The sequence below is a fragment of the Psychromonas sp. L1A2 genome (assembly GCF_009828855.1).
In the GTDB taxonomy this organism is placed as follows: Bacteria; Pseudomonadota; Gammaproteobacteria; order Enterobacterales; family Psychromonadaceae; genus Psychromonas.
Genome location: NZ_WUAG01000002.1, coordinates 749,729 through 865,071, shown reverse-complemented (window position 1 = coordinate 865,071; position 115,343 = coordinate 749,729). Strand labels below are relative to the sequence as shown.

The 115,343-nt window shown below is 36.3% G+C and carries 92 protein-coding genes and 7 tRNA genes (2 of these 99 running past the window's edge); 64 read left to right on the top strand and 35 right to left on the bottom strand.

Annotation, left to right across the window (positions count from 1 at the left end; genetic code table 11):
• Both GQR59_RS14195 and GQR59_RS14190 read right to left on the bottom strand, forming a co-directional pair.
• A protein-coding gene (locus tag GQR59_RS14195) for an alkaline phosphatase D family protein (protein WP_160063769.1) crosses the window boundary here: on the bottom strand, positions 1 to 410 show its start. The gene continues 1,357 nt to the left of window position 1, outside the view; 410 of the gene's 1,767 nt are visible here — the first part of the coding sequence; the start codon lies at positions 408 to 410; the stop codon falls past the left edge of the window.
• A 213-nt stretch (positions 411 to 623) separates the two neighbouring features.
• Entirely contained in the window at positions 624 to 1,124 is a 501-nt protein-coding gene (locus tag GQR59_RS14190; RefSeq protein ID WP_160063767.1) for a MarR family winged helix-turn-helix transcriptional regulator, read from the bottom strand.
• 298 nt (positions 1,125 to 1,422) lie between these two features.
• Here GQR59_RS14190 and GQR59_RS14185 point away from each other — a divergent pair, with 298 nt between their 5' ends.
• Positions 1,423 to 2,574: an iron-containing alcohol dehydrogenase gene (locus GQR59_RS14185; RefSeq protein WP_160063765.1), complete on the top strand. Its 1,152-nt coding sequence runs from the start codon at positions 1,423 to 1,425 to the stop codon at positions 2,572 to 2,574.
• A 213-nt stretch (positions 2,575 to 2,787) separates the two neighbouring features.
• On the opposite strand, the gene GQR59_RS14180 is transcribed toward GQR59_RS14185, so the two are convergent.
• On the bottom strand, positions 2,788 to 3,666 hold the full coding sequence (locus tag GQR59_RS14180) for a LysR family transcriptional regulator (protein ID WP_160063763.1): 879 nt from the start codon (positions 3,664 to 3,666) through the stop codon (positions 2,788 to 2,790).
• Between the two features lie 110 nt (positions 3,667 to 3,776).
• Here GQR59_RS14180 and GQR59_RS14175 point away from each other — a divergent pair, with 110 nt between their 5' ends.
• A complete protein-coding gene (locus GQR59_RS14175) occupies positions 3,777 to 4,079 on the top strand; it encodes a putative quinol monooxygenase (protein WP_160063761.1) in 303 nt (100 codons plus the stop codon).
• A 2-nt stretch (positions 4,080 to 4,081) separates the two neighbouring features.
• On the top strand, positions 4,082 to 5,083 hold the full coding sequence (locus GQR59_RS14170; protein WP_160063759.1) for a Gfo/Idh/MocA family protein: 1,002 nt from the start codon (positions 4,082 to 4,084) through the stop codon (positions 5,081 to 5,083).
• 380 nt (positions 5,084 to 5,463) lie between these two features.
• On the opposite strand, the gene GQR59_RS14165 is transcribed toward GQR59_RS14170, so the two are convergent.
• Positions 5,464 to 5,748: a hypothetical protein gene (locus tag GQR59_RS14165; protein ID WP_025565836.1), complete on the bottom strand. Its 285-nt coding sequence runs from the start codon at positions 5,746 to 5,748 to the stop codon at positions 5,464 to 5,466.
• Positions 5,749 to 6,528: 780 nt separating this feature from the next.
• On the opposite strand from GQR59_RS14165, the gene GQR59_RS14160 reads away from it, so the two are divergent.
• Both GQR59_RS14160 and GQR59_RS14155 read left to right on the top strand, forming a co-directional pair.
• The gene (locus GQR59_RS14160) at positions 6,529 to 6,777 is read left to right on the top strand and encodes a type II toxin-antitoxin system Phd/YefM family antitoxin (protein ID WP_160063757.1); all 249 of its coding nucleotides are present in this window, start codon (positions 6,529 to 6,531) and stop codon (positions 6,775 to 6,777) included.
• Complete coding sequence (locus tag GQR59_RS14155) at positions 6,767 to 7,057, top strand: type II toxin-antitoxin system RelE family toxin (RefSeq protein ID WP_160063755.1); 291 nt, start codon at positions 6,767 to 6,769, stop codon at positions 7,055 to 7,057. Before GQR59_RS14160 ends, GQR59_RS14155 begins: the two co-directional genes overlap by 11 nt.
• Before the next feature lie 1,149 nt (positions 7,058 to 8,206).
• Here GQR59_RS14155 and GQR59_RS14150 read toward each other — a convergent pair.
• Positions 8,207 to 9,037, bottom strand: a complete 831-nt coding sequence (locus tag GQR59_RS14150; protein ID WP_160063753.1) for a hypothetical protein — start codon at positions 9,035 to 9,037, stop codon at positions 8,207 to 8,209.
• A 147-nt stretch (positions 9,038 to 9,184) separates the two neighbouring features.
• Between GQR59_RS14150 and GQR59_RS14145 the strand changes: the two genes are divergently transcribed.
• The gene (locus GQR59_RS14145) at positions 9,185 to 9,955 is read left to right on the top strand and encodes a toll/interleukin-1 receptor domain-containing protein (protein WP_160063751.1); all 771 of its coding nucleotides are present in this window, start codon (positions 9,185 to 9,187) and stop codon (positions 9,953 to 9,955) included.
• 369 nt (positions 9,956 to 10,324) lie between these two features.
• On the opposite strand, the gene GQR59_RS14140 is transcribed toward GQR59_RS14145, so the two are convergent.
• Positions 10,325 to 11,749, bottom strand: a complete 1,425-nt coding sequence (locus GQR59_RS14140; RefSeq protein ID WP_160063749.1) for a hypothetical protein — start codon at positions 11,747 to 11,749, stop codon at positions 10,325 to 10,327.
• A gap of 215 nt (positions 11,750 to 11,964) precedes the next feature.
• Between GQR59_RS14140 and GQR59_RS19045 the strand changes: the two genes are divergently transcribed.
• From GQR59_RS19045 to GQR59_RS14130, 4 genes are read left to right on the top strand one after another with little or no spacing between them, the layout of a single operon-like run.
• Positions 11,965 to 12,195, top strand: coding sequence for a phage integrase N-terminal SAM-like domain-containing protein (locus GQR59_RS19045; protein WP_236546776.1), 231 nt, complete (start codon positions 11,965 to 11,967; stop codon positions 12,193 to 12,195).
• Positions 12,143 to 12,628, top strand: coding sequence for a tyrosine-type recombinase/integrase (locus GQR59_RS19040; protein WP_268893004.1), 486 nt, complete (start codon positions 12,143 to 12,145; stop codon positions 12,626 to 12,628). The genes GQR59_RS19045 and GQR59_RS19040 overlap by 53 nt, the downstream gene beginning before the upstream one ends.
• Complete coding sequence (locus GQR59_RS19035; RefSeq protein WP_268893003.1) at positions 12,618 to 12,854, top strand: tyrosine-type recombinase/integrase; 237 nt, start codon at positions 12,618 to 12,620, stop codon at positions 12,852 to 12,854. Before GQR59_RS19040 ends, GQR59_RS19035 begins: the two co-directional genes overlap by 11 nt.
• Complete coding sequence (locus tag GQR59_RS14130; protein ID WP_025564307.1) at positions 12,851 to 13,903, top strand: IS91 family transposase; 1,053 nt, start codon at positions 12,851 to 12,853, stop codon at positions 13,901 to 13,903. Before GQR59_RS19035 ends, GQR59_RS14130 begins: the two co-directional genes overlap by 4 nt.
• A gap of 134 nt (positions 13,904 to 14,037) precedes the next feature.
• On the opposite strand, the gene GQR59_RS14125 is transcribed toward GQR59_RS14130, so the two are convergent.
• The gene (locus tag GQR59_RS14125) at positions 14,038 to 14,949 is read right to left on the bottom strand and encodes a hypothetical protein (RefSeq protein ID WP_160063747.1); all 912 of its coding nucleotides are present in this window, start codon (positions 14,947 to 14,949) and stop codon (positions 14,038 to 14,040) included.
• A 387-nt stretch (positions 14,950 to 15,336) separates the two neighbouring features.
• Positions 15,337 to 16,002 (bottom strand): single-stranded DNA-binding protein, encoded by a 666-nt coding sequence (gene ssb / locus GQR59_RS14120; RefSeq protein WP_160063745.1) that lies wholly within the window; start codon positions 16,000 to 16,002, stop codon positions 15,337 to 15,339.
• Between the two features lie 735 nt (positions 16,003 to 16,737).
• Here ssb and GQR59_RS14115 point away from each other — a divergent pair.
• The 15 genes from GQR59_RS14115 to luxS all read left to right on the top strand — a co-directional run bounded on the left by GQR59_RS14115 (position 16,738) and on the right by luxS (position 30,781).
• Positions 16,738 to 17,580, top strand: a complete 843-nt coding sequence (locus GQR59_RS14115) for a 23S rRNA (adenine(2030)-N(6))-methyltransferase RlmJ (protein WP_160063743.1) — start codon at positions 16,738 to 16,740, stop codon at positions 17,578 to 17,580.
• 550 nt (positions 17,581 to 18,130) lie between these two features.
• On the top strand, positions 18,131 to 20,758 hold the full coding sequence (gene alaS / locus GQR59_RS14110) for an alanine--tRNA ligase (RefSeq protein ID WP_160063741.1): 2,628 nt from the start codon (positions 18,131 to 18,133) through the stop codon (positions 20,756 to 20,758).
• Positions 20,759 to 20,800: 42 nt separating this feature from the next.
• Positions 20,801 to 22,033: an aspartate kinase gene (locus tag GQR59_RS14105; protein ID WP_160063739.1), complete on the top strand. Its 1,233-nt coding sequence runs from the start codon at positions 20,801 to 20,803 to the stop codon at positions 22,031 to 22,033.
• Positions 22,034 to 22,132: 99 nt separating this feature from the next.
• A complete protein-coding gene (gene csrA, locus GQR59_RS14100; RefSeq protein ID WP_025566169.1) occupies positions 22,133 to 22,312 on the top strand; it encodes a carbon storage regulator CsrA in 180 nt (59 codons plus the stop codon).
• Positions 22,313 to 22,485: 173 nt separating this feature from the next.
• A tRNA-Ser gene (locus GQR59_RS14095) sits at positions 22,486 to 22,578 on the top strand.
• A gap of 18 nt (positions 22,579 to 22,596) precedes the next feature.
• Positions 22,597 to 22,673 (top strand) — tRNA-Arg (locus GQR59_RS14090).
• A gap of 63 nt (positions 22,674 to 22,736) precedes the next feature.
• Positions 22,737 to 22,813, top strand: a tRNA-Arg gene (locus GQR59_RS14085).
• A gap of 79 nt (positions 22,814 to 22,892) precedes the next feature.
• Positions 22,893 to 22,969, top strand: a tRNA-Arg gene (locus GQR59_RS14080).
• A 509-nt stretch (positions 22,970 to 23,478) separates the two neighbouring features.
• The gene (locus GQR59_RS14075) at positions 23,479 to 23,736 is read left to right on the top strand and encodes an OadG family transporter subunit (RefSeq protein ID WP_160063737.1); all 258 of its coding nucleotides are present in this window, start codon (positions 23,479 to 23,481) and stop codon (positions 23,734 to 23,736) included.
• Between the two features lie 32 nt (positions 23,737 to 23,768).
• Positions 23,769 to 25,559 carry a sodium-extruding oxaloacetate decarboxylase subunit alpha gene (oadA, locus tag GQR59_RS14070; protein ID WP_160063735.1) on the top strand — a complete coding sequence of 597 codons (1,791 nt, stop codon included), beginning with the start codon at positions 23,769 to 23,771 and terminating at the stop codon, positions 25,557 to 25,559.
• Positions 25,560 to 25,581: 22 nt separating this feature from the next.
• Positions 25,582 to 26,700: a sodium ion-translocating decarboxylase subunit beta gene (locus tag GQR59_RS14065; protein ID WP_442966204.1), complete on the top strand. Its 1,119-nt coding sequence runs from the start codon at positions 25,582 to 25,584 to the stop codon at positions 26,698 to 26,700.
• A gap of 190 nt (positions 26,701 to 26,890) precedes the next feature.
• Positions 26,891 to 27,304, top strand: a complete 414-nt coding sequence (locus GQR59_RS14060; RefSeq protein WP_160063731.1) for a YqaA family protein — start codon at positions 26,891 to 26,893, stop codon at positions 27,302 to 27,304.
• A gap of 485 nt (positions 27,305 to 27,789) precedes the next feature.
• Entirely contained in the window at positions 27,790 to 29,367 is a 1,578-nt protein-coding gene (gshA, locus tag GQR59_RS14055; RefSeq protein WP_160063729.1) for a glutamate--cysteine ligase, read from the top strand.
• Between the two features lie 178 nt (positions 29,368 to 29,545).
• A complete protein-coding gene (locus tag GQR59_RS14050) occupies positions 29,546 to 30,160 on the top strand; it encodes a transglycosylase SLT domain-containing protein (RefSeq protein WP_160063727.1) in 615 nt (204 codons plus the stop codon).
• 111 nt (positions 30,161 to 30,271) lie between these two features.
• Positions 30,272 to 30,781: an S-ribosylhomocysteine lyase gene (gene luxS, locus GQR59_RS14045; RefSeq protein WP_025564461.1), complete on the top strand. Its 510-nt coding sequence runs from the start codon at positions 30,272 to 30,274 to the stop codon at positions 30,779 to 30,781.
• 160 nt (positions 30,782 to 30,941) lie between these two features.
• Here luxS and focA read toward each other — a convergent pair whose 3' ends face one another.
• Both focA and GQR59_RS14035 read right to left on the bottom strand, forming a co-directional pair.
• Entirely contained in the window at positions 30,942 to 31,826 is an 885-nt protein-coding gene (gene focA, locus GQR59_RS14040) for a formate transporter FocA (protein WP_160063725.1), read from the bottom strand.
• A gap of 578 nt (positions 31,827 to 32,404) precedes the next feature.
• Entirely contained in the window at positions 32,405 to 33,679 is a 1,275-nt protein-coding gene (locus GQR59_RS14035) for an HlyC/CorC family transporter (RefSeq protein WP_160063723.1), read from the bottom strand.
• Between the two features lie 407 nt (positions 33,680 to 34,086).
• On the opposite strand from GQR59_RS14035, the gene GQR59_RS14030 reads away from it, so the two are divergent.
• On the top strand, positions 34,087 to 34,800 hold the full coding sequence (locus GQR59_RS14030) for an endonuclease (RefSeq protein ID WP_236546775.1): 714 nt from the start codon (positions 34,087 to 34,089) through the stop codon (positions 34,798 to 34,800).
• A 112-nt stretch (positions 34,801 to 34,912) separates the two neighbouring features.
• Here the strand turns inward: GQR59_RS14030 and GQR59_RS14025 are convergent, their stop codons facing one another.
• Positions 34,913 to 35,701, bottom strand: coding sequence for a cytochrome C assembly family protein (locus GQR59_RS14025; protein ID WP_160063721.1), 789 nt, complete (start codon positions 35,699 to 35,701; stop codon positions 34,913 to 34,915).
• Positions 35,702 to 35,849: 148 nt separating this feature from the next.
• On the opposite strand from GQR59_RS14025, the gene ffh reads away from it, so the two are divergent.
• The 7 genes from ffh to hldE all read left to right on the top strand — a co-directional run bounded on the left by ffh (position 35,850) and on the right by hldE (position 41,541).
• Positions 35,850 to 37,274, top strand: a complete 1,425-nt coding sequence (gene ffh, locus GQR59_RS14020; RefSeq protein ID WP_160063719.1) for a signal recognition particle protein — start codon at positions 35,850 to 35,852, stop codon at positions 37,272 to 37,274.
• A gap of 211 nt (positions 37,275 to 37,485) precedes the next feature.
• On the top strand, positions 37,486 to 37,734 hold the full coding sequence (rpsP, locus tag GQR59_RS14015; RefSeq protein ID WP_025563544.1) for a 30S ribosomal protein S16: 249 nt from the start codon (positions 37,486 to 37,488) through the stop codon (positions 37,732 to 37,734).
• Between the two features lie 25 nt (positions 37,735 to 37,759).
• A complete protein-coding gene (gene rimM, locus GQR59_RS14010; protein WP_160063717.1) occupies positions 37,760 to 38,287 on the top strand; it encodes a ribosome maturation factor RimM in 528 nt (175 codons plus the stop codon).
• A gap of 19 nt (positions 38,288 to 38,306) precedes the next feature.
• Positions 38,307 to 39,053: a tRNA (guanosine(37)-N1)-methyltransferase TrmD gene (gene trmD, locus GQR59_RS14005; protein WP_160063715.1), complete on the top strand. Its 747-nt coding sequence runs from the start codon at positions 38,307 to 38,309 to the stop codon at positions 39,051 to 39,053.
• 41 nt (positions 39,054 to 39,094) lie between these two features.
• Positions 39,095 to 39,445 (top strand): 50S ribosomal protein L19, encoded by a 351-nt coding sequence (gene rplS / locus GQR59_RS14000; RefSeq protein WP_025563547.1) that lies wholly within the window; start codon positions 39,095 to 39,097, stop codon positions 39,443 to 39,445.
• Positions 39,446 to 39,606: 161 nt separating this feature from the next.
• The gene (locus GQR59_RS13995; protein WP_160063713.1) at positions 39,607 to 39,975 is read left to right on the top strand and encodes a DUF454 family protein; all 369 of its coding nucleotides are present in this window, start codon (positions 39,607 to 39,609) and stop codon (positions 39,973 to 39,975) included.
• 135 nt (positions 39,976 to 40,110) lie between these two features.
• On the top strand, positions 40,111 to 41,541 hold the full coding sequence (gene hldE / locus GQR59_RS13990; RefSeq protein WP_160063711.1) for a bifunctional D-glycero-beta-D-manno-heptose-7-phosphate kinase/D-glycero-beta-D-manno-heptose 1-phosphate adenylyltransferase HldE: 1,431 nt from the start codon (positions 40,111 to 40,113) through the stop codon (positions 41,539 to 41,541).
• A 104-nt stretch (positions 41,542 to 41,645) separates the two neighbouring features.
• Here the strand turns inward: hldE and GQR59_RS13985 are convergent, their stop codons facing one another.
• Positions 41,646 to 42,965, bottom strand: coding sequence for a TolC family outer membrane protein (locus GQR59_RS13985; RefSeq protein ID WP_160063709.1), 1,320 nt, complete (start codon positions 42,963 to 42,965; stop codon positions 41,646 to 41,648).
• A 139-nt stretch (positions 42,966 to 43,104) separates the two neighbouring features.
• Here GQR59_RS13985 and nudF point away from each other — a divergent pair, with 139 nt between their 5' ends.
• The 8 genes from nudF (at position 43,105) to GQR59_RS13945 (ending at position 52,141) form a co-directional block, all read left to right on the top strand.
• Positions 43,105 to 43,701, top strand: a complete 597-nt coding sequence (nudF, locus tag GQR59_RS13980; protein WP_160063707.1) for an ADP-ribose diphosphatase — start codon at positions 43,105 to 43,107, stop codon at positions 43,699 to 43,701.
• 185 nt (positions 43,702 to 43,886) lie between these two features.
• Entirely contained in the window at positions 43,887 to 44,723 is an 837-nt protein-coding gene (gene cpdA / locus GQR59_RS13975; RefSeq protein WP_160063705.1) for a 3',5'-cyclic-AMP phosphodiesterase, read from the top strand.
• A 23-nt stretch (positions 44,724 to 44,746) separates the two neighbouring features.
• On the top strand, positions 44,747 to 45,334 hold the full coding sequence (locus GQR59_RS13970) for a YqiA/YcfP family alpha/beta fold hydrolase (protein ID WP_236546774.1): 588 nt from the start codon (positions 44,747 to 44,749) through the stop codon (positions 45,332 to 45,334).
• Positions 45,335 to 45,433: 99 nt separating this feature from the next.
• Positions 45,434 to 47,323, top strand: a complete 1,890-nt coding sequence (gene parE / locus GQR59_RS13965) for a DNA topoisomerase IV subunit B (RefSeq protein WP_160063703.1) — start codon at positions 45,434 to 45,436, stop codon at positions 47,321 to 47,323.
• Between the two features lie 110 nt (positions 47,324 to 47,433).
• On the top strand, positions 47,434 to 48,072 hold the full coding sequence (locus GQR59_RS13960) for a hypothetical protein (protein ID WP_160063701.1): 639 nt from the start codon (positions 47,434 to 47,436) through the stop codon (positions 48,070 to 48,072).
• Between the two features lie 4 nt (positions 48,073 to 48,076).
• Positions 48,077 to 50,077, top strand: a complete 2,001-nt coding sequence (locus tag GQR59_RS13955; protein ID WP_160063699.1) for an integrase catalytic domain-containing protein — start codon at positions 48,077 to 48,079, stop codon at positions 50,075 to 50,077.
• Between the two features lie 7 nt (positions 50,078 to 50,084).
• A complete protein-coding gene (locus GQR59_RS13950; protein ID WP_160063697.1) occupies positions 50,085 to 51,110 on the top strand; it encodes a TniB family NTP-binding protein in 1,026 nt (341 codons plus the stop codon).
• A complete protein-coding gene (locus GQR59_RS13945; protein WP_160063695.1) occupies positions 51,110 to 52,141 on the top strand; it encodes a TniQ family protein in 1,032 nt (343 codons plus the stop codon). Before GQR59_RS13950 ends, GQR59_RS13945 begins: the two co-directional genes overlap by 1 nt.
• Before the next feature lie 28 nt (positions 52,142 to 52,169).
• Here the strand turns inward: GQR59_RS13945 and GQR59_RS13940 are convergent, their stop codons facing one another.
• Positions 52,170 to 53,939 carry a TniQ family protein gene (locus GQR59_RS13940; RefSeq protein ID WP_160063693.1) on the bottom strand — a complete coding sequence of 590 codons (1,770 nt, stop codon included), beginning with the start codon at positions 53,937 to 53,939 and terminating at the stop codon, positions 52,170 to 52,172.
• Between the two features lie 243 nt (positions 53,940 to 54,182).
• Here GQR59_RS13940 and GQR59_RS13935 point away from each other — a divergent pair, with 243 nt between their 5' ends.
• From GQR59_RS13935 to GQR59_RS13915, 5 genes are all read left to right on the top strand, one after another.
• On the top strand, positions 54,183 to 55,817 hold the full coding sequence (locus GQR59_RS13935; protein WP_160063691.1) for an AAA family ATPase: 1,635 nt from the start codon (positions 54,183 to 54,185) through the stop codon (positions 55,815 to 55,817).
• Positions 55,817 to 56,692, top strand: a complete 876-nt coding sequence (locus GQR59_RS13930; protein ID WP_160063689.1) for a hypothetical protein — start codon at positions 55,817 to 55,819, stop codon at positions 56,690 to 56,692. Before GQR59_RS13935 ends, GQR59_RS13930 begins: the two co-directional genes overlap by 1 nt.
• A 57-nt stretch (positions 56,693 to 56,749) precedes the next feature.
• Positions 56,750 to 58,957: an ATP-dependent nuclease gene (locus GQR59_RS13925; protein ID WP_160063687.1), complete on the top strand. Its 2,208-nt coding sequence runs from the start codon at positions 56,750 to 56,752 to the stop codon at positions 58,955 to 58,957.
• Between the two features lie 3 nt (positions 58,958 to 58,960).
• The gene (locus tag GQR59_RS13920; RefSeq protein ID WP_160063685.1) at positions 58,961 to 60,742 is read left to right on the top strand and encodes a UvrD-helicase domain-containing protein; all 1,782 of its coding nucleotides are present in this window, start codon (positions 58,961 to 58,963) and stop codon (positions 60,740 to 60,742) included.
• A gap of 156 nt (positions 60,743 to 60,898) precedes the next feature.
• The gene (locus tag GQR59_RS13915; RefSeq protein WP_160063683.1) at positions 60,899 to 63,631 is read left to right on the top strand and encodes a hypothetical protein; all 2,733 of its coding nucleotides are present in this window, start codon (positions 60,899 to 60,901) and stop codon (positions 63,629 to 63,631) included.
• 194 nt (positions 63,632 to 63,825) lie between these two features.
• On the opposite strand, the gene GQR59_RS13910 is transcribed toward GQR59_RS13915, so the two are convergent.
• From GQR59_RS13910 to rsgA, 7 genes are all read right to left on the bottom strand, one after another.
• A complete protein-coding gene (locus GQR59_RS13910; protein ID WP_236546772.1) occupies positions 63,826 to 64,866 on the bottom strand; it encodes a hypothetical protein in 1,041 nt (346 codons plus the stop codon).
• 442 nt (positions 64,867 to 65,308) lie between these two features.
• On the bottom strand, positions 65,309 to 66,364 hold the full coding sequence (locus GQR59_RS13905; protein ID WP_236546771.1) for an energy transducer TonB: 1,056 nt from the start codon (positions 66,362 to 66,364) through the stop codon (positions 65,309 to 65,311).
• A gap of 218 nt (positions 66,365 to 66,582) precedes the next feature.
• Entirely contained in the window at positions 66,583 to 67,581 is a 999-nt protein-coding gene (locus GQR59_RS13900; protein ID WP_160063677.1) for a MotA/TolQ/ExbB proton channel family protein, read from the bottom strand.
• Positions 67,582 to 67,671: 90 nt separating this feature from the next.
• Entirely contained in the window at positions 67,672 to 68,745 is a 1,074-nt protein-coding gene (locus GQR59_RS13895; protein WP_160063675.1) for a potassium channel family protein, read from the bottom strand.
• A 12-nt stretch (positions 68,746 to 68,757) separates the two neighbouring features.
• Complete coding sequence (gene ilvA, locus GQR59_RS13890; RefSeq protein WP_160063673.1) at positions 68,758 to 70,293, bottom strand: threonine ammonia-lyase, biosynthetic; 1,536 nt, start codon at positions 70,291 to 70,293, stop codon at positions 68,758 to 68,760.
• 39 nt (positions 70,294 to 70,332) lie between these two features.
• Complete coding sequence (gene asd, locus GQR59_RS13885) at positions 70,333 to 71,196, bottom strand: archaetidylserine decarboxylase (protein ID WP_160063671.1); 864 nt, start codon at positions 71,194 to 71,196, stop codon at positions 70,333 to 70,335.
• A 110-nt stretch (positions 71,197 to 71,306) separates the two neighbouring features.
• Complete coding sequence (gene rsgA, locus GQR59_RS13880; RefSeq protein ID WP_160063669.1) at positions 71,307 to 72,347, bottom strand: small ribosomal subunit biogenesis GTPase RsgA; 1,041 nt, start codon at positions 72,345 to 72,347, stop codon at positions 71,307 to 71,309.
• Positions 72,348 to 72,437: 90 nt separating this feature from the next.
• Here rsgA and orn point away from each other — a divergent pair, with 90 nt between their 5' ends.
• The 4 genes from orn (at position 72,438) to GQR59_RS13860 (ending at position 73,485) form a co-directional block, all read left to right on the top strand.
• Entirely contained in the window at positions 72,438 to 72,983 is a 546-nt protein-coding gene (orn, locus tag GQR59_RS13875; protein WP_236546820.1) for an oligoribonuclease, read from the top strand.
• Between the two features lie 186 nt (positions 72,984 to 73,169).
• A tRNA-Gly gene (locus tag GQR59_RS13870) sits at positions 73,170 to 73,245 on the top strand.
• Between the two features lie 61 nt (positions 73,246 to 73,306).
• Positions 73,307 to 73,382 (top strand) — tRNA-Gly (locus tag GQR59_RS13865).
• Between the two features lie 27 nt (positions 73,383 to 73,409).
• A tRNA-Gly gene (locus GQR59_RS13860) sits at positions 73,410 to 73,485 on the top strand.
• Between the two features lie 437 nt (positions 73,486 to 73,922).
• Here the strand turns inward: GQR59_RS13860 and GQR59_RS13855 are convergent.
• Entirely contained in the window at positions 73,923 to 74,777 is an 855-nt protein-coding gene (locus GQR59_RS13855; protein WP_160065200.1) for an endonuclease/exonuclease/phosphatase family protein, read from the bottom strand.
• A 220-nt stretch (positions 74,778 to 74,997) separates the two neighbouring features.
• On the opposite strand from GQR59_RS13855, the gene ndk reads away from it, so the two are divergent.
• The 4 genes from ndk (at position 74,998) to GQR59_RS18525 (ending at position 77,452) form a co-directional block, all read left to right on the top strand.
• Positions 74,998 to 75,432: a nucleoside-diphosphate kinase gene (gene ndk, locus GQR59_RS13850; protein ID WP_160063665.1), complete on the top strand. Its 435-nt coding sequence runs from the start codon at positions 74,998 to 75,000 to the stop codon at positions 75,430 to 75,432.
• Positions 75,433 to 75,490: 58 nt separating this feature from the next.
• Positions 75,491 to 76,363, top strand: coding sequence for a prepilin peptidase (locus tag GQR59_RS13845; RefSeq protein WP_160063663.1), 873 nt, complete (start codon positions 75,491 to 75,493; stop codon positions 76,361 to 76,363).
• A 377-nt stretch (positions 76,364 to 76,740) separates the two neighbouring features.
• The gene (gene tadA, locus GQR59_RS13840) at positions 76,741 to 77,289 is read left to right on the top strand and encodes a tRNA adenosine(34) deaminase TadA (protein ID WP_236546769.1); all 549 of its coding nucleotides are present in this window, start codon (positions 76,741 to 76,743) and stop codon (positions 77,287 to 77,289) included.
• Positions 77,282 to 77,452, top strand: a complete 171-nt coding sequence (locus tag GQR59_RS18525) for a hypothetical protein (protein ID WP_170968573.1) — start codon at positions 77,282 to 77,284, stop codon at positions 77,450 to 77,452. The genes tadA and GQR59_RS18525 overlap by 8 nt, the downstream gene beginning before the upstream one ends.
• Before the next feature lie 66 nt (positions 77,453 to 77,518).
• Here the strand turns inward: GQR59_RS18525 and GQR59_RS13835 are convergent, their stop codons facing one another.
• The 4 genes from GQR59_RS13835 to mltF all read right to left on the bottom strand — a co-directional run bounded on the left by GQR59_RS13835 (position 77,519) and on the right by mltF (position 84,364).
• Positions 77,519 to 79,387 carry a putative bifunctional diguanylate cyclase/phosphodiesterase gene (locus GQR59_RS13835; protein ID WP_160063661.1) on the bottom strand — a complete coding sequence of 623 codons (1,869 nt, stop codon included), beginning with the start codon at positions 79,385 to 79,387 and terminating at the stop codon, positions 77,519 to 77,521.
• 680 nt (positions 79,388 to 80,067) lie between these two features.
• Positions 80,068 to 80,967 carry a DMT family transporter gene (locus GQR59_RS13830; protein WP_160063659.1) on the bottom strand — a complete coding sequence of 300 codons (900 nt, stop codon included), beginning with the start codon at positions 80,965 to 80,967 and terminating at the stop codon, positions 80,068 to 80,070.
• 664 nt (positions 80,968 to 81,631) lie between these two features.
• A complete protein-coding gene (locus tag GQR59_RS13825) occupies positions 81,632 to 82,045 on the bottom strand; it encodes a CBS domain-containing protein (protein WP_160063657.1) in 414 nt (137 codons plus the stop codon).
• A 507-nt stretch (positions 82,046 to 82,552) separates the two neighbouring features.
• Positions 82,553 to 84,364, bottom strand: a complete 1,812-nt coding sequence (gene mltF, locus GQR59_RS13820) for a membrane-bound lytic murein transglycosylase MltF (protein WP_160063655.1) — start codon at positions 84,362 to 84,364, stop codon at positions 82,553 to 82,555.
• A gap of 194 nt (positions 84,365 to 84,558) precedes the next feature.
• Between mltF and purL the strand changes: the two genes are divergently transcribed.
• From purL to cls, 3 genes are all read left to right on the top strand, one after another.
• Positions 84,559 to 88,455 carry a phosphoribosylformylglycinamidine synthase gene (purL, locus tag GQR59_RS13815; protein WP_160063653.1) on the top strand — a complete coding sequence of 1,299 codons (3,897 nt, stop codon included), beginning with the start codon at positions 84,559 to 84,561 and terminating at the stop codon, positions 88,453 to 88,455.
• Positions 88,456 to 88,565: 110 nt separating this feature from the next.
• On the top strand, positions 88,566 to 91,265 hold the full coding sequence (locus GQR59_RS13810; protein WP_236546768.1) for a sensor domain-containing protein: 2,700 nt from the start codon (positions 88,566 to 88,568) through the stop codon (positions 91,263 to 91,265).
• 360 nt (positions 91,266 to 91,625) lie between these two features.
• Positions 91,626 to 93,104, top strand: a complete 1,479-nt coding sequence (gene cls, locus GQR59_RS13805) for a cardiolipin synthase (protein ID WP_160063649.1) — start codon at positions 91,626 to 91,628, stop codon at positions 93,102 to 93,104.
• Between the two features lie 255 nt (positions 93,105 to 93,359).
• On the opposite strand, the gene gpmI is transcribed toward cls, so the two are convergent.
• Positions 93,360 to 94,877 (bottom strand): 2,3-bisphosphoglycerate-independent phosphoglycerate mutase, encoded by a 1,518-nt coding sequence (gpmI, locus tag GQR59_RS13800; RefSeq protein WP_160063647.1) that lies wholly within the window; start codon positions 94,875 to 94,877, stop codon positions 93,360 to 93,362.
• An 867-nt stretch (positions 94,878 to 95,744) separates the two neighbouring features.
• On the opposite strand from gpmI, the gene GQR59_RS13795 reads away from it, so the two are divergent.
• The gene (locus GQR59_RS13795; RefSeq protein WP_160063645.1) at positions 95,745 to 95,933 is read left to right on the top strand and encodes a DUF1289 domain-containing protein; all 189 of its coding nucleotides are present in this window, start codon (positions 95,745 to 95,747) and stop codon (positions 95,931 to 95,933) included.
• Between the two features lie 523 nt (positions 95,934 to 96,456).
• Here the strand turns inward: GQR59_RS13795 and GQR59_RS13790 are convergent.
• Entirely contained in the window at positions 96,457 to 96,912 is a 456-nt protein-coding gene (locus GQR59_RS13790) for a MerR family transcriptional regulator (protein WP_160063643.1), read from the bottom strand.
• 290 nt (positions 96,913 to 97,202) lie between these two features.
• On the opposite strand from GQR59_RS13790, the gene GQR59_RS13785 reads away from it, so the two are divergent.
• Positions 97,203 to 97,472 (top strand): hypothetical protein, encoded by a 270-nt coding sequence (locus tag GQR59_RS13785; protein ID WP_160063641.1) that lies wholly within the window; start codon positions 97,203 to 97,205, stop codon positions 97,470 to 97,472.
• A 314-nt stretch (positions 97,473 to 97,786) separates the two neighbouring features.
• On the opposite strand, the gene adhE is transcribed toward GQR59_RS13785, so the two are convergent.
• The gene (gene adhE, locus GQR59_RS13780) at positions 97,787 to 100,462 is read right to left on the bottom strand and encodes a bifunctional acetaldehyde-CoA/alcohol dehydrogenase (protein ID WP_160063639.1); all 2,676 of its coding nucleotides are present in this window, start codon (positions 100,460 to 100,462) and stop codon (positions 97,787 to 97,789) included.
• A gap of 386 nt (positions 100,463 to 100,848) precedes the next feature.
• On the opposite strand from adhE, the gene GQR59_RS13775 reads away from it, so the two are divergent.
• On the top strand, positions 100,849 to 102,009 hold the full coding sequence (locus tag GQR59_RS13775) for an AI-2E family transporter (RefSeq protein ID WP_160063637.1): 1,161 nt from the start codon (positions 100,849 to 100,851) through the stop codon (positions 102,007 to 102,009).
• Between the two features lies 1 nt (position 102,010).
• Positions 102,011 to 102,949 carry a class I SAM-dependent methyltransferase gene (locus GQR59_RS13770; RefSeq protein ID WP_160063635.1) on the top strand — a complete coding sequence of 313 codons (939 nt, stop codon included), beginning with the start codon at positions 102,011 to 102,013 and terminating at the stop codon, positions 102,947 to 102,949.
• Positions 102,950 to 103,304: 355 nt separating this feature from the next.
• Here GQR59_RS13770 and GQR59_RS13765 read toward each other — a convergent pair whose 3' ends face one another.
• From GQR59_RS13765 to GQR59_RS13755, 3 genes are all read right to left on the bottom strand, one after another.
• Positions 103,305 to 103,895 (bottom strand): hypothetical protein, encoded by a 591-nt coding sequence (locus GQR59_RS13765; RefSeq protein ID WP_160063633.1) that lies wholly within the window; start codon positions 103,893 to 103,895, stop codon positions 103,305 to 103,307.
• A 231-nt stretch (positions 103,896 to 104,126) separates the two neighbouring features.
• Positions 104,127 to 106,292 carry a phosphate acetyltransferase gene (gene pta / locus GQR59_RS13760; RefSeq protein ID WP_160063631.1) on the bottom strand — a complete coding sequence of 722 codons (2,166 nt, stop codon included), beginning with the start codon at positions 106,290 to 106,292 and terminating at the stop codon, positions 104,127 to 104,129.
• Positions 106,293 to 106,352: 60 nt separating this feature from the next.
• Positions 106,353 to 107,552 (bottom strand): acetate kinase, encoded by a 1,200-nt coding sequence (locus tag GQR59_RS13755; RefSeq protein ID WP_160063629.1) that lies wholly within the window; start codon positions 107,550 to 107,552, stop codon positions 106,353 to 106,355.
• A gap of 338 nt (positions 107,553 to 107,890) precedes the next feature.
• Here GQR59_RS13755 and yfbV point away from each other — a divergent pair, with 338 nt between their 5' ends.
• The gene (gene yfbV / locus GQR59_RS13750) at positions 107,891 to 108,340 is read left to right on the top strand and encodes a terminus macrodomain insulation protein YfbV (protein WP_160063627.1); all 450 of its coding nucleotides are present in this window, start codon (positions 107,891 to 107,893) and stop codon (positions 108,338 to 108,340) included.
• On the opposite strand, the gene rlmA is transcribed toward yfbV, so the two are convergent.
• From rlmA to fldB, 4 genes are all read right to left on the bottom strand, one after another.
• A complete protein-coding gene (rlmA, locus tag GQR59_RS13745) occupies positions 108,337 to 109,152 on the bottom strand; it encodes a 23S rRNA (guanine(745)-N(1))-methyltransferase (protein ID WP_160063625.1) in 816 nt (271 codons plus the stop codon). The two genes, yfbV and rlmA, sit on opposite strands and share 4 nt — an antisense overlap.
• Positions 109,153 to 109,312: 160 nt before the next feature.
• Positions 109,313 to 110,053 carry a pyruvate formate lyase 1-activating protein gene (pflA, locus tag GQR59_RS13740; RefSeq protein WP_160063623.1) on the bottom strand — a complete coding sequence of 247 codons (741 nt, stop codon included), beginning with the start codon at positions 110,051 to 110,053 and terminating at the stop codon, positions 109,313 to 109,315.
• Positions 110,054 to 110,249: 196 nt separating this feature from the next.
• A complete protein-coding gene (gene pflB, locus GQR59_RS13735; RefSeq protein ID WP_160063622.1) occupies positions 110,250 to 112,535 on the bottom strand; it encodes a formate C-acetyltransferase in 2,286 nt (761 codons plus the stop codon).
• A gap of 566 nt (positions 112,536 to 113,101) precedes the next feature.
• Positions 113,102 to 113,620 (bottom strand): flavodoxin FldB, encoded by a 519-nt coding sequence (fldB, locus tag GQR59_RS13730; protein ID WP_160063620.1) that lies wholly within the window; start codon positions 113,618 to 113,620, stop codon positions 113,102 to 113,104.
• Between the two features lie 57 nt (positions 113,621 to 113,677).
• Between fldB and xerD the strand changes: the two genes are divergently transcribed.
• Positions 113,678 to 114,574 (top strand): site-specific tyrosine recombinase XerD, encoded by an 897-nt coding sequence (xerD, locus tag GQR59_RS13725; protein ID WP_160063618.1) that lies wholly within the window; start codon positions 113,678 to 113,680, stop codon positions 114,572 to 114,574.
• Positions 114,575 to 114,800: 226 nt separating this feature from the next.
• Positions 114,801 to 115,343 carry the 5' portion of a bifunctional protein-disulfide isomerase/oxidoreductase DsbC gene (gene dsbC / locus GQR59_RS13720; RefSeq protein WP_160063616.1) on the top strand. Its footprint extends 210 nt past the window's final position, so the window shows 543 of its 753 coding nt (coding positions 1-543); the start codon lies at positions 114,801 to 114,803; the stop codon falls past the right edge of the window.

Here is a 115,343-nt window from a genome sequence, read left to right as displayed (position 1 = left end):
GGTAAGGTTTTAGTGGTACCTATTGAAGAGGTTGTGCCATTACTGATGAAACGATAATAATAAGTAGTGCCGGCAGAAAGGCCAATAGCATCTACTTTAACGGTATAATCTCTTGCGTTGCTGGTGGTCGTATTACCTGTATTTACTAATTGAGTAAAAGCTTCGTCTGTCGCTATTTCCCAAGATACCGTAATTTCACCTTCGGTTGTTGGTGTTACGCGAGTCCATAAAATAATGGCATCCGTTAAAGGATCACCACTAGCGATACCATGATTGAAGCCAATATTATTGTTTGTTTGAGCGTCGTCATCATCGCTAGCACAGCCCATTAAACCATATGATACAACCGCGGCACCTGCCCCTTTCGCTGTTAATATTAGGAAGTCACGACGAGAAATAGATCCTTTCATTCACTTTATCCTTCTGCGTTAAAAATGTTTGCATTAAAATAGTATAGAGTGAGTTTGTGACAACTAAATGATAAAATAGTTAGCTATTTATCGTTTAAATATTATTTTATATCCCATGTAAAACGTAGACAGGTGAGTAACTTAGGTTATTTATTCTAACAATTACTATTTACGCTTGGTTATAAGGGCAACGGTTTATTATAACGGTATGAATTATTCTGCAATTAAATTTTCAAATAATCTATCACAGCCTTTTTTTAATTCGAGCAATTCTTCCAAAGGCAATTTAGCCTTGCATAACATTTTTTCAGGGACGGCTTCAGCTTGTTTTTTTAAATTAATACCTTGCTCTGTTAAAAAGATTTCACGTACGCGTTCATCATTTTCACCGCGTTGTCGTGTCAAGACTTGCTTACTTTCAAGACGTTTTAATAAAGGCGTTAAGGTACCGGAATCTAAATGTAGTATCTGCCCTAGATCTTTTACATTGATACCGTTATTGCCCCAAAGAACAATCATCACTAAATACTGAGGATAAGTTAAATCAAGTGCTTTTAGCATCGGTCGATATGCACGAACAATGGCATTGGCTGTACTGTATAAAGAAAAGCAAAGTTGTTTTTCAATGGCCAAGTTAGAACCGGGTTCTATTATTGAGCAGCTATTAACTTCTTCACACTTATTCACCTTTAAATCTACCTTATCGTCACTCATATTCAATCCGTTAAATAATTACATTGTGCACAATATACTTGCATTATGGTTTCAATGCGAGATATACTTGCTACACAATTAAGTTGTGCGCAATTTAATTAGAATGATAATTATTTCGATGTGGCATATATGGGGTCATGTTAGATCCATATTGATCGTAGAGTAAAACTGAAACGTATAGAGCCTATGTTGTATAAACAAAGCCGATTCAATGTAATGTATTCAAGTAAATCAGTTTCAGTAATACAAAATTTTTAATAAACGATGAATAGAATAAATCGTTTTAAAGGAGTCATAGATGAACAATTTTAGCTACCAAAACACAACTGCAATCCACTTCGGACAAGGTCAAATTGCAGCGATCGCTAACAGCATTCCAAAAGACAAAAAAATATTAGTCACTTACGGTGGTGGTTCTATTAAGGGCAACGGTGTTTACGATCAAGTTGTTGCAGCACTAGCCGACCATAACTGGGATGAGTTTTCAGGTATTGAGCCAAACCCACATTACGATACATTAATGAAAGCTGTTGAACGTATTCGTGCAGAAGGTTTTGATTACTTATTAGCTGTTGGTGGTGGTTCGGTTGTTGATGGTACTAAATTCATCGCTGCTGCAGTGAACTTTGAAGGCGCAGAAGCGTGGGATATTCTAGCAAAACAAGGCAAAGTTGAAACAGCATTGCCATTAGGTTGTATCTTAACCTTACCAGCAACAGGTTCTGAAACGAATACTGGCGCAGTAGTAACAAGAGGCACAGAAAAACTAGCATTTCAAAATGCATTGGTTCGTCCTCAATTTGCTATTCTTGACCCACAAACAACATTAAGCCTGTCTGAACGTCAAACTTCAAATGGTGTGGTTGATGCGTTTGTTCATGTGATGGAGCAATACCTAACGTACCCAGTTAACGCAAAAATTCAAGATCGTTTTGCAGAAGGCATTTTATTAACATTAGTTGAAGAAGGTCCAAAACTGATTGTTGATTTACAAGATATGGAAGCACGTACCAACGTTATGTGGGCTGCGACTCAAGCACTAAGCGGTTTAATTGGTGTAGGTGTACCTCAAGATTGGGCAACACACATGATTGGTCACGAACTAACTGGTAACTTTGGTGTAGACCACGGCCGTAGTTTAACCATCGTGTTACCTGCAATCATGCAAGTATGTCGTGAAGAGAAAAAAGCAAAATTATTACAATACGCTGAGCGTATTTGGAATATCACTGAAGGTTCTGATGATGCGCGTATCGATGCAGCCATTGAGAAAACAAAAGCATTCTTTTCTGCAATGAAAACACCAGTATCGTTAAGCGAAATCGACTTAACACAAACTGATGTTGACACCGCAATGGTAAGTTTAGAAGCACACGGTATGACTAAGCTTGGTGAAAATGGCACGATCGATTTAGCACGTTCTCGCCAAATCTTAGAAACAGCACTTTAAGTTAATCGGCTGTTTAAATAGACGGTTTAATTGTTTTGCTGACTAACATCAAAGTCATTAATGGTTTTGGTGTCGGTCACTACTAAACTGAGCTAAACTAATAAGCTAAACTAAAAAATAAAGTTATTTAACGATATTTGAAACTTGAATCTGCCAAATAATATAAACGCATGTCTAAGCAATTAGGCATGCGTTTTTTGTTTTTAGGCTCTTTTATTGTTGCATCGATGCCAAAATAAATTCAATCATCGTGCGTATTTTTAGTGAGGGAGTTTTACTTTTATACAACACATTAACAGGCATTGCTGGTGGGATATGTTCTTTTAATATCTCTATCAATTCACCATTAGCAAACTCTTCTTGTAATAGCAGTAGAGGTTGTAACAAAATTCCCGTCCCTTTGAGTGCTGCTACTTTTAAAGCTTGTCCGCTGTTAGACGTTAGGCGTGTATGTTGCCTATCAAATGCATGAGTATTTATTCTTAAGGCAATATTGGCTTGAATATGGTCATAGCTGAAGCCTAAACATTGATGGTTAATTAAATCACTTAAGGTTTCTGGTGTTTTGTGTTGAGCAAGGTACTGAGGCGAAGCACAAAAGACCATTTGATAGTCTGCTATTTTGCGTGCAATAAGCGACGAGTTAGCTAATTCACCAATGCGAATAACCACATCAACCTGTTCATGTAATGGATCAATTAAACCGTTATCCAATATTAACTCGATATTAATATCAGGGTACTGCAGCAAAAAATCAGCCAAAATAGGCGCTAATACAATATTGCCAAAGGTCACAGGAGAGTTAATACGTACCGTGCCTTTCGGGTTATTTTCTAAACGTTGCAAACTATTTTCAGCGTCTGCAATATCGTCCAAAATACGCGTGCATTCTAAATAATAAATTTGTCCTGCTTCAGTTAAAGATTGCCTACGGGTGGTTCGATTAAGTAATTTGGTACCTAAATACGCTTCTAAATATTTAATGTGTTTGCCAATCATAGTCGCCGTCACTGAAAAATTGACCGCTGCCGTTGCAAAACTGCCATGTTGAGCGACGTATACAAATACCTGCATACTCTTTAATTTATCCATATTGACAACTTATAGTTAGTAAACAATAAACTCGATGGTCGTTTATCAACTATAAATAGTCAATTAGAATTATTGGTTGTCTTATTTCATCCACATATTAAGGGCCATCTATGTTTAAACAAGGTTTGTTCATTACAGCAGAACTTCGCATTAAAGCTGAAAGCGATCTCGATACCGCCATTTCGGCAATTCAAACTTTTTGTGAAGGAATGAACAGCGAGCCAGGGTGTTCAATGGCCGTCGTATTACAAGACAAAGACGATCCACGTCGTTATATTTTTTGGGAACGTTATAATAACCAAGAAGCTTTTGAACAGCACTTTAATGCCGAACACACTCAAACATTTATCCAGTCGGGATTGACTGATTTGGTTCAAGCATTTGAAAGCAAATTATTAACAGGAGATAAATAAGAATGAAAAAGACACTTAATTGGGGAATATTAGGCACCAGTTTTATCTCTGGAGAAATGGCAGATGCCATCGTTAAAGAAGGTAATACTCACCTTTATTCCGTTGCAGGTCGTTCCGTCGCAACATTAACTGAGTTTGCTAATAAATATGATATCAAAAATACATTCACTGACTTTGATATGCTGATTAACGATCCTTATGTCGATATTATTTATATTGCCTTACCTAATCACATCCATCACGACTATGTAATAAAAGCCGCTAACGCTGGCAAAGCCGTATTATGTGAAAAATCATTATCAATCGACATGCAAAAAACACAGGCCGCTTTAGCAGCAGTGAAAGAAAACAATACTTTCTTTGTTGAAGGGCTGATGTACCTCACTCATCCCTTTATTAACACCATTGCAGAAACCATTAAATCTGGCGCAATCGGAGAAATAAAATCGATTACTGGTCAATACTGTGCCGCGATAGAACAGTTTGTTAACCCTGACAGTAAGGGGGCATTGTATAATTTAGGTTGTTACCCAGCATCATTAATGCACCTATTAATCAAACAACAGTTTGGCAGTGAAGTGAGCGATAACTATCAAATAAACGCATCGGGCCTACGTGGTGATGATGGAAATATTTGCGAGTCAGCTGCAACTATTCAATATTCAAACGGCATTACTTGCCAATTACACACTGCAGAAAACTATGGCTTACATTCTTCATTTACAGTCCTAGGCAGCGAAGGAAGTTTAGTATTAACGTCTAATCCTTGGTTACCTGATGCAAGTGGTAATAGTTTTGCTATAACAAAATATGAACAAAAAACTGAAACGATCACAGTAGAAGCAGACGGAAATGGATTTTTATATCAAGTGAAATCAATTCGTGAAGCCTTAGAACAAGGCCATAAAGTTTTACAACGACCTGCTGCAACACCAGAAGATTCAGAACAGATAATGAAGTTATTAACCGATTGGGAAGCAGCAACTTTAGCGTCTTTAGTTTGATAAAGACAAATGTAATCAATAAATATAAATGGTTTAACTTATAAAGTGTATTAACAGAAAATGATATCAGTTGGAGGTTATAAAAATTCTCCGACTGATATCAGAGCATCATGAAGTTGTATTGCATTGCTGTTAATTAGTAAGGGCAAAGGACACGCAGAGCTTAGTCCGTCCATAACACTATGCTGTCGCATAAATCGATCTATGTCTTAGCTTACTAAAGTGACTGATTTAATCAGAAACACTTAACGGAGAAATAGATGTAGTCATATCGAGTATCGACTTTATTTATTAGCTAATAGCTTTGCTTAGGCAAAAAGCAAGATCTGACCTATTGGTGCTTTCTTGAATTTAAGATTAAAAACGTAGCCTTATTATTTTTAATTAATGATCGAAACACCATCGATTTCAATAACCGTATTAGCATCCGTTCGTTCAATTATTTTTACTAACGTCGATTGAATCGTTTCGTCTTCCCGAGCGTCATTTTCACTCAAAAACGTTTGGTCTTGTGGTTTAGCGTTCTCATCCGCAGTGAACGAAACGATGACTTTAGTTGCAGAATCCGACGTTTGACCAAAATACGCTAATGAGATCTGAGGGTAGCCGTTAAATCCTTTTTTAACTTGCTTCGCGATACGTTTTTTTGCTTTATCTATATTCATCATTGAATCCTTGTGACAGCCAAACCAGAGAAAATATAACGAGGTTATAGAATAACCTATACGGCGGAAAATGATTTAAAAATAAAGCCCTATAATAAAAAAATTATAACCTTCTTAATGCACTGTTCATAGATTACGTCGTTATTTAATAAGGAAGAAGTGAGCTAGCAAGGGCAAAGGACAAGCAGAGCTTAGTCCGCTCATGTAACTATGCTGTCGCATAAATCGCTCCATGCGTTGAATGAACCTACAGCAAACGTCCTGTTTGCTGTTGCTGAAAGTCCTTCATCGTTTGGGAAAGCTCAACGGCGGGAGGGGGTTGTAGCCACATTGATTATCGTTTTTATTATGAGTTTTTGATGTGGTGTTTTAAAAAGACAAAAAGCAAGACTTGACCCCATTCACTTTACCTTTTAGCTATTTCTTGTACCAGTCTCAATTGATACACGCTCAACTTTATATCTACGTGCTGTTGTATTTATCAAGATGACAGGACTTCATTATCAGGTATGTGTCCCTCGGATATTCTAGGTCTAAGTGCGTAAACAACTTCTCTGTCTACAGTTGCAACTTTTTGGACGTATTCTTTGTTGTCTTTTTTGGAAAATAGATAGCGAGTAATTAGAGTTACAATAAAACCACTAAGAATCCCTCCTCCTATCCCGATAACCCAAGAATTATTGAATATATCCACTTACTCACCCGTATTGAACTGCTTGTTAAACCATTTTTATACAACTACAATGGACTCATTAAATGACCTAATAAGAGACCACTTAAATGACCACTAGAATCTTAGCTGACGTTGCTGCCAGTATCACTGAGCTCAAAGCAAATCCAATGAAAGTTGCAACAAGTGCCTATGGCGAGCCTGTTGCAGTACTCAACAGAAATGAACCAGCATTTTATTGTGTACCTGCTGAAGCCTACGAAATGATGATGGACAAAATTGAAGATCTTGAGCTTTTAGCTTTAGCAATAGAACGACAAAATGAAAGTAGCATTTCGGTAAATATTGATGACTTATAATCTCGAGTTCAAGAAAAGCGCACTAAAAGAATGGAATAAGCTAGGCGCTACACTCAAAAGTCAATTTAAGAAAAAACTAATTGAACGCCTAACTAATCCTCACATACCAGGGGCTAAGTTATCAGGCGCAGAAAATATGTATAAAATTAAACTTCGCCAATCCGGTTATCGTTTAGTTTATCAAGTCACAGATAACATTATCACTGTAACTGTGCTTGCAGTCGGTAAACGTGAACGAAGCGATGCTTATAAAAAGGCGACGAAACGTCTCAACGACTGATTGTGGTTTAACGCCTCATTAAGAGGGAATTTATAGTTGGTTAAAATGTTGAACGCAGTGAAAAAATAATTGTAAATTTTCCTGCTTTAAGAACAAAGTATTGAGCAAAGTATTGAAAAACCACTCTTTGAAGTTGTTCATTGAAGTTGTCTTTTAAAATCAAAAACCGATTAACCACGAAAGAGAAAGAAGGTTAGGTCAAAAGCCTTACTATTAACTAACATTGTAACTTTTCTTCGTGTCCTTCGTGTCCTTCGTGCAGCGTAGTGGCTTCGTGGTCGCTTGTGGTCTTTTAAAATCAAAAGCCGATTAACCACGAAGACACGAAGGGGAAAGAAGGTTAGGTCAAAAGCCTTACTATTAACTAACATTGTAGTTTTTCTTCGTGTTCTTCGTGCAGCGTAGCGGCTTCGTGGTTGCTTGTGGTCTTTTAAAATCAAAAGCTGATTAACCACGAAGGCACGAAGAGGAAAGAAGGTTAGGTTAAAAGCCTTACTATTAACTAACATTGTAGTTTTTCTTCGTGTCCTTCGTGCAGCGTAGCGGCTTCGTGGTTGCTTGTGGTCTTTTAAAATCAAAAGCCGATTAACCACGAAGATACGAAGGGGGAAGAAGGTTAGGTCAAAAGCCTTACTATTAACTCACATTATATTATAGCTTTTCTTCGTGTCCTTCGTGCAGCGTAGCGGCTTCGTGGTTACTTGTGGCCTTTTAAAATAAAAAACCGATTTAACCACGAAGACACGAAGGGTGAAGAAGGTTAGGTCAAAACAGTATTATTAAAGAATATTGTGGATTTTATTCGTGTGACGATATCATGGTTTTAATGAAGTCCACGTTTATCGACAATGGCGAAAACCAAGGATAAAAGTGAGATCATTGATTAAACTTGGCGTAAGTGAACGTTTAGCTATTTCTTGTGCCAGTGGGGTTATAAAAGCACCAGTAAAGTACCTTGTTGTAGTTCGAAAACCAAAGGGAGCAATAGTGCGATCAGTAATGAGTTTTTAGCCAGACAAGGCTTGATATCATTAAAGGATTTGTGGATTAATATTCACTATTCATCATAAGATGAACCGCTCTGTGCGAAACCACATGTAGGCGGGCGAGGTTGAAAGTTAGATACCTACGGCTACCCGATTATACGCTCTAGTCAACGTGCATAGCAGTTTTTGCAAACTCTTTTAAATGCCTTTTTGCTTTTTCAAAGCTTGCTTTGGCAACAAGATCATTACTATTAGTTTTTAAATATTCTTCCAAGTATTTTACTTCAATATGTACTAAGTCAATTTTAATTCTTTGCAACCAATTTGGAGTACCTAAATTATGTCTTTCCCAATTTCGATTTATAAAAGGGTTTTCATAATATGGAATGTCTTCGAATGACTCTTTGCTTATCCCTTTTTTAATTAAAAGAGATTCAAATTCACTTTGTAGGTTTTCATCGCTTTCTTGTAGATGCTCAAGTAAACCTTTAATTCCATCAATTGCCTTGTAGGCACTTTTGATAACCTGAAAGAAACTATTATCCCCTTTAACTTCCATAGCTAAACCAGTATCAACGAATACATGATTAACATTGTTTAATCTTTCAATATCTCCCCAATATTTTTTCATTTCATGGGAAAGTTTTACTAGTTCAGCCTCGTCAATTTTAAAATTATCTTTTTCAAATAGCTGCTCATGTTCATTCTTTATTTGGACGAGTCTTTCTACTGGATACTCTTCCACATCATCTGTTTCGATATGATGTGGATAACAAAGAATTAGTAAATTTTCATAACTTCGGCGGAATTCATCATAGCTTTCTTCATTAAAGCGTTCGCCTCCCGTCATTGCCGCTTCAATGTGACATACTTGACCAATAAATTTATTTTTATTGTTCATTATTGGTTGGGTACAACCGGGAAAGGCACATTGATTTCCTGACCTTGCGAAAAGAGCTCTTAGAGTATTTGTCTTAGGTGCTAAACGAGCCATGCAAATCCTTTTTAACGTTTAAAGCTCTTGTATGGCGAATGTAAGTGAATAATAGTTACAAAGTTTTCGCTAAATTTCCAGTACTTAGGGTTGAATTATTGAATTATAACCTCACTTATTATGTGTTAACTAAATTAAGGAGTTCCTTTGAGCACAGCTGTCCCTAAAGTATTTATATCTTACTCTCATGATGACCAAGCCCATAAGAAGTGGGTCTTAGAACTCGCACAACGTTTACGTAACGCTGGTGTAGATGCAACCTTAGACCAATTTCGCCTTAGTCTAGGTGATGATTTAGGTAGCTTTATGGAAAAAAGTGTTGCTGAATCAGATCGAATCATTATGATTTGTACTGATGCATATGTCGCTAAAGCAAACGATGGCCTAGGTGGTGTTGGCTATGAAAAAATGATTATAACCGCTGAATATATGAATCAGATCGACACAAAAAAAGTTATCCCACTGATTCGTCAAAATGGCACGCATAATGTACCAATATTTCTAAAAAGTCGTTTACACATCAACTTCTCTCGTGAAGATGAATTCGAGTTACAGTTTGATAACCTTCTTCGTGAAATTCATGAAGCCCCACTATTCAAAGAGCCTCCTGTAGGCAATAATCCCTTCGAGTCTGTAACAGAAAAACCAGTTGAAAGCGTAACAGATAAAAAGACTGAGTTAGTTAAAAACTTAATTGAGAGTTATAACGAAGGAAATGTATTTTATACTTTTAACGACTTACACCATAAATTAGCTTGTTCAAAAATATTCGCTGAGGTTTACATTAATGATCTTAGAAAAGATGGATTTATAAAAGATGAAACATCCTATACACCGTATGGTGGGGGTGTTTTTGGTTTTGCATTAACCGACAAAGCAAAATTATATGCAATACAACAGGGCTGGGTAACAGAATAATAACTTTAGATAATGTGGAACAACATGAGTCGCCTAACAGCTTTATTAACTCAAAAATGGAATTTTAACGGTGGAAATACGACAAGAGTTAATGATATAAAATCTTATTATTACTTTACGTTGGTTTGTCGGTAAAACAAAGAGCTATAGTTAACTTGTGAATTTTTAATCATTTAAAAGCGTAGAAAGTGTTGGACAGTCATTCATTGAAGTTGCTATCAGTAATGAGTTTTTAGTCAGACAAGGTTTGATGTTATTAAAGGATTTGTGAATTAATATTCACTATTCATCATAAGATGAACCGCCCTGTGCGGAGCCGCATGCAGGGTGGTGTGGGGGCTGGGGGGGTAGATACCTCCGGCTACCCGATTATATTTTGTCACTAATCGTTTTTGCTAGATTAATGTTTTTTTCTGGCACTTTAGGAAAACACACTCGACCGATTGTATTAAGCATTACTTTCCGGCATTTTGTGGCAAACCTCAAATCTTTATTGTCCGATAGATACTTAGCGACAATAAAAAGATCAGGGGTAAATACTAATGCAGTTGAATTTGTTTTAGCACCTGAATAACATTTTGTAGTGAATGGATCATTTCTTTTCTCTAACTCTTGTAACCTGAAAGCATTTCCAAATAAAACAGGTTTAGCAGGACTCTCTACTTCTTCTCTTTCAAGATCCTCATGTATATTCAGAGCTAGTTGCCTTAACTTATCAATGTTTAATGCTTTATTATCTTTTCCTTCAGCTTCTCCGATTAGCCTTCCTTCTTTAGATTCAAATACTGCGTCAAACTCAGACTCACTGTTCTCAAACTGAGAGACAGAAAAACCTAATATTTTCAAAGCGTCTAAGATAGCAAACTCTAACGGTTTGCCTTTTTCAAATAACAGATTCCTTAGCTGACCACTCTCATTCAATTTTTTTATAATAGATTCTTTTTTTAATTGAATATCTGCCAGATCTGACTCAACTTTCAATAGTTCAGAATCTAATTTTTCTTCTTTTTTAAGCTTATAATTTATTGATTTAGACCACTCAGGCTCAGCAGTCAGTTCATCTGAATTTTTTATAGCTTTATCTACGCTGACAACTGACTTAGTAAACTTTAAAGCAAATTTCTTAGACTCAGCACTCCCCCAATCTCCTTCATCATCAAAAAACTCATCAGGATAAAAATCAATATCAGGGAGTAGGATGAGAGCTCCATTTGAGTTTTTAGACCTTATTATAGAACCGACTGTTTTATCGCCATTTTTAGTTAACAAACTTGCAGGTACTTTATCTCCAATTGTTACTTTGTAACTTGATTGATTTGAATACTCTTTCCAGTATGAAGATATTAATTCTGCATGTTTTGGAGCAAGTTTAATTTCTCGACCTTTGGTTTTAACTACATTTATTTCGGCAGGTATAATTTGATAGTTATCATATGGTGTAACGTGCCTAGTTGTTTGTCTATTTTTACCAGTTCCTGAATACGTTTTTTGCCCAGTAGCTATGAATATTTGAGCTAGTTCTGAAAGAAAGATAAATACTGTTTTCCCGCATTCTACTGACTCAAGAATTTCTCTCCTCCAATGTTGTACTTTATCTTTTAACCTAAAGGAATCATGATCACTCAAAGAAGGCTTACCTTCGAACATATCGGCATTTGATACAAAGTCATCAATATCAGGCTTAAACAAAACAATGTCATAATCAAGAAGTGACGAATCGCTATTAAAACTACAATAATTAACACTATCATTGTTTAACTCAAAACCAATTGTAACAATGTTTTTTTGTGCCATGATTGATAACTCCTGAAGAAAAACATAACGCCGCAATAAGCGGACTAAAATTGTTGGTTATAATGTGTAGCGAAGCGAAACTTAACCAACTGTTTTAGTTCCGTTTAATTGCCTTGTTGAACGAAGCCGCTGTGCGGCAGAAAAACAAAAGACCAATAACGTTCATACTTATTATCCACATCACGTCCTCGTGATGAATAATAGGAGTATAAGCGATGAACACTTCAGAACAACAACACTTTGACCTTTTATATCAACAACATTTGACTAACCTAACACTGCAAGGCATGCGACCCGCTACCATTGACGCGTACTCGAGAGCTGTCCGTAGAATAAGTGCTTTCTTTGACTGCTCACCTGATACATTAACCAAAGCCGATTTAAAAAACTACTTTGCACAACTCATTCAAACCCCATTCATGGAGCACCATAAAATTAGACCGTAATGGCCTACAGTTTTTTTATAAACATACCCTCAATAGACAATGGGAATGGCTCAATATTGTCAAACCACCACAAGTAAAACACATTCCTGACATTCTCACGCCACAACAAGTTGGCTTGATGATTAGCCACACTCGTGCGTTGCGTTATCAAGTGTTTTTTCTTGTTTTGTACAGCATGGGATTACGCTTAAGTGAAGCCCTTGATTTGACCGTGAACGACATTGATAGCCATACCATGCAAGTGCATATTCGCGAAGGTAAAGGAGGCAAAGACCGCTTGCTACCTTTACCTAAACGAACACTCTCTGCGTTACGTTGCTACTGGTCAACGCATCGTCATCCTCAGTTGTTATTTCCAAGTATTGGTAAAAATACACAGGTGCCAATGGATAAAGGCAGTGTGCAGAAAGCCTTGAAGGAAAGTGATTGTTGAGCTGAGGATTAATAAAAATATTAGCCCTCATTCACTGCGCCACTGCTTTGCAACTCATCTCTTAGAGCAAGGTATTGACCTACGCTCCCTGCAAATACTATTGGGACATCACAGCCTGAATACGACAGCGAAATACACACAACTTACCCCACTCAAACAAAAGGATAACGTCACCGCCCTGAATAAGTTAACTAATAAATTAGCCATTCAATGGGAGGTCTCATGAGCCAATTTATTGCACTACTTGGTCGCTATCAAGCGCAACTGGAGCAACAATATGGTGGATTATTGAATCAAGATATTCGCCGCGCCATCATTGACATGTTGCATTGTAAGCAGGATGAGTCTCGTTATAGCCAATGGCATTGTGGACATTGCCTGCATGACCAACAACACCTTGCATCCTGTGGGAACAGAAGTTGCCCACAATGTTTGCATCAAACCACATCAAATTGGTTAGCCAAACAAACCGATAAGTTATTACCCGTACACTATTTTATGGTGACCTTTACCTTACCCTATCAGTTCAGAGTACTTGCTCAAAAACATCCCAAAGCCCTCTATCAATTGATGTTTAAAATCACATCGAATTTACTAAAAGACTTTGCATCACGAGAGGATAAAGGCAACTTAGGCTTTACCAGTGTGCTGCATACTCACAATCGCAAAAGAGAACTACATCCCCATCTACACATTGTTATTCCTTCTGGTCGCTACGATGCAAGTAAGAAGCAATGGCATAAAGGGGATAAACGCTACCTGTTTAATGCTTTTTCGTTAGCTAAGGTCTGGCGAGGCAGAATGATGGAGGCAATCAATCATCACCCTCAGTTAGCACTACCGACCAACATCCCCAATAAATGGGTGGTTGATTGTCGTAAGGTAGGATTCGGCTTGTCATCATTTCAATATTTATCACGGTATTTGTATCGGGGCGTGTTACCCGACAAAGATATTATTCACATAACCGATGAAGAGGTTACGTTTAGATATAAAGAAGGTCACACCCATTTGATGAAGACACGCACTTTACCCGTACTTAAGTTCTTATGGTTGATACTGCAACATGTGTTACCTAAAGGATTACAGCGAGTACGTGATTATGGGTTTTTAAGGGGAAATGCGAAGCGATTACGCTTACAGATTCTGTTATTGCTTGGCGTGAATGTAGTGGTAGTGCCAACACCACCAAATGTGATGAAACGTATAAATTGCATTTGTCCCTGTTGTCAGCACATCATGCAATTTATGGGCATGGGACGACTGAGTCATTAATGTCTCTTTACGCTTGAGCTTCATAAGTTCATCGGCAGGCAGAAAAATAGAGTGGTCAAAGTAATAAAAGGAGGTTGATTGGCATTCAACATAAAAATATAAGGCACTGATATAATTGGGCTATCGATTGTATCTTAGCGAGACTCACCCTCAGAAAACTGAATCATCAACATTCCTTTAGTATAAAAACCGCTATTTACTATAATAAGTAAACCAACCTCAAACGGGCTTGTCCAACACCCGAATAAGGTGTCGGCTGCGCGACACCTATTCTTGTTTGTTATGTGCATTTTAAACCCAGCTAAAATAGAGGAAAACTTTACCCCTAATATACCTTGATTGTTGATCATTTTTTCAAATGTCACTCCTACTAACTTAGGCTCAAATAGCTCAGTTGGATTTGAAAAATTGTGAGTTATGTAAATGGGCCCCCCACTTATTCCTTGAGGTTTAGCAGGAGGAATTTCTTTCTGGTTATTTGTAAATGCTTTCTTTAAGGATATATCAATGCCTATATACTCCTCGCCAAACCCCAAAGCACTTAGTGTTTCACGCTTAGAGCTTTTACCGAAGTAACCATATCGGACATTTGATAAAACATCTGTTTGCCAACGAATTTTATTTTGGGTTTCAGGAAGCCCATAAGCACATAAATAATGTTCAGGTTCAATCTTTCCCATGAACATATCAGCTTCAGAAATAAACTTAGTGAATATCCTATCCCAACTGATATTTTTTGGCTTTATAGCGACAACATCTAATTCATTATCCTTAGCATTAAATACTATATATTTATCGAAGCTTGTAATCTGAGTGAGGTTCCCGTCAACAATTGCAAATATTTGGTCATCAGAATCTTCAGAATACTTTTGGTTTTTCTTTAGCACATGCCCTGCTGTAATAAAGTAAACCTCCTCATCAATTTTTACCGCAAACATAGTACCTGCATGGTAAGGTTTAGAGTCATCTTTTAACTTGAAAAGAGATGTTACAGAACCTGCAAATATATTGGGGGAAAGCTCAATTCCCTCTAAAACAGTATTCATATTAAATAGTTCCGTATTATGGTTGATTCGAACAATGCAGTGCACATAACAGCTTTATTAACTCACAAAATGTCATTTTAACGGTGGAAATACGACAAGAGTTAATGATTAAAATATTATTATTACTTTACGTTGGTTTATCGATAAAACAAAGAGCTATAGTTCACTTGTGAATCTTTAATCATCTAAAAGCGTAGGATGCTGCAATATTTACGGTGGAAATACTGCAGGTGAGAGATATATAAATTTATTGATTATTTGAAAGCATTAACTCAAATAAAGTCAGATAAATTTAACACTTTAAATTACAGACATAAAAAAACCTAGCGGTGCTAGGTTTTTACTATTCTACAATTTAATAAATCATCTTAAAAAGATAACTCGATCCTAGAACGGAATATCGTCATCAAAGTCCATTGATGGCTCATTAAATGACGCTGGAGCTTGTTGCGGTTTTGCCTGTGGCGCTGGAGCAGGCGTTGGTGCCGGACGTTGCTGTGGAGCAGGTGCTGGCGCAGGTCGTTGCTGTGCAGGTGTTGGCTGTGGCTGATAAGCTGGTGCCATTTGCGGTGCAGGCTGGTGTGCTGGTGGCTGTTGCGGAGCATTACCCCAAGACTGTGCTGGTGCAGCCGCTGGTTGTGGCGCTGCGCTTTGGTATCCACCTGGCTGTTGCGGTGCTTGGTAAGGCGCTTGGCCTTGTCCTGCATTTTGATTACGCGCATCTAGCATTTGAATGTCGTTTGCAATGATCTCAGTTTTGTAACGATCTTGACCGTCTTGACCTTGCCATTTGTTGGTTTGTAATTTACCTTCAACGTAAACTTTTGCACCTTTTTTAAGGTACTGGCCAACCATTTCGCCAAACTTACCGAATACAACAATGTTGTGCCATTCAGATTTGTTTTCGTATTCGCCTGTTTGTTTGTTTTTCCAGCTTTCCGTGGTTGCGATAGAGAAGTTCGCAACAGCGCCACCGTTTTGGGTATAACGCATTTCAGGATCTTTGCCTAGGTTACCTACTAGGACTACTTTGTTTACACTACGGTTAAACATATTCTTGCTCCGCTATTTCGACTTATTTAAAGTATTTGTGAGTGCTAGTTAGTTAACTACCACTTAAAATTTATTGCGCTTTTTCTTACTTAACTGTTAGTTAAATCGTTACTTAGCTAATCACTAAAATGATGACTTAAGTTGTGAATGAAACTATGACTTAAAAATTGAGTATTAGTTTTGCTATAAACAGTATTTTTGTTAGTCGTCACAATTACATTTAATGCGCTTTCTAATGCAATTAGTTAATCAATTAACTGTTGCTTACTTTTATCTTGTTAATAAACGTAGAAATACGCTTATTAGTTAGGTTATGTCTATTAATAGATAATAAAAGAGACATTAACATTAACTTTGTTAAGCATAAAAATAAGCAAATATTGTTGACTAGTTTATAGGATCTTGCCCCTACAATACCACCCATAAATATCTTAAAAATAGATATGTAGCGTATAACTTGGTTTCGGTGCCCCACACAGCAACAAGTGAGCGCATTAAATTAGTTTTTAAAATAGTTTTCTGAAAATTATGGCGGTAAAAGCGCAGGTAAGAATAAGCGTCTAAGAAGATCAAGACTGTTAGTGTTGCTGCATATTAAGCTAAATAAATAGTGTTTACTTTATGACACGATAATCATTCGTCGTATTATCTTTTTCGCGCAATAAAACTGTAAAGTCTTTATACTGCGCAGGTTATTATTTTATTTGTTTTTCTAGAACCTTTTTGGAGTTTTTTGTGCTGAGTTATCGTCATTCATACCATGCTGGGAATTTTGCAGATGTGTTAAAGCATACTGTATTAGCCTCTATCCTTGATTACTTATTGCAAAAAGATAAAGCTTTTTGTTATTTGGATACCCATTCTGGCTGTGGTGCTTTTCAATTAGATTCAGCTCAATCATTAAAAACAGGTGAGTTTAAAAACGGGATTGGTGCGTTATGGGATCTTAAAAACTTACCGGTGCCAGTATCTCGTTATTTAGATCAGGTTAAAGCATTTAATGGGGAAGGTGCGTTACTGTCTTACCCTGGTTCTCCGATGATTTGTAATCAAATGCGTCGTGATGACGATCGTATGTTTTTATTTGAACTACACCCGAATGAATTTACTAACATGCGTGGCAATTTCTCTGGTGATCGCCGCATTAAAATGGCGAATAGCGATGGCTTACAAGGTTTAATTGCTACTATGCCACCTAAAGAGCGTCGTGGTTTGGTGTTGATTGATCCGTCTTATGAAATTAAAACAGAATATGATGAAGTGGTTGACAAGTTAGTTGATGCTCATCGTCGTTTTGCGACAGGAACTTATGCTTTATGGTATCCCGTTGTTAAACGCACGCTGATTAATAAAATGGAAAGAGCGTTAAAATCGTCAGGCATTAAAAATATCCAGTTATTTGAATTAGGTATTGAAGCTGATAAAGAAGAACGTGGCATGACGTCAAGTGGCATGATCGTGATTAATCCGCCATGGACGTTACAAAAAGAGATGCAACATAGTTTGCCATTCTTAGCTGAAACATTAGGGATTGACGGTGAAGGTTTTTACCGCATCGAAACGTTAGTCGCTGAATAAATCTGTAAGTAGCTAAATAAGTAAATAAGTAAATAAGTAAATAAGCCCGTTTTAAATATTGGCTAGTTAGCATCTGTATCACTAGCCAATCAAGTTTTTTCCTCAACGTGCCTCAACAATAAAGCCTCTATTATTAGTATCTTCTTTAAACCGTTTTTTCTTTAAGCATTCTTTTGATTAATTCGTTTCTTTATTAAGGGATTTTCGAAGTGGTTTCTGCATTTTATTTCGAGTTTTATATCTGCTTAAACGTTAAAAAATAATATTTATTGTCTTTAAACTAGGATTTTTCAATCAATATAAACTCAATAAACTATTTGTATTGAATGACGACTAATTCGTTAGGTGGGATGTTTGGTTGTAAATTACTGATTCGCTTATTCATAAAGGTTATATTGAGTAATAAATTATTGCTATGACTCTATTTATCGCTACTTTCACCAGCACCATCTGCATGATATATTAGCCTCCATTTATTTTTCATCTATTTAGCCCTTAAAGACTCATTTTTTAAGAATACCTAAATTGACACTTTTACATGGAATAAGTCATGACTAAATCGACCGCTGATATTCGCCAAGGATTTATGGATTTCTTTGGTAAGAAAGGGCATCAGACAGTGAGCAGTAGTTCACTCGTCCCTGAGAATGACCCTACCTTGTTATTTACTAATGCAGGTATGAATCAATTTAAAGATACCTTTTTAGGCACTGAAAAAAGAGCTTATACGCGCGCAACTTCAAGTCAACGTTGTGTTCGTGCTGGTGGTAAACATAACGATCTAGATAACGTTGGTTACACTGCTCGTCACCATACTTTTTTTGAAATGTTAGGTAACTTTAGTTTCGGTGATTACTTCAAAGAAGAAGCGATTGGATTTGCGTGGGAATATTTAACTGACGTTCTGAAAATACCAAAAGAGAGACTGCTTGTTACTGTTTATGAAAGTGATGACGAAGCATTTTCATTATGGGCTGATAAAATCGGCGTACCAGAAGATAAAATCATTCGTATTGGTGATAAATCACCTGAGAAAAAATACGAGTCTGATAACTTTTGGTCAATGGGTGATACGGGTCCTTGTGGTCCTTGTTCTGAAATATTCTACGATCACGGTGAGCACATTTGGGGCGGTCCTCCAGGCACACCTGAAGAAGATGGCGACCGTTTCATTGAAATCTGGAACATCGTTTTCATGCAATTTAACCGTAGTGCTGATGGTTCAATGGAAAACCTACCTAACCCATCTATCGATACGGGGATGGGCTTAGAGCGTATTTCTGCGATTATTCAAAATGGTCATTCAAACTACGATATCGACCTATTCCAAGGGTTGATTCAGAAAGTAGCTGACGTAACAGGCGCACAAGATTTACAAGATAAATCGTTACGTGTTGTTGCCGATCATATCCGCTCATGTGGTTTCTTGATCTGCGATGGTGTTATGCCGTCAAATGAAGGACGTGGTTATGTGCTACGTCGTATTATTCGTCGTGCTGTACGTCACGGTCATAAACTAGGTGCAAAAGATGTGTTCTTTTACCGTATTTATGAAGAGCTAATTAAACAAATGGGCGATGCTTACCCAGAACTAGGTCAGCAACGTGAATTCGTTGAAAAGATCTTACGTTTAGAAGAAGAGCAATTTGGTAAAACGCTAGAGCGTGGTTTACTGATTTTAGATAACGAGCTAGATGCGCTACAAGGTAGTGTTATTCCTGGTGACGTTGTATTTAAACTTTACGATACTTACGGTTTCCCTGCTGATTTAACAGCAGATATCGCGCGTGAACGTGAATTAACTATCGATGAAGATGGTTTTGATAGTGCAATGGCTGAGCAACGTAAGCGTGCTCAAGCAGCGAATAACTTCGGTAAAGACTATAACGACGTATTAAAAATCGAAGGCAAAACTGAGTTTATTGGTTATCAAGCACTAGTAGGATCTTCTACCGTGACGACGTTAATCAAAGAAGGTCAGTTTGTTGATAGTTTAGTCGAAGGTGATAACGCACAAATCGTGCTAGCTAAAACACCATTCTATGCAGAGTCGGGCGGCCAAGTAGGCGATTCGGGCGTGCTTAAGTTCAGTAATGGTATTTTTGTTGTAACAGATACTAAAAAATCTGGCGATGCTTTCTTACATATCGGTTACGTTAGTATGGGCGCTATTAAAGCGAACGAGTCTGTTGAAGCTGAAGTAGATGCTGAACGTCGTAAGTCAATTGCATTACATCATTCTGCAACCCATTTATTACACGAAGCATTACGCCAAGTGTTAGGTGAGCATGTGACTCAAAAAGGGTCGTTATGTGATGCTGAGAAACTACGTTTTGATTTCTCTCACTTTGAAGCGGTATCAGCTGAAGCACTTAATAAAGTGACTTATATGGTCAACCAAGCCATTCGTAACAACTATGAAGTTGTCACGAAATTGATGGATATCGAAGAAGCTAAAAACCAAGGTGCAATGGCATTATTTGGTGAGAAGTATGGCGATATGGTACGTGTTGTTCAAATGGGTGATTTCTCAACTGAACTATGTGGTGGTACTCATGTACAACGTACTGGTGATATGGGGTTATTTATTATCACTTCTGAAGCGGGCACTGCTGCAGGCGTTCGTCGTATTGAAGCGGCTGCGGGTGACGCTGCTGGTAATGTATTGCAAAACTTACGTGAGCAATTCAACAAAGCGTGTGACCTTGTGAAAGGCGATACCTTCACGCTAGGTGAAAAGATTCTTCAAACACTAGACCGCAATAAAGTGCTTGAGAAAGAGTTAGCACAACTTAAAGCGAAAGCGGCAAGTGATGCAGGTTCGAACCTAACTGAACAAGCCATTGAGATTAACGGCATTAAAGTCGTTGTTGCTCACATGGAAGGTGTTGACCCTAAAACGTTACGTAATAGTGTCGATGAAATGAAAAACAAATTGCAGTCAGGCATTGTGGTATTAGCAACGACGGTTGGTGATGACAAAGTAAGTTTGATTGCGGGTGTGACAAAAGACTTAACTAAAAAAGTCAAAGCAGGTGATTTAGTCAACGTTGTTGCTATCCCTGTCGGCGGCAAAGGTGGCGGTCGTCCAGATATGGCAATGGCTGGCGGAAACAATCCTGCAGCATTAAAAGAAGCTCTTGCATTGGTAACTCCTTGGTTAACTGAACGTTTATAAAAATTAGGGGTCTATACCTTGGTTGTGTAGAAAGGAAAAGAAATGGCATTACTAGTTCAAAAATATGGTGGTACTTCCGTTGGCAATGTGGAACGTATCAAAGCCGTCGCCGAGAAAGTTAAAGCGACGAAAGAAGCGGGTCATGATGTAGTTGTTGTTTTATCGGCTATGTCTGGTGAAACAAATCGATTAATCGCCTTGGCTAAAGAGTTTAACGCTACACCGACTGCTCGTGAGATGGATGTATTGTTGACCACTGGTGAACAAACGACTATCGCTTTGCTGTCTATGGCGCTACACAATCTAGGTGTTGATGCTGTTTCAATGACCGGTGACCAAATTCGCTTAAAAACGGATTCAAACCATGCTAAAGCACGTATTCTAAATGTTGAAACTGAGAATCTTCAGAAGCATATAAAAGAAGGTCGTGTTGTTGTTGTCGCTGGTTTCCAAGGTCGTAGTGAAGATAATAACATTACAACACTAGGGCGAGGAGGTAGTGATACTTCAGCGGTTGCTATCGCTGCTGCATTAAAAGCAGATGAATGCCAAATCTATACGGATGTTGATGGTGTTTATACTACTGACCCACGTGTAGAGCCGAATGCTCGTCGTCTTGATAGTATTACGTTTGAAGAAATGCTTGAAATGGCTAGCTTAGGCGCGAAAGTGTTACAAATTCGCTCAGTAGAATTTGCAGGAAAATACAACGTGCCACTACGTGTACTTTCTAGTTTTAAAGATGGTGGTGGTACGTTAATTAGTTATGAGGAAAATAAAATGGAATCTCCTGTTATCTCTGGCATCGCGTTTAATCGTGATGAAGCGCGTTTAACTTTATCTGGTGTTCCTGATCAACCAACGGTTGCAGCTCAAATCCTTTCTCCTATTGGTGCTGCAAACATTGATGTTGATATGATTGTGCAAAACACATTAGGTGACGGTAAAACAGACTTTACCTTTACAGTGCATCGTGATGACTACGATCAAGCGACAAAATTATTAAATGTTGTTTGTGAGAAGCTAAAAGCTAATTCTGTACAAGGTAATAATGAGATTGCAAAAGTATCTGTTGTTGGTGTTGGTATGTGGAATCACCCAGGTGTTGCACAAAAAATGTTTGAAACCTTGGGCGCAGAAGGGATCAACATGCACCAAATAGCTACTTCTGAAATTAAAATTTCAGTGTTAGTTGATAGTAAGTATTTAGAATTAGCTGTACGTGCTTTACATAAAGCATTTGAACTTGAAACAGAACCAACGCAAGAAAAATAGATTTGGTGATAGACACAGTAAATAAAAGATGAATTTACTGTGTAATGAGCCATACTGACTATCTCGATATAATTAGAATAATTTAGGAGCAATAAATATATGTTAATTTTAACACGCCGTGTAGGCGAAACTCTTATGATTGGCGACAACGTAACAGTGACTGTATTAGGCGTTAAAGGTAATCAAGTACGTGTAGGCGTTAATGCTCCAAAAGATGTCTCTGTGCATCGTGAAGAGATTTATATGCGCATTCAAGCTGAAAAGAATGCTGCTAGTTAATTCTAGTTATTCTTAAAGAAAGAGCCTAACGGCTCTTTTTTTATGTCTGAAATTTACCCAATGTAGATGAAAAATGAACAGGTTGTTCGAATAGCGAGCAAACGGAAAGTTTTCTACTAAAAAGTGTTTGACTTGTTTTCAGAAGACAGTAATATGTGCGCCAACAAGACGACGGTGGGGTGGCCGAGTGGCCGAAGGCGCTCCCCTGCTAAGGGAGTAACGGGTTTATAGCCTGTTCGAGGGTTCGAATCCCTCCTCCACCGCCATTCTTGTAGATTCTTAAAGCGGGTGTAGCTCAGCTGGATAGAGTACCTGGCTACGAACCAGGCGGTCAGGGGTTCGAATCCCTTCACCCGCACCATCTTTCTATTTGCACGAAAAGACGGTGAGCTTAAGAATTGAATAAAAACAAAAGAATATCGCGGCGGGTGTAGCTCAGCTGGATAGAGTACCTGGCTACGAACCAGGCGGTCAGGGGTTCGAATCCCTTCACCCGCACCATTCTTTATAAAGCTTACTTTGGTAAGTTTTTTTGTTTTTAGAGCTTATTAATATTATTCCCAATAATTTTAAGCACCATGCGGGTGTAGCTCAGCTGGATAGAGTACCTGGCTACGAACCAGGCGGTCAGGGGTTCGAATCCCTTCACCCGCACCATTTCTTTATTTTCTATTTTATCTTCTCTTCTATCTTTTATTGTTAGTAATTCCTCCATTTTTAAATTTTAATTCATTAATTTAGAATAAATATTCATTTTTTGTTTTATTTTTCGTTTAATTAAATCTTTCTTCTGCATAAATAATCAAAGCTAACGCCCTTGCTATACCTGCATAGAGTGGTCTTTACCATTGTTTTATCCACTGCCTTAATGTTAAATACAAACTCTGCAAACTAGGTCAACTTCCATTTCTTTCATTTTATAGCCCAAACCAGTACAATAGGCATCTGCGAAACATTATTCTACTAATAACGATATATATTAAAGGGTTATTGATCAAAGTAGATTGATGGTTGATGTTTATTATTTACATGGTTTTAATCGTGATAGGTATTCAAAGCTCGCAACTTTGCAACTTGTTAAATATATATTGAATTTGAATAAATATTCATTTTTATGTGTCAATAACAGGTTGTCATGAGCATTTAGAAAAGGAAAGGATACATTTATGGATATTTCAGGGTCTTTAGTTACCGCGTTAACGTTACTGGGTCTCGGCATGGCATTTGTTTATATGTTTTTAGGGTTACTCTTTATTTGTATCAACCTAATGGCAAAATATATTCCTGCGGATAAACCCGTTATTACCCCTCAACGCAAAACCGCTGCAGCATCTAAAGCAGCTGGTCAAGCACAAGCAAGCCCTCAAGTTATTGCCGCTATCACAAGCGCAGTGCAACAATACCGTAAAGCACAAACAGTATGATGGATAAAGAATTAATAAAGGAGCAAGTGAATATGTCTAAGCCTCTCGCAATCACCGAAGTTGTTTTACGTGATGCACACCAATCATTATTTGCAACGCGCATGCGTATTGACGATATGTTACCCATCGCAGAGAAATTAGATAAAGTAGGCTACTGGTCTTTAGAGACTTGGGGCGGCGCTACTTTTGATTCATGTATTCGTTATTTAGGTGAAGATCCTTGGGATCGTATTCGCGCTTTAAAAGCGGCGATGCCAAACACACCACAACAAATGCTGTTAAGAGCACAAAACCTATTAGGTTACCGTCATTATGCTGATGATGTTGTTCAAAAGTTTATTGAGCGTGCACATACTAATGGCGTTGATGTATTCCGTATTTTTGATGCAATGAATGATGTGCGTAACTTTGAAACCGCAATCAAGTCTGCTATCGACGTGGGTGCGCATGCACAAGGTACTATCTCTTATACGACTAGCCCTGTTCATACGATTGACGGTTGGGTTGATATGGCAAAACGCATGGAAGACATGGGTTCGCACTCAATTTGTATTAAAGATATGGCTGGTTTATTAAAACCTTATGTTGCAGAAGAATTAGTCACTAAAATTAAAGCGTGTACTAATATCCCATTAGCTTTGCATTGTCATGCGACAACGGGTTTAAGTGTTGCTACTCAGCAAAAAGCCATTGATGCGGGTGTTGATATTATTGATACTGCTATTTCATCAATGAGTATGACTTACGGCCATTCACCAACGGAAACATTGGTTTCTATTGTTGAAGGTACGCCGCGTGATACTGGATTAGATTTACATAAGCTTGAAGAAATCTCTTCTTACTTCCGTGAAGTGCGTAAAAAATACGTGAAATTTGAAGGTGAATTGAAAGGCGTTGATCCACGTATCTTGTTAGCACAAGTACCGGGTGGCATGTTAACTAATATGGAAAGCCAGCTTAAACAGCAAGGTGCTGGCGATAAGATGGATGAAGTATTGAAAGAGATCCCGCGTGTTCGTGAAGATCTTGGTTTTATTCCTTTAGTAACACCTACTTCTCAAATCGTTGGTACACAAGCTGTGATCAATGTATTGATGGGTGAGCGCTACAAAAATATCACTAAAGAAACCGCTGGTGTATTAAAAGGCGAATACGGTGCTGCTCCTGCTCCTGTTAATGCTGAATTACAAGCAAAAGTATTAGATGGGGCTGAGGCAATTACTTGTCGTCCTGCTGATAATATTGCTCCAGAAATGGCGACTATTGAAGCTGAACTTAAAAAGTTAGCGGCCGAGAAAAATATTAAGCTTGCTGAGAATGAAATTGATGATGCTCTTATTTATGCATTATTCCCTGAGATTGGACTTAAATTCTTAGAAAACCGTAATAACCCTGATGCATTTGAGCCAGTACCAAGCGCAGATGATATGAAAGTAGCTGCACCATCAAACAAGGAACCTGAATCATACTCAGTGTCAGTTGATGGCCAGTTATATAATGTACAAGTAGGCCCTGAAGGTAGTATTGATGGTATTACGCCAGTGAAAGCAGCCGGTCAAGTCAATGCAACGGTTTCAGCTAATGTTGCTGCGCCTGCTGCTAGCGCGGAAGGTGAAGATGTACCAGCTCCTTTAGCGGGTAACATCTTTAAAGTGCTTGTTAATAATGGTGATTACGTCGATGAAGGTGATGTACTGCTAATCATGGAAGCGATGAAAATGGAAACTGAAATTCGTGCTCCAAAATCAGGCACAGTACAAGCTGTTAATACCAAAGAGGGTAATGCTGTTACTGTTGGTGAATCACTGTTCGTAATAGGTTAAGGAAGATAACGTGAATGGATTAATGACACTGTGGGCTGATACGGGAATTGCAAATTTCCAATGGCCTGAGCTAGTGATGATGGCTGTCGGTGGTTTGCTATTATATTTAGCAATCGTACGTAAGTTTGAGCCACTTTTATTATTACCAATTGGGTTTGGCGCTATTTTAGCGAATATTCCTAATGCTGGTTTTAATGATGAAGGCGGTATGCTTTATTACATTTATCATATTGGTATTGAAACGGGCATTTTCCCGTTGATTATCTTTATGGGTGTTGGTGCATTAACAGACTTTGGTGCGTTGATTGCTAACCCTAAAACGTTGTTTTTAGGCGCAGCTGCTCAATTTGGTATTTTTGCTACACTATTTGGTGCAATTCTATTAAACCTAGTACCTGGTTTTGAGTTCACTCTGGCTGATGCTTCAGCTATTGCCATCATTGGTGGAGCTGATGGGCCAACTGCTATTTTCTTAGCTTCTAAATTAGCCCCTGACTTGTTAGGTGCAATTGCCGTCGCTGCTTACTCATATATGGCGTTAGTGCCAATTATCCAACCGCCAATTATGCGTGCATTAACGACGCAAGCTGAGCGTGAGATAAAAATGGAGCAGTTGCGTCCAGTAAGCAAAAAAGAAAAAATCATCTTTCCTCTCGCTGTTTTATTTATGACAATTCTATTCTTACCGGCTGCAACACCGCTAGTAGGTATGTTTTGTTTAGGTAATTTAATGCGTGAGTCTGGTGTGGTAGATCGCTTAAGTTCAACTGCTCAAAATGAGTTGATTAATATAGTGACTATCTTCCTAGGTTTAGGTGTTGGTTCTAAATTATCTGCTGATAAGTTCTTGAACTTAGAAACATTAGGTATTTTAGGGTTAGGCGCTATTGCTTTCTCTATTGGTACTGCATCTGGTGTGATCATGGCAAAAATTATGGGGCGCTTCTCTAAGAGTCCTATCAATCCATTGATTGGTGCTGCAGGTGTGTCAGCTGTTCCTATGGCTGCACGTGTTGCTAATAAAGTAGGCCTTGAAGCTAACCCGCATAACTTCCTCTTAATGCATGCAATGGGCCCGAATGTGGCTGGTGTATTAGGTAGTGCTGTTGCTGCTGGTGTGTTGTTAGCTATTGTTGGTTAAATAGTTAAAGAATAACTTTACGATTCTTTATTAAGGCCACTTTTTAGTGGCCTTTTTTATGGCTAGCTTTAAACTGTCAGTTTACTCTTTATTTTTGAAGTTTAGCCTTGAAACATGGCTTTGAAGTTTAGCCTTGAAATCTGTTTTTTATGGTATTACCTATGGAGCAAGCCTTTGATGAGGTTAAGTAATGAATGATTATTGGCTGTTGTTTAGCAGCGCCTTTATTTCATCGACACTCTTTCCTGGTGGGTCAGAGGTATTATTTGTTTATTACCTTAAACAACAATTTTCATTAAAGTGGGGATTTTTGTTAGTGGCCATTATCGGTAATAGCTTGGGATCTATTGTCACTTACTTACTGGGCTTCTATATCCATTTTGGTCAAGAAAAAGCAGCGGTGAAGTACCCTAAGACTTTATTCTTCTGTAAAAAGTGGGGCAACGTTGCGCTGCTATTAAGTTGGTTACCGATTATTGGTGATGTTATTTGTTTGTTTGCTGGATGGCTTAAGTTACCAAAAACCATTGCCTTTATTAATATTGTAATAGGTAAAAGTTTACGTTATTTATTTTTACTCGTCTTAGTTGCACTATGGCCCTAGCAGAGTCGGTAACATGTAATATTTAGTGAAATCTCTATTTTGATGCTCAGCGTTTAGAATGCTTATTAATATTTAAAATAATAATAGAAAAATTAAGTTATTTAACCTCAATTCTGGTTAATGAAAGCGGAATTTTACTTAAAATCATAAGGTACTATTTTTACTAGTCAATGCCGTTAGTTTTGTGTAGTTCAAGGTGAATTATTAAAGTGATAACGGGTTGTTGAACGATAATTTAACGCAGAAATCTGCGGAAATAGTGGTGTTGTATCGCTTTGCTTATTCAGAACTGAGGTTATTTATAAACTGTCTGTTTCAATGTGTTATTGATGAAATTTAAATACATTTTATTGGAAGTTATTCATTCAACTATTTAAACTTTGTTTAAAGTCTAAAAATATGAGGCGTTTCTATTAAATCCTTATTTAGTTCAATGAAGTTCGGTGGTAGAGTTAGCCCTCTGAAAACTACTCTGGGGCTTACTTTTGGCTAAAAACTTTCAACAACGCATTCATTTCCTTAACCAACATCCTGAAAGTCTCACTGAATTTGGGCGTGGTATTGAACGAGAAACATTACGCGTAAATGTAGATGGTAAACTATCTCAAGAAGCACATCCTAGTGCTTATGGTAAAGCCCTTACACATACTTCAATTACCACTGACTTTGCTGAAAGCTTATTAGAGTTTATTACGCCTGTTGCAAATAGTGTTGATCAGCTTTTTGATTACCTGAATGACATTCATCATCATGTTGTATTGAATTTACCTAGTGAGCAATATCTGTGGCCAATGAGTATGCCTTGTTATGTGCAAAGTGAAGATCATGTCGAGCTTGCACAGTTTGGAACATCTAATATTGGTAAAATGAAAACCACTTATCGTCAAGGGTTGAAAAACCGTTACGGCAGTATGATGCAAATTATTTCTGGTGTGCATTATAACTTCTCATTACCTGCTAGTTTTTGGGATACTTGGAGTGAATTGCATGATTCTCCATTAACGGGAAAAGATGCGCAATCTGCCGGTTATATGGGCTTAATTCGAAACTACTTACGTTATGGTTGGGTTATCCCTTATTTATTTGGGGCTTCTCCTGCGATTTGTAAGTCATTTTTGCAAGGCAAAGAAACTAAATTACCTTTTGAAACTACGGGTTCAGGAACTATTTATTTACCTTATGCAACTTCATTACGTCTTAGCGACTTAGGTTACACAAGTAGCTCTCAATCAGATTTGAATATTTGTTATAATAATCTAGATTCATATCTAGACAGTGTTCGCGTTGCTTTATCTAAAAAAGACCCTAAGTTTACTGAAATGGGTGTTGTTAAAGACGGTGAATACGTTCAACTGAACGATAATATTTTACAGATTGAAAATGAGCTATATGCTTCTATCCGTGCCAAACGAGTTCAAAAAAGTAATGAAACACCCTCTCAAGCATTAAAAGCACGTGGTATTGAGTATATTGAAATTCGTTCTTTAGATGTTAATCCTTTTTGTAAGCTGGGCATTACTAAAGAACAAGTTCATTTCTTAGATTTATTCTTAACTTGGTGCGCAAGTGTCGAGTCTCCTGAATTGTCACAACAAGAGTATAAAGCTTGTGCTGATAACTTCAGTCAAGTGGTCACTCGTGGTCGTGACCCGAAATTAACACTAACCATTGCAGAACAAACTAATGACGTGGCTGGTTGGGGTAAGTGGTTAAATGCACAGCTTGCTGACATGGCTATTTTATTAGACAAAAATAGTGAAGATGATTGTTATCAAAATGCAATGAAACATATTAGCCCGCGTTTCGAGCATTCGGAAAACACTAGCTCAGCACGTATCCTAAATCGTATTATAAACGCTCAAGGGGATAATGGTTCTTTAGCATTAGAACTGAGTAAGCAATATAAAACAGAGTTAGAAGATCAATCTTATACAATTTGGTCTGATCAAGTATTTGCAGAACAAAAATTACAATCAATCGATAAGCAAAAACAGATTGAAGCGGCAGATACACTAACATTCTCTGACTTTTTAGCTGATTATTTTGAAAATGCTAAAAAATAATAAAGTTAACGTGACTGGCTAGTATGATTGTTTAACAGTGCTTATTTATTTTTCAAGTCTTTAAAAATACACCATGGTTATTGCTACCAATAACCATGGTGTTGTATCTATTCTTATCATTAAACGTTTTATTAACCCTTATTGCTCGTTCGATTAGCCTAGAGGTTTAACATTTATAATGAATTTATTTAAGAAAATACTTGTTCTGGCTTTTCCTCTTTCTTTAATAGCTTGTGCAACACCTCCTCCTGAAAACCCTGAAAATATTTGCGATATATTTTTTGAAAATAGAGATTGGTATAGCGCGTCGAAGGAAATGAATCAGCGTTGGGGGACACCAATCCATGTTCCCATGGCGATGATGTACCAAGAAAGTAGTTTTATACATGATGCTGCGCCACCAATGGAGTACTTTTGGTTTATTCCTATTGGTCGAATCAGTAGTGCTTATGGGTATGCGCAAGCACAAGATGGAACGTGGGATGATTATCAACGTGAAACAGGTAATAACTGGTCAGATCGAGACGATTTTGATGATGCGATTGATTTTATGGGATGGTTTACCAGTAAAACCAATAAGATAAATGGTATTTCCAAGTGGGATGCCTACGGACAGTATTTAAATTATCATGAAGGTTGGACTGGCTATAAAAAGAAAAGTTACAATAAAAAGCCTTGGTTGTTAAAAGTTTCTCGCAAAGTGGATACGCGTGCTAGACAATACGCTACACAGTTAAAAGGCTGCCAAGAAAATTTAGATTCAAGCTGGTTATGGCGATTATTTTATACATAACGAGTTAATTAATACCAATCACTTATTTAATATAATTGGTATTACATAAATAAGTTGTTGATGACTATCAGTAACTGATAACGATTAATTAAGTAAAAAAGGAAACCCCCGATGCCATTATTAGACAGCTTTACCGTTGACCATACTATTATGAAAGCGCCAGCAGTACGTATTGCTAAAACCATGCAAACACCAAGTAAAGATACGATTACTGTATTTGATTTGCGTTTTACTGCGCCTAATAAAGATATCCTATCGGAAAAAGGGATCCATACATTAGAGCATTTATATGCTGGTTTTATGCGTGACCATTTAAATGGTGATCAAGTAGAAATTATCGATATCTCACCGATGGGGTGTCGTACCGGTTTTTACATGAGCTTAATTGGCGCACCAACAGAAGACCAAGTTGGTAAAGCTTGGTTAGCGGCAATGCAAGATGTTTTAAACGTTGAGAATCAAAATGAAATTCCAGAATTAAATGAATTTCAATGTGGTACTTATGAAATGCATTCTCTAGTTGAAGCAAAACAGATTGCTCAAGCAATTATTGATGCGGGTGTCGGCGTTAATAAAAATGACGATATCTCATTATCAGCTGAGCAACTACAACAGCTTTAGTTGTTAACGCTGTCTGCTTCTTAATAAAAGGCTTCTATCATGAAGCCTTTTTACTTTCTGTCTTATATTTAAACTTCTAACCTCTAACCTCTAACCTCTAACCTCTAACCTCTAACCTCTAACCTCTAACCTTTAAACTATAACCTCAAACATCATATTCTTACTGCTTTTGGCTGATCGGCGATTTTTCAATAAACCAATTTCCTAACCCTACGATGACGGCACCTCCCACAATATTACCCAATGTTACTGGAATTAAATTATTAACGAGAAAGTGACTGATGGTTAAATCAGCAAAGCTTGTCGCGTTATAGCCTAGTTCAAGCAATAACTCAGGTGAAAAACTATGTTGTAGTGCAATGCCTAAAGGCACCATAAATAGATTAGCAATACTATGTTCAAATCCACAACTGACAAACATGGTGACTGGCAGAATTAATAACATGGCTTTAGTTAATATGTCTTTTGTATAAAATGTCATCCAAACACCTAAGCACACCAGTAAGTTACATAAAATGCCTAGTGAGAAAGCTTGTATCCAAGTGTGGTGAAGTTTGTGCTGTGCAATAAGCATCGCATTAATACCCCACTGACCGCCGTCTTGCAGGTGCATTTTTGCGCCTACAATTAACAATAACATGATCATTGCTCCCACAAAGTTGCCTATATAAACTCGGATCCAACAGCTAATCAGTTGTTTATTAGTGATCTTCTTTTGCGCCCACGCTACGCTACTTAATACGGTACTAGTAAATAGCTCTGCACCACAAACGACCACTAAAATAAGTCCTAAACTAAAAGCAAAACCGCCAGCAAACTTTGTCATGCCCCATGATGCACTTGAGCCAGTGGTTACCGTGATATAAAAAACAAAAGCAATCGAAATAAAAATACCAGCAAAAATAGATAAACCAAAGGATTGTAATAAACCTTTATTGGCTTTTTTATATCCATATTCACTGGCGATGGAGACAGGGTTATCGAGACTTTCTGAGCTAATAGCTTCTTTATTTAAGTTGTTTAAGTTATTGATTGCATGGTTCATATAAATCACTAAGCCTCTAGAAAGGGAATTAATTAATGTGAGCTTATTATTACAATGTTTTGAAAAGTGTTCTTGATATGTATCAAAGGTGATCTAGTTCTATTTATAAACACTTTTTTAAATAATACCAAAAGAATTAATAAGGTGATCATTCTTGCTGGTTAAAATCAACTCTAACTGCGTTGTGAGTTTTGAAGTGAGATCAACTATCTCCTACAACCCACGCCTTATTAGTGTTAATTTTTCCTGCGCAATCCCTGAACACTTATTTAATTCCATTGGTATAAACGCCTTAAAGGCAAGAAAGTAAAATAATTATTCGAGTTTAAAGGTGCAGATATTGAAGAGGCTTAGAGGCAAAAAAGCAAACCATGAGGTTTGCCTTTAGTCTTATTGAACTGAATCATTTAAATAAACGGATTTATACCAATCACAATAAGTAGCTTATCTATTTTACTGGTTAAAACAGCCCACTTTCTCGTTGTAAATTTCGCAAAGGGAGTGGCCATTTACACCTTGAATTGAACTGTTTTTTCCAGCGCAAAATGTAGAGAATATGTTTAATGTAATCGGTATTCTTAATTTTCTTCTGTATAAAGCTGAGGAATGATTTTTACCAACTTAACCATGTTGTTTTCAACTTCTATTATTTCCATCGGGTAGCCACAGATACGTGTACTAACTGCAGATGTTGGGATTGTCTCAAGGTGTTCAAGAATTAAACCATTCAGAGTACGAGGACCATCAGTGGGTAAAGACCAGCCCATTTCTTTATTTAAGTCTCGAATGCCCAAGCTACCTTCAATGATGTAACTATCATCTTGTTGTTTATGAATTTCTTCAGAGCTATGTGGTTCACGTGTTGTAGTAAAGTCACCGACAATCTCTTCTAATATGTCAGCTAACGTTACTAGACCTTGAATATCACCGTATTCATCTACAACTAAGCCTATACGTTCTTTGTTTTGTTGAAATTTGATCAGCTGTGTATTGAGTGGCGTACCTTCAGGGATGAAGTAAAGTTCACGTACACTCCTTAATAAGGTTGTTTTAGTAAACTCTTCTTTTAATAAGATCAGTAATGAATCTCGAGCATGTAAAAAACCTATTGAGTCATCAATAGTGTCTCGATATAACAAGGTCATGGTATGAGTCCGATGTCTTAATTGCTTTAAAATAGTCTCCCAATCTTGATTGATATCGATCGCTGCTATTTCATTACGCGGTACCATAATTTCATCTACAGTAACTTTTTCTAGCTCTAAAATACTCAATAGCATTTGTTGGTGATGCTCTGGGATCATAGAGCCCGCTTCATGAACGACTGAACGTAACTCATCGCTTGAAAGTGCATTATCATTTTGATTGTGCAGGCTAATTCCAAAAATTCTTAGTAGCCCGTTAGAAATGCCATTAATAAACCAAACAAATGGGCTCAGTAATTTTTGCAATGGCGCTAATAATACAGAGCTAGGGAAGGCGATTTTTTCTGGGTAGATAACGGCTAATGTTTTAGGTGTCACTTCAGCAAAAATAAGAATTACAAAAGTTAATACACCGGTTGCGATCGCAATACCGGCATCACCAAATAAACGTTGACCAATAATAGTGGCAATAGCGGACGCTAAAATATTAACTAAGTTATTACCAATCAAAATTAAGCCGATTAATTTATCTGGCTTACTTAATAGTTTTTCTACACGTAGTGCAGCTTTATTTTTATCTGCCGCTAGGTGACGTAAACGATAGCGGTTTAAAGACATCATGCTTGTTTCTGAGCTAGAGAAGTAAGCTGAAATAATGATTAAAATAACTAAGCTTATAAATAGTGCACTAATGGGTATGTCGTTCAAAAGTTCTCTCGATAGTTGCTATAAAAAAATTAAATATAATTGACCTGATACTATCGAAGAAAAGCAGATATAACAAAGTAGATTTGCTAAATATTGTTATAAAAAACTCATTTTCGATAGAAATCGACTTACTCCACATAATAATAGAATTAAGTCTATGTATTCATTATATGTCGAAATAATCCGTTCATTAATATAAAAATACGAATAACTGTCATCAATCTTTACCAATATTTCAAACTTATTAGCGATGCGTTACTTTTATGGTGATTTATCTTACTCTAATAACAGCTAACACAATGATTTTATTTCATATAATGGCTTGTATCTTACCTGCGTAAAATTAGATAATACTCCCTTTTGTCTAATGGATTATAATTATCAAATCATTAATAGTTTTATCATTATTGCCTTTCTCATTATTCGTGAATGCAGAAAATACTCAAATACAATCTTTCTCAAGCGCTAAAAAGAAACTAGAAAAAGAAATTTATTTAACCTCTCAAGAGCGCCATACCTTATATTGCCAAGCAGAGTTCGATAGTAAGAAAAATATTACGCCGCCCAATGGCTTTGAAAGTATCAAATATCAAAAAAGAGCAAAGCGCGTAGAGTGGGAACATGTCGTGCCTGCAGAAAACTTTGGGCGTAATTTTAGAGAATGGCGTACAGGTGCTGAAGTCTGTGTAAATAGTAAAGGAAAGGCTTATAAAGGCCGCAGATGTGCAGAAAAAGCAAATTCTGAGTTTAGATATATGCAAGCAGATATGTACAACCTTTATCCTGCCATTGGTTCTGTTAATGCCAGCCGTAGTAATTATAACTTTGCTATGTTGGGCTCTATAAATAATAGCTTTGGTAGTTGTGCCGTTAAAATAGATAACCGTAAAGTAGAACCACCAACAGCTAGTCGCGGTATTATTGCTCGTACTTATTTGTACATGGATAGTCTGTATGCCAATTACAAAATGAGTAGTCAACAGCGTCAATTAATGAATGCTTGGGATAAAACTTATCCTGTTGACCAATGGGAATGTGAGAGAGCCAAACGCATTCAAAAGGTACAAGGTAATCATAATGAAGTGGTAGAAAACAGCTGCTTAAAAGCAGGTTATAATTAAACTTTTTAATTATTCTTTTTTAATGACTTTAGTCAAGATCAGCCTAGATAAAATTAAACCGCTGAAATTAATTCAGCGGTTTAATCATTTAGATATTTTAAGGTAGGGCACTTTATAAAATTATTTCACGTACAACACGACTACCAAAATAAGCGAGTGTGAGTAACGATGAACCTGCAATCGTGATATAAATAACTAAACGTCCACGCCATCCTTTTTTATAACGACCCCATAATAATGTCGCATAGATAACCCAAGCGACCATGGTCAGTATCGCTTTATGCCCACTTTCTGAACCAAACATATTCTGTAAAAATATAAATCCAGTAATTAATGTGCCACTTAATAAGATAAAACCAATTAAAATAAGTTGAAATAGACTTTTTTCAAGGGTCATTAGTGGTGGCAAATTTATACTGGTCACAGGTGATTTATGATTTTTTAATCGATAGTCTACATAAGCTAATTGTAAGGCAAATAAACTAGCGATAGTGGTGATTGCATAGGCTAATATCGCTAAAATGATATGAGAACCAATGCCTGGATGATTTTCTAAATGAGTGATGTAATGGCTAGGTAAATACATGACTGCAACAAAGTTAATAATGTTAAAACCATAAACAATCGGTAACAATAAGCCTGTATTTAATTTTTTACTCATGATTAATGAGAGGGCAGCAATGACAAAACTAGCTAATGACACCACATTAAGAATCGGTAAATTTTGTCCGTTGATGAGTAAAATGTTCTGATATAACCAAAGTGCATGGCTTAATAAAGCAATACATGAAAGAACAACTATATATAAATTGGACTTTATTTGAGCGGAGAATAATTGTCGGCCAGCAAGTAAGCCGCTTAATAAATAAAACACAACACTGATAATTGCTAGTTGATCCATATATTGATACCTATTTTCATAAAATGAGTCTTTTAAGTGCACACATTATAAGCTTTATTGGACGGATGAGAAGTTAATACTATTTTGAAAAAGCATAAATGCGTATAATGTACAAAATCCTAATAATTTATAGCTATGAGACTTAAACATGTTTGAGAATTTAACGGACAGATTATCGAAGTCACTGAAAAGTATCAGTGGTAAAGGTCGATTAACAGAAGATAACATTAAAGGCACGTTACGCGAAGTGCGTATGGCATTATTAGAAGCGGATGTAGCATTACCTGTTGTTCGTGACTTTATTCAAGCAATTAAAAAACGTGCCATTGGACAAGAAGTTGCCAAAAGTTTAAACCCTGGCCAAGCCTTTATTAAAGTTGTACAAAATGAACTTGAACTGGCGATGGGGGAAGTTAATGAAAACTTAAACCTAGCAACACAACCGCCAGCAGTATTATTAATGGCAGGTTTACAAGGGGCGGGTAAAACGACTTCTGTTGCTAAACTGTCTTTATTATTAAAAAACAAAGAAAAGAAATCGGTATTAGTAGTAAGTGCCGATATCTATCGTCCAGCTGCGATCAAGCAATTGGAAACATTAGCTGCTGAAGTTGATGTTGAGTTCTTTCCAAGTGATATTAGCCAAAAGCCAATTGATATTGCGAATGCTGCGATTGCACATGCGAAAAAGAAATTTATTGATGTAGTGATTGTCGATACGGCAGGACGTTTGCATGTCGATGGCGAGATGATGGATGAAATTAAAGATCTTCATCAAGCAATTAACCCGATAGAAACACTATTTGTTGTTGATGCGATGACCGGTCAAGATGCTGCAAATACTGCGCAAGCATTTAACGAAGCATTACCATTAACCGGTGTTATCTTAACTAAAGCCGATGGCGATGCGCGTGGTGGTGCTGCACTTTCAATTCGCCATATCACAGGTAAACCTATTAAGTTTATCGGTATGGGGGAAAAAATTGATGCATTAGAACCTTTCTACCCAGATCGTATCGCTTCTCGTATTTTAGGTATGGGCGACGTTCTTTCATTGATTGAAGAACTGGAAACTAAAGTTGATAAAGATAAAGCTGCTAAATTAGCGAAAAAAGTTCAAAAAGGTAAAGGTTTTGATTTAGAAGATTTCCGTGACCAGCTAGTGCAAATGAAGAGCATGGGCGGCATGATGGGGATGATGGACAAGTTACCAGGTATGTCTAACATTCCAGATGCCATGAAAGACCAAGTAAATGATAAAGCAACTAATCAAATGGAAGCGATCATTAACTCAATGAGTAAAAAAGAACGTGCTAAACCTGAAATTATTAAAGGTGGACGTAAGCGTCGTATAGCTGCTGGTTCTGGAACGCAAATTCAAGATGTTAATAAATTACTGAAACAGTTTACGCAAATGCAAAAAATGATGAAAAAAATGTCAGGTAAAGGCGGTGGCATGCGTAAAATGATGAGTGGTATGCAAGGCATGATGCCCGGTATGGGCGGTGGTATGCCCGGTGCGGGTGGCGGTGCTGGATTGCCACCAGGCTTAGGTGGGTTTCGTAAAAAATAATCATTAGTAAATTCAATTACTAAAGTGAGCTAAAAGCCCCGTTGAATCAAATTCAACGGGGCTTTTTGTTTTTTCATACTTTGAATGATTTGTAAACTGTGATTTTGATTGTTCTTTTCTCAAATAAGAGTATAATTTTGCGGCTTTCTACAGAAGCAGGTGGTCAGAATTCACTGACTTTCGACGTTTAACAATATATATAGAGGACGATATGGTAACTATTCGTTTAGCTCGTGGTGGCGCTAAAAAACGCCCATTCTACCAAGTGGTAGTAACTGATAGCCGTAGCCCACGTGACGGTCGTTTCCTTGAAAAAGTTGGTTTCTTTAACCCAACTGCACAAGGTCAAGCAGAAAAATTACGTTTAGATACAGATCGCATCAACCATTGGGTTGGTCTTGGCGCACAGCTAAGTGATCGTGTAGCTAAATTAGTAAAAGACAACGCCGTAGCTGCTTAATTGCAGTTAGGTGAAGGAGATATAGGTGAGCGATAAAGCACAACCAATAGAGATAGGCAAATTTGGTGCAGTATATGGCATCAAAGGCTGGTTAAAAGTCCACTCCTACACCGATGATCCAGAAAGCATTTTTCAATACAAGCCATTGTTAATGAAATCAAATGGGGCATTTCAAGAAGTGACTATCACTGAATGGAAGCGCCACAATAAAGGTTTTGTTGCAAAAGTAGCTGGTTATGATGTTCGTGAAGAAGTGCAAGCCCTAGTTGGCCTTGACCTTCTTGTTGACCCATCTGGCCTTCCTGAATTGGAAACAGACTACTATTGGCGCGATTTAGTCGGGTGTCAGGTTAATACTGACAAAGGTTATCATCTTGGTGTTGTCACTGATTTGATGGAAACAGGCTCTAAAGATGTGCTTGTTGTAAAAGCCAACTCGAATGATGCTTTTGGTCAAAAAGAACGGTTAATTCCGTTCATCGAAGAGCAAGTAGTATTGAATGTTGATATTACAGGCCAACTAATTACAGTTAATTGGGAACCTGATTTCTAATTACCCTGGGAGAAAAGTTATGTGGTTAGGGGTTATTAGCCTCTTCCCGGACATGTTTCGGGCCATTAGCGAGAATGGGGTAACAGGTCGTGCGATTAAAAATAACTTGCTCTCTATCGAGTGTTGGAATCCACGTGATTTCACATTAGATAAACATAGAACGGTCGATGATCGTCCCTATGGTGGTGGGCCTGGGATGCTGATGATGGTGCAACCTTTACGGGATGCAATCAACGCAGCAAAACAGAGCGCAAGAGAAGCAGGGCACGAGGCAAAGGTGATTTACCTTTCTCCTCAAGGTCGACGTTTAGACCATCAGGGTGCTCAGTCCTTATCAAGCTCTCAAGCTTTGATATTAGTGGCAGGGCGCTATGAAGGCATAGATGAACGCATTATCGAAAGCTTAATAGACGAAGAATGGTCTGTTGGTGATTATGTGTTAAGTGGTGGTGAGCTGCCGGCAATGATTTTAATGGATGCTGTGGTACGTTTTGTACCGGGTGTTTTGGGTCATAGTCAATCAGCTGAGCAAGACTCCTTTGCGGATGGTTTGCTTGATTGCCCTCACTATACAAGACCTGAGGTATTAGATGGAAAACAAGTGCCAAGTGTTTTATTAAGTGGTGATCACGAGAAAATTCGTCAATGGCGATTAACTCAATCATTACAACGCACGAAACAAAGAAGACCCGATTTATTAAAAGATCTAGCTCTGACTGACGAGCAAGCAAAATTGCTTGCTGCTCTGGATAGTGGCTCCAACTAAACAGCGATGTTATTAGTTAACTAGAATTAAAAGGTATTAAAATGAGTAATATTTTACAAGCAATTGAAAACGAACAACTACGCACAGACATCCCTAAGTTCTCTCAAGGTGATACTGTTGTTGTACGTGTTCGCGTAAAAGAAGGTGAAAAAGAGCGTCTTCAAGCATTTGAAGGTGTTGTTATTGCTAAGCGTAACCGTGGTTTACATTCAGCATTCACAGTTCGTAAAATCTCGAGCGGTGAAGGTGTTGAGCGTGTATTCCAAACTCACAGCCCACTTGTAGGAAGCGTTGAAGTTAAACGTCGCGGTCTGGTTCGCCAAGCTAAACTTTACTACTTACGTGAACTTACTGGTAAAGCTGCTCGTATTAAAGAGAAGCTAGGTAAGTAATTTCATTCTTTCAGCTTAATTAATATTGGCTGGAAAATGTAAGTTGCAAAATTGCTATAATAAAAAGGTCTGCTTAATGCAGACCTTTTTTTTGAAATTTTTTTACCTTCAACTAAAATAACTCAAACAGATAAATCAACTAAAAAATTAAGGCAAAATTTATGCGACAAAATTTAATAAAATATCTATTATTTGTTATTGCCTGTTTTGCTACTTTGTTAGGACTATTAGGTATTATTTTACCTTTGTTACCTGCAACTCCTTTTTTTATACTCGCGTTATTTGGCTTTTCTAAAAGCTCTCCAAGATTTCAACAATGGTTATTAAATTTACCAGGTATTGGTGATGATTTAAGACATTGGCAAGCTCATAAAAAAATAAATAAACAACGTAAACCAGCTATTTATTTAAGTATCGTGGTTAGCTTTCTAATTTCTATTTTATTGATTGGACAAACTACACTACAGTTGATGTTAGTTGTGCTGATGTTGATATTACTTTTTTGTATGAAAAAGCTACCTGAGTCTTAATCCTTATCTCTATTATTTAATTACCTCTCTTTTTTACTGATTTATTACGTAAAATTTAAAATACTCGGTTTTGAAAATGTGATTTTATAATGTCTGTGATAATCTTAGTTGATATACCGATTAGAGAATAATAAAATGAAAATTACCTTACCTGAATATGAACAAGCCAATGTGTTAGTGGTCGGCGATGTCATGTTAGATAGATATTGGCATGGACCTGTTACCCGTATTTCTCCTGAAGCGCCTGTACCTGTCGTAAATGTAAAGCAAATAGAAGAACGACCAGGTGGAGCTGCTAATGTTGCATTAAATATTGCTGCGTTAGGTGCGAGTTCAACCGTTGTTGGGTTAGTTGGTGACGATGAAGCCGCACAAGCTATTCAAGACAGTTTACGTTCAGTGCATATAAAAACAGATTTTATTACAGTACCTAATGTACCTACTATTACTAAATTGCGCGTGTTAAGCCGTCATCAACAATTGATTCGCCTTGATTTTGAAGAATCATTTGCAGAAGTTGATAGTACTAAAATAATGAATAACATGGATAGAGCTCTAACGGGTGAAAGCCCGGTAGTTGTCTTTTCTGATTACAATAAAGGTTCATTATCAGATATACAGAATATGATCCTATTGGCAAAAAGTCGCGGAGCTAAAGTGTTAGTCGACCCTAAAGGCTCTGACTTTGAAAAATATCGCGGCGCAACATTATTAACACCTAATTTATCTGAATTTGAAGAAGTCGTTGGGTATTGTAAAACCGATCAAGAATTATTTGATCGTGCAACTCAATTAGTTATCGATTTACAACTTGAAGCTTTGTTAGTCACCCGTAGTGAGCATGGGATGACATTGATTCGTGAAAATGCTGCTCCATTTCACCTACCGACGCAAGCACAAGAAGTTTTTGATGTAACAGGTGCGGGTGATACGGTTATGGCTGTCTTAGCTGCTTCTATCGCAGCAGGAAGCAGTTTTGAAGATGCTTGCGCATTAGCTAATGCAGGTGCTGGGGTCGTTGTAGGTAAAATAGGAACGTCAACGGTTAATACGATTGAGTTAGCTAATGCAGTTTATAGCCAACAAGAAATTGGTTTTGGTGTGTTAACTGAAGAACAATTAAAGCTTGCCGTAAAACTTGCACAGCACCGTGGTGAAAAAGTGGTAATGACTAATGGCTGTTTTGATATTTTACATGCAGGCCATGTATCGTATTTAAATACTGCCAGAGAGCAAGGCGATCGATTAATTGTTGCTGTTAACAGTGACCAGTCGGTTCGCGGTCTAAAAGGTGAAGGTCGTCCGGTTAATCCTGTTGATCGACGAATGCTTGTGTTAGCTGGGTTAGGTGCTGTTGATTGGGTTGTTGAATTTACTGAAGAAACGCCACAACGACTGATTGCTGGTGTGTTACCGGATCTATTAGTCAAAGGTGGTGATTACAAACCAGAAGAGATTGCTGGCGGTAAAGAAGTTATTGCTAATGGTGGAGAAGTGAGAGTATTACAATTTAAAGATGGCTGCTCTACTTCTGAAATTATTAAAACAATCCGTAATGAGCTTTAGTTTCAACTTTATTTTTTGATTGCTTTTATAAAGTCATTAAAATACTAATAAAAAGGGAAGCACCTGCTTCCCTTTTTATTTCAATAATATTAAACAGTTGTATATTATTTTTTGGCTTCAACCAATCCTGCTGAAATATCAAAAATATCTTGTTCAGACAATGTACCTGCAGATAGTTTCAATTGAATCATATTGATGATGTAATCATAACGAGCGTTAGCTAATAAATTTTCAGATTCGTATAAGTTTCTTGTTGCATCTAATACGTCAACAATTGTACGGGTACCTACTTCAAAGCTTGCTTCTGCTGCATCTAATGCACTTTTCGATGAAATAACAGTTTGTTCATAAGCTCGTATAGAGCTAACAGATGCTTGAACGTTGTTATAACCACTATTAATTTCAGCTTCAGTACTACGGAAACTTGATACTAAATCTTGGCTTGCCATCACATAGCTGTATTGTGCTTGTTTAACTCTTGAAGTAATTGCACCACCAGTGTAAATAGGGACGTCTAAACTAAGCCCAAAAACAGCTGAAGTACTAGAGGTTCCACTAACTGAACTTCTAGCCGAGTTTTCATAGTCATAGTCGTCATAGTTCACATCGATGGTGAAATCTAGAGTAGGATTATGCCCAGTTTCTGCTAGCTCAATATTCATTTTTGCTACATCTTTAGCAATGCGTTTTGCATGTAAATCTAAGTTATGCTCTAACGCTTTATTACGCCAGTTTGTCACATCGTCTTCAAGGCGTTGTGGCTGGAAAGTATCAGTGTTTAGGTAAGCAACTTGTTTTACATCTTCCCCAGTTAACTCTCGCAATAGATAGTAATTATTAGCTAATGTATTTTCTGCCATAATTAAATCTGCAACGGTTCTATCATATTCCGCCTGTGCTTCATGCACATCGGTAATTGCAATTAGACCAACATCAAAACGCTGCTTAGTTTGTTCTAATTGACGTTCAACAGAGCGTTTGTTTGCAGCGACTGATTTTACTGATTCATTTGCTCTTAAAACATCAAAATAGGCTACAGCTGCTCTGTATAATAATGTTTGTGCTGCATAACCGTAAATAGTTGCGTATTCAGTTGCCTGTTTTTCAGCAATGTCTGCGTTTTTCCAATATGAACTATTATAGATGGACTGCGTTAAATCAATACTTGCACCATAGTTCGTATAGTTATTAATATCATCGGTTGATTCAAGTTTGCTCGCATCTAAACCGAACCCTATTTGTGGTAATAAAGAAGCTTTAGCTTCATTGATTTGTTCCGAAAAGACATCATATTCAGCTTTGCTTTTTAGAATAACAGGATCTTTGTATTTAGCTGTTTCATAGACTTGTTTTAATGTATCAGCATTAACGGCAATACTGGATAAACCTAATAATGTAGCGATATATAAGCGTTTTAGAGTCATGGTTATAGAATCCTATAATGTATATTTTATTCTAATGTATAGTAAGGCTAGTTAATATAAGGTTAAGCATATTATAAAAACATCATATAAACTATTTATTGTTACTTCCTGAAGCAAATAGAAAATAAAGAGAGTATTTATGTACGATAAAAACGATGTTCAGGTTTTAAATTCTGAACCACTTTACCAAGGTTTTTTTAAATGCAATAAATTTACACTTAAGCATAAATTATTTTCAGGGGAATGGAGCAAGCCCATTCAACGTGAATTTTTTGAAAGAGGTAAAGCGGCTGCATTATTAGCTTACGATAAAGAAAAAGATGCGGTTATCTTAGTTGAACAGTTTCGCTTTGGGGCAATGGAAAGTAAACAGTCGCCTTGGTTATTGGAACTAATCGCAGGAATGATCGACAAAGGAGAAGATGCTCAAGAAGTGGCAAAGCGAGAGGCTTTTGAAGAAGCAGGTTTAGTGATCGAAGAATGTCAATTTATGTTGAGTTATTTTGTGAGTCCTGGAGGCACAACTGAAACATTGGATCTGTTTATTGCTAATGTTGATAGCACCAACGTAGGTGGGGTTTTTGGACTCGACGAAGAAGGCGAAGATATTCGTGTTCATGTTGTTCCTCGTGAACAAGCTTATCAATGGGTAAAGTCAGGGAAAATTGATAATGCAGCGACAATAATTGGTTTGCAATGGTTAGAGTTAAATTATAAACAAGGCTTAAATATCTAAGTAAATACATAAGCTTTCATACAAATTTAATGTTTCATTTAATGAAAATGAGGCATTGCCGACATTTTTAGTTATTTTATTAATTTCATTTTTTTGACAATGGTAAAATAAATAGCTTGAATTTTAATGAAAGCTACCATTAAGAGTAGTGCTTTTAACTATATAAAGAGCGAAATATATAATACATGAATGGTGTAAATCAGAGCGTCGCAACCTTAGCTGCAGATCCCATAGGTGATATTAAGTTATTACAAATCACTGATACCCATCTTTTTGCTAATCGAGAAAAAGGTTTATTAGGCATTAAAACTGTAGAAAGTTACGATGCTGTGATTAAACACGCCACTAGATATGCAGGTAAATGTGCTGCGGTTTTATGTACTGGTGATTTATCTCAAGATCATTCTGCTCAATCCTATATCGATTTTAGTGATCGTATTAAAACCTTAAAAATGCCCTGTTATTGGTTACCTGGCAATCATGATATGCAAGAAGTTATGTTACCTTCTTTATTATCCGAAGGGTTAGCCCAAGCAAAACAAATTGTTAGTGAATATTGGCAAATTATATTATTAGACTCTCAAGTATCTGGTGTGCCTTATGGACATTTAAGCGAATCACAACTCACTTTTCTTGAAGATAAACTACAGCAATATCCAGATAAACAGACTCTAATAGCCGTTCATCATCATATTCTTCCTGTTGGCGCCGCTTGGTTAGATCAACATATATTAAAAAACAATGAACAGTTTATCGCTTTAATCAGTCAATTTGATAATGTAAATGCAGTGTTATCTGGGCATGTACATCAAGAATTTGATGTTGAACAAAATGGGGTTCGGTATTTGACGAGTCCATCAACCTGTGTGCAATTTAAACCAAAAAGTAATGATTTTGCTGTTGATGATAATGCGCCGGGATATCGCTATTTAGTATTAACAAAATCAGGTAAAATAACCACTCAAGTTGAGCGTATCGATATTGGTGAATTTAAGACTGATGTAAATGCGACAGGTTATTAATATATAAAGCTAAAAGAGGAAAAATGAAAGAGCCTAATATAACTAAAGTGTTGCTTTCGTTACACGGTTTTCATAGTTCTCCTGCATCATTAAAAGCGCAACAAATGCGTGACTACTTATTACTGAACCATCCTGATATTCATTTTGTATGTCCACAACTTCCGGTCTTACCCAAAGACATGTGGACAGTCATTGAATCAATTTTTAAACAGTATGAAAATTGTGAAATAGCAGTAATGGGAAGCTCTTTAGGCGGTTTCTTGGCCACTAAAGTAGCACAGCAGTACGGGGTCAAGGTCTTATTAATTAATCCTGCTGTCACGCCTGGTTTATTGTTAACTCGATATCAAGGAGAACAATTACATCCTTACCTGCAACAGCGTTATGATATTAATGAAAATTATATAGAACAGCTTATCGCATTACATGTTGAAGACATTAATGATGCTCAAAATATATGGGTGCTCTTACAGCAAGAAGATGAAGTGTTAGATTATCGAGAGGCACTTAAAAAGTACGAACAATGTAAAGTAACTTGTGAACAAGGAGGCGATCATAGCTTTATTGGCTTTGAACGCTATCTTGCAGAAATAATTCATTTTCTTTACTAAATACATACAATCAATAAATTTTTTCTGTGGTAACTTACGCGCAGAATTAATAACTATTACATTTTAAAACTCTTAAATAGAATAACCATAGGTGCATGCATGAGCGAACAATATAATTCAGATTCCATTGAAGTATTAAACGGGTTAGATCCCGTTCGCCATCGACCTGGCATGTACACCGAAACTAACCGCCCAAATCATTTAGCACAAGAAGTTATTGATAACTCTGTGGATGAAGCGTTAGGCGGGCATGCAACCTCAATTCAAGTTATTCTTCATGAAGATCAATCATTAGAAGTCATTGATGATGGACGAGGAATGCCAATTGATATGCATCCTGAAGAAAAAATATCAGGTGTAGAGTTAATCTTTTGTAAATTACATGCTGGCGGTAAATTCTCTGGTAAAAACTATGAGATATCTGGTGGTTTACACGGGGTAGGTATCTCTGTCGTTAATGCTTTATCGACTCGTGTTGATGTACAGATTCGACGTGACGCAAAAATTTACCATATCGCTTTTGAAAACGGCAATAAAGCAGAAGAGCTGAGTGAAATTGGTGTATGCGGTAAACGTAATACAGGGACCAGTGTTCATTTTAGACCCGATCCTAAATACTTCGATAGCTTTAAATTCTCTGTCTCTCGTTTACTACATTTACTTAAAGCAAAAGCAGTCTTGTGCCCTGGGTTAAGCATTAAGTTTAAAGATCGCGTTAATAAAAATAATTATGAATGGTGCTACCAAGATGGGCTTAATGACTATTTATTAGAAACGGTGTCTGAAAATGAATTATTACCTTCAGTACCTTTCGTAGGTAAGTTTTCTGCGAATAATGAAATGGTTGATTGGGCGGTTGTATGGTTGCCTGAAGGTGGCGATTCGATTGCTGAAAGTTACGTTAACTTAATCCCTACTTCACAAGGTGGTACTCATGTAAATGGTTTCCGTCAGGGGTTATTGGATGCAATGCGAGAATTCTGTGATATTCGTAATATCTTGCCTCGCGGCATTAAACTAAGCCCAGAAGATATCTGGGATAAGTGTAGTTATGTCCTTTCTGTCAAAATTAAAGAGCCACAATTTGCTGGGCAAACTAAAGAGCGATTATCCTCCCGTCAATGTTCTGTTTTTGTCTCAGGTGTTGTTAAAGATGCTTTCAGTTTATGGTTAAACGCCAATGTCACTGAGGCTGAAGCATTAGCTGAGTTCTGTATTAATAATGCACAAGTACGTAATCGTAAAAGTAAAAAAGTCGCACGTAAAAAAATAACACAAGGTCCTGCATTACCGGGTAAATTAACAGATTGTTCAACACAAGATCCTGAACGTGGTGAGTTGTTTTTAGTGGAAGGGGATTCAGCTGGAGGTAGTGCTAAACAAGCAAGAGACCGAGAGTTCCAAGCTATTATGCCGTTACGTGGTAAAATTAAAAATACCTGGGAAGATGAATCCGATGTTATTTTAAGCTCTGAAGAAATTCATAATATCTCCGTCGCTATTGGTATCGATCCGGCATCAACAGATTTATCTGGTTTACGTTATGGAAAAATTTGTATCCTAGCCGATGCCGATTCAGACGGGTTGCATATTGCTACGTTAATCTGTGCGCTGTTTGTCCGTCACTTTAGAGCGGTAGTTGACGCAGGGAATTTCTATGTGGCAATGCCACCTCTATACCGTATCGATATTGGTAAAGAAGTTTACTATGCTTTAGATGAAGCGGAAAAAGATGGCGTATTAAATCGCATTCAAGCAGAAAAAAAGCGCGGTAAAGTTAACGTGCAACGATTCAAAGGTCTAGGTGAAATGAATCCATTGCAATTACGTGAAACAACTATGGATCCTAATACGCGTCGGTTAGTGCAGTTAACGATTGATGATGCTGATAAAATGCTTGAAATGATGGATATGTTGTTAGCAAAAAAACGTGCGGGAGACCGTAAGGTTTGGTTAGAAGCAAGCGGTGATATGGCGGCTATTGATTAATGTTGTTTAAAGCATAAGTTGTCATTGTTAAAGCATAAGCTGTCCTAAATAAAGCATAAGTTGACATTGTTACTCCTCAATACTACACTTTTAGTACTGAGGAGTAACATATGCGCAAAAGAACCCCAACCAGAAGAAATTTAAATAACCTCCTTTATAAAAGCATAACTAAATTCCCTTCAACTAAATCAGATGACTCTCCAACAATAACTGAAAGTCCGCTAGAAGCAGACTTTTGCTACCACCTTGAATTCGATAAAGAAGTTATACAATACGAAGCTCAGCCACTGTGTTTTGAATATTGGTATGACGATGCGATACATTATTACACCGCTGATTTTGAGGTTTTTTATGAAGGCCACTCTTGTTATTACGAAATTAAATTCGAGAATGATATTTTAAGAGACAAAGACTTTTATCTTATATTTGAAGCACAAAAAAAAGCAGCTATTGAATTAGGAAAAGATTTATTACTCATAACGGATGAGTTTATTTTAAAGCCTAATCGATATGAAAACCTTTGCTTGCTATACAAGCATTCTAAAGCAGATATTCAAACTGACTATTTAGTGCTTGTGGCTGAAGGATTAAAGCGTGAGGGGGTGTTAATGATATCCGAACTATTAAGGGGAGATACATACAGTTCTGATTTTCAGCAGATCTACAAAAATATTTGGGATCAAACATTAATTACAGATTTAGAAACTGAAATACTTAGCGTTCATTCACTTATCAGGTTAAATGGTTAGTAATATGTATGATAACTATAAACAAGGCGACTTCATTACAATATCGAATGGTAATGCAAAATCAACATTTGAGATTTTAGGGGTTGATAATAGCTTACTTAGGCTGAGAGATAGTTTTAGCTTAATCGAATCAACCAGAGAAAGAGTTGAGCTAAATGAACTTATTCTTGCTGGAATAGCTAATATTGAGACTAAAAATATTGATGAACGTGAAATTAGTGATTCTCTCTCTAGAAGCTTTTCAGATTATACAGAGAAAAATAAAACAGAAGCTAAAAGGCGATATCAATATGTTTTAGCTGTGATTGAGTCTATCCCAAAGGCTTATAGTGATCGAATTCTTCAGCCCGTTATTGATTCTGTTGCTGTAGAAAATAGTGATACCCCTCCTTCATGCCGTACGCTTAAACGATGGTTAAAAGCATATACTAATGCTGGCAACAGTATTAGAGGATTATTGCCTGCGCATGAGAATAAAGGGAATTATGAAGCAAAGATCCATAATGAAATAGAACCATATATTCAATTAGCTATAGATCATTTTAAAAATAAAACCTGCCCTACAGTTAGCTCCTCGCATGATTATATGGAAGCACTTATTGAGAACGATAATAGCATGCGATCTTCTCAAAATAAGCTTGCAGTACCATCTATCCCTACTCTTACATCTCGCATACAAGAAGTTGCTCCAAAAGCTTTACTTGAAAGTCGTAAAGGTAAGCGAATTGCCAATGTACAGTTTAAACAAAGTAAGAATGTGAGGGATATAAAATTAATACTCCAGCGTGCTGAAATAGATCATACTCAACTTGATCTATTTGTCGTTGATGATCAAACCAATATGGTGCTGGGAAGGCCATGGGTGACTGCATTATTAGATTATAAGTCTAAAAATATACTTGGCTTTTATATTGGTTTTGAGAACCCAAGTTACTTGAGTGTTGCCAAAGCATTAAAGCATGCAATGTCATCAAAGTCATATGTGAAAGAGCTTTATCCTAAGATAGAAAATGAGTGGTTATGTGCAGGAAAACCAGCAGTTATCGCTACAGATAGAGGTAAAGAGTTTAGAAGTGTGGCATTTGAAGAAGCTTGTGATGATCTGAATATTATTATTCAGCATAACCCTGCAAAGCATCCTTGGTTTAAAGGCTCTGTAGAAAGGTATTTTAGTACATTAAATAAAGAGTTATTGTCTGATAAACCTGGCAAGGTGATGACCAAAATTTATGACTCTATTGATTACAGACCAGAAAAGAATGGTGTTATCTCAATGAGTGCTTTTATGGCTATTTTTCATATTTGGGTAATCGATATTTACCAATGCAAGCCACGTACTAGGAAAAATATTATCCCTAAAGAGGCTTGGAAAGAAGATCTGGGGCGAGTTCCCATTATTGTTGAGTCCCCAGAGAAACTTAAGCTAATTCTATCTGAAGCGTTTACTCCTCATTTAGGCAGTACAGGAATTACTAAAGATTATATTAATTATGACTCTGAAGAGCTGGTTAAGTACCGCTCTATGTATGGCTTTGGCAAGGTAAGTATTAAGCGTGCAAGAGATGATTTAGGTGAAATTTATGTGCTTGATGAGAAAACCAAAAAGTACTTTAGGGTTGAAGCTGTAAATCAGAAGTACGCTAAAGGGCTGTCTTTATTCCAGCATAAAATTCATCTGAAACTTGTCAAATTGCAGTTGAAATCAAAAGTTGATATTGAATCGATTGCACGAGCAAAAGTATTAATAATGAAAGTTGTCGAGGATGAAATAAACTCATCGAAAAATACCAAAGTCACCTCAATTCAGAGAGTGGCAAGGTATCAAAATATTGGTATGCAAGAAAATGGGCAAACGAAAGGTTCATTGCTTGAATATTCTAGTCCTATACCTACTCAAGGTGTACCGAAGCCTAAGAAAAAAGCGATTGAAAATACAGAAAATGAATCTCTAAATTCGGAGTTCGATGGATTGAATAATGAATTTGATGATGAATTAGAGTTGTGAGCAGATTATGAATAGTGAAACGAAAGATAAACTGAAGCTGATTAATGAAATTTATGTTGCAACGAAAAAGTTGCAAACCCTCTCTGACGACCTCCGTTACTCGCGTGAAAACTCATATAACTTAGACTATGACTGTGAACCCATATGTGTTTTGGTTACGGGAGAAACGGGCACCGGTAAGTCTGAATTTATTAAAAAATACCTTGCCAAATATCATAGAATTGAAGAGGCAGAGAGAACTAAAATTCCTGTTTTAGTTAGCCTTCTCCCTAAAGCAAGACACCCTAAGCCAGTAGTCTCACAGTTACTTAGAGATTTAGGAGATCCACTTGGTGGAACAGGAGGAGATACAGAACAACTAACAGACAGGCTTATCACTCTTTTAAAAGGCACTGGTACAGAAATTATCATTTTAGATGAATTTCAGCATGCGATAGAGACGAAAAGTAATAAAGTTGTATACGATATTGCTGACTGGATAAAAACATTAATTAATAAAGCGAAGATCCCAATTGTTTTATTTGGCTTACCTTGGAGTTCCTATGTACTTGATGTAAACCATCAATTGGCTCGCAGGTTTAGTATGAGACATGAACTAATTAATTATACGTTGGATGATTTTGAATACTTCCAAATGTTTATACAAAAAATCCAAGAACAATTATTAGATAAAGTAGGGATTGAATGTAAAGAAGAGCTATGGAAATCCGACTTTGCTTTTCGTTTATTTGCAGCCTCATCTGGAAATATATCTGACTTAATGAATAAAGTCATTAAGCCGGCCGCATCAGAAGTTGTTCGCTCTCAAGAAAGCTTGCTAACGATAGATCATTTAGCTAATTCAGCTAAACGGCATTTAGGGGTGTTGGATGAGAGAAATCCTTTTATTATCAAACTAAAGGATATTAAAGCAACTCAGCAAAGTAGCGTTTCATATTGGAATTCGCAAGCTGAGAAAGGAAAAAACTGTGTTGTTGATGCCAAGGAAAAAGAAATTACATTTTCTCAATTGGCTCTCAAGGATATATTTTAGTGTCAAAGTTTTTAATTCGATCCAAGCCATATAAGGAAGAATCACTTCAGCAATATTTACTAAGAATAGCAAAAGTTAATGGGTACACTATTAAAGCCTTAAATTCTTTTATCATTAAAAAGACAGGCTTTTCATATCGCCAGATTAACGCTAAGGGTAGGGAGTCATTAAAACAACAATTATTTACAATGACTGGCCATATAGAGGTAATGGAATTGTTTGACCATAGGCAATGGTCAAAAGAGTTCAAGTTAATCTTTGATAGTGTAAGGCTAAAGATCTGCCCTCAATGCTTGGGTGAATATAGACATTGTTTTTCAGAATGGCATTACTTACATAACCTAGTTTGTATGCAACACAAAGTATTCTTAGTAGAGCAATGTAATAAATGTCAAAGGGTATTGACAGATGACTCACTATTATTAGATGCCTGCTTAGGTTGTGGTTTTAAGTTGCATGAGATGAGTAATGGAGACTGCGCTCTTCCATATTTTTACGGAAATATTAGTCTAATATCTGCGAAGGAGTTACATCAAAAAAAATTAGCTGAAATTTTAAAGTTTACGAGTAATCTAATCCCGTATTATAAAATGCTTTTAGTTAACAGTGCTTTTTTATGGAGAAGGGAAGGAAGAGGAAATATTCATAATCATGTAAAATTATTAGCGCAAGTTATTTTATTTCATTTTAACCCTAAGCAGGTAGAGTATGCTTTTGTTGAAATTATTGATGATTCACAAGAACAATATAGTCTTTCAAAGTCACTAGGGAGTATATATTGGGATATTATTCAGCCTAAATATTCCCATATTAGAAATGCATTTCGCCAAGTATTCACTCTTATATGTAAAGAGTTTCCAGATATGTACATTACTCTGGAGTTTCTTGATAAACTTTTTTATTTTAATTTGTTGAATATAAAGGAACATAAGCGAGAAGAGTTAGTCTTCTTTTTACATCAGAGGCCTGTTTTATATTTAAGAGATGTAGAATATTTTTTGGGAAGGGTGAATAGTAAAGCGTTTTATTAAACTTATCATTTTTGTTAAAGTCGTTTTATTAGGAAGTACTTCGTACATATAAATTTACTAATCCACCATTAATAGCTGGGCCTGATATTAACTCGAATTTATGTTTATCCTCGGATTTAAAATGTTTGTTTAAAACATAGTTATTTTTAAATGAATCAATGCTGTATTTCGGTATTAATTTAACAGGTCGTGCAGTTCGGCCTACCTGTTGCTTCTCAATAATCAAAAAGCCTCGTTTTGCAAAGTCGTATATCGCATTAATATTTACCCCTAGTATTTTACTTGCCTGCTTTGGACTTACGTACTTATTAGGTTGGAGGCTAACATCAAAGCAGGGGTGAAACTGTTGTAGGCTAAGTGGATTATTCGGATTTTCAGTGTAAATCACTGCCGTTTTATTAATGACAATATTTTCAATCACTGTTGAAATGCAGTCTCCGTTAAATGTTAATGCTTTAAAGGTGCTTGATTTGAACGATGTAGGAAGTTTATGTGGGGTAGTTATGCAGTCTTTTATTTTTGAGGTGAATGCTTGCAACTCTTTCTTATCAAACAGCCAATCCCGTAACTCATCATTCGGATGAATAACATACTTTAGTAATCCAGAATCAACAAGCTGTACTACTTGAGACTTGCCAATTTCTAACAATTCGGTTGTTTCTGTTAGCGTAATAAAGTCCTTTGCTTTAACAATAAATTCAACAATATCCTTTTTTAAAAAAGTACCGTTATCTTGCAGTGTTACTAGTCCTGCATTAACGAATAATTTTAAGTGAGAAACTGGGATATTTAGCAGTTGAGCTGCTGACTTTTCACAAATACAAGTAGCACTGTTGTGTAGTGGAGCCTCTATTCTGGTTAAGCTATTAGTAAAAGCTGATTCTGAAAACTCATTTTCCAGATAGTCCTCAAAAGCGCTCATTAAGAATTGGTAAGCAAAAATCCCCTTCAGACTACCTGAATATATTTCATCGTATAAGTCTCGAAAATAGTGCCTGATGCCTGTTTCACCTCTTTGTGCCATTGGCTTAAGCAAGAAGCGATTGAGAAGCCCATAGAAACCTGTAGGCCAATTATTAAGATATTCGTTAGCAATGTTGTATAAGTGAACCCTCTGCTTGTTAGAAAGTTGTTGTGCACGTTTAGTTGGACTGGTAATGCTTCGTTGATGGTAATGGAAAAAAAAGTGTAAAAGTACTAGATAGTTTTTGAGGTTAAACTGCTGTTTGCCAACTAACAATCGTTCAGCAGAGGTTAAGCCTAGCTTACTAATATTGCTGGTAACTGTCGGCAGAACCTCTTTTATCACTGTTGAAGTAGCCTTATCCATAATTGTTAGCAAATCAGCTGTTGACCAAGTTAAGCGCTTGCCATTACTCGGATTAAAGTCAATAAGCGCACAGTGGTGCTTTGAGCAATGAGTCATAGGTAGTAGCAAATGCTGTACAGGATGTTTTAGTTCTTCACAAAAACATTGCGGGCAGAAAGTTGGTTTGGAAAAGTTAATTGATGCAGCAGGTATAGTGAGCTGCTTAAATCGATACCAGTTATGTTCTGCTTGATGAAACAAAGTTGATGATAGTGGCTTAGCTTTTAAGTTTATCGCTTTTTGTAGCAACTCAGTCGGGAAGTCTCCTAGAGCCACTTTCTTAGGGGGAAGGCGATTATTCGTTAGTGGTATATCAATACAGCGTAATAATTGAATCGTATTTTTAAAGCCATTAGCGATTGAAAGACGCAAGATAAAGCTAAGGAGGTGTTCATTATTTAGGGGCGTTGGCCTGACCAAAAACATCATAAGATACCTTCGTGTTTAATAAGCTAAGCATAACGCATAAATTATGGTTCATCAGTTAACGTATGTTTCTGTTATAGCGTCTGCACGAAAGAGCCACATGTTTATTGATATTTTGATTAAACCCCCTTTAAAATCATTGGTTTTAGGTATGATAGATGTGAGTTATCACTAAAAAATAAAAATAATGAATTTGCGACTACTGAAATACAATCAGATGCCCAAAATAATAAGTAGGGATATAAAATGAATGATAATAATCTTTCTGAATATAAAGTTTTTTTCTGTCACGGTATCCCACCGAACAGGGATTTATCGATAGGCCAAATATATATATGGCCTACAGATAATTCATGGAATGATTTTATTCATAAAACCCATTGTAATTATGTAACAAAAGGGGCTAATGGAGACGTTGTTAAAGGTTCTATTCTTGTTGCTCTATTGTCAAATCAGGAAGGAATAAAAGGCCAAGGACTTGGTAATGTAGAGGTAAATAAAATAAAGCCGTCTGCCCATTTTGGTGATTGGTACTCCCTTCTTCCTTCAATGCAAGAATACAGAAAGATCATTCAAGAGCTTGGTGTTGAACAAGGAAATTTTTTCTTAAAGTCATTAAATGATCTGGTTTACTTACAAGATAAAAAATCAAATTCTGTATTGTTTTTAAATGCTCTTAAGTCTGAAGCATTTAGCCTCTCATTTATGAGAAACTCAGAGCCTTTTTTTGCATTTAATAATGCGAGTAGTCTTTTACAAGGACTAGCATTTGAAGAGTTTAATACGCTTTCAAAGTCTTTTGATTTACAGTTCCAGCTAGATGGATTTCAAAATAAACATGAGGTTTTTCTAAAATACTCTTCTGATGGAATAATACCCAAAAGAATCAATGTTCTAATAGGTAAAAATGGCCTAGGAAAAAGCCAAACTTTAAATAATTTCGTCAGAGGAGCGTTACAACAACGAGGCTATAAGGATACTTTGACAAGTCGCGGTGAACGACCATCCATTAGTCGGATTCTAGCTATAGGCACTCCAGGTGAAACTAAACATACTTATCCGGAAGATAAGGTGAGAAACCTGAAGTTGAATTATAAGCGTTTACTGCTTACTCGAAATGGTAAATCAAGGTATGGGCGAGGTATAGGGCAAAGTCTGTTACTGCTTGCAAGAAATGAAGAATTGATTGGTGAGGAGTTTAGGTGGGATATCTTCATCAATGCTCTTTCAAAATACTTTGATGTATCTGAGTTACATTTACCAAGTGAAACTCAAAGCGAAGAAAAGTATATACCCTTGAAGCGTTTGCCTAATGGATGGAATGAACAATTACGACTTGAAATATGGGGCTCTATATCAAACAACGCAGAGCCTCGGTTAAAAAAGGGAGAGAGCTTTCATCCTCTGAGTAGCGGACAACTTTCTTTTTTCAAGTTTGCACTATTAACATGTTTACATATCGAAAATGGCTCTTTTTTATTGTTAGATGAACCTGAAACTCATCTTCATCCTAATTTAATAAGTGATTTCGTCGCTTTGCTTGATTACCTTTTAGAGCAAACAGGTTCTTACGCTTTAATAGCAACACACTCAGCATACTTCGTAAGAGAGGTGCCAAGAGAGCAGGTACATGTATTTAAGTCGGTGGAACAAGGTGCAATTTTTATTACTCCCCCTAGGCTAAAGACATTTGGCGCAGATGTTAGTGCAATTTCACACTTTGTATTTGATGAAGATATTGATACTTCTTTAACCCAAAAACTGGTTGAAAAAATAAAAGAAAAATCGTTGAGCTTTGAAGAAGTATTTGAACAATACCGCACAGAGCTATCTAACGAAACTTTAATGCTGATTAGACAACAGTTAGAAGGTGATGAATAGTGAAAAAGCTAGATTTACCTGAAACGGATGATCAAGGTGTATTAAAAGATATCTGCAATAATTCTAGATTGAGATGTAACCCTTGTATATTGAATGAATATTTAACAATGCGAGATCAATACTCAAGTTACACGGATAACAAAGGAAACCCATGGTTGTGTCAATCCATTAACTTGGATGTTAATTTGGTGGAAGCACTAAAGTATCACTATAAAAAACCAAGTAAGGATTTTTCTTACATTACAGAGTTACGTCGTTCAGGATCTGCTGATATATGTCCTATGTGTGGAAGTTTAAAAACGGCAGATTTGGATCATTTTTTACCTCAAGCTGATTATCCAGAATGGGTGGTTTTCTCAAGAAATTTAGTTCCTGCTTGTGATTGTAATCGAACTAGACGAAATGATGTAAAAGGAGATACGCCAGATGAAAGAGTTTTACATCCGTACTTTGATGCTTGCCTTTCGAATAGATTAATAAGTTGTATTTTTAAAGGGGACTTGAATTTACCCTTAATATCCTTGGTTAGGCAGAGTCATCCTTCTGTTGCTGATATAACAATTGATTTTCATATTAATACAGTAATAAAACGTTCAACCATAATATCATGGCTAGGGGCGAAGTGGCTTAGTCTAAAAAGATGCCCATCGGCCATAATTGGTCGTTTGCCAAGGCGCCGAGAAGTTAATCGAGATGCATTAGTTGAAGCCATTCAAGACTGCTTGGAAGACAAGGACATTGAACTATCTAGTAAAAACAATTGGTATTCAATATTTTACCATGGAATATCCCTTGATGATGATGTGATCGATTGGATCTTAGATAGGCATAATGGAATCGTCAGAGGTGATATAGATCCTTTAGCAAATGACTAACCTTTGTATTCAGTGATTCAAACCAGTTGAAAAAAATTAATAACAGGTAGTAACCTTATGCATATATCAAAGTTGTCGCTCATTAACTATAGAAATTTTTTGAGCGCGAAACTCATTTTTAAACAAGGAATAAACACCCTAATTGGTGAAAATGGTACTGGTAAAACAAATATTTTCAGAGCTATTCGTCTGCTACTTGATAACGAATTGCCAAGAGCTGCCACCCGTTTAAATGAAAGTGATTTTTGCCGACAGTTAGGTGACTGGCGAGGCCACTGGATAATGATTAGTCTAGAGTTTGATGATATTGCCGAGGATGAAGTAAGTCAGGCTCTATTTTTACATGGAACTGGAGTCATAGAAGGTAACAGTGTTAATAAGGCAACTTACAATTTTATTTTTAGACCCAAAGCAAATATTAGAAACGCCCTTAGCCAACTAACTGTTGGTGATGTGACTGGGCTAGAGGCTTTGCGAAATGTTATAACTATTGCAGATTACGAGCCTATGTTTACAGGGAAAAGTAATGCAGATTTTAATGATCCTTTGGTATATCGACAGATCGTTGGTGATTTTGATAGTGTAGATTTTCCTGCTCTAATAGATAACTCTTTAATTGGTGCCAAACTTCCTAATATCCTTTCGATATCTGATGAAGTTGCATTTACTTTTGTAAAGGCTCTTAGAGATGTTGTTTCGGACTTCAGAAACAGCAGAACCAACCCCCTTCATAAATTATTAAAATTAAAAAGCGAATCAATAAACCAAGCTGAGTTTGACCCTATAATCCAGCTTGTTGAGGACTTAAATACATCGATAGAAACCTTATCTGATGTTAAAGAAATAAAATCTAATATCAAAGAGACAATAAATGATGCTTTAGGTGATACGTATTCGCCGTCATCTATTGCAATAAAATCTGATCTTTCAGACGAAGCTGAAGAACTATTCCAATCTCTTAAATTGTTTGTTGATGAGTCGAATGATGGATACGAAGGCAGTATCTATGAAATGAGTCTTGGCGGTGCAAACCTAATTTTTTTAACACTCAAGCTATTGGAGTTTAAGTATCAACGTCCAAATGACACTATAGCTAACTTCCTTTTAATTGAAGAACCAGAGGCTCATGTTCATACTCATATACAAAAATCGCTTTTTGATAAAGTTAACTACGCCAATACACAAATAATATATTCAACACATTCAAGTCATATTTCTGAAGTCAGCAATATAAACCGTGTAAATGTCATATCTAAAACCAATAATGGCTGCGTTGCTTACCAACCATCAAATGGGTTGTCGCCACAAAAAATATCTTTTATTGAAAGGTACTTAGACGCTATTAGAAGTAATTTGCTTTTTGCTAAGAGTGTTATTTTGGTTGAAGGTGACGCAGAAGAAATTTTAATTCCTGTTCTAATCAAAAAAGTACTCGGTATAAGTTTAGACGAGCTAGGTATAACACTAGTCAACATGCGAAGTACAGGATTCGAAAATATTGCTCTTCTATTCCATGATGACAGGATTAGAAAAAAGTGTGCTGTGATTACCGATCTTGATAGCAAGTTTTTTGATACCACTATTCAACCTGAAGATAATTCAGCAACTAAAAAGAAAAAAAATAAAGCACAAGGTTCCCATGATAAAGGTGCCGCACGAAAAATAACTCTAGATGCTTTTTGTAATGGGAATGAGTGGTTATCCCCTTTTTATGCAGAGCATACGTTTGAAGTGGATTTTGTTAAGTCAGGAAACAGTAATTGCTTAATCGACATTTTAAAAGACGTATATTCTCAAGAAGCGACTGTCACTGCCTCTCGTACAGATCTACTTTCTACTATAGATAAATTTGGTTCAAGAGCTCTCACAATGGCGAACCACCAAGGGAAAGGCTGGTTTGCCATTACACTATCTGGGGCTATAAACTTTAACGTTCAGCTACCAGCATATATTATTGATGCTTTAATATTTTCTCATGGGTCTTTTAATAGATCAATTATTGAAAAAATTATGGAATTCCGTTTACAGCAGTTAAAAACATTCATAGAAAATGGTAGAGCATACTTACAGGCTCTTAATTTACCGCAAGACCAGAGTACTTATGATCAATGGAATGCATATTTAACTCCTATTGAACAAGGAGTAAATTTGTTTGAACCTAAATATATTACCTGTAAAGCGTTCGGTGGGGTTTTAAGTGCGTTAAAAGCCGATATGCTAGCTGATATTCCATTAAAGTCTAACTCCTTTGTTGAAAAGCTCTAACTCATGTCTATTATCGATATTAGTCAGCTTAATGATGAGCAAATAGATGCGATCCAAGATGATCGCAACATCTTTTTGGTAGCCGCACCCGGTAGCGGTAAAACTAGAGCTTTAACTTACAAAATAGCGAAAGAATTATCAGAGTTGGATGAACAAAAAAAATGGATTGTGGCTATCACCTATACAAATAGGGCTGCGGAAGAAATAAAAGAACGCATTGAATTATTAGGTATAGATACTAAAAAATTGTGGATCGGCACAATTCATGGCTTTTGTATCGAATGGATTCTAAAGCCATACGGCGTTTTTCATCAAAATCTTAAAAATGGCTATAGCATAATAAACTCATACGATTCAGAAGAAATAATTTCCCTGCTTTGTAAGAGCATTAGTAACCCTACTATATCGTATTATGATTGTAACCATTATTTCACATCAACGAGGCTAGAGTATTCATCATGCACTTTAGCTACAAGAAATAATGTAGTTGCAGTGCTTAACCTTTATCACCAAAAACTTATTTCAGAGAACCAGGTCGATTTTGAACTGATACTTCTTTACGCTTATCAATTAATAGATAGTCAACCACTTATTAGTGTCACTTTGAGTCGCCTCTTTAAGCACGTGTTAATTGATGAGTTTCAAGATACCAGAGAGATACAATATTCAATATTTTCTAGGATATTAAAGGCTGGTCGCGGGGGGGTTAAAGGTTTTATTGTAGGTGATCCAAATCAAGCTATATACGGCTCTCTTGGCGGGTACGCTATTTCGCTTCAAGAGTTAGAACAATTGAGTGGACAATGCTTTGTAGAGAAACAACTAAATAAAAACTATCGTAGTTCGCTGCGTATCATCAACCATTTTTCCAATTACAAAGTATACCCATCTGCTATTAATGCAGCAGGTGATTTTTCTGCTTTTCAAAGTACTGTGACGTTTAATTGCTCCGTTCATAAAGATTATTTAGCGCCGCAGTTAGCTGGCTTAATCCGTGCTTCAATTGAAGATGAAAATATAAATGAAAATGAGATATGTATTGTCGCTCCTTGGTGGATTCATTTAGCAAGCATGACAAGAAAACTAATCGCATTGCTGCCTGAATACGACTTTAATGGCCCAGGTATGACCCCTTTTGCTAGAGATGAAGATAATTTTTGGTATAAAGTAACAAAAATCGCACTTACGGAACCATCTCCGTCAATCTATATAAGAAGGCTAAGATGGGCCTCTGAAATAATTAAGTTACTTGAGGCTGAAAGTTATCCAATCAGTAGTATTACTCCTAAGAAGCTCCTAAAGGTTTTTAATAGTATTGATTGTTCTGAAGAGGATGGTCTCAATTATCTAGACAAATATTTTCAGAAACTAGAAGTTTCTCTCGAAATAGATTTAACTGTTTACCCTTCTTTATCAGACCATCGGACTGCTTTTTTTGAAAGTGCCAGTAAACGAGTAGATAGAATCATTAGTGAGAATGAAGGCTATGCAGGAAGTATAACTGATTTTAAGAAAGTATTCGGAGAGAAGAAAGGAATCACTGTATCAACAATTCATGGTGTCAAAGGTGCTGAGTTTGATGTTGTAATTGCTTACGGCCTACTTGAAGGCATTGTGCCTCACTTCAATGAGACTGATGCAAATAGCGCATATAAACTGCTTTATGTTATTGGTTCAAGAGCGAGGAAGCACTTGCATCTAATATCGGAACAAGGAAGAGGAAGTCAACGGTATCCTAAATATCCCACAACGATATTAGAACAGCATGTGTTTCCGTATGATTAATTCAACTTTTATATCCTTTAAGAATAAACTGGATAATGTGTCATACGTATAGTTTGGCATCATTTATTCGAAAGATAAAAAGATAACTGGGAAATTATTTCGAGCTAAGTGACTAGATGAGATAGTAATCTAAAAATTATAATTAAGGCGTACAAAATGAAAGCTGAAGTTAGACTGGCATATATAGCACGTATTACAACGGAAATTGGGGAGGCAATAACTGGTAACAATTTTGAGCGGCTTGGTTATATCATATCATGCAGCTATTTAAAGAATGTGGAGTTATTTCATCGTGGAACTAACTTAGCCGGTGCCCCGGTTAAGTCTGTTGTCGATACTTTCTCTCAATGTGGAACAATTGTCGCTGAATATAGTACTGATGCAACTTATTTTAAGAAGTTGGATAAAATTGAAAAAGATACAAAACACTCGCTAGAACATTACCCTGAAACTTTAAAAACCCTTTTTCTCTTGAATAATCGTGTATGTCCTCCTGACGAACAAAAAAAAATCACTAAATATGTAGATACCATTAAACAGGAAGAACATGTTGATCTAATAATCTGGGATGGAAGAAAAATTGCAGAATATATAGTTGATGAGCTTTTATTCGATGAAGGAATTACTAACCTAATATCTACATTTCTTCCCTGTGTACAAAATATAGTTAACGAGTCGTTATTGAACTTTACTCTTCCCAAAAAAGATAGTAATTATCAAGTAAGAGGAGAACTTGAAGAAGAATTAATAGGAATGCTTCTTGATGGTGAGTCTGTTGTTATAGCTGGTTTTGGTGGGCTAGGAAAATCGAGTATTTGTAACTATCTCGCCAACACCTTAAAAGGTGAGTTTGATATTGTCTTGTGGATTGATGGGACTGAAATTCACTCACTAAATGAGCTTGGTAGTTCTGACGTGCTCAGAAACGGACATAGTCAAAATGTATTAGGTTTACTGAAAACAAGGAAATGTCTTTTGGTTTTAGATAATCTCGGTGCTGCCGTTTTAGTTAAAGACTTAAATGAAATTTGTAGCAATAATTCAGTAATTCTAGCTTCTCGTAGAGATTGTTCTGAGCCTGATTATCTGCCTCTCCCATTATTAAATAAGTCGCTAGCAAAAAAAATATTAGAGTTTGGTGCGAGCGTGCAATGCCCTGAAGACATACTTGATAAAGTTTATGGGATTGTTGGGGGGGACCCACTTATTTATGCACTTATGAATAAAAATATAATTAATAAAAGATGTGACTGGGAAGATATTAAGTCAGATTGTGAAGTTGTATCAGAGTATAAAGATAATAAAAATCAAAAATTAACAGAAAGATTACTTGGTCATTTAATTGTGCCTCTGCAAACTCAATTATCATTTTTAAAAGCATGCCAAAGTAAGTTAATTGATTTAACCTTTGCTAAGTCGGTATTGAAGTCAATCGGAATAATTGAGCTAGAAGACTCAACCATTCTAACCAAGTCTAGCCATAATTTACTTAAGGTACATGACATAATTTTTGAGGCTATTAATAATTTAGATAGTATTGTTCCGATGGATATTGATAATAAATTTTCACTGCTTTTGTCAAAGCAGAATAGCGAAGATTTGGATGCTTTTCTAAGAACGTCATATAGGCATCTTGATTTGATTGGCTTGCTCCTTAAGAAAACGGGTAAGAATATTTATTTATATGCTTATATAAATGCGAGCCCTTTGAATAAGATAAATTATTCGCTTATCCCCAAGCCTGAGGAGTTGCTTAATTTAATTGAAGTTGATAAGACCGAAGAAAATGAATTAATGGTTTTCCTAATTATTCAACTGGTTGAAACTGAATACTTGTCAATCAAGTGTGATGATTATCATGCTGCAGAAAGTACATTAAAAGACAAATTGCCCATTTTTGAAACACTTTTAAAAATGTTCTCTGGAATGGAAATTGAATCAAGAGTAAGGCATCACTATGCCAAGACTTTAAAAAGGCTGAAAGACCCTTCCGCAGAGTCTGAATTTTTTAAATTGTGTCAATTACCTATCCCGATGAGGGAAGCACAACTTCAGTTAGCTAGAATCTATGCGAAGTCTAAAAGAGAAGAGGAGGCAAAAAGCCTAATATTGGAAATAATGGAGTCATGGGAAGCTGATAATAGTGCTTCTATCCCAATTATGCTGAGCTCTTTCGAAGTTGTTTCTTGGAAATCAATGAGTAGTTACAGAGATCTGTTTAACAGTAAATATGCGGACCTAATATCCAATATAATAAAAGAGTCTATGGCATTTGGGTATGATTATGCTTATTTGGCATTCTCTTCCTTTGCTTCGGATTGGTCATATAATTTTCCTGAAAAATTTGCGGAAACTTTTGAGTACCTTCCTTTACCAACATTTGATTCTGTTTCTGATGATGATGTAAAGAACTCTATGGGAGATCTTTATAGGGAAGCAGGAAAAATTGGGCGATTGAGAGATACCGAAAACTACAAAGATTTATTGAACTTAGCGATAGAATTCTATGAATCAACAATTAAAAAATCTAATTATTATATGTTACGTCTTGCAGAAGCTAGGCATTTGATTGGGGATAATGAATCAGCTGAAGAAATATGCAATGAATTGGTTCAAGCTGAATATAGAAGTCCGCAAAAGTATTACTGGTTAGCTAAAGCTCAATTGCAGGATAAGCCTGATATCGCATTGAAGAGCGTTGAATTAGCATTAGATGGTCTCAATGGTCAATTTAGGACGGCTTCTTTAGAATTAAAGAGTGATATTTTGAGATCATTAGAGGACTCTGATTATTTAACTCCTTTAGTTGAAGCTATTGAATTGTGTTCATCAGAAAAATATCAAACTCAATTAAAGAGTAAATATTTTGAGCTAACCGGAAAAAAATAATTATAAATAAAGAGGCTTATTAGTTTAAGTCGCTATAACCTATGCAGAGATGTCGATGGGAAAAATTATTTGAGTATTTTCCAACCAGTGCGAATAAAAACGAATTACCAATTTAGTAACTTGCCAATTAATTTAGAGTTGGCAAGTTAGCTTAACTTAATATCTAACTTTAGTAGAATTGGATAAAAATATTTTCATTGATAGTTCATTTCTCCCATAAGCTCATACATCAGATCCCCTCCTAGCTTGGTAAAAGGTAGCTCAATGTATTCATCTTTATGTCTAGGTAAAGCGGGTGAGTCGTTGGGGGCATTTTTAGTATGACCATTGATTTTATTACCATCATTTTTTTTGTAAGGGAGGACGATTAAGCGTCCATGATTTTTAGATTGTATGATTCCCTCGTCCCATAGAATTTTTGATGAAGACGTATCGTATGTGTTTTTGGTTAACTTCACTTCCCATTGCAAATTCGACTCCTCGTACCAAAATACATAACTTCCACAAACTAATACTTTTTGGCCCTTTATTAGTGCTTCAGCCAGAAGTCTTTTAACACTGGCAAGCTGTAGGAGTTGATTCGCTCTGGGTAGCAATAGTCTTCGGATTTCCGCTTTAGTTTCCCCCCAGTGATTTTCTACTGATAGTGCAAATCCTTCACAAATTCGTGAACGATAAAATAGTTCTAAGCGTTTCTTGGTTAGGTTCGTATGTTGTCGCCAATTAGTCTTTTTCTTTGGGTTTCGGATTAGAAGTACTTTATGTAAAGGGCATGCGAATATACTGATATAGGGGGTAAGCTTTAATTGTTCAAATAGAGGTTTTTTTAATTTTTCTAGACTAATTTCAAGTGAATCGAATGTGGGGGTGACTGCTTTGGAGTGGCGAGAAATTGCAATATTATACATCTGAATTTCTTCCGTAATTAGCCTGTTTTTACACGTAACTGATTTGGATACCTTTAATCGTAGTGATACTTCTTCATCTGTACCACTACATTGTGAAGTTATGCTTCCTTGTAAGTGAGTGTTTAAAGATTCAGTATATTTGAGAGCTTCTTCGATAGAATAAAACTGCACATGGCGATTGTCTGCAAGATAGTTGTACCATTTTAGCTCATTACGTTTGTTTAGATACAAACCTTCAATAATGAATATACCTATCTGCCATGGAGAGTATGCAATAGCACTTCCTAATAACACGTAACTAGAGTCTAGCTTGTAAGTCTTATACATTTTATTCTCACTTAGATGTCCCGCCGATTTATTAAACATCTTACATAAATGTAAAAAACTTGGTCAAATTATGATTTCATTAAATGGGAGGTGAGCACATCTGAAGGCATCAGCACGCTGAAATTAACCTGTGTTTTTCAAAAACTGCCTTTAACTCTATGAGAGGTTACAACTTTCAATATAAATGGTCATTTGAGAGTCGGTGTAGATAGATATTATGCCATCTTATGCTATATTATAGCTATTTTGTGCCACTTTATGCTTTATTTTTTCATTTGAATGATTATACTTCCCCCCATATTTAAAGGCCTCTCTTAGTTGTTAAATGACAACTTATGCTTTAAACAACAATTAATGTTAATATATCTTAATAAAGCTATAGCTTAATAAAATAATAACTATCTAAGCCAATCACCTGATTGGCTTTTTTTGATCTTGTTTTTTATTCGAAACTATAAAAAAATGATTGTTTACTCGGGACTCTATCCTGACCTTCTAATGATGGCATAAATAATTCACGAGTAATAAAGTTTAATACAGCTTTATCTAACATTTCATGGCCGCTAGATTGAATGATTTCCGCTTCTTTAGTTGTACCACTTGGTAAGACAGTCATATTCACCACGACTTGGCCTTTTTGTTGTTGCAAGGCTGCTTGTTTTGGATAAGAAGGTGCCTTACCTGATACGGCCGTTGCTTGTGGTAATAAGTTACCTTGTTTTGCCATTGATGTGTTCGTTATATCTGACTTTGGTTTGAAAATTCGTTTCGCCGTTGTTGCAGAATTATATTGCGCTACCGTAGACGTTTTATTATTGAAGTCTCTTGTGTCCAATACTGTCATTTGTCGATTGGTTTTATTTGTTTTTGTTTTAGCCGTTATTTCACTATTCTTCATGGTAATCACGGGTCGAGTTGATTTCGCAGTAGTGTTTTTGATACTGGTTTTTTTAACTTTGTTTTTCTTACTTGGTTTTGATATTGCAAGTTTTGGCAAGTTTACTAGGTTTCGTTCAAATACATATTCTTTTAGTAGGGCAACTTCATTGGATGTATGTGTCTTAACATTCACTTGATAGCTTTTTACAGGTAAGACTTTTTCAATTTTAACTATTTCATTTTCTTCAGGTAATGAGAGCGATGACTCACCTTGTTCTATTTGAGTTATTTCTTGTGGTTTTGATGATGTGACTATTTTAGTTTGAGTTATTTCTTGGATCGTTGTTGATGATGTCATTATTTCAGTTTTAGCCATTTTCTGCTGCGTTGTTAATGGGACTATTATTTCAGCTTGAGTGACTTTTTTTTGCGATATCGATGGCTCAACTGGCTCTGTGCTAGTACTTTGTTGTAATGATGTTGATAGTTTAACAATTTCTGTTTGAGTGGTTTCTGGCAATGTTATTGAGGTTACTTTTTTTGTTTGAGTTGTTTGCTGTCGTGGTGTTGATGTTGCGACTGATATTGATTGAATAGCATTGAGTTGCGGTAGTGACATTGGTATTGATTTTGAAGGTGCTATGATTTCGTCAGTTGTTTTTATAGAAGTGTAAGTTTGAGTAATAGGAAAATTTTCTGAAGATGTATCACTATTAAAATAAAAAAATAAGTAGTGTAATAATAGGCTTATAACAATAAATGGAAAATAATGATAAGAAGTTTTCATAATATATTTTTACTCTACGTATTACTATTTAGTTCGAAAAATTTGTCTATTTAACTATTTAAGTTCACTTTAGGCGTTGACTCAATTTTGGTTGGAACTGGGTCATTTTCAACAATAGTTGACTCATATTCAGTATTTTCAACGGTTAGTAATTCATTGTTGTACATTTCAGCAATTGATGAAGTTGGTACCCGTTTGATATCTTCTGTTTGCTCATGAATAGAAACATTTATTTCCCCTGTTTCTTCTGAAAACTCATAATGGTAAGGCATCTGTGTTTGTTCTGATACCGATTTACTATGACAGTCTTTTCTTTCTTCATCGAGAGTGTTCTCATCATTTTTTACCATGGTACCCATATTTTCTGAAAAATTGTTTCTGATTAAATTCTTTTGCAGACAAATGTGATCAAACTGGCTACGTACATTTTCTAAATGTAGTGTTATTTTATAAATTTGTGTACGAAAGAATTGTTGAGGTATCAAAATGAATAACAAAATAATGAGACTAGCCGCAATTGGAATTAGAGACTCTGTGATTGTTTTAAGAAGAACACCGATGTTCTCACTTTCTTGAAGTTCAATACTACTGAAAGCGTTGATTAGGTTTATTAGCGTACCTAAAATGCCTAGAATTGGCGTCACTATTAATGCTTTATGTAAGAAAGATTGACCTCTAGAAACTAAATTTATTTGTTTTTTTGTATCTAAAAGCATTTTTTCTTTAGGGGGGAAAGGCAGCATCGAAATACCTTCACTAATCATTTTTAATGCGGGGGTTTCTAATTTTTTACAAACTAATAAGGCTTCTGTTTTTTGTTTATTATATAAAGCAGCAAAGCACTCTTGTAATAAAAAACGTTCTTTCTGACTATGATAGATAACCCAGAAATATAAACGCTCTAAAGCGACAACAGTGATTAAAAAAGAGATTAAAAGTAATGGCCACATCACTACACCACCTTCTTGGAACCAAGTCGGCATAGTTTGAATGATAGGATCTAATAACGATAAAAAATTAGATTGAGGCATACTTGTGGTGATACTCATTGTTTGTTGCTTCCTAGCATAAAATGAATAAGTTTAATTGATGGAGAGGAAACATACCTTTATCCTCGTACTAATCAAGTTCAATGTTTATTAAACGATACTCTTCCAATCAATATCATTTTCATCAAGACGTTCATTTGCAATATAATGTAAATGATAATGGCTGTCGATGATCTCTTCATCAGATGGATTTAAGTGCATATCTTGACCATTTTTATGCTTACTAAAGCCTAATAAAATCATGTTATAGCGATGCTTAAAAGCATCAAACAATTGACCAAAATTGATCTCTTTTTCCAGTTCAGGTACTAAAAAGCTATAAAGTGTTGCGCCGTTTAATGTGGAAAGTAGCCTTTCTGTCACTTGACTTGATCCAGGATCTTGCATACTTCTTACCATCATCTGCGCACTATTATCGATACTGCACTCTATACTAGGGCAATGCATTTTTAATAATTGAGCTTTAGTCTCATCAAAAAAATGTGCGGTAATATTGGCATTTTTATCTGTAAATGTAGCAATACTGAGTGCAATAGATAATGTTTCATCATCTGATTGTCCATCGATAATGATACGTTTTGCTTTTTGTAACGCAATTCGTTCAAGCTCTTTTTTATCTGAAAAAGTACTTAATTTAACAAATGATAGTTCATCTATTTCAGGTAACGGATTTTTCATATCTTTAGTAACACAAAGTAATATTTGACGCTTTTGACGTTTTTTATCCCCTAAAATTAATTGTATAATTTGCTTGGTAGAATACTCATCCCAACATAATAAAAGAATGTGATCAGTTAGGTCTGAAAAGTCATTATTACCGTTCATATTATTTCTCGCTATATCAATAAATAATTGAGTTGCTTTACCAATAAATGTAGCAAACACAATTAAACCTGATGGAATCTGCCACAAGGCGACAACCAATTTTCCAAGGTCAGTTACTGGGCTAAAGTCGCCAAATCCAACCGTTGAAATAACTACCATGTTGTAATAAAAAAATTGAATTGGGTGAGTTATTATTTCTACTTCCCCTGCTAAAATAAATAAAGCATAGGTAATAGTCGCTTGTAACAACATCAATCCTAACATTGCTAACCAAGTTAAGTTTTGCGTTAATTTATGTACAATTTTTGCTAACTTCAATGAAGATATTAAGTACATCATATAATATGCTTACTAGTTATTTGTATGTGACAAAAAGTATCGATATGCAGGATTCAACGTTTCATCTTTATAGTTATAGCCTAATGCATCTAAGTGTTCACTAAACTCTGCAACTTGTGAATCATCGACTTCAAACCCCGCTAACACTTGCCCATATGCAGCACCGTGATTTCGGTAATGGAATAAAGTAATGTTGGCATGCATCCCCAATAGGTTTAAAAATTTTAACAATGCATTAGGATGCTCTGGAAATTCAAAACTATATAACCGCTCGGTTAACTGCTGTGAAGGAACACCTCCCACCATATAACGCACATGTAGCTTAGCGGTTTCATCTTGACTTAAATCGGTAACAGAGTAGCCTGCAACAGTTAGCTTATCAGTTAAACTTGTTAGTTCATCAATACCTTGTGGTGTTCTCACGCCAACAAAAATATTGGCTTGTTTACTATCGCTATAACGATAATTAAACTCTGTGATTGCACGTCCATCAAGCTCATTACAAAACGCTAAAAATGCCCCTTGTTGCTCTGGAATTGTGACAGCCAAAATACTTTCGTTATGTTCGCCTAATTCACATCTTTCTGATACATAACGTAAGCCGTGGAAGTTAACGTTTGCACCACTTAAAATAGCCGCTAAACGTTGATCCTTTATTTGATGCTGTTGAGTGTATTTCTTTAAGCCCGCTAGTGATAATGCACCTGCAGGCTCTGCAATAGCACGTGTATCATCAAAAATATCCTTTACTGCAGCACAGATTTCATCACTACTCACAGTAACAACATCGTCAATATATTGCTGGCATAAACGGAATGTTTCTTGGCCAATTGTTTTTACCGCCACGCCATCTGCAAATAAACCTACTTTTGGTAATGTCACTGGCTTACCTGCAGCTAATGCTGCTTTTAAACAAGCTGCATCTTCAGGTTCTACTGCAATCACTTGAATGTGTGGTAATAGTTGTTTGATATAAACAGCGATACCTGCTGCTAAACCACCGCCGCCTACCGGTACAAATATTTTGTCTAGGTGAGCATCTTGTTGTAAAAGCTCTTTTCCTACGGTTCCTTGCCCTGCAATAATATCTGGATCATCAAAAGGGTGGATCAAGGTATAACCGTGCTCTTTTGCTAAGGCTAATGAATAAGCGTTTGCTGCGTCAAAAGAGTCACCTGTTAAGACAACCGTCGCACCAAAACTACGTACAGAACTCACTTTAATATCTGGCGTCGTTTTAGGCATAACGATGGTTGCTTTGACACCCATTTTTTGTGCAGATAATGCTAAACCTTGAGCATGGTTGCCTGCTGATGCGGCAATCACACCATTTTTTTTCTGCTGTTCACTCAGGCTTGATAACTTATTGTAAGCGCCGCGTAATTTAAATGAATGTACTGGCTGTAAATCTTCGCGTTTTAATAATATGTGATTATCTAGACGTGCAGATAGCTTATTTAAAGGTTGTAGTTTAGTCTCGATAGCCGCTTCATAAATTGGTGCTAATAAGATTTTCTTTAAATATTGTTCACTCGATATGTTTGACATTACAACCCTTGTTATTATTGGTTTTTCTACTTAATTTCTTTATTCAGCGGTTTGCTTTACTGTTGCAAATAACTCACCTAAACGCGTTACACTTGAAGGTGCTAGATCTTCACTAAATTCAATACTGTCTTTAGGGAATAAAGCAACAATAGTACTGCCTAGTTTAAAGCGCCCCATTTCAGCCCCTTTTTCTAAGATGATCTCTTGGTCTTGGTAATCCCAGTATTGAAGCTCTTTATTTTTTTGAGCTTTTAATGTGCCTTCCCATACAGTTTCAATACTACCAACAATCGTAGCGCCCACTAAAACCATCGCCATTGGCCCGATTGCCGTAGAGAAAATGGCAACAGCACGTTCATTACGTGCAAATAAGTTAGGAACATTTTGTGCCGTTAATGGATTAACTGAGAATAAGTCACCTGGTATAAAGATCATCTGTTCTAATTTACCGGTGATTGGCATATGAATACGGTGGTAATCTTTAGGTGCTAAATAAACTGTTGAAAAGATACCATCATCAAAAGGTGCAGCTACATCATCACGACCGCCTAATAATTCTCGTAGGCTAAAATCATGTCCTTTTGCTTGAAAAATACGACCTGATTTAATATCACCTTGTTGACTAACACAGCCATCTACTGGTGTGGCTAGATTTTGATCGCCTTCAATAATTGTACGGACATCTTCTTTTAATTCACGTGTGAAGAAATCATTAAAAGTGGCAAAGTCAGAAGGTTCTGAATATTTTGCTTCGCTCATATCTATTTTGAACTTTTTAATAAACTGAGTAATTAAAAAAGTCGTAAATTTGCCCATTTTAGCATTAGCTAATTTACCTGCGATGAAAGTCACCGAGTGTTTGGGTAAAATATATTGGCCAATAATTTTTAGTTTACCGCTCATTTTAAAACTCTCTATTGTTAGTGTTGTGAGTATTGTTATTCTTTTATCACATAATTAATTTTATATCGCTAACGACTAATATCATTAAATACAGTCATTAAACTTAATGTTTAATAAACATTAGGATCTCGGTGACGTGCATTTTTGGCATCATCCATGGTTTCTAAAATACGCAAGAAACTCTTAAATCGAGCGTTGTCTATATGCCCATTTTCAACCGCTTCAACTAGTGCACACCCAGGATCTGCTTGATGTTTACAATCACGAAAACGACAGTTACCTAAGTACTCTCTAAATTCTATAAATCCACTGGCAATACGTTCTGCTTCTAAATGCCATAGTGAAAACTCTCGGATCCCTGGGCTGTCGATTAAATCACCTCCATCGCTGAAATGATATAAGCGTGCCGTTGTCGTTGTATGTTTACCAAGACCGGATCCTTCGGATATCTCGCCAGTCACGGCTTCTACTTCTGGTAATAACATATTTAATAATGATGTTTTACCCACGCCAGATTGACCAACAAAGATATTAATTTTGTCTTTCATTACTGACTTTAAAGCATCTAACCCTGTACCGTGCATTGAACTGTAAAGTACGTGATAGCCAATATCACGGTAGCTTTGTAATTCTTTATCAATAATTTTTGCTGATTCATCATCTAGTAAATCAACCTTATTTAAAACGATAATAGGCGTGATGCCAATATCTTCGCAAGCCACTAAGTAGCGGTCAATAATATTACGGGAGAATTCAGGTGCGATAGAGCTAACAATGATAATGTGGTCGATATTAGCTGCAATTGGTTTAATACCATCATAATAATCTGGACGTGTTAATACCGTTTTACGCGGATGCACCGCTTCGATAACGCCGCTAATGCCCTGATGTGATTCTTTACCTGCTCGCCATACTACTCTGTCACCAGTAACGAGAGAGCGGATTGAACGACGTAGAGTACAACGTTCTACTTTGCCTTCTTGATCTTCAATATCAGCATGCTGTCCAAATCGGCTTACGACTAAACCTTCCAGTTGTGGACCCAGTTCAGACTCATCCCATTGTTTATCGTTTTTAGGTGTTAAGCGTTTATTGTGATTGCTTTGAACACGACGAATTTGGTTTTTACTGAGTTTTTTCTTCTTAGTCACAGGCTTCCTTTGCTACACTGGCGATTTGAATGGCGTATCATACTATATTTTCCACATAATTAAGCTATTCATCAATAGAAAAGGGCGGTTATCAAAATGAACAAAAATAATTTGGTATGGATTGATTTAGAAATGACAGGGTTAAATCCTGATAGCGATAAAATTATTGAAATTGCAACGATAGTTACGGATAGCGATTTAAATATTTTAGCTGAAGGCCCACAGTTTGTTATTCATCAAAGTGATGCTGCATTAAATGCGATGGATGAATGGTGCACAGAGCATCACGGTAAATCAGGGCTAACAGCACGAGTAAAAGCAAGTAAAATCAGTTGCGAACAAGCAGAACAAGAAACGTTAGCATTTTTACAAGAGTGGGTTCCTGCTGGAGTAGCTCCTTTATGCGGAAACAGTATTGGTCAAGATCGTCGTTTTATGGTTAAACATATGCCGACGTTAGAAGCTTTTTTCCACTACCGAAATATTGATGTGAGTACAGTAAAAGAATTAGGTCGTCGTTGGGCGCCTGAAATGGTTGAAGCTCATAAAAAAACCGGGACACATTTAGCCTTACAAGATATTAAAGAGTCAATTTCAGAGTTACAGCATTACCAAAAGCATTTTTTCAACTATTAGGTTGGTTTTTGAGCAAGCTTTTTAGGATTTGTTTAAAAACTCTACATACAAGCTTTGTTGAGACTAAAATAGCTAAAAAAAGCTTGCAATCATTAACGCCATCTCTATAATTCGCACCTCGTAACGAACAGGTATTACCAAGTACCTTTTTTCTTTATAAGAAAGTTTGTTGCAGGAAAATGTGATGCGGTACTAGCTCAGTTGGTAGAGCACGACCTTGCCAAGGTCGGGGTCACGAGTTCGAGTCTCGTGTACCGCTCCAATTTTATAAGATATTTTGTTAAATACCTTGTAACTTATTTTTCCAAATAGTTTTATATGAAGCGGTACTAGCTCAGTTGGTAGAGCACGACCTTGCCAAGGTCGGGGTCACGAGTTCGAGTCTCGTGTACCGCTCCAAGCTAATATATAAAACTAAATTATGAAGCGGTACTAGCTCAGTTGGTAGAGCACGACCTTGCCAAGGTCGGGGTCACGAGTTCGAGTCTCGTGTACCGCTCCAAATTTCATCTCAACAATTCTAAATAAATTCAATTATATAAATTATCAAGACCTTGCCAATTAAGGGCTGGGGTCATGTGTTTTTTTAGTCTCGTGTACCGCTCCAAATTTCATCTCAACACTTCTAAATAAATTCAATTATCTAAATTATCAAGACCTTGCCAATTAAGGGCTGGGGTCATGTGTTTTTTTAGTCTCGTGTACCGCTCCAAATTTCATCTCAACACTTCTAAATAAATTCAATTATCTAAGTTATAAAGACCTTGCCAATTAAGGGCTGGGGTCATGTTTTTTTTAGTCTCGTGTACCGTTCCAAATGTCCTCTAGATACTTCTAAAAAAATCAACTGTTTAAGCTATAAAGGCCTTGCCAATTAAGCGCTGCGCGATTCTGTTGCTGTTCTTCACCTTTCAAATATTATTTTTTCAATATTTATCTTTATTTTGGTAAAGCAAAGGTGACTAATTGTGGGCTATGGTCTGAGGCAATGGTGGAAATGCTTTGTGCTTTAATCAGCGTTAATCCTCGATAAAATACATGATCCAAGGGAAGACCGAATACGATCAGACGTTTGTCTTTAGTGAATTGTGTTTCATTAAAACCTTCGTTTACCAACGTATCGATGATTTCCGTTGTTCGATCTTCACTCCAAGTATTAAAGTCACCACTAATCAGAATAGGCCCTTTATGTTGCTTAATTAGTTGTAAATAAGGGCTGACTTGTGCTTTTAATGGTTCTGCAGTGAAGGTGAAGTTTACCCCATGTAAATTGATTAATAATAATGACTCTTTTGAACTGATGCTCGATGAACTTTCAAGTACTGTATCAGCAATTGGATAAATAGTAGCAATACCTGTTTTAGGGACCATCGTCCAAGGTTCTGGGTATCGAGTACCGCAAGCCTGTGAAGCCTGTACTCGACTAGATGTACTCACACCATAACTATCATTTTTATAGTTAAAAGCGATATTTTGAAAATAAGTAAGTTGTTGTTGCTGACTAAAGTCGATCAACGCTTGATCATATTTTGCTTCTTGTAATGTAATTAAGTCAGCTTGAGAAGCCCATTCATTTAATTTTGTAGACCATTGTGGATTTTGTTGTTTATAAATATTCCAGTTTAATAATGAAAAAGGGCTAGAAAGAGAATCCGTCGTTTGTGTTATTTGAATATTTGCTAATGCAGGGCAAGTTGAAAAGTAATGACTTTGTTGCTGATCTATCAAGGTCATCTTTGATGGACTTTTTGGCAAAAAGCGAGATAAAAGTATTAATGTGATAAATAATAAAATGCTAAATACAATGCTCTTTTTTAATCGTGATGAGGAAAGGTAACGTTTGATGATGAATGTCCTTAAGTATTTTTATTGGAAAGCATCTCTCTGTTCGATAAATACTCACCTATATTAATTAAATGTGATATTAACTTCCCCTGTAGTTATGTTGTTATTGATAGCTACTATCTATACGGGGTATATTGCACTTACAATTAATTTGATTTAAGGAGCTATTATGCCATTAGAAAGAACACTTTCCATGATTAAACCCGATGCTGTTAGTAAACAACTTACAGGTACTATTTTACAACGTTTTGAAAGTGCAAAGTTTACTATTGTTGCTGCAAAAATGATGCAGTTAACAAGAGAGCAAGCTGAAGGTTTTTATGCAGAGCATGAAGGCAGAGAGTTTTATGAACCACTTGTAGAATTCATGACGTCTGGACCGACCATGCTTTTAGTGTTGCAAGGTGAAAATATTATTCCAGCTTACCGTGAGTTAATTGGTAAAACGGATCCCACTCAAGCCGCACCTGGTACTATCCGTGCAGATTTTGCAGAATCAACTCGTTACAATGCGGTTCATGGTTCAGATAGTCCTGAGTCTGCTGCTCGTGAGATTGCTTACTTTTTTGTAGATGACGAAATTTGTGCACCTACAGTAAGTTAATCCATATTATTAATAAAAACAATTAACCCAAGTAACTCATTAAAAAGTAAAGGCAATTATGAATGAAGTGATCATGTTGATGGAGCAAGTTCCATCTTTCTATTTTGGTCTGATTTTAGTTTTAGGCTTATTGGTTGGTTCATTTTTAAATGTTGTGATTTATCGTTTACCTGTAATGATGCAAAGAAGTTGGGAAGCTGAGTGTGCTGAATGCTTCCCTGATGCCAATATCAAGGTCGAACAATCTACTTTTAATTTAGTATTACCTCGGTCTCGTTGTCCTAAGTGTAGCCATTTAATTGGCTCACTGGAAAATATTCCATTGGTAAGCTGGTTGCTACAAAAAGGTCGTTGTAAGCATTGCGATTGTAAAATACCTGTCCGTTATCCGAGTATAGAACTGCTGACAGGTTTAATGTCATTAGCCGTTGCTTACATTATTCCTTTTGGTTGGCCTGTTTTATATGCATTAATTTTTACTTGGGTATTAATTAGTTTAACCTTTATTGATTTTGATACGATGTTATTACCTGATCAACTAACTTTGCCATTAATATGGTTGGGTTTGTTAATTAATATGTCAGGTACATTTATTGGTTTACAAGATGCTGTTTTAGGTGCTGCTTTTGGTTATCTAACGTTGTGGTCTATCTATTGGGCTTTTAAATTATTAACGGGCAAAGAGGGCATGGGGTACGGTGATTTTAAATTACTGGCTGCATTAGGTGCTTGGTTTGGATGGCAAGCGCTGCCGTTAATTATTATTTTATCTTCATTTGCTGGTGCCATTATTGGCATTGCAGTACTTTTAGCATCAAAAGACAAGCAAAGCAGACCTTTGCCATTCGGCCCATATTTAGCCATCGCTGGTTGGGTATATTTAATGTATGGCGTTGAATTAACCTCGTTATATTATTCATTTATTTTATAAGGAATATATTTTCAAGTTATGTTATCTAAGCATACGATATATACAGAATATAAAATGAACTACGTATATGAACTACGTATATGAACTACGTATATGAACTACGTATATGAACTACGTATATGAACTACGTATATGAACTACGTATATGAACTACGTATATGAACTACGTATATGAACTACGTATATGAACTACGTATATGAACTACGTATATGAACTACGTATATGAACTACGTATATGAACTACGTATATGAACTACGTATATGAACTACGTATATGAACTACGTATATGAACTACGTATATGAACTACGTATATGAACTACGTATATGAACTACGTATATGAACTATATATATGAACTATATATGAACAAAGTCTATGAATTACATTATGAATGAACAAAGTACTGAAGCAGTAAAAACAGATGATTACACAGATCAGGATTGGATGTTACATGCGTTATCATTGGCTGATAAAGCAGAAGCAGTAGGAGAAATTCCTGTTGGTGCTGTATTAGTTAAAGATAACCAAATTGTTGGTGAAGGCTGGAACCTCTCTATTTTAGATCACAATGCCTGTGCTCATGCGGAAATTATAGCGATAGGCAAGGCTGGTAAAGCTTTGCAAAATTATCGTCTTACTGACTGTACTTTGTATGTGACATTAGAGCCTTGCCCTATGTGTGCAGGAGCAATCGTTCATGCCCGTATTAAACGCTTGGTTTATGGTGCTGGAGATTATAAGACAGGGGCGGCAGGCAGTGTCTTTAATTTGGTTTGTAACGATAAGTTAAACCATCAAGTTGACGTTACATCTGGACTCTATGACGAGCAATGTGCGAATAAAATAAGTGATTTTTTTAAACGTCGACGTAAAGAGAAGAAAGCCTTAAAGAAAGCAAACAAAGGAGAAAAAGATAATGTCTAGTAAAGTCATTAATTTTGAAATTGAAAAAGAAACTAAAAATAGTGTTCGCTATAAAGAAGTGCCTGAAGAGGGGACTGCTCCGATTGTTGGTAGTTTATATGTGCAAAAATGGTTTGCAGGTAATAGTAAAAATATTCAAGTGACGATTGAAAAGAAAGACTAATTTAAATTCCCCTTTAGTCGCCATTAACTTGAACTTGGCAAATTCTTATTATTTAGAATTAAACTATTAGTCATATGTAGTCGCATACTTTTTTGAAAATGCTATAAATTCTTTCTCAGGAAGAGCCTTAGCCCAATAATACCCTTGGCCACTATCGCAGTGTAATGTCTTTAGTAGACTTGCTACTTCCTGGCTTTCAACACCTTCTGCAACAGTGCGTAAAGAAAGCCCTTTAGCCATTTGAATAATCGCGGTAACTAAGGCCTTATTTTTAGGGTTTTGTTCTATATCTTTAACAAATGTTCGGTCAATCTTAAGCACTTCAATTTCAAATGCTTGTAAATAACTCAAATTTGAATATCCCGTTCCAAAGTCATCAATCGAAAAGCTAACACCAAGATCGCTTAAACTTTTAAGGGTTTGCTTTAGTTCATCTGACTTATCAACGAGTAATGACTCTGTCATTTCAAGCTCTAAATGCCGTGCTGGTAATCCTGTTATTTTCAGGACTGACTGCACTATTTTATAAAAATTATTACGTTTAAACTGTTGGGGTGAAACATTTACTGCGATTGAAAAATCATTAAAGCCAAGTTCAATAAATGATTTGCAAGTAACACATGCGGAGTATAAAACCCATTCACCAATTTCTACAATTAACCCAGATTTTTCTGCTTGTGGAATAAATGAGTCAGGAAATAATAAGCCTTTTTTAGGATGGTTCCAGCGAATTAATGCTTCTGCACCAATGATGTTTTGGGTTAGTAAATCAATTTGAGGTTGAAAGTAGAGAACGAACTGCTGCTCTTTCAATGCCTTCCTTAAGTCTGTCACCACAGCTATATAATTGTGCCCTTGGCGGTCCATGTAAGTATTAAAAAAATGAAAACTATTCCCTCCAATTGATTTTGAATGATACATGGCGGTATCAGCATTTTGAATTAAGGCATCAAACTCTACACCGTCACTTGGAAAGACCGAAATGCCAATAGAACAAGTGCAGAATAATTCATGATTCTGATATCGAAAAGGGGCTCTTATTGTTTTAATGATATTATGTGCCACCTGAGAAATAACTTCTTCATCTTTTGCTGACTGAAGAATAATAACAAATTCATCACCAGCAAAACGACATACAAAGTCCAAATTTTTCATTTCATTACTGAGTCTTTTAGATAACTCTTTTAGTAATTCATCACCTGTTTTATGGCCTAATCCATCATTTACTTGTTTGAAGTTATCTATATCAATAAACATCAAGCACACTTTTTTGTTGTTTTTGGACGTTGCTTCTTTAAAAATACTATGGGCCATCATTCTGTTAGGTAAACCCGTTAAAATATCATGGTGTATTAACTTTTCTATTTTCTTTTTTGATGCCAATGCTTGTGTATGTTCATCCGATAATTGATTCCACAATATGTGAAAGTCAGAATAAACCATCCAAGAAATAGAACTAATCAACAAAATGATCAATGAGATGGTTATTGAACTGTCTATATAGTTTGTATCGATCTCATTGATGTACCATCCCTGATAATTAACAATGGTGTTCAATAAAATAGATATACTCATAAAAGTAATTAAACTAATAAATAATTTTTTATACCCTACCATTGAGGCTACGATTAAAAGACAAGGGTAGGCTAATAATATTGGATCATAAATACCACCGTGAGCCCACATAAAAAAAGTCGCAAAAATAGTCATCACTGAGAGGGCTAAGGTAGCGGCAAATTGTACTTTTTGCTGCTTAGCTAAGAGGTAGACAGCGATAAGAATGATATTGGTAAGCACAATCAAAAATGAATGAAAATACTCTCCAAGATAAACCTTTTGAATAGATGACAAAAATAAGGTGAGTTCTACTGCCCAGAATATCTGAATAAGTCGTTTAGCTTTAATATTTGAGTGTAAGGTTTTATTTTTTATCATATTGCGTGTGTCTTTTTAAATGGTTAAAACGCTTCTCTTATAATACTTTTGATAACTTTGCTTTGTATTACTACCAGACTTACTTTGTTATCTAACCTTGTTATTTAACTTTTTTATTTAACGACTGTAGAGGTAAGCATTAATTAAAGCGTATTAATATTTATATGTTTATTTGATTTTTATCGCAAATATTAATGGGTAGAAATAAGACTTAATTTGTATTTATAGGGTTTTATTTTGATTTTTTGGGCTTTCCATTCTTATATTAACCTTAATATTGGAAAAGCAAATCGATGCCGCGCTGTTATTTTCAGGTGTTTTTGTGTTAAATCGCCCCCCAATAACAAATTATTGTTTTGATGATTTACCTTGAACTACATAAAACTAAGGGCTCGGTATGATATAAAAATATAATGGATTGGTATTTAATAATATCACCCTTCCACTATTCAAAGAGCAGGTTATATTAACTTTTAAGTAGGTTTTACTGAGAGTTTAACTACCACGATAAATAAGGTTGAGTTGTTAACTGGTGGTCTGTTTTGGGTATGTTTTTAGCCTTGCTATATTTTTTAGTTAGATTACTTATCTAATACCAATTGATATAAGTTTATTAATATTAGACAGGTGTTACTGATAACGATAAATGAAAGTTAATAGCTATCAGTAAAGTCATTTTATTAGAGGCTACTTTTATTTTCTTTGAGTTTTTTACGTTCGTAGTAAGTACTGAGCAATGAGCCAATTAATGATGTGGCAATAATTAATGCCATTAGAAGGTATTGGTTGAGTGTAAATTGATCTCCCACTAATATGAGCCCCATTAAAATACCGGCAACTGGGTTACTAATACCGGCAAAAGTAAACTCTACGACTGACATTCGACTCATTAACCAAACATATAAACCATAAGCTAATATTGTATTGAGGAAAACTAACCAAGCTAAGCCGATTACATTAAGTAAACTAATGTTCTTTAAAACTGAGATATATTGAGTTGGCGATGACAGGGCATGAGCAAAAGCAATAACCGTTAATATACTGCCACCAATAATTAATTGCCAACAGAGTACTGACCACCAGTGCATTTTACCTCTTAAGCCTTGAATGATATTACTACCAATTACAATACTCGCCAGTGCAGCAATCATCGCAATTAGACCCACTGGGTTGAGTGTTAAATTCAAAGGATCAAATAAAAACCATGCTAATGTAATTAAGGTTATGCCGGATATAAATTGTATTTTTGTAGGCTTCTTTTTGTGTAATAGCCAGTAATAAAACATGGCAAAGACAGGAAGCGAAACCATGCCTACACCTGATATTGCTGAAGGTAGAGTTTGAGCCATGATAAATAACAAGCCGAAAAATAGTGCAATATTGATTGAACCTAAACGTACTAAAATAGGCCAATGTTTTGCTTCTGGCATACTCGGCTTAATCGCAAGTAATAATAATCCGGCAGGTAGAGCACGTATTGCACCTAATAATAATGGAGGCCAACCAGGTAAAGAATATTGTGTAACTGCGTAGGTTGTACCCCATAAAAAAGCGGCCAACATAGCCAACAGAACATTCATAATTACTTACTCATTACTTAAAAGGGTGTGCACTCTGCCTTTGTTTGCTTGTTTTGTACAGTTGCTTTGCATAAAGAAATTTTTATTTAATCTATAATTGTAAAATTTTTCTTTTATTTCAAGTACATAATTAATTGTTTGAGTGGAGTAGTTGTTATATAAAATAGGTCTATTAATAAGAATATAAATGATCAGCGAGGAGTTGAAAGGTTCAGGAAATAAAAAATTTAATGGATGACTTGAAGCTCTGAAAACGGCAAATAAAAGATTTTTCTTATCTGCCGTTGTTTTTTAATCACTAACTTCAATTCTGGATAATGAAATCGTAATGCTAATAAATTTTAATATATTAAGTTTTTATACCCGTTGCCGTTCACCATGTTTTGTTGAGTCGTTAACTTGAACTCCAAATCAAGGTACAACATGATGACAATGATTAGTTATTATCGGAGATTACAATGCAGAGTTGGTTTTCAAGCTAACGACCCAGAGAGCAAGCTTTGAAGCAAACATCTTCGTTGTTAGAAAGTGACAATTTAACCCGTTAGATCTTCCTCTTTCTGCCTAGCATCTGTTCACCTCACCTTTCTTCATTTCACATCAACTCACTACTTGCTGAATTTTGCACCTTGAATGGTAAGGGGTATAGAGTATATTTGTAGCTTTACTGAGCTTTTGAGCAGAGAGACAGATTCTTTTGTAGATGTACCAATAAATCAGTACGTCTTAAAATAGCAATTAATTTACCGTCTTTAAGAACAGGGAAAATATTCTCCGTTTGTTTTTGGGTATTGATCGCCACTTCAGACAAATCTTCATCTTCATTTAAAAAAGTAAATTCTTCTTTCATAACATCGTTCACTGTTACTGGTTTATCACAATGATAAGCACTAATTAATAATGCTGTTTGGCAATCGATAAGTGACACCATACCAATCAGTTGTTTATTCTTATTAATGACTGGTAGTTGAGCTTGTTGGCTTGTGACTAAAATATGAATGATTTCTGTTAATGGTGTTTTACATTGAATAGTTATCGGTTGTTTGCGCATGATTTGTTTAACTGTTTGCTTATTCATATTTTTACCTTGGTCATCGTGTTTAGTTTATGTGGTAATAATATTTCAAATAGTTAGATAGGTAAAATCGATTGTATTTATCGATTTGATAGGTTTTAGTGTTTTTTTGTTTTTTGTTTTTTGTTTTTTGGGTTTTGAGTTATGAAACAGAAGTTAAATTAATATGATTAATGTAAGTCAGTTTTTATTGATTTATACCCAGTACCGGTCAAGTTGCTTTGTTCTGTGATTAGCTTGGAATCCAAATATATTTGTTATTAGAAAGGGGCGATTTAAGCCGTTATAACTTTCTCTTTCTACCTATAATTTGTTCACTTTACTACTTGTTGAATGTTGCACCTTGAATAGTAAAGTAACGGGTATAGTTAACTGATCATCTCTATTTTCTCTGGTATCGACTGTCATTTAGTAAGACGTGGCGAATATAAATAGAGACGTTTTATCAGTCATCATTTTGCCGTTATTTATTATTTTTCTTGTTACTACTTGTTACTAACAGAGCAGAACTTATTTACTCATTTTTTCAGTAATCGCTTTTTTTTCTAACTCAATCGCTTTTATTTTATCTTCTATTTCTGCTTTTTTCTCTGCTTCTATTTTAGCTTGCTTCGCTTTTTCAGCAGCAGCTAATTTTTCAGCCTCAGCCTTTTTCTCAGCTTCCGCTCTCGTTTGCTTTTCTTTTTCAATAGCGGCAAGTCGATCAATTTCAGCTTGTTTATCTGCTTCTATTTTAGCTTGTTTTGCTTTTTCAATAGCGGCAAGCCTTTCAATTTCAGCTTGTTTATCTGCTTCTATTTTAGCTTGTTGTGCTTGTTCAATAGCGGCAAGTCGATCAATTTCAGCTTGTTTATCTGCTTCTATTTTAGCTTGTTTTGCTTGTTCAATAGCCGCAAGTCTATCAATTTCGGCCTGTTTCTCAGCTTCTATCTTAAGTGCTTTCTCTTGCTCTTGGGCATGCCACGTTAAGGTTTTTAAATATTCTCGTATATTATCTACATAGTGTTTTGCTTCTCGTCCACGAGCATAACCATAACGTGTTTTTGTATACCATTTACGTTGATGTAATAAAGGTAAGTTTTCTTTTACGTCTGCCCATGAGTCAGGGTTTTGTTTTTTCATTTTGGTAATTCTTCGAACATCAAGTAAATGACCTAAACCAATATTATAAGATGCCAAAGCAAACCAGATCTTTTCATCTGCCGGGATACTTTCAGGTAATCTCTGAATTAATTGAGAAAGGTATTTTGCTCCTCCTTGAATACTTTGTTCTGGGTCTAAGCGATTTTTAACGTTAACAAATTTGGCTGTATCACGGGTTAACATCATCATTCCGCGGACGCCCGTTGGAGAGCGAGCTTTAGGGTCCCAATGAGATTCTTGATAACTGATTGATGCAAGTAATAACCATGGCACTTCTGGTGTCGCATATTTTTTAAACAGATTTTCGTATTTAGGTAATCTATTGTCGATTCTTTTTAGGAAAGTACGTGTATCGACATAATCAAATTCACCAATATGACCAAAATACTTTTCTTCTATTTTTGCAATGGTGCCTGATTTATATTGGTTACCCATGAATTCAATCATTGCAGAATACAGTGAGTCATCTTGTGCTTTGCGTATTAACCAAGCAACAGGTTGTTTTTCATAGATAGTGAATGCTTCGGCAAGTGATGGGTAATAACGTTGTTTTTGGGCCAACGTTGTACTATCTACGATGGCATATTCAATTTCTTTTTCAGCTATTTTTTGTAATAAAGATTCTTGATCTTCATTCTCTAATACCTTGATAACAAGGTCTGGGTATTCTTCTAAAGACTCATTAATATTTTCTTCATGGCTACTACCTTTTAATACGTTAATTGGTGCATCGATATCAGACATGTCACGCGGTCGATAGGTTCCTTTATGGTAAACAAGTTTTTGAGATAAATAATAATAAGGCGGTGAGCTACGATATTTTTCTGCTCGTTTTGGCGTTAATGTCAGTCCAGCACCTGCAAAATCAATCTCATCATTCTCTAATGCTGTAAATAACTCATCTAAATTATCAAATTCTTTAATAACAAGTTTCAATTTTAAATAAGTAGCGAATTTCTTTCCTAGTTCATAATCTAATCCACTGTAATTATCACCATCGTAACTATATGTTAATGAACTATTGATGGTTCCCATTATTAATGTTTGGCGAGTTTGCATCTCTTCTAAGTGAGTTGTATGTATAAATGGATTACATGCACTCAACAAATAGACCAATGCACTGGTTATAAATAATTTTAATTTGATCGCGATACAGGAAAGAAAAACAGGTTTATTCATAAGCAAAATGTGCCAATCCAGTTAGTAGAGTTGGTAGATTATCTAATAAACGATTTAAATATCCATTTATTTACCAATTAAGAGGGTTATTTATCATAGACTATAGAGTGTTTCTATTTAATAAAAAATGCTTTTCTTTTATAATATTGAGCTAAACCCAAGTTCATTTATTTATCCAACGAGAGTAATAACCTATGGAAATTTTGCGAGGGGCACCTGCCTTATCGACATTTCGTGTTAATCAGTTGTTGAAAAACTGTGAAGCATTAGATTTACCTGTGACAGGCATATATGCAGAATTTATGCATGCTGCAGATTTATCTGATTCTTTAAATGACCAAGAGTTAGCTGTATTACAAAAGCTATTAACTTACGGACCGAAGATAGCAGAGCATGACCCAGTAGGGATACTTCTCTTTGTCACGCCACGCCCAGGCACTATTTCGCCTTGGTCATCAAAAGCAACGGACATTGCTAAAAACTGTGGTTTAACTAAAGTAAAACGCTTAGAGCGTGGTATTGCTTATTATGTTGAAACGGCTACAGAATTAAATGCAGAACAAATTAAAGCATTAACAGGTTTATTGCATGACCGAATGATGGAAGTGGTATTAACATCGTTAGATGATGCGGCTACGTTATTTGTGCAAGGCAAACCTGGTGAAATGACTAGCGTAGATGTCTTAGGGCAAGGGCGTAGTGCGTTAGAAACAGCCAATGTGAGCTTAGGTTTAGCGTTAGCAACTGATGAAATAGATTACTTAGTTGAAAACTTTATCAAGTTAGGTCGTAACCCTAACGATATTGAATTAATGATGTTTGCACAGGCAAACTCAGAGCATTGTCGTCATAAGATCTTCAATGCCGATTGGACAATTGATGGCCAAAAACAGCCTAAATCATTGTTCAAAATGATTCGTAATACACATGAATTACATCCTGAACATGTTTTATCTGCCTACAGTGATAACGCAGCGGTAATGGAAGGTTACAAAGCAGGTCGCTTCTTCCCAAGCGTTGATGACCGTGAATTTGGCTACCACCATGAAGATATTGATATCTTGATGAAAGTAGAAACACATAACCATCCAACGGCTATTTCACCTTTCCCTGGCGCTGCAACTGGTTCTGGCGGTGAAATTCGTGATGAAGGCGCAACAGGTATTGGCTCTAAACCAAAAGCAGGTTTAGTGGGTTTCTCTGTTTCTAACCTACGTATTCCAAGCTTCGAGCAACCATGGGAAACTGATTTTGGTAAACCAAGTCGTATCGTTTCTGCATTAGACATTATGCTTGAGGCGCCTTTAGGTGGAGCTGCATTCAATAATGAATTTGGTCGTCCAAATATCCTAGGTTACTTCCGTACTTACGAAGAACAAGTTGAAAGCCATAATGGGAGTGAGATCCGTGGTTACCACAAACCAATTATGTTGGCAGGTGGCCTAGGTAATATTCGCCGCGAACATGTCCAAAAGAAAGAAATTCCGGTTGGGGCTAAGCTCATTGTATTAGGTGGCCCAGCAATGAACATCGGTTTAGGTGGTGGTGCTGCATCATCAATGGACTCAGGTGCTTCATCAGAAGATTTAGATTTTGCTTCAGTACAACGTGAAAATCCAGAAATGGAACGTCGTTGTCAGGAAGTGATCGACCGTTGTTGGCAGATGGGTGAAGATAACCCAATCCAATTTATTCACGATGTCGGTGCTGGTGGATTGTCAAATGCAATGCCTGAACTTGTGAATGATGGCGGACGTGGTGGTATTTTCGATCTACGTGCGATTCCAAATGATGAGAAAAGTATGGCGCCGCATGAGATTTGGTGTAACGAATCTCAAGAACGTTATGTAATGGCGGTTAAGCCTGAAAACTTAGCAACCTTTGAAGCCATTTGTAAACGTGAACGCGCATTATATGCTGTGATCGGTGAAGCAACTGAAGAGATGCATTTAACGCTTAACGATGCTGAGTTTGATAACAAACCAATCGATATGCCGTTAGAAGTATTATTAGGTAAAGCGCCTAAAATGCATCGCGATGTAAAAACACAAACAGCTCAAGGTAAAGCATTAGATCTTTCTGGTGCAACGGTTAAAGAAGCGGCGGAACGTTTATTACGTTTACCGTCTATTGCTGAAAAAACTTTCCTTATTACTATTGGCGACCGAACTGTTACTGGTTTAGTGGCTCGAGACCAAATGGTTGGCCCTTGGCAAGTACCTGTTGCCGATTGTGCAGTAACTGCTGCAAGTTATGATACTTACTTTGGTGAGTCGATGGCATTGGGTGAACGTACACCTGTTGCATTGCTTAATTTCGGTGCTTCTGCTCGTTTGGCGGTGGCTGAATCAATTACTAATATTGCTTGTTCTGATATCGGTGATTTCAAACGCATTAAATTATCTGCTAACTGGATGTCTGCAACGGGTCACCCTGGTGAAGATGCTGGTTTGTATGAAGCGGTTAAAGCCGTTGGTGAAGAGTTATGTCCTGAATTAGAACTGACTATTCCTGTTGGTAAAGACTCAATGTCAATGAAGACGCGCTGGCAGGAAGAAGACGGTAGCGAGAAAGAAGTTATCTCTCCATTGTCTTTAATTATTACTGCATTTGGTGCGGTTCGTGATATTCGTAATACGGTAACACCGCAATTACGTACCGATCAAGGTGAGACTGATTTAATTTTAATTGACCTTGGTAATGGAAAAAATCGTCTAGGTGGTTCATCACTTGCGCAAGTTTATAAGCAGTTAGGTCAAACAACACCTGATTTAGATAATCCTGAATTATTAAAAGGGTTCTTTAATGCCGTACAAACACTAGTTGCAGATAAAAAATTATTAGCTTACCACGATAGAAGTGACGGTGGCTTATTCTCAACAATCACTGAAATGGCTTTTGCTGGACATTGTGGTGTAACGGTTAAGCTTGACCAAGTAGGTAGTGATGATTTTTCTGCTCTATATTCAGAAGAACTAGGCGCTGTAATTCAAGTTAAACGTGAAGATAAAGAAGCAGTCTTAAATACGCTGGCTGGACACGGTTTATCATCAAGTTCATTAGTGATTGGTTCATTAAACACAACGGATAAAATCGAATTTATTCGTGATGGGGTAGAAGTTTTAGCTGCTAAGCGTGCTGAATTCCGTGGAATCTGGGCTGAAACAACCCTTAAAATGCAATCGCTACGTGATAACTCTGAATGTGCACAACAAGAGTTTGATCTTAAATTAGATGATAAAGATCCTGGCCTATCAACTAAATTAACCTTTGATATTAACGAAGATGTTGCTGCTCCTTATATTGCTAAAGGTGTTCAACCTCGTATGGCAATTCTACGTGAACAAGGTGTAAACTCTCAACAAGAGATGGCGGCTGCCTTTAACCGTGCTGGTTTCTCGGCGATTGATGTTCACATGAGTGATGTCTTATCGGGTGATGTTCAGTTAGAAGACTTTGCAGGCTTAGTCGCTTGTGGTGGTTTCTCTTACGGCGATGTACTAGGTGCAGGGGAAGGTTGGGCTAAGTCAATCTTGTTTAATGAACAAGCTCGTAACCAATTCCAAACGTTCTTTGAGCGTGAGAATTCATTTGCACTAGGTGTTTGTAATGGTTGTCAAATGCTATCGAATCTTAATGAGTTAATTCCAGGTTCTGATTTATGGCCACGTTTTGTTAGAAATAACTCTGAACGTTTTGAAGCGCGTTTTAGTTTGGTTGAAGTGCAAAAGTCTAACTCATTGTTCTTAAATGATATGGCGGGTTCACATATGCCAATTGCTGTTTCTCATGGTGAAGGCCGTGTAGAAGTGAAAGATAGCTCACATCTTGCTGCTATTGAGGCAAGTGATACTATTGCATTACGCTTTATTGATAACTATGGTAACAATACTCAAGCTTACCCAGCTAATCCAAATGGTTCGCCAAATGGTATTACAGGTCTTACTTCGAAAGATGGTCGTGTCACAATCATGATGCCTCATCCGGAGCGAGTATTCAGGACGGTTGCTAACTCTTGGCACCCTGATGAATGGAGAGAAGATAGCCCATGGATGCGGATGTTTAGAAATGTTCGTAAACAGTTAGGTTAGATAATAGCAATAAAAAAGGGAGCTTAAGTTCCCTTTTTTTATCTTTTTTTGTTTTATTAAGTGTTTGATTTTTATATACTAAATTTATTTTGATTTAAGGTGGAATGATATTGTTGAGTAAAGTTAATAAGGTGTTATACATAGGCGATAATATTAAGTTAGTTGAAGCCTTGTTACCCATTAATTCTACTACTAGTGATTTTAGTATTGTTCATCATATTTGTGCGAATGAACTTGAAACAATGATTAGTGAAGATCATTATCATTATTTTATTTGTGAAAGGCCGGTTTTAAATTCTGTAAGAAAAAGCATTACAGAAAAGCACCCAGAGACTCACTGTATTTATTTGACGAATGAAGAGCCTAATCTTAAATCGGTCAATATACCTTCTCCTGAAATGATGAACCTTGTTTCAGCAGAAGTTAAATCAGCTTTAGATTACATTAGCATCCCTATTTACTACCAAAACTCACAAAGTATCATTGTATATTGCAATACTTATTTTTCTCAAATATTTGGGTTGTTACCAGATGATTTAATTGGGCAATGCTTGCAAGAGGTTTTACCTAATGGCGTTATTGATAAAGTTAACAACTCAACTTTAAGAATGGTTAATGATCATCAAATTCGTTTACTTGAATTTGAAATGCGCGATGTCACTGGTATTAAACGTGAGTTTTTGATTCGTGAAGAAGTTGCTGATGATAGCGACCTTAAAGTTGGTTTGTTATTTGATATTTCAGAGATGAATACGGCCAAGGCAACCATCGAAAAAGAACGTGTTATGTTACGCGCCACTGCAAATCTTTCTTCTGATTTAATCTTCTTTAAAGACTTAGAAAGTCGTTTTATTGGTTGTAATAAACAATTCGAAGAGTTTGTAGGCTGTCCTGAAGCTGACATCCTTGGTAAAAAAGATGACCAATTATTTGAAATTAACCAAGCTCGAATGTGTCAAGCTCAAGATACTCAAGTAATTGAAAATAATGAAATATACGTTAATAACGAATACCTTACTTATAATAATGGTGAAGAACATTATATCTTTATGCAAAAAGTACCGCTTAAAGATAAAGACGGAAAAGTCCAAGGTTTAATTGCTATTGGGCGAGATATCACTGAAAAAAGTATTATTAAAAGGCAGCTTAAATTAGCTAATGCTGTATTTGAAAATAGTCGTGATGGTATTTTAGTCACTGACAATACAGGTTTAATCATCACTGCTAACGATGCTTGTTTAGATATTGCGGGTTATTCTAAAGCAGAACTATTAAATCAAAAAATAGCTTCATTTGCTTATGGTCGTGATTATCGTCGATTGTTTATTAATATTGAGCGAGCATTATTAAGTCATGGTAAATGGCAAGGTGATGTTAATTTTTATACTAAACAAGGTGATCTTGGTTATTTTTGGTTAGAAGTTTATCAAATCAAACACAATGAAACCGAGATTGATAATCGCGTTTATTCCTTTACTGATTTGACTCAAAATAAATACAACGAAGAAAAAATCCAGTATTTATCTAAACATGATTCTTTAACTGGCCTTAATAATCGTATTGCTTTATTTAATCATTTAGAGACAGCTATTGCTCGTTCTAATCATAAACAAATTCCAATAGGGATTTTGTTTATCGAGATTAAAGGCATTAAAACAATTAATGAACGCTATGGTCATAATCAAGGTGACTTAGTGTTTAGAGATGTAGCAAAACGTCTTAAACAATCTGCTTCAGATAAAGACTTCATTGCTCGTATTGGTGATGATCAGTTTGTTTTAGTGATTGAGGAGCTTGATAATGAACAAGTTGTTGCTTTAATTGCACGACAGATAGCCCAGCAATTTTCTGAAACAATTACTATCGAAGGCGTGGCTGTCGACTTATCCCTTTCAATTGGTATTAGTATTTGTCCTGATGACGGTATCGAGTTAGATACTGTTCTATCTAATGCTGAAACTGCAATGCTTCGTAGTAAGCAAGATAAAAGCAGTGCTTATCACTTTTATACTAATGAATTAACAGTTAATTCTACTCATCAATTAGCACGTGAAAATGAATTAAAATTAGCACTTGTGGAAGACCAATTTGAGGTTTATTACCAACCTCAATATGATCTTAATAAACGTCAAATTGTCGCTATTGAATGCATGTTGAGATGGCATCACCCTGAGCAAGGCGTGTTGTTACCAGAAAGATTTTTAATGCTTGCTGAACAATCAGGTATATTAATTGAGTTAGGCATTAAAATGTTTACTAAGGCCGCTAAACAAGCTGCAAAATGGCATGCATCAGGTATTAATTTTGGCCGAATAGCACTTCCTTTGTCTAAATTGGAATTATCACAACTTTCATTAATTGCCTCAATTCAGAAAGTACTGTTAAATACAGGCGCTAAAGCAAATTGGTTTGAGTTTGAAATTGAAGAAAGTTTATTTAGTAATGATCTGTATAGAGTTCAAGAAAACTTACTCAACTTAAGTCGATTAGGTATTGCACTTACCGTTGAAGGATTTGGTGCTGAACGATCTGTTTTATACTCAATTGATAAACTCAATATCGATAAATTCAAAATTTCCAAACATTTTATCCAAGGAGTGCCTGGATTTTTAGCGGGAGAAGCGATGCTCAAGTCTGTGTTTGTGTTAGCAAACTCACTTGGTATTGATGTAGTAGGGGAAACAATAGAAAACGATCCTTGCCTTACTAGTGGTGATAAAATATTAACGCAGGATAAATGGAATAATCAAAAAGAGGTAATGACAGCGGCCGAAGCTACTTTTTACTTGAGGTGTAATAAACGTAAATAATCACTTCCTAGTTATACTCTTACCTTACTATTTGAATTGTGAATTGTGAATTGTGAATTGTGAATGGTGTTTGGTTTATGCCAAGTATCATTCAACATTGTCATTGCAAAATTATCACTACAAAATTATCACTACAAAATTATCACTACAAAAATATCACTTTAAAATAACGACTGTTATATTATTTTTTACTAACATCTAGCATATCCTGGTTATTTTACTTATTTGTTCTACTTCTTGTTTATACAGAAAAATAGCTCACTATTGAAATGGATAGCTTTTCTTTCACGTTTACTTTATTAATAGCATTTTCATTTAGCAGTCTTTCACGGCAGCATTTTACTTTTTATTAGGAAGTACATGGAACACCTTGGTTTGAATATGAATTGGTTAGAAAGCGAAATATATATCGCCGCTTCAGCGACATTGTATTTTGGCTTATTAACGTTAATGTCAGTAAGAGTTGTCTTAAAACGTAAACCAATCGGTGTATCACTGGCATGGTTATTTCTTATGTTTGCAATACCTTTAGTCGGCATGATTGGTTACTTCATTTTTGGTGAATTAAATCTAGGTGCAAAGCGAAGCAGACAACGTAAATTAATATCAGGTACTTTCTTAGAGTGGATCCAAGAACAAGCGATGACTTATAAGCAAAGCAAAGAGCTGATTAGTGAAAATGCCCATGCAATGCAATCATTTGTTGAGTCTTATACCAATATGCCAATGGTTAAAGGTAATAAACATACTTTATTAACCACTACCGATGATATTTTATTAGAGCTTACTAAAGAAATTAAAGATGCGAAAAAACATTGTTATTTAATGTTTTATATCTGCAATCAAGGTGGTTTAGTTGACCAGTTATTAGAGGAGTTAAAGTCAGCCGCTATCAGGGGAGTTGAATGTAAATTATTGTTGGATTCAGTAGGCAGCCATGACTTTTTAAACTCTAATTTGCCAGCTCAATTACGACAAGCAGGTGTGGAAGTGGTTGAAGGTTTGCCTGTAGGTGCATTTCGCTTATTATTTCAAAGACAAGATCTGAGGTTGCATCGTAAATTAGTGTGTATTGATGATCATATTGCTTATACCGGTAGTATGAATCTAGTGGATCCTGCTTATTTCAAAATAGATAAAGGTGTGGGTGAATGGATTGATTTGATGGTGCGTTGTGAAGGGCCTATCGTACAACATATGCAGGGATTATTTTTATGGGATTGGAGTTTAGAGACAGAACAAAGCTTGCATTTACCCGAAGCCAATAAATCTTTATTTTGTATTGCAGGAGATGAAAATTCTCAGCTTATTCCTTCTGGCCCTGAATTTGGCAAAGTAGGTATTCATCAAGTGCTATTAACCGCTATTTATGAAGCTAAATATAGTTTAGTGCTAACATCACCTTATTTTGTACCCGATGAAAGTTTGTTAACTGCATTACAAGTGGCTTCAATGCGAGGGGTAGACGTTAAAATTATTCTTCCTGCTAAAAATGATTCAGTAATGGTTAAGTATGCTTCGCGTGCTTTCTTTGAAGATTTATTAAAATCGGGTGTCGAGATTCATCAATTCTATGGTGGTTTGTTACATAGTAAAAGTATCGTTATTGATGAGAAAATTGCATTAGTAGGGACGGTTAATTTAGACCTACGTAGCTTTTGGTTAAACTTCGAAATGACCATGCTAATTGATAATCCAAGATTTGCAGGAGAGTTGTTAACTGCACAAATGCAGTACACTTTAGCGTCTAACCAACTAACCTTAGAGAAGTGGCAGCAACGACCTTTTTTCAAACGTTTATTGGAAGGTTTTCTATATCTTTTTAGCCCGTTGTTATAGTTTTTCACTTGAATATGTAGAGAGAGCTAAAGCTGTAGACCCCTACAAATTTAATATGTAGAGAGAGCTAAAGCTGTAGACCCCTACAAATTTAATATGTACCAGTCTAAATTAAACCAAAAAGCGGTATAAAGCTGTGAAAAATACTGTTGTATATTCAATGTTGTATATTTAATGAATATGCGATTTATACCGGAAGCAGGGTAGTTGTCCTACCCTGCTAAAGTAGAGGCTTTATACACTATATTGCATAAACTAAATTAATGAATGTCTTGTCATTACGGCAGGTTGTTCTATACCCATTAATTTCAGTATTGTTGGTGCCATATCGCCTAACACACCATCTTCAATATTTTTAAGATCTTTATCGACTAAAATCACCGGTACTGGATTGGTCGTGTGTGCGGTGTTTGGACTACCATCTGGGTTGATCATGGTTTCACAGTTACCGTGATCGGCGATAATCAATGTTGTATAGTCATTAGCAAGGGCTGCAGTAACAACATCTTTGACACATTCGTCTACTGCTTCACAGGCTTTAATTGCTGCGTCCATCATACCTGTATGCCCTACCATATCGCCGTTAGCAAAGTTAAGACAAACAAAGTCTGCTTCACCTTTGTTCAGTTCTGGTATTAACGCATCACGCAGTTCATAAGCACTCATTTCAGGTTGTAAATCATAGGTAGCTACTTTAGGCGAATTTTTTAAGATGCGAGATTCTCCTTCAAAAGGTTCCTCTCTACCACCTGAAAAGAAAAACGTCACATGTGGATATTTTTCTGTTTCAGCAATACGAATCTGTTTTTTGCCGTGTTTAGCTAACACTTCGCCTAACGTTTCATTGATATTATCTTTGTTGTAAATGACTTTTACATTTTCAAAGGCATCACTGTAGTTAGTGATTGTCACGTAGTATAAATCGAGCTTTGTCGTATTTTGCTCTGGGAAGTCTTGTTGATTTAACATTTCAGTTAATTCACGACCTCGGTCAGTACGGAAGTTAAAGAAGATAACAACATCATCTTTTTTAATTGTCGCGCGTGGTTGTGCCTGATCATCAGTTAAAATAATTGGCTTAACAAATTCATCTGTTACGCCATCTGCATAACTTTGTTCAATTGCGCTGATGGCATCTGTCGCTTTTACACCAACACCATTCACGAGTGCATCATAAGCTAGCTGAACGCGTTCCCAACGATTATCTCTATCCATTGCATAATAACGGCCAGTAAGAGAAGCAATTTGGGTATTGGTGTTTTCAATGTAGGCTTCTAAATCTGCAATCGAGGCTTTGCCTGATTTTGGGTCAACATCACGTCCATCGGTAAAAGCATGTACGTATGATTGCTGTATACCAGCTTCTTGTGCTGCATCAATAAAGCCTTTTAAGTGGCTAGAATGAGAATGAACTCCTCCATCACTTAATAAACCTAAGAAATGTACCGCTTTATTGTTATCTTTAGCATATTGAAGTGCATCAACCAGTACCGGCTCTTTAGATAACGTTTTCTCTGCTACTGCGATATTAATTTTTGCTAAGTCTTGGTAAACAATACGCCCAGCACCTAGGTTCATATGGCCAACTTCACTATTACCCATTTGCCCTGATGGTAAACCGACATGTTCACCATCAGTTCGTAGCGAAGCATTAGGGTAGTTTTGATATAAAGAATCTAGAAAGGGAATATTAGCATTGTCTGGTGCTGATACTTTAGGGTCTGGAGAAGTACCCCAGCCATCTAAAATCATAAGAATTGTTTTTTTGTTCATGTGACCACCTAGTATAATTTTTTAGTTTTAAATCGTTGTTTAACTATTTCTCTTACGGTGCAAACAATAAGTGTTAACAAAGTAATAACATGGATTTAAATGATAATGGTTATTATTAGTGTGTTGTTAATTTAAGCTTAAATAGTAAATTTGTCTATGAAATACCTTATTTTTCCCATGGATATTTCCAATCAAATTGATAGGCAAAAAAGGGGGATGAATATAAGCTTATTTGAATCAGGTTTGTTTTTAGGGGCGCATGTCGAATTAGGTGCAGCTTAGTGTTATGAGCGGAGGAGCTCTGCGAGTCCTGTTTTTAGCTTGCAGGTATTGTGTTAACTGGTCTTCGCTCATCCAATCTGTGGTGCCTTTATTGGCAGTTGTTTCGCCCTGTCGGTGGAACATCTTTCTTTTATCAGAAAAAGGCAGCAAAGAGATTGTCACCGAATCGTTTTTTACTCCACATCATCAATCGCTTTTATAAGACATTCGGAGATAATGACTGGATTGGTCAGTGAATACTGCCGCTTAATTTAATAAACTTATAGTAATCCCAATCACACTAATTAACTGATCTATTTTATTTGTTAAAATAACTTATTTCTTCGTTGTAAATTTCGTAAAGGGCACAACCTATTAATGAATTAACATGTTTTAGTTAATTCACCGACAGACGATTAACGAAGTTAATCTTCGAAAGGCCTCAATTTACGCCTTAAACTAAGTCATTTTTCCTGCGCAAAATTTAGATCACTTATTTAATGTAATCGGTATAAAGTTTATCCGAAGTATTTAACCGCTTTACAGTGTTAGAATCTATTCCTGTCTAAGCTTTGAGTATGAGATCAATAAAACGAGATACCTGAAATGAAAAAAAGAAAAAGTCCTTGTATCGACCAGTGTGATTTCTCAGCAACCAAAGGCTGGTGCTTAGGATGTGGAAGAACGAGAAAGGAGTGCCAAAAGTGGAAGACAATGACGCCTTATAACGTCAATATTCTTCAAAAAGATCTTACAAAAAGAATGATACAAATTAAGGCTACAAAGAACGCCTAAAAAATAAAGCAGTGGGTAGAAGTAGTACATCTTAGCAATGAAATTGGTTTAAATTTATTACGATGAATGATGATAATACCAAAAGAATTAATAAGATGATCATTCTTGCTGGTTAAAATCACCCCTAACTGCGTTGTGAATTTTGAAGTGAGAACAACTACCCCCTACAACTCACGCCTTATTAGTGTTAATTTTTCCTGCGCAATCTCTGATCACTTATTTAATTCCATTGGTATAAGCAAAAAATTAAGGGGAGTCACTTTGATAAGTCTTGTACTGATTTTTGTACTTTATAAAGCGTACTGGATATTTTTGGTTAAAAAGCTGCCTATCTTGGCTCAATTTAAAGTGCTTAATAATTGATAGGCAGTTTATAGCATCAGATTCAAAAGGGTTTAGCAGCAATCCGAATTGCTACAGCAATCACCACAAGCACAACTTTCTGCACACTTACAGTTGTCTGTATTGCAACAACAGTTCGGTGTTTTTTTATCTTCACAACATTTACATACTTCACTCATGCTTACTCTCCAGTTAGGTTAGGGTCGTTGTCAGTACTACAGCACTGCCAATGATTTTCAAAACAATCTAATAAATGACAACCAGTCTCTATGCTCTTACTTGAACCACACGAATGTGAAAACATTTCTAATGCTTCTACCGTTGCTTGTAAATCAGAAATCTGTGTTTTAATTTCTTCAATTTTTGTTAACGATTTATGCTTAACGACTGATCGTGATTGACTACAACAATGATCGAAAATGAGAAAATCCTTAATTTCATCTAAGGAGAAGCCAACACCTTGAAGCTTCTTCACCAAGCGAACAATACGAATATCTTCATTAGAATAATGACGAAATCCATTCGTTTTTGGTGGTTGTTCAATAATGGCTTTTCTTTGATAAAAACGAATTGTTTCTACGCCAACATTTGCTGCTTTAGCCAGCACGCCAATGGTTATGGGTTTCTTCTCATTCATCGATAGCTCCTATCCTACACTCTGTACCTAGGTACAGAGTCAAGCAGATATTTATACAAAAAGCAAAAAGTTTGATTTTTTATCGTCTTCGTTCGTTGAGTCAGTTGGGGATTTCTTGACTGTGGCTTCGCCCTATCGGCGACAATGCTCTCTGCTAATATTGGCAGTATTCCTACTGGTTTAGTGAGTCGTGTTGCACAACAACGAAATTAAATGAAAAGTAGTTGTTTTTTAACCTTTCGTTGCTTACTTTGAATCATTGTTTTACCTCTGAACAAGGGGTTATTTATTTGAAGATATATGAGGTATTACCTGTGAAGTTATTTACTATTTCATTTGTTTTTTCAGTGGCCACTTTGTTTATATTGATTATGTTGGATAGTGAGTTATCAAATTTATATTGTGTTTGGCCGCTTCAACTTCTTGAGGCAACAGGCTTATTGGGCAATAACACTGACAGTTTTTATAATAATTGGTATTCGTTCTCAATGACTTTCTCTTTGTTTGTACAAAGTGCCGTTATCTATTTTTTGACATCAAAGCTCGCCGTTAAAAATTAATACCAAAAGAATTAATAAGGTGATTATTCTTGCTGGTTAAAATCCCCCCTAACTGCGTTGTGAGTTTTGAAGTGAGAACAACTATCTCCTACAACTCACGCCTTATTAGTGTTAATTTTTCCTGCGCAATCTCTGATCACTTATTTAATTCCATTGGTATAACTTATCTTTAACTGCAACTTTATTTTTATCATGATTCTTGCCATTGCTTTATTGTCTCTGCTTTAGTTTCAGAGGTTAATTCGTTGACTTGGAATCTCAGGTACAAAAAAGCCTGCATAAAGCAGGCTTGATAATCATTTTTTTAGAGATAATTATTTAACTAATTCTTTAACTTTCTTAATTACTTTTTTCTCTTCTTTTACTGCAACTTCTACTTCTGGTGCATCCATTACGTCAGCGTAAGCAGTACCGTAGTAAGAAGCGATTAATACTTCTTTAAGCTCTGCGATTAATGGGTAACGTGGGTTTGCACCTGTACATTGGTCATCAAATGCGTCTTCTGCTAGTGAATCCAATTTCGCCATGAATTCAGCTTCGTTAACGCCAGCTGCTTGGATTGATAATGGAATATCCAATGCTACTTTTAACTCTTCTAACCAGTTTAGTAGGGCGTTTAGTTTATCTTCAGTGTTACCTGTAATAAAGCCTAAGTGTGCTGCTACTTCTGCATAACGAGCACGTGCTTTAGGGCGATCGTACTGTGAGAATGCAGTTTGTTTAGTTGGGTTATTTGTTGCGTTGTAACGAATCGTATTCGAAATTAATAACGCATTAGCCAAACCATGTGGAATGTGGAATTCAGCACCTAGTTTGTGTGCCATTGAGTGACAAACACCTAAGAATGCATTGGCAAATGACATACCAGCGATAGTGGCTGCGTTATGTACTTTCTCACGTGCAATTGGGTCTTTTTTGCCGTTTTGGTAAGAGCTTGGTAAGTACTCTTTTAACATTTTAAGTGCTTGTAACGCATGGCCGTCAGAGTATTCATTCGCTAATACAGAAACGTAAGCTTCCATTGCATGCGTTACCGCATCGTAGCCACCAAATGCACATAAAGTTTTTGGCATGTCCATGACTAAGTTAGCATCGATAACCGCCATGTTTGGTGTTAGTTCGTAATCTGCTAATGGATATTTTTGACCTGTTTTTTCATCAGTTACCACGGCAAATGGTGTTACTTCAGAACCAGTACCAGAAGTCGTTGTGATACATACTAATTCAGCTTTAGAACCCATTTTAGGGAATTTGTAGATACGTTTACGAATATCCATAAAACGCATTGATAAGTCTTCAAAATCTGTTTCTGGGTGTTCATACATTACCCACATGATTTTTGCCGCGTCCATTGGTGAACCACCACCAACTGCTAAGATAACGTCTGGTTGGTAGCTTAAACAAGCTGCTGCGCCTGCTTTTACGACTGCTAACGTAGGATCGGCTTCTACTTCATGGAATACTTCAACTTCCATGCCTTTTTCTTTTAAGATACTGCGTAAATCATCGATGTAACCGTTGTTGAATAAGAAGCGGTCAGTCACGATTAATGCACGTTTTTTACCTTCAAGATCTGTCATTGCAACAGGTAAACAGCCGCGACGGAAGTAGATTGATTTTGGTAGTTTATGCCACAACATATTTTCAGCTCTCTTAGCAATTATCTTTTTATTGATAAGGTGTTTAGGACCTACGTTTTCAGAAATGGCATTACCACCCCATGAACCACAACCTAGTGTTAATGAAGGTGCAAGTTCAAAGTTGTAAAGGTCACCGATACCGCCATGAGACGCTGGTGTATTAATAAGAATACGTGCAGTCTTCATTTTGTCGCCAAAGTAAGCGATACGATCAGCGTTCGCGTCTTGGTCAGTGTAAAGTACTGACGTATGACCCACACCACCTATGTCTAAAACGATACCTGCTTGACGTACTGCATCTTCAAAGTTTTTGGCTTTGAATAAACCTAATGTTGGAGATAGTTTCTCATGTGCAAACTCGTCATCCCAAGATGCCTCTAAGCCTTCACCGATAAGAATTTTAGTAGAAGTTGGTACTTTAACACCTGCTAGTGCAGCAATTTTGTATGCTGGTTGGCCAACGATTTTTGCGTTAAGCGCACCATCGATAATCATCACTTTACGCACTTTATCTGCATCTGCTTTGTTTAGTACTTTAGCGCCGTATTTTGCAAAGCGTGCTTTTACTTCGTCGTAAATTGATTCAACAACAATCGCTGCTTGCTCAGAAGCACAAATAACACCGTTATCGAATGTTTTAGACATTAAGATTGAAGAAACCGCACGTTTGATATCTGCTGTTTCATCGATAACAACTGGGGTATTACCCGCGCCAACACCGATAGCAGGTTTACCTGAAGAGTAAGCCGCTTTAACCATGCCAGGACCACCTGTTGCAAGGATCATGTTAACATCGTCATGTTTCATTAGTTTGTTTGAAAGCTCAACTGAAGGCTCATCAATCCAACCAATAATGTTCTCTGGAGCACCTGCTTTAACTGCTGCTTCTAATACAATTTTAGCAGCAAAGTTAGTTGCATTTTTAGCGCGTGGATGCGGAGAGAAGATACAACCGTTACGTGTTTTAAGACAAATTAGCGCTTTGAAAATAGCTGTTGATGTCGGGTTAGTTGTTGGAACGATGGCACAAACAATCCCTAGTGGCTCAGCGATAGTAATAGTACCGCCTTCTTCATTGCGTTCAATGACACCACACGTCAGTTCGTCTTTGTATTTGTTGTAAATAAATTCAGAAGCAAAGTGATTTTTAATTACTTTGTCTTCCATAATACCCATACCAGATTCAGTGGCTGCCATTTTAGCAAGTTCAATACGTGCTGTAGAGGCTGCTAAAGATGCGGCGCGGAATATTTTGTCAACTTGCTCTTGTGAGTAGTTTGCAAATTCTTTTTGTGCTGCTTTTACGCGAGCCACCATTGCATTTAGTTCTGCGACATTAGTTACTGTCATATATTTCTCCAAAGTTTAATAAATTTAAAAATTTTAAAAGTGCTTTATTAAAACGGTGTATTTAAAAACAGACTTAGTAAATAACTTTCAACTTGATTATAGGAAGATATGAGATTGTCATATTGATCAAGATCACTTTAACGTGATGCTTTGTGTTGTTTTTTGTGTGATCTAGGTCACTTATGTTGGATAAGGTCTAATAAATAGATATTTATTATAAAATCTACTACTAAAATAATAATAAATATTTAAATAGTATTATTATATGCTTATATATCAATTGGTTAAAATATAAGGTTAAGTAATTTTTATTAATCATTCACTATCCTTTATACTTCGATTTAATTACGTTATTTAGAACATAATCCCATTAAGGAAAGTGCAAAATGGTTAATGCATCCACCGCGGCACGTACGGCTTTATATTTTTCTGCTTTAGTCATTTCACTAGCAGGTATAAAAGTAGCTGCACCGATTGTTGTTCCCTTTTTACTTTCTTTATTTGTCGCAATTATATGTAACCCTGCGATTAATTATCTTGAAGGTAAAAAAGTGCCGAGAGGGTTAGCGATCACCCTTGTTATTTTTACTATCTTTTCTCTGTTTATTATTTTGGGCGGGGTAATTGGCGCTGCTGTAAATGATTTTAGAAAAGCGATTCCAACTTATGAAGCACAATTATCAGAGCAAATTACTTGGTTAATAGGGTGGTTAGCAAATCACGATATTGTGATTTCAATGGCTGAACTCCGAGGTTATTTTGATCCCGCAAAAGTCATGAATTTAGTGACAACAACCTTATCCGGCTTTAGCAGTGTATTAGGCAATATATTTTTATTGCTCTTAACGGTTGTATTTATGCTCGCTGAAGGAAAAGTATTTACAAAGAAACTACACATGGCTTTTGATGATTCTGCGCATACAGAAAAACGCTTAGATCATTTCTTAACCATGGTAAATCAGTACATGGCAATTAAAACCATGGTTAGTCTTGCTACTGGGGTCATCATTGGTACTGTGTTGTGGGGAATGGGCGTACAATTCTATGTGTTATGGGCCTTATTAGCTTTTCTATTAAATTATATCCCTAATATTGGTTCAATTATTGCTGCAGTGCCTGTTGTTATTCTCACCTTCTTACAGCTTGGTGCTGGTTATGCTTCTGTTGTTGTTGGGTTATTTGTTAGCGTTAATATGATCATGGGAAATGTGGTCGAACCACGTTTCATGGGGCGAAGTTTAGGTTTATCAACGTTAGTTGTATTTCTCTCATTAATTTTTTGGGGATGGCTACTAGGCGTAGTCGGTATGCTGTTATCGGTTCCGTTAACGATGATTTTAAAAATTGCCTTAGAAAATAGCGAAGATGGCCGTTGGTTTTCTATTTTATTAAGTTCTGACGAAGAGGTCGAAGCATTGGAAATTGCCTGCGAAGATAAAGAGACTGATGGCGAAACCTGTGTTAATTCATTCGATTTACCGGTTACCAATACAGGTGAAGCAGAATCAGAAACGTTCGTTAACTCTACTACCAAAGAAGAAAAATAATATGTTTGCACCATTGTTAGAAAAAATGCATTTTCCTAAAGCAGTATCGAACAACGATATGCAACAAGATAAAGAGATGGCGCGTTTATTTCACGGGCGAGGTTTTTGTTATCCTGAATATCAACATTTCAATATTGATTGGTTATCGCCTGTTATTTTAGTGATCCTTTACAAAGAAGAAAGCCAACAATGGTTAGCTGATTTAAGCCAATTTTTATTAGCTGAAATGACTAAAAAAGGATTTTCTGTTACGAGTATTCAAGTGCAATTTCGTTGCCGAGATTTAGCGCCTACAGAAGTCTTATATGGTGAAGCCGTCAGTGATTATGTAGCTTGTGAGAATGGGCTATCTTATAAAATTAATTTAGGTAAAAACCAAAATTACGGTATTTTCTTAGATATGAAAAATGGCCGTACTTGGCTAAGAGATAACAGCCAAGGAAAGCGTGTTTTAAATTTATTTTCTTATACTTGTGCTTTCTCTGCTGCTGCATTAGCGGGTGGAGCTGAACAGGTTGTTAATTTAGACATGAGCAAAGCGGCTTTAGCTGTAGGGCGCGATAACCATCGATTAAATGGACATGATTTAGCGAAGGTTAAATACCTTGGGCATGACTTGTTTAAGTCTTGGGGCAAAGTGAAACGTTTAGGACCTTACGATATTATCATTGCTGATCCTCCATCTTTACAGAAGGGCAGTGTTAATATCCAACGTGACTATCCTAAAATTATGCGTCGTTTACCCGAGTTACTCAATAAAGGCGGACAAGCTTTATTGTGCTTAAACAGCCCAGATCTGGATTTTCAATTTATTTATGATTCATTAGCTGAACATTGTCCTGAAGCGAAAGTGATCGATGTTATTAAGCCACCTATGGAATATACGAATATTGACTTAGACAAAGGCTTAAAATGCGTCTTAGTGGAGATATCAGAATAATAGTACTGATGTCAGAAGAATAATGTTGGTGTAAGGCGATAAATTAGATTTGTTGGCAATAATCGACTCAGTAAAATAAATACAATGCATTATAAATTAAGATCATTAAAGTCGTAAATTAGCCATTGTAAATAATCATAAGGAGCTTAAATAGCTCCTTTTTTGTTGTTTATTATTTTGTATCAGCGAATTAATTTATCTAGTTATCTAGTTATCTAGTTATCTAGTTATCTAGTTATCTAGTTATCTAGTTACTTATCTAGTTACCGAGCTAGTTATCTATCTATTTATTTTTTAAATAAACTAACTTATTCAAAGTGACTTACTTTTAGCTCTTGAATTAGTTTACTTAATTTTAGTTTAGCTGAATTGTGCTAATCGCTTGATGAATATCAGCTTCAGCATCGTTAAAGCTGCTATTTTTTAGTGTCGCTGTAAAAATTAAAAATACATTTTCTGATATTTTAATATGGTATTGCATCGTTGTTGTATCTGCTAATGCACCATCAAATTTTACATAAAGCGCATCTTTTCCTGATACTTGTGCTTTTTCACAAGTATAAAGGCTGATATTTCGTTGAAAAAGGTTAGTTAATTCAACAGGGATTGCTGCACAGGTTTCTTTTATTTTTTCTGGTGTTGTTGCCACTTGTCCTATCTGCTTCATTACATTGATATTGTCTGCAAAATTATTAGTGTTATCAGGCAAAAAATAAAAATCCATTTTTCCAGATCTAATCATTGGGATTATTTGTTGTAATAAGGGATCAGGGATGTTGTTTACATCTTCAAAGTTAAATAACTCTGGGTTCGCTTTGATTTCAGGGCCTGTTAATGGTGACCAAGTATCAGGAATGTCCATGCTATAACCAAAATCACTATTTGCTTGTTTTGCTTGTGTAAAAAAGCTTAATAATATCAAACTCGTTAATAAAAAATATTTCACTGTATTTCTCCATGATAAATATTATTTTTTAGGATTCGGTTTAACTATATTAGGTGTAGCTTACCAGCATTTTAAATCAAAAATTACTACTTTTAATGTCAATTTAAATGGTGCGCTCATAAAAAAGCCCCATTTATCTTTATCTTACTTAATAAAGGTAAATGGGGCTTTTATTGCAGAGCTTAGCGCTCAATCAACGAGCTTTAGAGAAGTTTAAAATTAATCATAAAATTATTTTTCTAGTAAAGCTGCTTTTTCGTTTGCTTGCGTTGCTTGAATTGCTGTTAACGCGATGGTGTAAACAATATCATCTACTAATGCACCACGTGACAAGTCATTAACTGGTTTACGCATACCTTGTAGCATCGGACCGATACTGATCAAGTTAGCACTACGTTGTACCGCTTTGTATGTCGTGTTACCTGTATTCAAATCAGGGAAGATGAATACCGTTGCTTGACCTGCGACTTTAGAATCTGGTGCTTTACTTTTTGCAACATTTTCCATAACAGCAGCATCATATTGTAATGGGCCATCTATTAATAAGTCAGGACGACGCTCTTGTGCAATTTTAGTTGCTTCACGTACTTTTTCAACATCAGAACCGGCACCAGAATTACCAGTAGAGTAACTGATCATCGCTACTTTTGGGTCAATACCAAAGGCAATTGCTGAATCAGCAGATTGAATTGCGATATCTGCTAATTGGTCTGCTGTTGGGTCTGGGTTTATTGCACAGTCACCGTAAACTAATACTTGGTCTGGCAATAACATGAAGAAGATTGAAGAGACTAAGCTTGCGCCTGGTGCCGTTTTAATCAACTGTAATGCAGGACGAATAGTATTTGCCGTTGTATGTACAGCACCTGATACTAGACCAGCAACTTCACCTTCAGCTAACATCATAGTACCTAGTACTACAGGGTCTTGTAATTGCTCACGAGCAACGACTTCCGTTAGGCCTTTACCTTTACGTAATGCAACCATAGGTGCTACGTATTGTTCAATCACATCGATAGGGTTAACAATTTCGACTTCATCAGAGATGACAATGCCTTGTTGTGTAGCTATACGATGAATCTCTTCAGGATTACCTAATAGAACAGGTTTAGCAATACCACGTTGTGCACAAATAATAGCTGCTTGAATCGTACGTGGTTCTTCACCTTCAGGTAAAACAATACGTTGATTTGCTTTACGAGCTAATTCAGTTAAGTGGTAACGGAATGCTGGTGGAGATAAACGACGAGATAATGAAGAGTCTTCAGTTAATGTATTTAACCAATGCTTATCAATGTGGCTCGCGATGTATTCTTGTACTTTCTCAATACGCTCAAGGTCATCAACTGGAATTTCCATGTTGAAGTTTTGTAAGCGTTGAGCTGTCTGCCAAGTATTACTTTTTATAAGCAATACAGGTAAACCTGAATCCATTGCGCTTCTACAAAGTTTTAATACTTCTTCTTCAGGCATGTAATCGCCTGTTAGTAGTAAACAGCCGATCTTCATGCCATTCATTACAGCTAGACAAGTTGCGATGATTACATCACTACGGTCGCCAGAAGTTACTAACATTGAGCCTGCTTTAAAATGCTCAACCATATTTGGAATTGAACGAGCACAGAATGTGACTGAATGTAGACGGCGATTTTCTAGGTCGCCTTTGTTCAGAATTTTTGCTTCTAAATGAACCGCTAAGTCTTTAACACGAGGCGCAATTAAGTCAGCGCTCCATGGTATACAACCTAAGATAGGCAGTGGACTTTTGCTGAACATTTGTAACACTTCAAGATTGTTATTGATACTCGCTTCTGGAATATCAAATACTTCAGTGATATCAACGCCTGTTTTATCATTTTCATCAATAGGCGCGCCTACTTTATTGATAATACAACCAGCAATACGTTTGTTTTCTTTGCCGCCAAATGAAGAGACAGCAATTTCCATGCGCTCTTTAAGTTGTTGCGAAGTGTCATTACTAGGATGCGTTACAAATACCATTTCTGCACTGAGTGCTTTAGCGATACTGTAGTTGATGTTATTAGCAAATTGGTGCTTATCTGTTGGTACTAAGCCTTCAACAATAATAACGTCACTATCTTTAGTGCCTTCACGAAAACGTTCTACGATATTTTCAAGTAATTCTGAAGTGCGCCCAGATGAAATCAGGTTTTCTGCATATTTCATTGCAAAAGGTTCTGGGGGAAGAATGTTACTTGAGTTACGAAGTGTTGTCGTCGAACGCTCTGTTCCGAGATCACCTTGACGAGGTTGTGCGATTGGTTTGTAGAAATTAACGGCAACACCTTGGCGTTCCATCGCGCGGATCATTCCAAGACTTACCGAAGTGACACCGACACCAGAACCAATTGGTATTAGCATTATTGTACGAGCCATGACTATTCCTTTTAATAGATCATAAAGAGGGAGTAAATACTCCCTTGAAATTAACTTAGATTATGCAGATACTAGTTTAGCTGAATCTTGCGCAATAACCCATTCTTCGTTAGTTGGAATAACCATTGCGATGGGTGAGTTATCAGCAGTAATGATGCCAGCTCCGCCTAATATTGCAGTTTTATTTTTGTCTGCATCTATTTGATAACCAAATATAGCTAAGTTATCCAACACTTTTGTACGAATACGTACAGAGTTTTCACCAATACCGCCAGTGAATACAATCGCATCAATGCGTCCAAGTGGTACTGCATAAGAAGCGATATATTTTGCTAAGCGATAAGCGAACATATCAACTGCTAATATAGCACCTTCATGTCCTTTTTCGTAGTTCTGTTCGATATCACGAAAATCGCTAGAAAGGCCAGAAATACCTAATAAACCACTTTGTTTTTGTAACATGTCCATTACACCTTTTAAGCTGTAACCTTCACGTTCAATCAGGTGTTCAATAATGCTTGGATCAATGTCACCACAACGAGTCCCCATCACTAAACCTGCAAGAGGTGTCATCCCCATACTAGTATCAACTGATTGTCCGTTTTTAATCGCTGTTACTGATGCACCGTTACCTAAATGAGCAGAAATGATATTCGTTTCTTCAACGGGTTTATTTAATGCTTTTGCCGCTTCATTAGTTACAAATAAGTGGCTTGTACCGTGCATGCCGTAACGACGTATGCCTTTTTCTTTATACAGGTTGTATGGCAAGGCATATAGAAACGCTTTAGCTGGCATGGTTTGGTGGTAAGCAGTGTCAAATACAGCTACTTGAGTTAACGTTGGGAAGGCTTTTAGCGCGGCTTTAATACCTAAAACATGTGCGGGATTGTGAAGTGGTGCAAGTGATGAGCATTGTTCAATACCTTCTAAAACAGCTTCATCAATAATCACTGACTCAGTGAACTTTTCTCCCCCATGAACAATACGATGCCCTACCGCAATAAACTGAGATTCAAGACCGTCAATTTTTTTGATTATCTCTTCCACAATAAAAGTAATTGCTGCTGAGTGAGCACTATATTCTGGAAGACTTGTTGATTCTTTTTTTTCGTTGAATTTCCATTTGATGCGTGCATCAGGAAGGTTGAAACATTCAGCTAAACCACTGATTACTTCATCGCCATTATTTGCGTCGATTACAGCGAACTTAAGTGAAGAACTACCACAGTTGAGTACAAGGACTAATTTATTGCTCATGAAAGATTCCAGTCAGTAAAAAATAAACAAAAATATCAAAGCAATGTTCGATATTAAGCTAAGGTATAATAATTAGAGACAATTTAAGTAATGCTTCTTTGCTTTGCCTAGTTACTTTTATCTAGTTAATTTGATTGAGTTACTTTGGCTTATTTATGTTGCTTAGTTACATTACGCACATTAAATTATAGTTTTTATCTTACATTTATGTAATAAAATTACAAATGACAATTGAATAAAAAGTTATTTCAAATCAAGTTTAAGACAAATATATTTTTTGTATTAAACTGACTATGATTTGTGTGTCTATTTATTGAAGTTTTTAGAGGAGAATTTAATTGTTTACGTTTTTTGATTTATTAAAAAAAGGCGATCAATATTTAAAAACATGGCCTAAACAAAACTGCCTATACTCGTTATTTATTGATAGTAAAATGATTTGCTATACACAATTGCTGATTAAAATTTTCCCGCTTTTTATTGTATTAGTCGCTTCTCTTTATATTATTTTCCCTCTTTATTTTTCTTGGGCAAGTACGGCTACTTTTATTTTATTTTTGATTGGTTTACCAGTGCATTGTCTTTTATGGTTAGGTAAGCGTTCTCAACAAATACTCTCACCACAATTGTTTACTTGGTATATTGAAATAGCAGGGGTATTAAATGGTAAGCAACCTGGATTACATGTGATGATCGATAAACCTCGGTTTATCGATCTTGCTAAATTGTTAAATAAAGGGTTTAGAAAAGGAGGAGATAACTTTTTATATAATAATGAATTGATTTAATCTTTTTGAAAGACTTCAATATTGAAATCACATTCTATTTTCCATTGAGATAAGCTAAGCAAATCCGCTAGCTTCTCAGGCGTAAACTTCCAAGCAAAGGGGGTCATGTTGATCAGGTTTTTTAATTGCTGAGTCTGGTCAATCATTAACTCATAATTTAGCCCTATTTGTTCTATTTTTGTAAAACCTGTTACTGCTTCATTCTCTTGAGCATGGTCATTCACATTATCGTAAATCGCTTCACGTAATTGATACAGATGCCGTGGGGCAGGGGTCACTGTTATTAAATACCCTTTTTTGTTTATTAAGCGTAATAACTCTTGTGCTTTTGAAGGTGCGTAAATACGCGTCATTAGATCAACACTTTCATCTATAAGCGGGACTTGATAAGCACTAGCGACACAAAAGTGGATCTTTTTATAGCGTTTAGCGGCGTAACGGATAGCCACTTTAGATATATCAATGCCACAGATATTATGTTGTGGAAGTCGTTGATGAATAATATCCGTGTAATAACCTTCGCCACAGCCTAAATCTAAAATTTGCGCGTTTTCCACACCCTCCAAATATTGCTGGCTTATTTGCGCTACTTTTTCCGCGAGTGGTAAGTAACCGCTAGTATTCAGAAAAGCACGTCTTGCCATCATCATCTCTTGATTATCACCTGGGTTTTTAGAGCTTTTAGACTGTACAGGTAATAAATTAAGATAACCTTCTTTTGCAATATCAAAGTGATGATTATTTTGGCAAATTTGAGTGTTATTAGTTTGCGTGAATGTGCTTTGGCATAGCGGACAAATGAAAGGCGTCATAGAGTTTACTGCTTTAAAATAGAAAGTGAGTATCAAGAGAAAGACAGTTTACACTGCCTTAATCAGGAATTACGACTATTTATGACGAGGAGTTAAAAAATACCAGTCATAAATAATGTTTTATCTAAGATAAACCTTAAGTTGTAATTAAACTTAAAAGCTAAAAAATAACACTGTTATGATATTGTAAGAGTACATCTTGTACGGCAACCATTGTTTCTCTGGTGGGGGCATGCACGCCTTCTAAAGGATAAATTTCGCCCATTTCAATCCATTTATGTCTACCTAACTCGTGGTAAGGCAACATTTCGATTTTTTCTATATTTTTCATCGGTTGAATAAATTGACCCAGCGAATGTGCATCTTTCAAGCTATCTGTAATCCCAGGCACGACAACATAGCGTAGATATACCGCTTGATCGTGTTCGGCTAAATATTTAGCAAACTCTAACGTGTATTTATTACTAACATGGGTTAAATCGATATGTTTTTTATTATCCATTTGCTTAATATCTAATAAGACTAAATCAGTGTGATTAAGAATTTCTTTTGTAGTCTCATCTATTTTACGAACAAAGCCGTTAGTGTCTAAACAAGTGTGGATACCTTCTAAACGGCATGCTTTAAACATGGCTAAAACAAATTCAGGTTGAAGCATCGCTTCGCCGCCTGAAATAGTAATACCACCGCCAGATGCTTCCATATAATGACGATATTGAAGCAGCTCTTTCATTAGTTCTTCAACGGTCATCTCTTTACCCGCCTCTGTATCCCAGGTATCACGGTTATGGCAATACTGACAACGCATTAAACATCCCTGCAAGAAAATGATAAAGCGGATCCCTGGCCCATCAACGGTGCCGCAGGTTTCTACCGAGTGTACTCGTCCAGTGACTAACATTTTATAACCTCATGAATATAATTATTTGTATTAACTCTTGTTGTTTATCATCGAATGAATTCAAAGTTAATATAGATAAATACTGTTGTTTTAATAAAAAGAAACTGGTTGATAAAAATAAAGGTTTCATTCCGAAGAATGAAACCTTTTTCAATTATAGCAGGCTAACCAAAAGTTAATCTTTTTATCGTGACTCTTACAGTTTAGCTGTAAAAGTACGCGTGATCACATCTTGTTTTTGTTCTGCAGTTAATGAATTAAATCGCACTGCATAACCTGATACACGAATGGTTAACTGAGGATATTTATCAGGATATTCCATTGCATCTAATAGCATCTCACGGTTCATTACGTTTACGTTTAAGTGTTGACCACCTTCAATTTCAGGTGTGTGCTTAAAGTAACCATCCATTAAACCAGCAAGATTAGATTTTTGTGAATCGTCCGTTTTACCTAATGCGTTTGGTACGATTGAGAAAGTATAAGAAATACCATCCTGAGCATAAGCAAACGGTAGTTTAGATACCGATGTTAGTGATGCTACAGCACCTTTCTCATCACGTCCGTGCATTGGGTTTGCACCTGGAGCAAAAGGCGCACCAGAGCGACGGCCGTCAGGTGTGTTACCTGTTTTCTTACCATATACAACGTTAGATGTAATAGTAAGAATTGACTGTGTTGCACGTGCATTACGATACATTGGACGTGATTTGATTTTTTTCATGAACGTTTCAACAAGCTCACAAGCAATATCATCAACACGTGAATCGTTATTACCAAATTTAGGGTAATCACCTTCGATTTCAAAGTCTGTTGCAATACCATCTTCATCACGAATTGGACGTACTTTTGCGTATTTAATCGCAGCTAGTGAATCGGCAGCAATTGATAGACCCGCAATACCGCAAGCCATTGTACGTTCAACATCACGGTCATGAAGTGCCATTAGTGACGCTTCGTAGCTGTATTTGTCGTGCATGTAGTGAATACAGTTAAGTGCAGTCACGTATTGTTCTGCTAACCAATCCATGAAGTGATCAAGGTTAGAATAAACTTCATCATAATCTAAAATTTCAGAGGTGATCGCTGGTAATGTTTTAGGACCCACTTGCATTTTAGATTTTTCATCAACACCACCATTGATGGAGTACAACAATGTTTTTGCTAAGTTGGCACGTGCACCGAAGAATTGCATTTGTTTACCAACAATCATCGGAGATACACAACAAGCGATAGCGTAATCATCATTATCAAAGTCAGTACGCATTAAGTCATCATTTTCGTACTGGATAGATGAGGTATCGATAGACACTTTTGCACAGTATTTTTTGAAGTTAATTGGTAATGCTTCAGACCATAAAACAGTAATGTTTGGCTCTGGAGAAGGACCCATAGTGTATTGAGTATGTAAGAATCGGAAACAGTTTTTAGTCACCAATGTACGACCGTCAACACCCATACCACCGATTGATTCTGTTGCCCAAATTGGGTCGCCAGAGAATAGGTCATCATATTCAGGTGTACGTAGAAAACGTACCATACGTAATTTCATTACAAGATGATCGATTAACTCTTGTGCTTCAGTTTCAGTAATGACGCCTGCTTTTAGGTCTTTTTCAATGTAAATGTCTAAGAACGTCGCTGTACGACCAAATGACATTGCCGCGCCATTTTGAGATTTTATTGCTGCTAGGTAACCAAAATAAGTCCATTGGATTGCTTCTTTAGCATTCTGTGCAGGACCTGAAATGTCAGAACCGTATTTAGCCGCCATCTCTTTCATTTGCGCAAGTGCACGATACTGTTCGAAGATCTCTTCACGTAACTTCATTGTATCTTCTAATGAAGTGCCTGCGATAAGTTCAGCTTCCAAGCTTTTATGCTGAGCTGCTTTTTCAGTCATTAGGTAATCGATACCGTATAAAGCAACACGGCGGTAATCACCAATGATACGACCACGACCATATGCATCAGGTAATCCTGTTAATACACCTGATTTACGACATTTAAGAATGTCACCAGTGTAAACATCAAATACACCTTGGTTATGTGTTTTACGGTATTCAGAGTAAGTTTTACGAATAGTTGGGTCTAATTCTTTTCCGTACACTTTACAAGAACCGTCGATCATACGAATACCACCGTTAGGGATAAGCGCACGTTTTAATGGTTTTTCAGTTTGTAGGCCAACAATCGTTTCTAAGTCTTGGTTAATATAACCTGCATCATGAGCAGTAATAGTAGAAACAACGTCTGTATCAAAATCAACAGGGGCATGTGTTGCATTTTCTAGTTTAATGCCTTCCATTACTTTTTCCCACAACGTATCTGTTGCAGGTGTTGCATCCGCTAGGAAGCCTTCATCACCATCAAATGGTGTGTAATTTTGTTGTATAAAGTCGCGAACGTTAACGTCAGTTTTCCAAGCGTCACCTGCAAAACCTTCCCATGCTGATACAAATGCTTCGTTTAAATTAGTCATAAAGATTTACCTTTACCGTTAGTGATTAAAAAATAATGTTAAAATGCGTATTCTGTTGAGGGTTTAAAAAGTAGGCCATAAATAACAAGACAATAAACAGGCTTGTATTGGTCGCAAGATAAGAGTCAGATAAAAAAGCGTTGCTTATTTTATTGTCAGCAATGTTCTGAGGCTTGCTTGTTATTTGATAAGCTAAAAGCTTGTTAGTGCGATTGTCTACTTGCATCTTAGAAGTTACCCCGTGATGAATTAGTGCTTAGTTTAACAAATGCCTATGTACAAAAGTTGATTCACATCAACTTGTTTGATGACTTGTAATTAAATTACAGTTTTATTCGAATTTGTTCTTTTAAGAGATTTGTTTATGCAGCAACATTATAAAATGTTATTCGCTTTTTCAGGCGTTGTGCCGTGGTACAGTGACTTTAAATATTCTTTATAATCATAGACTATAAAACCAAGTCTTAAATGGGGTAATAAACGACAAGTGGTATGAAAGAGGTAATAGATTGCTTACCTTCAAGTTTTCACCTGAAGGTTTGTTGTATTAAAGTGGGGGAGAGGGGTTACAGTAAAACCTGCATCTCTTCTAAAATTTGCAAACACCAATCGCTTATTCGCTGATCACTTAATTCATATTGTGTATCTTCATCTAAAGCTAATCCTACAAAATAGTCTCCGTCTTCAGAGAGTGCTTTAGATGCATCAAAGTTATAACCTTCAGTTGGCCAGTAACCAATGAAGTTGGGTTGTTGTGGTAGTAACTTTTCGTGCAGCATACCGACTGCATCAACAAACCATTCACTGTAACCATCCTGATCACCTAATCCAAAAATAGCGACAATTTTACCACTCACACTAAGCCCATCAATTTGATCCCATAACTTACCCCAATCCTCTTGAAGTTCACCAAAGTCCCAAGTTGATATGCCTAAAATAACAATATCGTAATCATTTATCTTGCTTAAACCATCATCTTTTATGTTAAATAGGTCAACTAATGATTCACCTAGCTCTGCTTGAATCTTTTCTGCAGCGATTTCTGTATAACAAGTGCTAGAACCATAAAATAAACCGATTTTCATATGTGACCTTTTGAAGAAAAATAAAAGAGGCGCTAATTTACCGTTAAGGCCGTTGGAATGGAAGTATTAAGCATCGAACAATTTTTAGATTCTCTTTGGTTAGAGAGAGGATTATCCAAAAACACCTTAGATTCCTACCGTCATGACTTGAGTTTAGTAGAAATTTACTTACAAAAAGAAGAGGTTGTATTAAGTGATGCGAGTGAAAAACATTTAAGCGATTATTTTGAAGCACGTTTACAAGGTGAAATTGATTATAAAAACACCTCTACGGCCCGTTTGATGAGTGCTATTCGTCGTTATTATCAATACTTATGTCGAGAAAAAATACGTAGCGATGATCCCAGTTCAAAGCTGGAAAGCCCTAAAGTAATTAAACCGTTACCTAAGTCCTTATCTGAATCTGAAGTGGATGCCTTGTTATCTGCACCAGAACTAAATGATCCCGTACAGTTTCGAGATAAAGCCATGTTAGAAGTGTTATATGCGACAGGATTACGTGTTTCTGAGCTGGTGGGATTAACCATGGAAGAAATAAACTTACAACAAGGCGTGATACGTGTCACGGGGAAAGGTAATAAAACAAGATTAGTCCCCTTAGGTGAAGAGTCTGTGTATTGGTTAGAGCGTTATATTGAAGAAATGCGCTCTGCGTTATTATCTGGCCAGAGTAGTGATGTGTTATTTCCGAGCCGTCGTGGTTCTCAAATGGTCAGACAAACCTTTTGGCATCGGATTAAATTTTATGCACAATTATCTGGTATTGATAAAGAGTCATTATCTCCACATGTATTGCGCCATGCTTTTGCGACTCATTTACTGAACTATGGGGCTGATTTACGTGTCGTACAAATGTTGTTAGGTCATAGTGATTTATCCACTACGCAAATTTATACTCATATCGCTAAAGATAGATTAAAAGCATTGCACAGTGAACATCATCCTCGTGCCTAATATAGCCATAATATAATAATTATTTTGTGGTTAGCTATTCTTGTCTATTTAAATGTAGATAAGAAATTAATAGAAACTAATGCCAAAAATGATTTCTCACAGAGTCTTGAATAAAATGTTAAGCCAATGTTATTTAAGATATTGCGAATATGGCCAATTGCCATTCACTTTATGCATTAAGGTAGGCATAATCAATCGTCATTAATTTAATTTTTCAGGGGTCATCATGTCCATATTTAACGTTAAAAAAAGTGTAAGCGCATTAATTGTGGGGGTGCTCATTAGCTCAAGCAGCTTTGCTGCTGCATCGAACGAAGTAAATGAATCATTAATCAAAAAATTGGAATCATTAAAAGTAGACGTGGATTCTATTAGTGAATCACCTGTAAAAGGGTTGTATGAAATCGTTAGCCAAGGGGCTATTTATTACATTAGTGAAAATGGTCAATATTTATTAAATGGCGACATTTTCGATTTAGATAATAGTATGAATAACCTAACCAGCTCAAAGGTTGCTGCAATACGCAAAGCTAACACTGCTGAACATTTTGCAAAAATCAAAGATTTTGAAAAAGACATGATTGTTTATAAAGCAGAGAATGAAAAGCACGTTGTCACTGTTTTCTCTGATACAAGTTGTGCTTATTGTCAGAAGTTACACTCTGAAATTCCTGATTATAATAAGTTAGGCATTACTATTCGTTACCTTGCTTTCCCTCGTGGCGGTGTTAACTCCAATGCGTACCGTACTATGGTCTCAGTATGGTGT

Coding starts and splice junctions, on each gene's coding strand:
- GQR59_RS13845 (WP_160063663.1), top strand. CDS start 75,491: ATGAATGAAGTGATCATGTTGATGGAGCAAGTTCCATCTTTCTATTTT.
- nudF (WP_160063707.1), top strand. CDS start 43,105: ATGTACGATAAAAACGATGTTCAGGTTTTAAATTCTGAACCACTTTAC.
- GQR59_RS13970 (WP_236546774.1), top strand. CDS start 44,747: ATGAAAGAGCCTAATATAACTAAAGTGTTGCTTTCGTTACACGGTTTT.
- csrA (WP_025566169.1), top strand. CDS start 22,133: ATGTTAATTTTAACACGCCGTGTAGGCGAAACTCTTATGATTGGCGAC.
- cpdA (WP_160063705.1), top strand. CDS start 43,887: ATGAATGGTGTAAATCAGAGCGTCGCAACCTTAGCTGCAGATCCCATA.
- pta (WP_160063631.1), bottom strand. CDS start 106,292: ATGGCTCGTACAATAATGCTAATACCAATTGGTTCTGGTGTCGGTGTC.
- GQR59_RS13955 (WP_160063699.1), top strand. CDS start 48,077: ATGTATGATAACTATAAACAAGGCGACTTCATTACAATATCGAATGGT.
- GQR59_RS14140 (WP_160063749.1), bottom strand. CDS start 11,749: ATGGCACAAAAAAACATTGTTACAATTGGTTTTGAGTTAAACAATGAT.
- GQR59_RS14170 (WP_160063759.1), top strand. CDS start 4,082: ATGAAAAAGACACTTAATTGGGGAATATTAGGCACCAGTTTTATCTCT.
- oadA (WP_160063735.1), top strand. CDS start 23,769: ATGTCTAAGCCTCTCGCAATCACCGAAGTTGTTTTACGTGATGCACAC.
- GQR59_RS13940 (WP_160063693.1), bottom strand. CDS start 53,939: ATGATGTTTTTGGTCAGGCCAACGCCCCTAAATAATGAACACCTCCTT.
- mltF (WP_160063655.1), bottom strand. CDS start 84,364: ATGAATAAACCTGTTTTTCTTTCCTGTATCGCGATCAAATTAAAATTA.
- ilvA (WP_160063673.1), bottom strand. CDS start 70,293: ATGTCAAACATATCGAGTGAACAATATTTAAAGAAAATCTTATTAGCA.
- focA (WP_160063725.1), bottom strand. CDS start 31,826: ATGAACCATGCAATCAATAACTTAAACAACTTAAATAAAGAAGCTATT.
- GQR59_RS14065 (WP_442966204.1), top strand. CDS start 25,582: ATGACACTGTGGGCTGATACGGGAATTGCAAATTTCCAATGGCCTGAG.
- GQR59_RS19045 (WP_236546776.1), top strand. CDS start 11,965: ATGAACACTTCAGAACAACAACACTTTGACCTTTTATATCAACAACAT.
- ffh (WP_160063719.1), top strand. CDS start 35,850: ATGTTTGAGAATTTAACGGACAGATTATCGAAGTCACTGAAAAGTATC.
- GQR59_RS14060 (WP_160063731.1), top strand. CDS start 26,891: ATGAATGATTATTGGCTGTTGTTTAGCAGCGCCTTTATTTCATCGACA.
- pflA (WP_160063623.1), bottom strand. CDS start 110,053: ATGTTAGTCACTGGACGAGTACACTCGGTAGAAACCTGCGGCACCGTT.
- GQR59_RS14075 (WP_160063737.1), top strand. CDS start 23,479: ATGGATATTTCAGGGTCTTTAGTTACCGCGTTAACGTTACTGGGTCTC.
- GQR59_RS14175 (WP_160063761.1), top strand. CDS start 3,777: ATGTTTAAACAAGGTTTGTTCATTACAGCAGAACTTCGCATTAAAGCT.
- GQR59_RS14180 (WP_160063763.1), bottom strand. CDS start 3,666: ATGGATAAATTAAAGAGTATGCAGGTATTTGTATACGTCGCTCAACAT.
- GQR59_RS14125 (WP_160063747.1), bottom strand. CDS start 14,949: ATGAATACTGTTTTAGAGGGAATTGAGCTTTCCCCCAATATATTTGCA.
- hldE (WP_160063711.1), top strand. CDS start 40,111: ATGAAAATTACCTTACCTGAATATGAACAAGCCAATGTGTTAGTGGTC.
- GQR59_RS13755 (WP_160063629.1), bottom strand. CDS start 107,552: ATGAGCAATAAATTAGTCCTTGTACTCAACTGTGGTAGTTCTTCACTT.
- GQR59_RS13790 (WP_160063643.1), bottom strand. CDS start 96,912: ATGAATGAGAAGAAACCCATAACCATTGGCGTGCTGGCTAAAGCAGCA.
- cls (WP_160063649.1), top strand. CDS start 91,626: ATGGAACACCTTGGTTTGAATATGAATTGGTTAGAAAGCGAAATATAT.
- rpsP (WP_025563544.1), top strand. CDS start 37,486: ATGGTAACTATTCGTTTAGCTCGTGGTGGCGCTAAAAAACGCCCATTC.
- ssb (WP_160063745.1), bottom strand. CDS start 16,002: ATGTTTAACCGTAGTGTAAACAAAGTAGTCCTAGTAGGTAACCTAGGC.
- GQR59_RS13920 (WP_160063685.1), top strand. CDS start 58,961: ATGTCTATTATCGATATTAGTCAGCTTAATGATGAGCAAATAGATGCG.
- GQR59_RS13830 (WP_160063659.1), bottom strand. CDS start 80,967: ATGAATGTTCTGTTGGCTATGTTGGCCGCTTTTTTATGGGGTACAACC.
- purL (WP_160063653.1), top strand. CDS start 84,559: ATGGAAATTTTGCGAGGGGCACCTGCCTTATCGACATTTCGTGTTAAT.
- tadA (WP_236546769.1), top strand. CDS start 76,741: ATGAATTACATTATGAATGAACAAAGTACTGAAGCAGTAAAAACAGAT.
- GQR59_RS13985 (WP_160063709.1), bottom strand. CDS start 42,965: ATGACTCTAAAACGCTTATATATCGCTACATTATTAGGTTTATCCAGT.
- GQR59_RS13770 (WP_160063635.1), top strand. CDS start 102,011: ATGTTTGCACCATTGTTAGAAAAAATGCATTTTCCTAAAGCAGTATCG.
- GQR59_RS14165 (WP_025565836.1), bottom strand. CDS start 5,748: ATGAATATAGATAAAGCAAAAAAACGTATCGCGAAGCAAGTTAAAAAA.
- GQR59_RS13895 (WP_160063675.1), bottom strand. CDS start 68,745: ATGATGTACTTAATATCTTCATTGAAGTTAGCAAAAATTGTACATAAA.
- GQR59_RS13935 (WP_160063691.1), top strand. CDS start 54,183: ATGAATGATAATAATCTTTCTGAATATAAAGTTTTTTTCTGTCACGGT.
- GQR59_RS14150 (WP_160063753.1), bottom strand. CDS start 9,037: ATGGCTCGTTTAGCACCTAAGACAAATACTCTAAGAGCTCTTTTCGCA.
- GQR59_RS13775 (WP_160063637.1), top strand. CDS start 100,849: ATGGTTAATGCATCCACCGCGGCACGTACGGCTTTATATTTTTCTGCT.
- gpmI (WP_160063647.1), bottom strand. CDS start 94,877: ATGAACAAAAAAACAATTCTTATGATTTTAGATGGCTGGGGTACTTCT.
- GQR59_RS13825 (WP_160063657.1), bottom strand. CDS start 82,045: ATGAATAAGCAAACAGTTAAACAAATCATGCGCAAACAACCGATAACT.
- ndk (WP_160063665.1), top strand. CDS start 74,998: ATGCCATTAGAAAGAACACTTTCCATGATTAAACCCGATGCTGTTAGT.
- GQR59_RS14105 (WP_160063739.1), top strand. CDS start 20,801: ATGGCATTACTAGTTCAAAAATATGGTGGTACTTCCGTTGGCAATGTG.
- GQR59_RS14025 (WP_160063721.1), bottom strand. CDS start 35,701: ATGGATCAACTAGCAATTATCAGTGTTGTGTTTTATTTATTAAGCGGC.
- GQR59_RS13795 (WP_160063645.1), top strand. CDS start 95,745: ATGAAAAAAAGAAAAAGTCCTTGTATCGACCAGTGTGATTTCTCAGCA.
- GQR59_RS14160 (WP_160063757.1), top strand. CDS start 6,529: ATGACCACTAGAATCTTAGCTGACGTTGCTGCCAGTATCACTGAGCTC.
- GQR59_RS13915 (WP_160063683.1), top strand. CDS start 60,899: ATGAAAGCTGAAGTTAGACTGGCATATATAGCACGTATTACAACGGAA.
- GQR59_RS14185 (WP_160063765.1), top strand. CDS start 1,423: ATGAACAATTTTAGCTACCAAAACACAACTGCAATCCACTTCGGACAA.
- rplS (WP_025563547.1), top strand. CDS start 39,095: ATGAGTAATATTTTACAAGCAATTGAAAACGAACAACTACGCACAGAC.
- rlmA (WP_160063625.1), bottom strand. CDS start 109,152: ATGACGCCTTTCATTTGTCCGCTATGCCAAAGCACATTCACGCAAACT.
- luxS (WP_025564461.1), top strand. CDS start 30,272: ATGCCATTATTAGACAGCTTTACCGTTGACCATACTATTATGAAAGCG.
- fldB (WP_160063620.1), bottom strand. CDS start 113,620: ATGAAAATCGGTTTATTTTATGGTTCTAGCACTTGTTATACAGAAATC.
- asd (WP_160063671.1), bottom strand. CDS start 71,196: ATGAGCGGTAAACTAAAAATTATTGGCCAATATATTTTACCCAAACAC.
- GQR59_RS14155 (WP_160063755.1), top strand. CDS start 6,767: ATGACTTATAATCTCGAGTTCAAGAAAAGCGCACTAAAAGAATGGAAT.
- GQR59_RS18525 (WP_170968573.1), top strand. CDS start 77,282: ATGTCTAGTAAAGTCATTAATTTTGAAATTGAAAAAGAAACTAAAAAT.
- pflB (WP_160063622.1), bottom strand. CDS start 112,535: ATGACTAATTTAAACGAAGCATTTGTATCAGCATGGGAAGGTTTTGCA.
- GQR59_RS14050 (WP_160063727.1), top strand. CDS start 29,546: ATGAATTTATTTAAGAAAATACTTGTTCTGGCTTTTCCTCTTTCTTTA.
- adhE (WP_160063639.1), bottom strand. CDS start 100,462: ATGACAGTAACTAATGTCGCAGAACTAAATGCAATGGTGGCTCGCGTA.
- alaS (WP_160063741.1), top strand. CDS start 18,131: ATGACTAAATCGACCGCTGATATTCGCCAAGGATTTATGGATTTCTTT.
- GQR59_RS14130 (WP_025564307.1), top strand. CDS start 12,851: ATGAGCCAATTTATTGCACTACTTGGTCGCTATCAAGCGCAACTGGAG.
- GQR59_RS13910 (WP_236546772.1), bottom strand. CDS start 64,866: ATGTATAAGACTTACAAGCTAGACTCTAGTTACGTGTTATTAGGAAGT.
- GQR59_RS13925 (WP_160063687.1), top strand. CDS start 56,750: ATGCATATATCAAAGTTGTCGCTCATTAACTATAGAAATTTTTTGAGC.
- trmD (WP_160063715.1), top strand. CDS start 38,307: ATGTGGTTAGGGGTTATTAGCCTCTTCCCGGACATGTTTCGGGCCATT.
- xerD (WP_160063618.1), top strand. CDS start 113,678: ATGGAAGTATTAAGCATCGAACAATTTTTAGATTCTCTTTGGTTAGAG.
- GQR59_RS13835 (WP_160063661.1), bottom strand. CDS start 79,387: ATGATAAAAAATAAAACCTTACACTCAAATATTAAAGCTAAACGACTT.
- GQR59_RS14190 (WP_160063767.1), bottom strand. CDS start 1,124: ATGAGTGACGATAAGGTAGATTTAAAGGTGAATAAGTGTGAAGAAGTT.
- GQR59_RS13960 (WP_160063701.1), top strand. CDS start 47,434: ATGCGCAAAAGAACCCCAACCAGAAGAAATTTAAATAACCTCCTTTAT.
- GQR59_RS13995 (WP_160063713.1), top strand. CDS start 39,607: ATGCGACAAAATTTAATAAAATATCTATTATTTGTTATTGCCTGTTTT.
- GQR59_RS13900 (WP_160063677.1), bottom strand. CDS start 67,581: ATGAGTATCACCACAAGTATGCCTCAATCTAATTTTTTATCGTTATTA.
- GQR59_RS13905 (WP_236546771.1), bottom strand. CDS start 66,364: ATGTCACTACCGCAACTCAATGCTATTCAATCAATATCAGTCGCAACA.
- parE (WP_160063703.1), top strand. CDS start 45,434: ATGAGCGAACAATATAATTCAGATTCCATTGAAGTATTAAACGGGTTA.
- GQR59_RS13950 (WP_160063697.1), top strand. CDS start 50,085: ATGAATAGTGAAACGAAAGATAAACTGAAGCTGATTAATGAAATTTAT.